The sequence below is a fragment of the Schaalia sp. JY-X159 genome (assembly GCF_014525425.1).
Taxonomy (GTDB): domain Bacteria; phylum Actinomycetota; class Actinomycetes; order Actinomycetales; family Actinomycetaceae; genus Scrofimicrobium.
The window spans coordinates 57672-142686 of record NZ_JACEXI010000007.1 but is presented as its reverse complement, the minus strand read 5'-3'; the positions used below and the strand labels follow the sequence as shown (position 1 = coordinate 142686).

Genomic DNA, 85015 nt, shown 5'->3' with positions numbered 1-85015 from the left:
ACCTTTCCAACCAAAACCATGCGATTCCAGCAGAATAATCAGTATTAGACACCCTTTCAGGTGCTTATCCCAAAGAAGGGGGCAGGTTACTCACGTGTTACTCACCCGTTCGCCACTAACCACTCAGCGCAAGCACCAAGCAATCCGTTCGACTTGCATGTGTTAAGCACGCCGCCAGCGTTCGTCCTGAGCCAGGATCAAACTCTCCAACAAAAAAATGCCAGAAAAAAAACAACCAAAAAAGGCTGCAATCCCAACCAAAAAAACACCAACAAAAAAAATTTATTGAGTACACTCAAACAAACAAAAACACACTATCAAGTTCACAAACAACACCCCACATCATATGAAGGGGTTTGCTCCACTAACCTGTGGAAGTCCACCTTGAGGCCTTGGGCCCCCGGCTGCTTCCCGGCTGTTCACCAGAGCAACAAAATAGAACTTTACGCAGGTGCCCCCCAAACCGTCAAACGAATCTGCGGTGACCCCCGCCACACGGGTTAGAACACCCTCTGACCTGCATGTTTATCCATCATATATTTCGCGCTGACGATCCGTGTTCGGGCGTGTCCAAACCATGCTTGGTTAACCTTTGGGAGCGATGGCATCTGGTCCGATACAAAATTGCGATCGCCCCGGCAACCCTCCGATATGGAAGTTTGCCGGGGCGAACTCAAGACGCGCTGAGCCTAGCTACCTGCTGGCTTGAAATGCAGCTCGGTACCCTCTCCCGTAAGCGTCATTTCCTCAGCCGAGGCTGTCCCCGCGGTGACAGAGTCGAGAGCCTGCGTGTACGCAAACTCAAGTGTCATCGCATCCTCTTCACATGCCATCATGGTCTGCCCGATGGTTCCCATGTCCACACTGCCATCGGTGACAGTCATGGCTCCCATGATCGAGTTACAGCCGCTGCTGCCTGAGAACTGTCCGTCTGATTCAATCGTTAGCTCAATGGGGGTCGCCTCAGTTGGCTTGACCTCGCCTTCCGGCCCCTTCCCATCGACGAGAACCCAGGATCCCGCCGCGGACTCCTGTGTGATTGGGGCCCCTTCGGAACTCTGAGTTCCACCGGAGGAGGAGCATCCCGCTACCCCCATCGCAAGAAGTCCTACCACTGCAACAGCCGAAAAAATCTTCCTCATTAGCCCTCCTAGAGTTGAGGAATCACCTTCTGACAGTGACAGTATTCCCCTTCTGGGCAAAACGCGCATTGGGGGGTTCTAAATTGCGCCAATCCTGCAACAATTGAACCATGTCAAACCCTAGACGAGGCAAAGTAGCACTGGTATACCGTCACCTCACTTCTCCCGTCGGCCCTCTGCTCGCGGTGGCCAGCCGACGGGGCCTGGCTGCCCTGTCGTTCGAACCCGAAGCCACGCTTGAGCAGCTAGGACTAGCAACACCACGCACCGCTGCGCCCAGCGAAGCGAAACAGGCCCAAGTTGAGCATCCCGGGGTTGAAATCCTCGACCAGGTTGAAACTCAGCTATCAGAGTATTTTGCGGGCCAGCGCCGCAGTTTCGCCCTCGTACTTGATCTGCTGTCAACATTTGAAGTCGACGAGGGCGGGCCAGAGGTTCCTAACCCCTGGGTGTCGGCAAGCGGAAGTTTTCGACAAACAGTCCAAGTGGCACTCTCAGAAATTCCGTATGGGCAGACGGCCTCGTACGGTCAGGTGGCCGAACGTGTTGGACATCCGAGGGCGGCCCGAGCCGTGGGGTCGGCCTGCGCCACGAACCCACTGCCGATCATTCTGCCCTGCCACAGGGTCACCAAGGCCGACGGCTCGCTAGGAAATTACACGGGTGGGACCGAAATAAAGAGAGCCCTTCTCGACCTCGAACGTCCTCGTACCTGAGCGGACATTCCCGCCAGGGCCAAGAACCACAAAATGTATGCGTCGGGGCGGAATAATAGCTTGGGGTACGCACCCCCGGCTCACTTCTATTCCCCGCGTACACATTTCACGAACATGTCAAGGTTCGAGCGTTGTGCATTCGTGGAGCTACGGGGATTCGAACCCCGGACCTTCTCATTGCGAACGAGACGCGCTACCAACTGCGCCATAGCCCCTTATGCGGTAGAAAGCTTAGCATGGACAACGCGGGCTCTAACAACCGCTCAACCGTGAAGTTGACGATGTCCGCGACCGGCCCCCTACTGCGCGCGACGCTGGTCGAGGACGGCATCCAGGTCGAAGCGGAACGTCGGCCCTGTCACCTGCGCAGCTGCAACCGCAGCTGCTGCTACCTGGTCTGACTTGTGCAAAGGCCGCGCTGGCACGCCCGCGTCCCGACGTTCTTGAATCGGCACCAAGTCGGTGTCAGCGTGCACACGGCGCGTCAGCGCAGGCGCCTGACCGCTTCCCCGCACCGGGGGGAGGGAAACTACATTCCATTCCTTCGCAGGCCTCTGCGTCACGGCCGAGGGCGGTGCGGTGGGTTCACTGACGACCACAACATCGCTTTCTACGTCGTCGCGCGCGGCCTCATCCGAAGCGCCCACTGGTAGGGACTCCTCAATATCCTCCTTGGCCGACTCCGCCGCTTGACTCTGCGAGGAGGCTGTCCGTTCAGAGGGACGTGAGTTCCCACGCGTAGTGGCCCTCACCTGATCCTTGATTCTTGCGAGCTCGTCGACTTCATCCCTGCTCTGACTCTGCGCCCGGAAACTACCCGCGACAGAGCTACCCACCGTCGCAACTAGGAGAGTCACCGGCAGAATCAACCACAGCCAGGAGAGTGCTCCCACGGCTGCAACGACAGTGAAGACCAGTAGCAAGACAGATGAAGCCGCGGCCATCACCACCCGCCGCTTCACTGCCGCCTGTTCACGTGCCAGCCGGGCCACTCGACGAGCCCGCAACGCCGCCATCTGCCGAGTTGGGCTATCCGGTCTGCTAGCAGAAGTGACCTTTTTGGAGCCCTCGGGCCGATCAGCCGCGGGTAGACCTCGTTCTGGATTGTTCACCATGGGTGTTCCTTCGCTATGGCTCACTAAGACATTGGGAAGAAGGGGCCTGGTTGAGACATGCAGACCCTGGTGCATCCGCTCCTCAACTTGAGCCTGTTTGCAGGGGACCAACTCCACGCCGGGAGAGAACCGATCCCCCTCACGTGAAGTAACCACTGCCACACGACGCGCGATTGTTGCGGGCAGCGCGTAGAGGACGATCACGCACGCGATCACCGCAACGATAAAGCCAGCAAATTCCACGACTCCAACCTAGGTTGAATCCGCGGCATTTCCGGCGTGCCACTCCGCATGTTGCCCCCATTGACGTTTGGGATTCACGCCTTTCGGCCCCCCGTCAGTATTTGCCCCCTCGTCGGACCCTCTGTTCCACCAGGGAACCACCCGGCATCTGCTTCAGGTCTTCCTGATCAACTGCGAACCCGACATGGTCCGCCCACCGACCATTAATGTGCATGTAGCGTGGCTTGTACCCTTCTTCGCGGAGCTTGAGTTTCCGAGCCAGTCCCAGCGAAGGTTCGTTCTCAGGGCGAACATTGATCTCGATACGGTGCAGGTCGAGCTCACCCAAGACCAGATCGACTGTGCTTGCCACCGCGAGGGACGTGATCCCTTTCCCCGCGTGGGCCTCCGCTATCCAGTAGCCAAGTACACCCAGGTGCATCGCCCCACGCTCCACGGCTCCGACGGAGACGAGACCTGCTATCTCCCCGTCAATCACAACCATCATTGAGAGTGCTTCACCGCCCGCCTGCTTGCGGTCCATGAGCCGGGGGAACTCCTCCCAAGTCGGCACGGACGCACTACTGTCCGGGGGGACCGTTGCCTCCCATTCGCCCAGCCACCCCTTGTTTGCTCCTCTAACCCGCTCAATTTCCAAGTGTTCGCGACCCGCTGCTGGACGCAGCACGACGGAAGAGACACCGTGGTTTTCGTGCAGCAGGTCGTCCAGACACTCGCCCTCGTACCGAACTTCGAGATCACGGGCTGGTCGGCCCCACACCGATCGCCGCGAACGGAAAAACCCCGCCACGGCTCAGTCCAGGAGCATGCACGTCAGAAGTGTTCCCTCGGAAACACTTGTGGCTTCTTCCGGGACTACCGCAAGCGCGTTCGAGGACGCGAGCGCAGAAATCCACAGAGCCTTCGGATCGCCAAGGGCGTGCGCTTCGTATCCGGACGAAGGGGATCCCTGGATGCGAACGCGCAAGAACTCCCTGATGCCCGCGGGAGACTGTAAGGCAAACGTGGCACGAGCCTTCACAGATGAACGGTTCAGTGTCTTCCAGCCCTGCATCTTCCGAAGGGCTGGACGGACAAAAACCTCAAAGCACACCTGCGCTGCAACGGGATCGCCTGGGAGACAAAAGATAGGAGTTGCAGTGGCTTCATCGCCCTCAACGCTGACGGTGCCGACCCCCAGCATCGCTCCCGGCTGGCCGCTGACAGTGTCGAATCGTACAGTCCCGTGGGATCCCAACGTCTCCCTCACCGTATTACCTGAGCCGTGGGAAAGACCGCCGGTAGTGACAATCAAGTCGGCCCGCATCAGTTGGTCGTCGATCATTTGCCGCAGGGCAGCTCGGTCATCTCCAACCGCGACCGCATGGAAAGTCTCCGCACCCACCTCAGATGCTGAAGCAACTAGAGCTTGGCCGTTGATGTCGACAACACTTCCTTCACGGGGAGCTGAGCCGGGTTCAACCAGTTCGTCACCGACGGAGAGAATCACGACTCTCGGGCGTGGATGTACGAGGACGCGCGCGCGCCCAGCTGCCGCGATCGCCCCAATTTGCGGGGGTCCCAGCCTGGTCCTCTTCGGAACGACGACGCTACCCTGTTTGATGTCTTCACCCTGGAGACGGACGTTGTCACCCACATCCACGCCCACGTTGACTGACACCAGTGACTCTCCCTGGTCAGTGTCTGTGAGTGCCACAACTGCATCGGCTCCGATGGGAAGTGGCGCCCCCGACGCGATTCGCACTGCAGTGTTTGGTGCCAGACCACCGGCATGCGCCTGCCCGGCACGGATCTCCCCGGTCACGGGTAACTCGACGTGTGTGAGTGCGGTAGCCATAGTAACGTCGCCCGCGCGGAGTGCATATCCGTCCCTACTGGCGACGTTACTTGCCGGATAGTCTGCGACCGCCACAACGTCCTCGGCCAACACGCACCCAACTGCATCCAAGAGGAGAAGGTCCAGCGGAGCTTGCTGATCAGCGTTACTTAGACAATCCTGGTAGATGTCTGCAACCGAGCGCATGGGAACCAACTTTCTTCCAAGACGGCTGTTTGCTCTAGCTTAAGCCACACTCCATTTAGCATGGAGACATGAGTGTGGCAGAGCGGAAGCAGATCTGGCGACGGGCATACCTCGCATCGCGGGCGGCAAGGCGCATTGCCCATTCCCGACTGCCCCTAACACTTCAGGACATTCGCCAAATTATCCAAGCAATCCCCAGGTCAGCAACGATCGCTGGCTACCTGCCTCTCTCATCTGAAGTTGATGTTTTGCCACTACTGCGGGAATGGGTCGAGGGCGGTGGCGCTGCTCTGGTTCCGACACCGGCAGCACTGGCCAGTGGCGGGCGCAGTTCACCGCAGTGGCAGCACCTGAGCTGTCAAGATGGCGGAGGCGGATGTGAGGAGCAGGCCCCTGAGCGCGCAAGTGGCACCGGGGATGAACCCCCACTGGGCGTCCTTTCGGAGGCGGCTCTAATATTGATTCCGGGCCTTATCTTCGGTCGTGACGGACGCCGCCTAGGAAGAGGTGCGGGGTGGTATGACCGCGCTCTTTCCCAGGCAACACAGGGAGCCATTTTGGTCGGTGTCTGCCATGCCGGAGAGCTCGTTGAAGCAATGCGCGTTCCTATTGAGGAGCACGATAGGCTGATGGATTTCGTCCTAACGCCGACTGAGCTGGTCATTTGTCGCCGCCCAAACCTGTAGAGATCCTTGGCGTTTGCTCAACTTCCCGGAGCGTCCTCGACGGCTGCATAGTATCCCGGAGAGCAGCCAACGACTACCTGGGTTTCCACAGTGCAGCACTGGCGGCGATTTCCCCAGATCTTGTTCTCCGCTACAAAATGTTGGTGGGGATTTGGCACCGTTGACATATGGCACCCTCACTCACATCAAGCAGACGTCTCATCCCGCGACGCAAACTGGTCACGGCGCGGCATCTGCTGCTCCTCTTGGCCGCACTATCCATCGTCGTCTTTGCCGTATTTGCTCTGCGGCCACCAACCGAAGGCACCGCAGTTGTCGTCTCCAAGGCTGATTTGGCGGCGAATGAACCAATAGTTCGATCACAGCTCAGGGTCCTGACACTTCCAGGTGAGGCAGTCCCCGTCGGAGCCGTAGGGGATGTCGCCGCCGCCCTTGATCAAAGGCCACCTCAGTTCGTCCCGGCCGGAACCGTCCTCACGCAATCCCTACTGGGCATTGGCGACACCACGGCCAGGATCCCGCCCGGCTATGCGACAACCGTTCTGTCGTTGGATCCGGGTTCTGTCTTCATGGAGGCTGGTGACGTAGTGGAGGTATGGGGGACGGTGATGGATTGCGGCGTAGACCCGTGCCCAATTACTCGGTTAGCCGACGACGTGACTGTTCTTAGCATCTCTGAGCCACCCTCAAACTCCTTCTCTGGAGAGAACCCAACACTGGTTACTCTAAGCCTCAAAGCAAGCGATGTTGGACCTGTACTTCAGTCAGCAGCCAGCGGGAGCATACATTTCGTGCTGGGGTGACGTCCCGTCGCCCGCCCAAGTATCCGCTCGCGGGCTGCCAGACTGTTTGGAGTCGGTGGGCTGGGGCGGAGCCGGCGCACGGGACCGTGGCGTGGGCCTGCTACCAGTGAGGGGGAACGTTATCCCTCAGCCACCGATCTTCTGGAGATTCTCCCTCTGGAACCGCCTCATCACGCGCATCGATCATGTCTGAGCGTAGGGGGCTGACTGAGTCCTCCCCAACAATGACGGCATCTTCGACTCCCCCATTGTCAACTCTCGTCACATAGACAGCTCGTCGGACGCGCGCTTTGGTAGGCGTTCCTTCGTCCTCGCCTTGCTTCGCATCTTCACCCGCCACAGACATCATCACTGTCCAGAGGTACGCCGTATGACGTTGAGCAGGATCGCATGGGACTGGGAGCCCCTGCGCCTCAGGCCGATTGCCTCCCTCATCCCCTCAACCAACTCGCCCTCGTCCGCGTCCGCACTAGTTGCTCGAAGCCACGCTGCGACATCGTCAAGTTGGTCGTCACTGTAAGCAGAGAGGGGAAGTCCCTTGGTGATGTTGGGCGGGCTGAGGGTAATAGCGCCGTCCGGGACCGGGGAATCAACGTCGCCCGTTGCAACCGTCTCAAAAAGCGGTTCCGGGTCACCTTCCGGTGCACCCTTCGGCTCTGCTTGTACTTCTGGCGCCTCCAGCTGCAGGGCGTCTTCGGACTCACCCTGTGGCTCCGGGTCGCCTTCAGGCTCAAGGTGTGGCTCTGACTCACCTTCAGTCTGATCGTGAGGCGCGGGCTCGCCCTCCACGGCGATGTCTCCACTTAAGACGCCTTCAGGGGACGTCTCTGCCTGATTCTTCGATGCGCGCAGCTCCACGCCTTCGAGGGCGAGCGTCGCCGCGGACGCCGGCGTCACCGGCTTACCAATCCGAACGTAATAGTCATCGACGGCGTCTAGGACCAGCTCCACAACATGCTGAGCTTCCCTTGTCGGATCAATGAAAACCGACATTGACAGCTCCGTGCGAACCTTCCATCCCTGCCTTTCAAGCAGCTCTGGCCAGTACCTATCGCGAACACGAAGCGATGGCTCACTCCGGTACGACGGGTCATCTGTGAGCACTGCAACCAGCCACTCCCCCGGCACCTCTGGGTGTCCAACGGCAAGCGGAATCCGGTTCGTACCACCACCGAGATTCGCCGCAACTGGAAGTCCCAGACGGTGGAGGCGGTCAGCCAAGTCAACCAACAGGTCATCCGGAACATGTTCCCCTGAGTCAACCTCAGCGGCCGCTTCGTCACGTCCCTCAGCTACCTCCAGCAAGTCAACCAGGGCCAATGCACCGCCGTGACGGAGCCGAGACCTGTCAATCTCTTGCGATTCCAAAGACGTAATGACTGTGAGATTCCCACCGCTTCCCTGCGCGATGGCTTCGATCACGTCCATGCCCTCCGGAGTGGAAAGCACCCCAAAATCATGGATGACTCGCCCGTGTGGGGTCTTCGCAAAGCCCACTGAAAGTACCGTGTGATCAGGGCACAGCGCCGGCAGTTCGTGTGGCAGGACGATTAGCTTCTCCGGTTTGACGCTGAGCGCCTGCGGTTTCTCCGCCAATGCTCTGCGCAGTGAGACGCGGATGCGATCGGCATGCCTGTCGTTGAAGGCGACTACAGCAACGCTGGTCTCAGGTTCATCGATGAGGGATCTAATCAGGTAGTTCGCTGCGGCTTCCGCCTCACCCAAGGAGGACTCTATCGCCACCGTTGTCGGAGCTGGCATACCGGAGGCATCAACTTTTATGTGCTCTATATCCGCGGGCGGTCGCGGCGTGGGCACTGCGGTGATACTGGTGTCTGGCTTGTACTTGCGAACCAGGTCGGCAAAATGTCCGTTGACAGTAATGGGTTTACCTGGCAACTCCAACACGGTGAGGAACTCTGTTAGGCGAGTGACCCAGCTGCCATCTTCGATAGCGTCGCCCCGTGCGAATACCACGGCGTCGTCTGCCCGAGCCAACACCGGGGCGGTCTCCGCCAGAGAGAGGCTCGATGCTCCCACAACCAACACAACATCGACACTGTGACGTCGGCGGGTCAGAAGTGGAACCATAGAAGGTCCAGCACACACGATAGGGAGCAGATCCCAGGCAAGCGAGTACTGGTTGAAGAGGTTGGCTCCGGCAGCTCCCCCCGCAAGGGACGCCACCAGCTCTGTGTATTGCTCCGGATACAGTGCGAGGGCGTCACGGCGCCGTGCCTTAACCCTCTCAACCACCGACAGCCCCAAACTTGCCACTTGGGCCTCGTCAAGGACCCGCACATCGCTGACCAACCCCTGTAGCAGGTCGGGATCGAAGCCACCAAGCCTAGGTTCGGCTGCGAGCATGAGGCCCAAGACCGATGCCCACCAGGCCAGATCAAGCTCGAGACCTATCAGGTCTCCGTCGATACGCCTACGACGAAGGTCGTCGACCAGTTCACCCAACCCAAGGTCCTGCAGCTCGCCTAGAACCCTGAGTCTCTGCGGTACTAAACGTGCACCGTTAGCATCGTCTGCCAAGGCCTCGAGTGTCGGACACAGTTCATCCAGCGCCATCGACCCCAGGTCACCAAACGTCTGCTCTAGGTATGGGGCACACACCGCAAGTAAATCTTCCGTTGCCGCCAGAGTCTCTGCGCAGCTCTCTAGGCCCTCGGGGATGGTGGGCCATGGCTCATCATCCAGAGATGCGGATAGCCACTGGTGGCGGCACTCCTGAACTTCAATCAGGGCCTGATTTAAGTCAGCAATGTGAACACCGGGACGCACCAGGTCGCGTGCCTGCTTGACGAGAAGCCGCCTCTTGGACCCTTTCAGCGTTATTCCCTTTTGTTTCCTCCACTCGGGCGTCGCCGTCGCGATGACGAGGTCGGCTGGAGATCTTTCGAAGGCTTCCGGGCGGAATGTGTCGAGAATCGTGCGTGCTCGCGCGATGAGCTCCAGCTGCATTTTCCAGCCATCCAAAGTGGTGGCAGTTCTGAGACCCGTTTGTCCCGCAACTCTCGCCATCTGCACTCGCAGTGCAGGTAGCGCTTCTCGCGCCAGAGTCTCAGTCGCGTCAACAACACTGTCAACCTGGGCCGCATCTTCCAATGGGATGTCATCCCAACCACTGGCCTCGCCAAGGTCGCTAAAGAGCCCCTGCCGGGAGGCATCCTCGAGGAGATCGCGGGCATGCGCAGCACCGTCCTCGGACAGAAGTCCAAGGGTCTCACTAGAGAGCCTGACACGCGTAGTCGGCCCATCGGGGTCGGACGTCAACTCAGTCAAAACCTGCAGCGCATCAAAAGGCGTCACGCCCCACTCTTCAAACTCGGCGTGCAACTGCTCTTCATAGGCAGTAAGTGCAGCGCGAGCACGCCGCAACCCCACCCGCATGGACTCTGTTTCCGCCTCATTCAGCCCCGGCGCAACATCACGCATCGCGGTATCAAGAAGCGTCGTGACGCCCTCGTCAAAACGATCCGGAAAGAAATTTGCCACAACCGATTCGATCCGCATCTCTTCAAAACGTGCGGCAAGAGCACCATAGGCGTCCTGATCATTTGCAACAACAAGAACCGATTTCCCATCACCAGCAAGAGCCGCGGCAGCGGAAACCGCACCCGCGATGAGGTCCGAGTCGTTCTCTGCCACCACCACATAGGATCCTCCGCCCGCAATCTGTTCGATTACGTCTTGGACCTGAGGGGATTGGTCCCCAACTCCAACCTCCTTCCAGGGGTCACGGTCGGCGGGATTTGCGGGTTGCGGCTGAGTAGCCGCCTCGATCTGAGCGGTGCGGTCGCCATTGAGAGCCACCAACAGAGGGGACTGCTCAAGAAACTCCACATCCGCCAGGTCTCTAAAAAGTGCCGCTGTGGGATGCGTGAGGATCGCCAGGGACATTTCGTCCCTGAGTCTAAAACTCTCGATGTTGCGCCCAACTTCGGCAATTTTGTCGAGGGCGCTAGCCGGCGAAAAACCCCCGGGCCCATGCAGCGCCTCAAACAGGAGGTCTCTGTCTATGTCAACCCCGGCTGCGGCTGCCTCACGCAGCAACCTGGACGAAACCTCAACTCCTGGCATTAGCTGCAGGGTCGCAGATCCGTCCTCGTCGCTGCCAACTACAACCTGCCTCATGAATACGGGGACGTGCGATGCCGGGCGCTGCCCACCCCAGGAAGCGCTGCCCACCACCAAGTGCATGACGATACCACCGTGGCGGGTCGCCATCGCTTCAGCAAACGCGCCCAGGCTGTTGACCTTTTCGGTTATATCCGCAAGCGCGGTGGGCTCGCGGACCAAACTGGATAGCCGCGTTGGCGTATCTGCATAGAGCGCCGCAAGACCTCCTGGGTGAAGACTCTTCAAAGGCACGGCCAGACTTGCGGCCGTAGCAGCATCCTGACGCGCGGAAGCGGCCAGTTGTGTGCGCAGAGCGGTCGCCATATCAAGAAGACTGGAGGAATCGCTAGTATCCTCTACTGGTTGCGAAACAGACGCATCCTCTTCTTCATCCCCACCTTGTTCATCCTCACCTCGCGGACTTGCAGCGGGAACTTCATCAGCATGAGGGGGCTCTTCGGGAACGCCCTCGGCCTCAATCTGGGCACCATTGGGCGCCGCACGTCGGGAGCTCTTACGCGAAAAAAATGAACGGGCCACAAAGCAACACTAGCGACTGTGCGCCTGCTCGCGCGATCGGCGTGCCGTACAGGGGGTCATTCTGGGACTCTCTTCCCCCGATCACCCAACATCGTGCACTATAGCGACAAGACCACTCAGAGTTGAGCACAGAGAGAAGGATCTTGAGATGACTGCAACCGGCGATTCCTCCCAGGATATCTACCCGCCCATCCCTGCCATTGTGGATGAAGCGTGGGTGAAGGACTGGCGCGCAGTTGAAGCATCCGCGGGCCGCGACCCAATTGATTACTGGGACGGGCGCGCTAAGGAGCTCACCTGGTCCCAGCCTTGGACCCAAGTGCTAGACGACAGTGAGGCACCCTTCTTCAAGTGGTTCGTGGGCGGACAAACCAACATCGTCACCAATGCGATTGACCGCCACCTCGATGGTCCACGTAAGAACAAGCTAGCACTGCTGTGGCAGTCCGAGGACGGGAAGGAAACCCGCACCTTCTCATATTTCTCGCTCAACCGCGCTGTCACTCAGATGGCTAACGTCCTCAAGGCCCTCGGTGTCCACAAGGGCGACCGGGTCACCATCTACTTGCCTCGCATCCCCGAAGTCTTTTTTGCGATGCTCGCATGTGCGAAGATCGGTGCCGTTCACTCGGTGATTTTCGCGGGCTTCTCTGCTGACGCACTCACTGCCCGCATAGATGATTCAGAGTCGAAAGTTGTGATCACGGCCGACGGTTCGTGGATCAACGGTTCGGTGTTTCCTCTCAAGAGCATTGTCGATGAGGCCGTGCGGTTCTCCCCCACAGTGGAGAACGTCCTCGTCATCAAACGGACGGGTTCAGAGGTCGAAATGGACCCACTGCGGGACCACTGGTATCACGACCTCACAGCTCTACCGATCGCGCGGGGAGCCTGTGAAACAGTGCAGGTGGACACCGAACACTCACTGTTTATCCTCTACACTTCCGGATCAACCGGGAAGCCGAAAGCGGTCCTCCACACCCACGGCGGCTACATGGTCGGCACCTATGCCACCCTGCACGACACTTTTGACATCCACGACGGGGACCGCTTCTGGTGTACGGCGGATGCCGGGTGGATTACCGGCCATTCCTACGTTGTCTACGGTCCCCTCCTCAACGGGGCGACCTCGTTCATGTTCGAGGGCGGACCATCGTATCCCCACCCCGACCGCTGGTGGTCACTGATCGAACACTATGGGATCACCACGTTCTACACGGCACCGACCGCCATCCGCTCCCTGATGCGTTTCGGGGATGCCTGGGTGAACCGCCACGACCTTTCAAGTCTGCGCATTCTGGGGACTGTCGGGGAGCCGATCAACCCCGAGGCCTGGCTGTGGTTCTACGATGTGGTCGGGCAGGGGCGCTGTCCCATCATGGACACCTGGTGGCAGACAGAGACGGGGATGTTCCAGATTGCTGGGGTTCCGGCGATGCCGCAGAAGCCGGGTTCAGCGGGGCGCCCCGTCTTCGGCCAGGAGGCGCAGATTGTGGACGAGGTCGGAAATCCCGTCGAAGATGGGGTCGAGGGTTTCCTCACTCTGCTCAACCCGTGGCCAGCCATGATGCGCACCCTCTACGGGGATGACCAACGCTATGTTGACGCATACTGGAGCGTCTACCCCGGGAAATACGCAACCGGGGACTCTGCCCGACGGGATGAGGACGGCTACTACTGGGTGATTGGACGAACCGACGACATTATCAAGGTGTCGGGGCATCGCCTTGGCACGGCCGAGGTCGAGTCGGCCATCACCTCACACTCTGCCGTAGCAGAGGCAGCGGCCATCGGCCTCCCCCATGAGATCAAAGGCAACGCAATCCACGTCTACGTTGTCCTCAACCCCGGTCGAGCGGAGGGTCGCGAAATGACGGAAGATCTGCGCTCCCATGTCGCCAAACACCTCTCACCTATCGCCAAGCCGGACGAAATTTCTTATGTCGATTCCTTACCGAAAACTCGATCTGGGAAGATAATGCGTCGAGTGTTGCGCGCCCGCGCCCTCGGCCAAGACGAGGGCGACCTGTCAACGCTTGAAGGCTAAGACATGTCGATTCCGCGCCGTGGTGGCAGGCTAAGCAGTTCCATCTCGCGTTTGCGGATACCGATTGTCAGTGTGAATGCCGCAACAAGTATGGCAGCGACCCAGGTGAGGACGAAGAACACGTGGTGGTCGACCACCTGGTTCCATCCGTGTTGGTCGAGACCCGCAACAACGTGGGCCCAACCATCCTGAGTGTCCAGACCCTGGGTGAGTGCCGTGGTGAACGGATCTTCACCACTCTTACCCGGCACCATGGTCTTTGAGTACTCAGTCGAGAGCGCCTTGGAAAGAGCACCGGGGGTGAGCCCCGCCAGTCCAAGCAGGGAGCTGGTGACTGCAAACATCAACGGCGGCAGGACAGACCTGATGTAGAGGTTCTTCTCTCGCGCTGAAATGCTCACAACTGAGACAACCTCGCCAATCAAGAACCCGTACACGGCCCCGGCCGTGGAGATATCCAAGAGGAGTGACGGGGACACCGTGTCAAGTAGGGCCATACCCAAGAGATGGAACTCCCCGGTTGACAGAGGAACGACCACAAGCGGGATCAACGCGCCCACAAATACACCTGCAGCAGCTCCGAACCCAGCCCAAGTGCCAAGGCTGATCGCGACTCTTGGAAGCGTGATGCCACCACCGTTTCCCCGCAATACCTGCATTAGGGAAGTCGCAGCGATAGTGAGGACGTATGCGGCCGTCCAACATGTTGCGATCAGGAGGGTATAGAACCCTACTGCGTGCGACAGAAAGTCGGATGTTTGATTACCGCGGACATTCATCAGAATCGATGCCGCCAACACCAGGGCGATGCCAGGCACAATGACGAGGACGGCACCCACGTTGACAATCTGGTTGATGTGCGACGCGTCCGACCGGTCAGTCGCACGCAAGTCTTTAGTATCAAGGGACTCCCAGTCGGGTAGGGCCACTCTTCCCGCAAATTTGAGGTGCACTGCGACAAGCCCCAGCCCGTCCCCAGAGCTCCGGTTGAGGACGAAAAGTGCAATCCAGAAGATCAGGCCAAGCAGAAGCAGTGCACCTGCAACCCAAACCATTGGCACCGGAACGTACGGGTCACTCCTGAGAGTTATCAGAACAAAGACACCCGCAATAATGAATGCTACGGTGCCAAGAACCGCCCAGGTACGGCGCTTGACCCTGACTTTTTCACGCAACGACACAGAGCCGCAGAGCAGGCTTAGCCCAAGCGCGATGGCAGAGAGGCTAAGGAGAATACTGTTCATGCCTTCACCCTAAACGGTTGGGTACTCCGGCGGTGCCCCACCGTTTTCTATGAGGCTGGAAACTCTGCGCGTGCAATCATCCCGCCACCGTGGCGAGGCGCCAGGCGCAGCACACCGAGATGTGCTCGGGTTATCTTCTCGACGATCGAGAGCCCGAGCCCATTTCCTGGCTGATCGTCAAGTCGTGTCCGACCCGCAGCTTTCAAGAATGGCTCCGTGAGTCTTGAGAGCTTGACCGCAGCCATCTCAGCCCCTGTGTTCTCAATGACCACGATCGCTCGAGTTCGCTCCCGCAAGGTGCTCACTCGAACCTGGCCCCCCTGCGGCAGGTTGTGCACGATCGCGTTGTGGACGAGGTTCGTGATCATCTGAAGGAGCAGAGGCGACGAGCCCAACACATCGACAGATGACCCGTCGATTGTCAGGACCACACCGTGCTGCTCGGCAAGCGGGAGCAGCGTCTCAACTGCCTCATCGGCAAGGAGTGATAAGTCGACGATCTCCGGCTCGGCAATGGTATTCCCGGCACGGCTTAGCAGCAGGAGTGCCTCCGTGAGAGCGATGGCACGATCGTTCGTGTCTTTCAGACGCGCCAGGTCGGCAACAGGGTCTCGTCCTGGATCCTTTTGTGCCACATCGATGATGGTGCGTGTGATCGCGAGCGGCGTACGTAGCTCATGTGAAGCGTTCGCCGCAAAACGCTGCTGCTCGGAGACGTGCAGCTCGAGCTTCGCAAGCATCCCATCGAAGGCATCCGCCAGTTCGCCAAACTCGTCCTTCCGGTCATCCATTTGGATCCGGTGAGAGAGGACACCCGTACCGGCGACGCGTGTCGCCTCTGTGATTCGTGTAAGCGGTGACAACATCCTGCCTGCGAGCAACCACCCGCCCAGGACTCCTCCGACCAGAAGTGCGATGAGAGCGATGAGGGTCGGTGGGAGGAAGGCTCTCAGCAGGTCAGAACGATTGGGAACAAAGGTCGAGGTGGTGGCGATTGCCGTATTGGGAACGTATCGCAGCAGGAATACCCAGACGACGGCGAGGAGGAGCGTGCCCGCTGCCATAAGGAATGCCGCGTAACTCAGCGCAAGCTTCCAACGCACACTCATGCCTCCACGCCTATTTCTCTGCACTGGCCGGGCCCTCTATCCGGTAGCCGGCACCTGGTACCGTGCCGATGAGCCAGGGCTCTCCAAGTCGCTTACGCAGACCGGAGACGGTGATTCGTACCGCATTGGTGAATGGGTCCGCGTTCTCATCCCATGCTCGTTCGAGCAAGTCCTCAGCACTCACCACGCCTCCCTCAGCCGACATGAGCACCTCGAGCACGGCGAACTGCTTCCGGGTCAGGGCAACATATCGGCCCTCCCGATACACCTCACGCCTAAACGGGTCTAATTTGAGACCCGACAGCTCATACACGGGAGGGCGCCGCGAAGCCCGTCGACGATCAAGCGCTCGGATCCGGAGAACGAGCTCTTGAAAATCGAATGGTTTCGTCAGGTAGTCGTCAGCTCCCAGTTGAAAGCCCGAGGTCTTGTCGTCGATCCGGTCGGCTGCCGTGAGCATCAGGATCGGCAGGCCGCTTCCCGACTGCACAATTCTCTTGGCCACCTCATCCCCTGAGAGCCGGGGCAGATCTCGATCGAGAACGACAATGTCGTACTCGTTCAGGTCGAGCAGATAGAGCGCGGTCTCGCCATCTAACGCAATGTCGGCAGCAATCGCCTCAAGCCGTAATCCGTCACGAATGGCCTCAGCCAGAAGAGGTTCGTCCTCAACGATCAGTACCCGCATACTTCCAAGGCTACGCGTGGTGGCATATTGCGAACGTATCGAAAAGCGCATACGGACTGGCAACACTCCCTCACATGTACTGAATGCATGAATGCTCAATACAGGATTTCGACCAAGAACAGACTCTTCCGCTTCACTGCCGGGTGTGCGACCCTCTCGCTCGCCGCAATCGTCCTCGTATCATGCCAAGCCCCCCAGGCGACATTTGGCAGTCTTGTGGGGTCCACGGTGCAGACACGTGAAGTTGACGATCGGGAGATGGGCGTCCTCCCTACCCACGCAACAGTGTTCGATGAGAGCCTCCCCGGTATCAGCGGGCTTTCTCCCGACCTACGGAATGCCCTAGAACAGGCGACACGCGCAGCACGTGAGGAGGGAGTGGAAATCTTCATCAACAGTGGGTGGCGGGCTCCCGCGCTCCAGGAACAGCTGTTGACAGAAGCAGTCTCGGATTACGGGTCACTCGAAGAAGCCGCCCGCTGGGTTGCCACCCCGGAAACGTCTGCGCATGTCTCCGGTGACGCGGTGGACATCGAAGACCTAGATGCCTACCTCTGGTTCCAAGACCGAAGCTCTGGCTTTGGACTCTGCCAGATCTACGCGAACGAACCATGGCACTACGAGTACCGGCCGGACTCTCTTTCCGAAGGCTGCCCGCAACCGTACCTCGACCCCACTCACGACCCGAACCTGCAGAACTGACCCAAGATCCAGCGTTCAGAGGGGAACGCTGTACGTTGAGAATCAGCGGCCCTATGAAGTGCCCCCGAGACGATTCGAACGTCCGACACCCACTTTAGGAGAGTGGTGCTCTATCCCCTGAGCTACGAGGGCGCGTCCGGTTTCCCGGAAAGCACTGTCCAGCTTAACATCCGGACGCACCGACACAAACCACCGCTGTCATTTATATGAGGTGGCTAGCGCCTCTGCCACGACTGGGAGGGATTGGGCTCACGGTCACGCTGACGCGATGGGACCGTCATTACGGGGCAGGTTGAATGATGAAGGACGGTCTGTGATGTAGATCCGAGAAGCATGCCTGCGAACCCGCCCCGCCCTCGAGTTCCGACCACTACCAGGTCCACTGCGGTTGAAAATTCGGTGAGAAGGGCTGCCGCACTGCCGTCGAGTGCGTGCCGAGCAACTCGAATGGTGCGGTCGCCAACTGCCTCTGCGATAGCACGATCCATGCTGGTTGTGATGTCATCAAGCAGTGTTTGCCGGTCCATTGCGGGGGGCACCCACCCCATCATTCCCCCACCAGTGGCGATGGGGACCGCCGCAACCACTGTCAGTTCTGCGTTCCAAATCACGGCCTCATCAACGGCCTTCTTGAGCGCCATTGAGGCTGTGTCAGAACCATCCGTACCAACAACAATCCGGCGGATCGGAACGAAGGGAGCTCCGGAACGGTGAGGGGGCACCACCACCACCGGGCATCTGGCGTGTGCTGGCACTGACGACGACACAGAGCCAAGCAGACGATCTGCGAACCCACCGCCACCTCGCGAACCCAAGACAATAAGATCCGCATGGTGGGACAGCTCTACTAGGACACTCGACGGGTCACCCACCTCAACCTGGGTGGTCACTGAGACATCAAGATCCCTGATCGACGCCGCAGCATCCTCAATAACTCGTTCCGCACCGATGCGGAGTGCATTGTCATCTAATACTGCCAATCCACCGTCGAGGGCGGCTGCGCTGTAAGAGGCAATTGCGTAAGCACAAACAATTCGCAATCGGGCTCCCGAGGCCGAAGCACGAGCACCGGCCCACTTGACCGCATCAAGCGCTTCGTCTGAACCATCGACACCAACCACTAACTCTTGGATGTGTCCCATTATCGTTTCGCCCCCAAAACTCTCGCCTCTGGTGTCACTGCGCACCATCTACTTCATTGTGCCTCAAGTGTCTCGCGTCACAAAGTCGAATCGGGAGAAAACCTGCATTCGCGGCGCGTCACACCGGCACACACCACTAGGGCCCGGGGGGCGCACCAGTTAACGAAAAACGTGCCAGACAAAGTCCGGCACGGTCTTCTGAAGTCTGCGACTAAACGCGTGAGAAGTAGTATGAACCGTAAAGGGAACTAACCTTCACACCGGTTGCAGGTGTTGATGCATGAACGATCATGCCGTCGCCAATGTAGATCGCAATGTGGCTTTCACCCCACACGACCAAGTCACCCGGCTGTGCTTCGGAAGCAGGAATCTGCGTTCCTGCACGACCCTGCTCACCAGACGTGCGAGGGAGACCAATACCGTGCTGCGCAAAAACGTACTGCACGAAACCGGAGCAATCAAAGCCGCTCGGACTGCTACCACCGTAAACGTAGGGGTAGCCAACGTACTGCAGTGCGGTCTCTACCACGCTGCCAGCGCGAGCAGGCGGGACAACGCTAGAGGATTCAGCACTGGCAGCTGAACGATCGTAATCACGACTGGCGGTCTCCGTCGCAACTTCTTCAACCACTTCTTCAACAGCTGGCTCAGCCGCGGTTGCCGCGACCTCATCGCCGGGTTCCCACGCGATATCCAAAGAAACAAGCGTCGCAGAATCAACGGCAGACAGGTTGGAGACGAAATCGTCTGAGGGCTGAGAAGGGACAGCCGAAGGAAGTGTTCCAGCAAATGCTGAACCAGCAATTGTTGCGGTAACCGCAACCCCAGTTGCGGAAGCAACGGCAATGCGCTTCGTGGTGAAGCCGCTGGATGTAAGTGTGTCAGTAAGGCTGCTGAGCGGTGTAGTTGTCTTTGAGACACTGCGGTGACGCGGTGCACTGTAGTTAACTGTCAATCCATCTCTCCCGTTTAAGCCTGCGAGGTTAGCTGTCGGGTTAGGAACGGTCGTCCCGCCCTCCGAAGAGGACCTCACCCCAAGATCATTAGATCAGTGGTGGTTCCCCCACTCTGCGTCTTGTCCTATCAACACCCAAAGCGACGCAGACTAGGCTGCAATGGGTGCGGGATTCCCGAAAGTCCGAGGTTCCTCTATGAAGATTAGGCCAACAAACACCGAATGTCACGCTAACGTAACGAAATCTAACTCACAGAAGTGGGTTTGCGTCCGCTAGAACAAACAGATGTGGGGCTAAAGCCTTAGGAACGCGTAGTGAGCCCACTTCAAACCGGCGCTCCTCATCCGTTTCGGGCACTTTTGAAACGATTACGTCGCCGCCTCGAAGAACGATGGTGACCCGAGTACCGGGGAGAATGCCAACTTCAGCTAACTCTTCAAGCAAGCCCACCTCTGCTTGGATTGGCTCACCAATGCGAGAGATCGTCACTTCGGTCGGCTCAGTCGATCTTGCGGCGACATCCTCAACTCTCTCTTCACCTCGCACGGGTCGACCGAGGCCTGGAACTGGGTTGCCATAGGGGTCCGTAGTTGGGTCACCCAGGAGAGGCGGAAGGTAGGCTTCCACAGCCGCGGACATGACGTGTTCCCAACGGCACGCCTCCTCGTGAGCCGTAGCCCAATCCATCCCTATGATGTCCACCAGCAGCCGCTCCGCGAGTCTGTGCTTGCGCATAACGTCACGCGCAAGAGAACGTCCCGTCGGCGTCAGGTCGAGGTGGCGATCTTCTCGAACCGTCACTAAACCATCGCGCTCCATACGTGCAACTGTCTGCGAAACTGTTGGACCGGAATGGCCTAAGCGTTCAACGATACGTGCCCGCAGTGGCACGACTCCATCTTCTTCCAGTTCGAAAATGGTCTTCAGGTACATCTCTGTTGTATCAATCAAGTCAGCCGACACCGTCATCCCCCAAACTGTTGCGAAGCTTCACCTGTTACGATACCTGCCGTCCGCGCTATGTCGTTGCCAAGCCAAGAAGTCGCCGATTAACTAACCTAGGACGCATGACGATTCTGACCCCACCACCATCCCACCTCTTACCATCCGATGGCAGGTTTGGCGTGGGACCATCCCGAATCCGTCCCGCTCAAATGGATGCACTTGCCGACGCGAGCGAACTGGGAACATCCCACCGCCAGTCTCCCGTGAAGTCGCGGGTAGCCTCCATCCGAGAAGGCCTTCGAGAGCTGTTTTCGCTACCTCCTTCTTACGAAATCGCCCTCGGAAATGGTGGCGCGACCGCGTTCTGGGCCATCGCTACCTCCTGCCTTGTGGAGACGAGGGCGAAGGCTGCCGTGTTCGGAGAGTTTGGGGCTAAGTTTGCTGACGATATCTCTGCAGCGCCGTGGGCCAGTGTCGATGTGGTCAAAGCACCCCCGGGTGAGCTCGCCACAGTTGAAGACAATGCCGCCACTGCTGATGCGTACGCGTATACCCAGAATGAAACCTCAACCGGCGTGGTGTCTCCCCTCTACCGCGGCGCCCCGTCGCCCGCGTTAACGCTGGTAGATGCGACCTCGATCGCGGGTGCCTCCGTTGTTGACTGGGACCTGGTCGATGCCTACTACTTTTCGCCACAAAAGTGTTTCGGGTCCGAGGGCGGCTTGTGGATTTCAGTCCTCTCCCCCGACGCGCTAGAGCGGGCACAGCGGCTCGTGGCAGACACAAACCGCTTCGTGCCAGCAATCCTGAACCTCGACGAGGCCGTCAAGGCGTCACGTGTGGACCAGACGCTCAACACGCCAGCCATCGCAACACTCATCCTCTTCGACGAGCAAATCAAGTGGATGCTTGACAATGGGGGTTTATCTGCCATGGAGAAGCGGGCCCGCGCCGGCGCCAACCTGATCCACGAGTGGGCAGAAACGCGCCCATTCGCATCCCTGTTTGTCGCAGACCCGGCGTTGCGCTCACCCGTGACAACCACGGTTGATCTTGCCCCGGAAATTGATGTCTACGACCTCGCGCGAACTCTTCGAGACGTCGGCATCGTCGATATTGAGGGTTACCGAAAGCTTGGGCGCAACCAACTGCGCATCGCGTCATTTCCGTCAGTGGAAACGTCCGACATCGGTTCGCTCCTAGCCTGTGTGGACTGGATGGTCGACCAGGCTACCTCTCAACTTAGTCTTTGAGTTCTTCCTCTTCGGTTTCTTCCTGAACCTGCTGGGCGAGGTCGACGTCGGCCTCGGTCTTAGGCAGTGTCACCGGCCCAGTGTCAGCTCCGGCCGCAGCAAGTACCGCATCACCTTCTGAGGCGACCGCAAGTTTCGCATTCGGGGCCCCGGGAATCACCAGGTGAGGGGTATGTAGACCGTCCCATTCCAGGCGGATCTTCCACACCAGGAAACCCCACAGCGCCGCGAAAACAGCCGTGACAATTGAAACGATTGAACCAATCCCCATTGCCCAGCGAGCGCCCCATTCCTCACCAATCCATCCAACAATAGGGGCTCCAATGGGCGTGGTTCCTAGGAAGATCATGGAATAGAGAGCCATGACTCGTCCGCGGAACTTGGGTTCTGTCGAAATCTGCACCGCGGCGTTCGCCGAGGCGATCAGTGTCATTGATAGTGCACCGGTTGGGATAGCAATCACCAGGAACCACATGTAGCTCGGAGCCAGCGCCAAGAAGCCAAGGAAGGTGCCAAACAGGAGGCCCGCGCCCACGATGAGACGCAGCCGCGGGTTGTTATTGCGCGCAATAACCAGAGAACCAGATACAGCTCCGATGGCAAGGAACGTGCTCATAAGACCGTAGCCACCTGCTGGCAGGTTATAGACCTGCGTCGCCATCAGTGCCGAAGTGATTTGGAAGTTCAAGCCGAAGCAAGAGATCATCCCCATCACCACCAAAATGAGAATGATGTCCTTACGTCCTCGGACGTAGTTGATCCCTTCCCGCAACTGGCCTTTTTCGCGTGGGATCTTGGGGGGCGTTGACAACTCATCTTTGCGCATCAGCGCCAAGGTGAAGACGGGCACCAAGAACAATCCTGCGTTGATCACGAACACCCAACCCGGACCAACCCAGTCGATGACGACGCCGGAAATAGCCGGACCGATTAGTCGCGCAGAGTTGAAAGCAGTCGAGTTGAGAGCGACCGCGTTCGGGAGCATGCGGGCTGGGACCAGCTCGGAAACAAATGCCTGCCGCACCGGGTTGTCAAAGGCTCCCGCTGTCCCACCGACAAACGCAAGGATGTATACCATCCACAGCTCAGCGGAACCGGATAGCACTAGGATGCCCAAGACCAAGCCACTCAGGGCGGTGAGCGTCTGAGTAATCTGCAGGAGGTGGCGGCGGTCAAGCCTGTCAGCAACCACTCCCGCCCACGCAGAGAACAGTAGGATCGGGGCAAACTGCAGGGCCGTGACGATGCCTAGTTCGAGGCCGCCCCCCTCCGTGAGCACGGTCAGTACCAGCCAGTCCTGAGCTACACGCTGCATCCACTGGGCGGATGAAGCAAAAATGTTGCCCGTAAACCACAGCTTGTAGTTGTAGAAGCCGAGGGACTGAAAGGTCTTACTCACGAAGAGTGGCGCCTCCTCTAAAAGTTGGGAACTAACCGCCGATCGCGGTCTGAATTGGCCCCAGTGCAAAGTAGAGCAAGAACATTGCGGAGACAATCCACATGAGAGCGTGCACGGACTTTGCTTTGCCTCGGGCTACTTGAATAACTGTATAGAAGATGAAGCCCGCTCCGATACCCGCTGTGATGGAGTAGGCGAATGGCATCAGCGCAATCGTCAAGAATGCTGGAATTGCGTACTCAACATCTGTCCAATCGATGTCCGTGACTTGAGACATCATCAAGAAGCCGACAAACACCAGTGCGGTCGAGGCAGCCTCTGCGGGAACCAGGGCGGCAAGCGGCGCAAAGAACATCGCGACCAGGAACAGGGAACCCGTAACGACGGAAGCCAGCCCCGTCCGAGCACCTTCGCCAACACCCGCAGTTGACTCAACGTAAGCGGTATTTGAAGAAACGCCGCCCAGACCGCCGAAGATCGCACCCAGTGAATCAACAACCAGGATGGAACGGGACTTCAGCGGGATTCCGTCCTCGTCCAAAAGGTCCCCTTCCGAGCCAACAGCAACCATTGTGCCCATGGTGTCGAAGAAGTCGGCCAGCATGAGGGAGAAGATCAGGAGGATTACGGGGAGAATGCCGAGCTTTGTAAATGCGCCGAAGAAGTCGATCTGGAAGATGGTCGCGAACGACGGCATCTGGATTGGTGAGCCCTGGAGCTGCGGGACAGTTGACTGCCAGCCGCCAGCGACCTCGTCGCTTACAACCGGCACCTTGGCGACTGCCTGGACAATGAACGCCACTACCGTTGCGAACGTGATTCCCAGGAGAATCGCACCCTTCACCTTGCGCGCGTGGAGAATCACGATCGTGATCAACCCAATGACGAAGATCAGTGCGGGCCACCCGGAGAGGGATCCGCCGACGCCAAGCTGGACCGGCGTGCCACCGGGGCGCACAATACCGGCATTGATCAGGCCAACAAACGCAATGAAAAGCCCGATGCCAACGGAGATTGCGCTGCGCATCTGCCGGGGAACCGCGCGGAAGACTGCCTCACGGAAGCCGGTAAGAACGAGGATGAGGATGAGCACGCCCTCCCAGAAGACCAGTCCCATCGACTCCTGGTAGGTCAGGCCCAAACCAAGCCCGAGGTTGAAAGCGACGAGGGCGTTGAGCCCCATTCCGGCAGCCATCGCGAGGGGGAAGTTGGCGAAGATGCCCATGAGGATGGAGAGGATGCCGGCGACCAGGGCCGTGCCCGTGGCGATCGCGGCAATCGTAATATCTGTTCCCTCAGTGTTCGCCGAGAGGATTGCGGGGTTAAGGATCAGGATGTAAGCCATCGTGATAAAGGTGACCAAGCCACCTCGTACCTCACGACTTACAGTTGAGCCTCGCTGTGACAGTTGGAAGAAGTTGCTGAGGAATCCGGATTGATCGTCTGGTGTTTTCTGTGCCTGCTTCTGCTGGTTGCCAGCTACCTTTGTGTTCACTCTCCACAGTGTGACCCCGATTTTTGCGCCATCTCGCACCGCATCCGCCATTCGGGCGGCGACGAACAACCTGGTAAAATGGAGGAACACATTTTCTCAGGCGTCATGAGGCTCGCTTGAAAACTCCAGGTAGTAAGTTGCTGTAAATCCGCAGAGTTACGCCGAAAATTCTCCGATTTCAACATCATCGTCATTGATCCGTGATGTCACCAGTGGCCATTGTGAGCGCTGCTGAGGCTGGTCTGTTTCGGAGTGCGCGCCGCATGAGTGGTCGAAACTCACAACCCGACCATCATCTGGTGACCACTCGTTCCCACACACGCCAAAGAGGGTGCCCATAGTTCCCTGCATCTTTAACAGGAATCCACACGAAGCGCACATAGCGTCCGGCTTGACTCCTGCTACAGCGCCCTGGGGGGAGTCGTACCAGCGGTCCGCAGCCAAATCCAAGCCGTGCTGCGAGAGAACACGCTTGCGTCCGTGCCCCATCTCATTCAAACCAGCCAACTCAATTTCGTCAGAGTCAACCTCTTCGAACCCATTCTGTAGGCGCCCGTCATTTGCGTCGTACGGCAGCACATCCGTTCTGGATACGTCACCGGGTTGCAAACGGTCTCGCCACGGGATCCACGGGGGAGCCAGCGCCACATCTGGCCCGGGGGCCAAATCAATCTCGCAAACCGTTGCCTTTTTTGACCGAGGTGCGCGTCCAAGCGTAACTTCCCAGAACCATCCCGGGTACCCGGCCTCGAGGCATACGAATCGGTGAGTTGCCAAGCGATCACCGACCATACGCACACCAGCGTGGTCCCCCAGAGAGGACTCACGAGCGACAGACAGAGCCGCCTCCCTCGCAACAGACACCGAGTCCATTAGAACCGTGTCCTTACGAAATGCCCTGTTGCGCTTGGCCCTGGCCGCCATGTCCACTACCGCCGGATCTTGCGTCCCTGTCTCTGCATCCTCAACCACTTGCTCGGTCAAGAGACTCTGGGCTTCGGAACCCCTGCCGGCACTGTCATTCGGTGTGGAATCAGGCATCGAAATCCTCCGCAACGACTTTAAGTACCTTGGCGATCTGATGGGAGTTCGCAGGGTAACGCCCTCGACGTAATGAATCTGATGACCCATCAAGAAGCTTAATGAGATCCTCAACAACTGGGACCATGTCTTGCGGCTTGCGACGCTGGGCGCGAAGAAGAGATGGTTGCTCAAGAATCTTCACAGAGATTGCCTGGGGGCCTCTTCGGCCGTCTGCAACACCGTACTCAACACGCGTTCCGGGCTTCGGTGCAGGGTGTCCATCGGGCAGAACCGAAGAATGGAGGTAAACGCGCGCTCCATCGTCACCCGAAATGAAACCAAACTGGCGTTCCGCGTCATAAAATTTAACTTTGCCGGTAGGCACTTCTCTCACCCACATCTCCACTCACAACCGCAGCGAAATGCTGGGTCTGTCTATTCTACTTGGTCACGGCCACAGTTTTGAGACTGTCGGCTGACCGCATAACAACCAGGGTATCCGGCTGCGAGGACGGTGTAGGCGATGTCAAGCACAGTCGGTAGTATTGAGTGATCGGGCTTACAGAAGGCACATATTTCTTCAGGGCCCCACCAACTTCGGATAGGCAGGCGAACCAAGTGCAGATGCTCAGACCAAGCACCCCCCTCCTCAAAGTACGCCACAAATGGATGGTTTTGCTGGCCCTCATTGTCGCAGCCCTCATCGCCGCAGTGCCTCTGGTTGCAACCGCATCCACCCCACACCCGGCAACTGGCCCACTACCGTCATCCGAGCCAGTCCCCCTCACCGAACCTGTCACCGACCCGACGGGCTTCCTCACAACAAGCGAAGCTGGCAGCATCCGCAACGAAATCTCTCTAACTGCAGGTCGAGGCATAGATACCTTTGTCGTCCTCGTCCCAGACTTTTCTGGCTACGATCCAACTGACTGGTGCTCCCAAGCGGGAAACCTCTCGCAGTTGCCAGAGAACTCCGTGGTATTCGCACTGGCGTTCGAGGAGCGCGACTCGTCTTGGTGCACCAACATCTCTGAGGATTCCAGCCTGATCAGCGACCGTGCTATTGACCGCGCCTGGGACGACGCATTGGCGATTGCGGCAGAGGCCGACCCAATGGATGGTGAGCACGCTGCGCAGGCTTCCGCAGCCTTCGTTGCGAGCATTGGCAGCGCAATTGGTTCTGGCTCTTCGGGAGGTTCAGGCTCCGCAGGTGGTTCGTTTGCGGGAGTCATCTTCTTCGTTGCCGTTGCGGCAATCATCCTGGCCGTAGTCGTGGTGCTCGCAAAGTCGAGCAAGAAGAAGGCGAAGCTCGGTGCTGCTGGTAAGTCTCTCCCCACCAACCCGCAGGAACAGCAGCACCAGGTGGACCTAGCCCAGCAGCAGCTCCTGGCTTCAGATGAGGCACTACGCGCTGCCGCGGACGAAGTGCAGTTTGCGCGCGCTCAATTGGGCTACACCCAAGCGGACAAACTTGACGGTGCTGTGCAGACCGCACAGAAGGCAATAAGCCAGTCCTTCCAACTGCTTCCCTCTCTCCAAGATGCACCAAACCTGGCACAGAAGTCCCAGATCGCCGGTCAGATTCTAGCCACCATTGCTCAGGTGATGCCCCCCGTTCACGAGGCACAAGAAGAATTGAAGGCATCCCGCGATCGGCAGACAAATGCCGAGTCCAGGCTTGCTGAACTGCGCGCCAGACTTCAGGAAGCGGGCGTGCAGGCTGAAGTTTCAGAGCAGAAACTCAATGATCTTCGCCTTCGCTTCACCGCGACGCAGTTGCAGTCACTGGAAGCGCAACCAAAGCAGGCCGCCGCTTTCATTCAAGCTGCCCTTCAGAACTGTAACGAAGCCCAGCAGCAAATGGACACAAACCGGGCCGGTGCTGTGGATGCCCTCGATCGAGCCACTTCCCAGCTCCAGTCCGCGCTCGCTGCCATAAGCTCGGTTAATGGTGCAGAGAAGGTTATCTCTGAGTCGAACCAGGTGCTCGGTAGCGCGATTGCCTCCATCACATCGGACCTGGATGATGTCACTAGGCTTGCCGCTAACCAGGCAAACTTTTCTCCGCTTGTCGATGATGCACAGAACGCGATCCGAGCTGGGCAGGCAGCGCGAAATGGAATGGGAGACCCCGTAGCAGCACTTCAGCAACTGCGAAGCGCCGAGGATGCGCTTGATGCGGCACTCGCATCGTTGCGTTCTGAACACGACCAGAGACAGCGGAACACCGCCCTCGCCGCTGAGAGAATCACCGCGGCGCAGGCCATGGTTTCACAAGCTGAATCCACACTTGCCGCAAACCGAAGCTCAGGGGATTTGCAGGCCCGGTCAGCCGTATCTAATGCGCAAGCACAGTTGGCACAGGCCCGGGCTCTGCAACAAAGTGATCCAGCGGCGTCAATAAGCGCTTCAAACGCTGCACTCGCCTCCGCTCAGAATGCGCTTTCCTCCCTGCAGTACAGCCAACGCCAGCCTGTGAACCACCGCTCCTCCGGCAACAATTCCCTCCTGTGGGGAATGATTCTAGGTTCCAGCATGAGTAACAATTCCAGGAACAACAGGGGTTCTTGGGGATCACCTGGATACTCCAACCAAAGGGGCCGCAGCGGCGGAAGCTTCGGGGGTGGACGGAGCAGCGGTGGGTTCGGAGGCGGTGGTCGCAGCAGCGGAGGCGGGTTCCGTGGAAGTAGCGGCGGCGGATTCCGTGGAAGTAGCGGTGGCGGGGGTCGCGGAAAGTTCTGAGTCTTTGCCCAAACAGTCTGACACTTGCGAGACAAGCTCGCTAAACACCAAGGAAAGAGAGAGAACATGGCACAGAAGCAATCGGTTTTTGGCCGCATGTCACAACTACTCAAGGCGAATGTCAACGCCCTCATTGACAAGGCGGAAGATCCGCAGAAGATGATCGACCAACTGATTCGTGACTACACGAATGAGATCGCAGAAGCCGAGAAGGCTATTGCCCAAACCATCGGCAACCTGCGACTTCAGGAGCAAGATCTAGCGACTGATAGGGCAACTTCTGCCGACTGGGGTTCCAAGGCACTGGCGGCCTCGAACAAAGCAGACGAGGCCCGCAATATCGGCAATGCCGCCGAGGCCGATAAGTGGGACAACCTGGCCAAGGTTGCAATTGGTAAGCAGATCTCTTTCGAAGATCAAGCCAAGGCAATGGAACCGGCAATCGCACAGCAGAACCAGACGGTTGAACAGCTCAAGTCGGGGTTGAACCAGATGAAGGAGCGCCTCGCTGATCTGAAGGTTCGACGCGATCAACTGGTTGCGCGACAGAAGACCGCAGAGGCACAGGCGAAAGTTGCCGATGCCATGGGTTCGATAAACGTCATGGATCCCACCTCGGAACTGTCGCGGTATGAAGAGAAAGTTCGCCGTTCGGAAGCCCAGGTTATGGGCCAGCAGGAGCTTGCATCCTCCTCACTGGAGAGTCAGTTCGCGGAGCTTGAGACCGACTCCTCCGCGGTTGAAATCGAGGCGAGGCTGGCAGCCCTCAAGAACAAGTAGGAGAGACAGAGGAGGGGGCTGGCACCTGTTTACCGGGTGCCGGCCTCCTCTCCGTCGGCGTGTGATTCCCGTGTGTCGGCCCCTCCACCCACGCCAGGTTCCCAGGTGTCGCCCCCCTCCATCCACGCCAGGTTCCCGGGTGTCGCCCCCCTCCACCCCAGTTGTTGTCGTTAGGGCGCTGGTTACGCCATAGCGAGCCGACTAGGCTTGCATAACAGTGTGATCTACGGGCGAGCTGGGCGTAGTCGGCTCGCTATGCCCTAAGTGGCTCCGTAATGCACTGCGAATCCGGGCCAATCCCGAGTTTCGACCACCGGCACCTCCATTCCAGCCACCGGCACCTGCATTGCGACCACGGCGAAGGGCATCCCAGGTTCTTCGCAGAGGATGCTGCGGGCATCCTTCTCGCCTCTACGACCAGTCACCGTTGCTGTCGCTACCTGCCTCAAACCGCGAGATCGCATAGTATCGACAGTTTTGGGCATGATAACAGTGTTTTCTGGCGATACTATGCGATCTCGCGGAGGGAGGGGGTGGGTGTGGGTGTGGGTGCCGCGGGTGTAGGTGAGGCGGTCCAAAAGCAAGGCGCCCGCGGGGTTCCCCAGCATTGCGGAGCCAGTTGGGGCATACGGAGCCGGTCAGGCCAGCCCACCCTTATAACACACCGTTATGCAAGCCTAACCGGCTCCGTATGCCCTAACCGGCTCGCTAAGCCCAACCGGCACCTCGACCACCTCCGCGGCATCGCCCGAGGATTTCGAAGCCTCCAAGACTGCATCCACCGCAGCCTCCTCCACAGCGGAGGATTCAAACACCCATCCTGCCAGCCAGTCCCAGACCAGCCAATAAACAACTTACAGAAGAGCCGCATTCCATCCCCACTCACTTGAAATGTATACGGCGGGAACCGAAAGCGACTTGGGGTATGCCCCCGAGAGGCACATTGGTTCCCGCCGTATACATTTCAGCGCACCGCCTGGCGGGGCTTCGTAACGGGCGGGGGCGGGTGCGGCTTGCACGCAAAGGCAACAGAAAGGGGCCCGTCAGTCCACCTGACGGGCCCCTCCCCTACTCAAACTTGCGAATATACGCTCCTGAGCTACTTCACATCCTCGTCAACCCAGTCCATCGACTTGGTGACGGCCTTCTTCCACAGGCGGTAGGTACGCTGAACTTCCTTCTCATCCATGTTGGGGGTCCAACGCTTCGCTTCCTGCCAGTTAGCGATGACGTCGGCCTCGCCCTCCCAGAACCCAACGGCTATGCCGGCTGCGTACGCAGCGCCAAGAGCCGTGGTTTCAGCGACGACTGGAGCGACCACATCAACGCCGAGGACGTCAGCCTGGAACTGCATGAGGGTGTTGTTAGCAATCATGCCGCCGTCAACACGGAGCTCTTTGAGAGCAACCCCTGCATCCGCATCCATGGCATCCAAAACCTCACGTGTTTGGAAAGCCGTGGCCTCCAGGGCTGCACGAGCCAGGTGACCCTGCGTGTTGTAACGTGTCATGCCGACGATTGCGCCGCGCGCATCATCACGCCAGTACGGCGCGAACAGGCCGGAGAAGGCAGGAACGAAGTACACACCACCGTTGTCCTCAACGGTGAGAGCCATGTCCTCAACCTCGGGAGCCGAGCCAATGATCTTCAGGTTGTCACGGAGCCACTGGATCAACGATCCAGCCACTGCGATCGAACCTTCAAGCGCGTAGACCGCCTTCTGATCACCAATCTTGTAGCACAGGGTTGTCAGCAGACCATTCTGGGAGAAGACAACCTCTTCGCCCGTGTTCATTAGCATGAAGCAGCCGGTGCCATAGGTGTTCTTCGCCATGCCAATCTCGAAGCACGCCTGGCCGAATGTTGCGGCCTGCTGGTCACCCAGAATGCCTGAGATCGGAATGCCTGTCAGTAGTCCATGCTCACGGCCGTGGCCGTAAACCTCAGACGATGAGCAGATCTGCGGCAACATCGACATCGGGATACCGAAGTCGGCACAAATATCAGGCTCCCACTCGAGGGTCTTCAGGTTCATCAGCAAGGTACGGGAAGCATTGGTGACATCCGTCTTGTGTACGCCGCCCTCGGTGCCACCGGTAAGGTTCCACAGAACCCAGGAGTCAGTGGTGCCGAAGAGTAGATCTCCCGCTTCCGCCCGCGCGCGAGCACCCTCGACATTGTCAAGGATCCACTTGATTTTTGTGCCTGAGAAGTAGGTGGCGAGCGGCAGGCCGACGCGATCCTTGTACTTCTCTACGCCCTCGTCGCCCGCCAGTTCGCGAACGATTGGAGCTGTGCGAGTGTCCTGCCAAACGATGGCGTTGTAGACCGGCTCGCCGGTGTTCTTGTCCCAGACAACCGCGGTTTCACGCTGGTTGGTGATACCGACTGAAATGAGGTCATCTTTGTTGATACCTGCGGCAACAAGAGCATCTGCGACGACAGTCCGTACCGAATCCCAGATCTCAATGGGGTTGTGCTCAACCCAGCCGGGGTTCGGGAAAATCTGCTCGAACTCCTGCTGGCCCACACCAACAATTTGGCCACTGTGATTGAAGACAATGGCGCGGGATGAGGTGGTTCCCTGGTCGATTGCGAGAACGAACTTCTCGGTCATAGAAAGTGTCCTTCCACTTCTTTGTGAATTGAGTGAGTGATAAGAAAGGGTGGGGGCCAGATAGACCCCCACCCAGTTGATTTACTACAGCGGCAGCGCTGCAGTGATGTCGATGCTGCCGAGGCCGAGCAGGTAAACGACTACAACGGCAACTACCGCGCCGATGATCGGGCCGACAACAGGAACCCAAGCGTAACCCCAGTCGGAGCCGCCCTTGCCCTTGATTGGGAGTACTGCGTGAGCAATACGAGGTCCGAGGTCACGGGCTGGGTTGATAGCGTAACCGGTCGGGCCACCGAGGGAGGCGCCGATACCGACAATGACGAGGGCGACGGCCAGAGGACCAACCGCGCTCGGTGTGCCGCCGGCAACCATCACGAAGACAATCAGAACTGCGGTAGCAATTGCCTCAGTTGCGAGGTTCCAACCGTAGGAACGAACTTCAGGTCCGGTAGAGAAAACGCCGAGCTTGAGGGCCGGATCGCAATCCTGGTCAAACTGCTTCTTGAATGCCAGGTAAGCCAGAACCGCACCAACGAAAGCACCAAGGAACTGGGCTGCGAAGTACACCAGCACATTTCCAAACGTGACGTCAACGGCGGTTGCTGAACCGACCGCTGCTCCGTTGAGGGTGACCGCTGGGTCGAACCAGTAGGCCACCACTTTTGCAACGGTTACCGCAGGGTTCAAGTGGCCACCTGTCTTCCAAGCGGCGTAAACACCGACGAAGACTGCGAGACCCCAGCCCCAGTTGATCATTAGCCAGCCGCCCCCGCGACCCTTTGACTTGGGCAAGAGGTTTGTTGCTACAACGCCCGCACCGAGTAGCAACAGCATCGTTGTGCCGAAGAACTCAGAAGCGAACACATCCCATAGATTCCACACTGTGCTGTGAACTCCTTCCGCGCCGTAGCGCATGTTGGTATCCATTGCCTGTTAGCCGGTCTCTTCAATGTGACCAGGCCACAGGAAATGAATCAGTTAGTTGGGATCCAACACCGGACCCCGTTTCAACGTATCAGACCTGAGTGAAAGGCCTAACAGGTTCGACCATTTCCCGAATGGCCTGAGCTTCTTTCTCATCGGGAAGTTTCTGTGCCTGCCAAACTGCTTCGCAGGCGTCGCGATAGAGATCCATTTCCCTCGCCTTGGTATCGTGATCCCACCCGAGCATCTCACCCATGAGGTCAGCTATCTCCGGCATGGCTTCAAGACCCGAGTCCCGCTCTTCGTAAACCAAGCGGACTCTGTGAAGCAGAATGTCTTCTAAGTGCATTGCGCCCTCGTATGCAACACCGAACGCAACATCTGCGCGCAGGTAGTGGGGCGCATGGCTCAAACGTTCACCAAGATCGGGGCGCTCATCAATCATCTTGAAGACGATCTGGATGTCGCTGCCGTAACGATCCAGAAGGTCTTCAACCTGATCAACCGTCAGACCACGCTCTTTAGCGATTGTCTCCCGGCTGTTCCACAATGCGAAGTAGCCGTCGGCACCTTCCAGCTCCGTCTTAGCGGTGACTGAAGGATGCTCCTTTGTGAATGCCTCACCCATCGCAAAGTCAACCGCGTCCTCTGCCATCTGGCGGTAGGTGGTGAGCTTTCCACCGGCAATTGCGGTCATTCCCGGGGTCACCGTGGTCACGGTGTGTTCACGGGAAACCTTCGTCGACTGGTTCTCATCAAGGGTGCCCGGCTGCAACAGTGGCCGCAATCCAGCAAATGTTGAGATGACGTCATCTTTGGTGAGGGGGTCCTTCAAAACCGTGTTGGCTTCTGCCAGCAAGTACTCAATATCGGTCTCATCAGCGACTGGGTCACGGAAACCTTCATGATAGGCGGTGTCCGTGGTTCCGATAATCCAGTAGTACTTCCACGGAATGATGAAGAGGACAGACTTCTCGGTACGCAGGAACAGCCCCACTTCCGAGTCGATCTTTTCTTTGGGGATCACCAGATGAATGCCCTTTGATGCCAAGACCTTGAGGCCACCGGTGGCATCTGCCAGAGCTTGGCTCTCTTCAGTCCATACGCCCGTTGCATTGATGATGCGCTTGGTTGCAACGTGCAGGGTGTTCCCAGTCTCAAGGTCGAGCAGGTCCGCACCATTGATATGACCCTGACCGTCCTTTGCGACGCCGACCATTTGGACTCTGCTGGCGGCCAATGCGCCGTAGCGAACCGCGCTACGAACAAGGGTGATGACCAGTCGGGAATCGTCAACGCGTCCGTCGTAGTAGACAATCGAACCGCGCAGGTAATCCGGCTTGAGCGCGGGACACAACTTCAGAGACCCCTTGCGGGTGTGGTGGCGCTGTAGCGGCACCGATCCGCGGTGCGCCCACTGGGCCAAACCGTCATACATACCAACACCCACCGCCGAGTATGCCCGTTCAATCACTGGCATCTTCAGCGGCCACAGCAGAGGCTGCGCCTTCACCAAGTGGGGGGCATTTCGGGTCAGCAGAAGCCCGCGCTCACGGAGGGACTCCGTGACGAGGGCGAAATCAAGTTGGTAAAGGTAGCGCAAACCACCGTGAACCAGCTTGGAGGATCTTGAAGAAGTGCCGGACGACCAGTCCTGCGCTTCGATAATTCCCACTCTCAGTCCGCGTGTTGCGGCGTCGAGGGCGATTCCCGCACCCGTCACGCCACCACCGACGACAAGAATATCGAGGGGGGCACCCTGTGCCATTTCTTCTAGCGCTTCTCCGCGGGCTTCTCTTGAAAGAACCGGACTAACCACGTTGTCATCTCCGTCAGATGTAGATCGATCACGTTATCGAATGGTCACGGCCCGCAAACGGAGGCCACGCCTTGGCCCATTTGAGGGCAAGTGCCACCCCGTCGTTGCAGACAGACAAGTACATTATCCCTCAGGTGGTCGAATGTCCGATTTGCCTGCACGAACGTGCACCTGCGACACTAAGGTGTGAATATCCGTCGCGAGCAGGCACATCTTGCTGCCTCTATGTACTACGAGCAGGGCTTGACCATGGATGCGGTGGCCCGAAGACTCGATGTCTCCCGCTCTTCGGTCTCCCGACTCCTGGCATTTGCGCGCACCTCAGGGATTGTCCAAATCCGCGTTTCGGCGCCGCTCACCGAGCCCGGCACCTTAGCCGCGGAGTTTCAGCGCCAGTTCGGGGTGCGGACACTGGTGGTCCCCACACTTGAGGTCGACAGCCCGGCTACCAGACTGAACTCCGTTGCCGCTGTAGCAGCCAGCCGCTTGAGCGAATTGATGGCTCCCGGCAAGACACTGGGGGTCGCCTGGGGAAACACCGTGTCTGCTGTTATCAACCACATTGCGCCACACTCCATGCCGGGTTCGACAGTAGTCCAGCTAAATGGCGCGGCCAACGCCTTCGATTCCGGCACACTTTATTCCGACTCCATCATCTCGACCCTCGCGAAGGCGTTTGACTCTTCAGCAGTCCACTTCCCAGTTCCAGCCTTCTTTGACTATGTGGAGACCAAGAACGCCCTCGTACGAGAAAGGTCAATTCGTCGGGTTCTTGATGTCATCGACTCCTGCGACCTCGTGGTCTTCGGGGTTGGAGCAATGGATCCTGCGATGCCCAGCCACGTCTACGCCGGCGGGTATCTGTCTTCCACGGAGTTGAAGGAAGCGCGCGAGGACGGTGTCGTCGGGGATATTTGCACCGTCCTCATACGTGAGGACGGCACGACCGATATGCCACTCAATGCGCGGGCATCAGGACCACTACCCGCACAGCTAAAACGGATCTCAACTAGGCTGTGCGTAGTGGCGGGAAGCGCCAAAGTTCCGGCTCTTCTCGGGGCCTTGCGTGCAGGGGTAGTTACCGACCTCATCATTGATTCGTCTGCCGCCCGCGCACTTGTTCACCGCAGACGTGAGGTCGGGCGCGGGGATCTGCCCGGCACCCTCTGATCCAAGTCAAGTCCTCCGACTCACTGCTAAGCCCCACGAGTCAGCCCAAACAGTCCTAAGCTTGGGAGATGCACTCAACAGCGAAGTGGGTGTAGCGGGAAGGGACTAGCAAGATGCGAATAGCGGTTTTCGCGACCTGTATGGGGGATGCGATGTTTCCGCAGGCACCCCGCGCGACGGTGACGCTCCTCGAGCGCCTCGGCCACGAAGTGTTCTTCCCAAGACAGCAGGCATGCTGTGGACAGATGCACATCAATACCGGGTATTTCGAGGACGCTCTGCCGTTGATCAAGAACCACGTCAAGACCTTTCAACCGATCTTGGACGGCGCGTGGGATGCGATCGTCGTCCCATCCGGCTCGTGCACCGGCTCCATCAAACACCAGCAGGCCATGGTTGCCAGCAAACTTGGCGACCAGAAGCTGGCAAACCGGGCGGCCATAATCGCTGAGAACACGTATGATCTTCCACTTCTGCTCACGGATTTCCTTGGGATCGAGGACGTTGGAGCCTACTTCCCTCATTCCCTCACCTACCACCCGACGTGCCACTCGATGCGCATCACGAAAGTGGGCGACGCGCCAGAACGGCTCCTCTCCCGAGTGCAGGGAGCCACCGTCGTCCCACTTCCAGACGCGGAGCAGTGCTGCGGGTTTGGCGGAACGTTCTCCCTCAAATACCCGGAAGTTTCTTCCGCCCTCGTCAGCGAAAAAGCACGGGCCGTGGCGTCGACGGGTGCGGAGTTTCTAGTCGCGGACGACTACTCCTGCCTGATGAACATCTCCGGACGCATGTCACGACTCGGCATTGCAACACAACCACTACACCTCGCCGAAGTACTGGCGGGCACACGCGACCACCCGTTCCGCCGGGAACCCGCAGGTACGACCTTGACCACCAGGGGGAAGGCGTGAGACCACAGTCCACTACAGAGACCTCTCCGCTGCAGTGGGGGGAAACCTTCCGTGACGGATCGCGCCGCATGGTTGGCAACGACCAGTTACGTGCAAACCTGCGCAACGCAACAGAGACCATCCGTTCAAAACGGGACGCCCGCGCCGCAGAAACGCAGAACTGGGAGGAGCTGCGCGATGCTGGCGCGGCCATCAAACGCTACTCTTTGGACCACTTGGCAGACCTCCTTGAGGAGCTAGAGGCCAACGTCACTGCCAACGGGGGCATCGTGCACTGGGCAAGAGACGCGCACGAAGCGAACGCCATTGCCTACGACATCGTGGCGCGCCACCAGGTGGATGAGGTCGTCAAGGTCAAGTCCATGGCCACACAGGAAATTGGCCTCAACGAGTACTTCGCTGACCGAGGCATCCAAGCGGTAGAAACGGACCTGGCGGAGCTCATCGTCCAACTGGGCAACGATCATCCAAGCCACGTTGTGGTCCCAGCGATCCACCGCAACAGGTCTGAGGTTCGCGATATCTTCACAGATAATTTCGAGGACGGAAATCGCCCATCAAGTGACGACCCGCGCGAACTGACGATGCGAGCCAGGACCCACCTCCGAGAGAAATTCCTCAACGCTAAGGTCGCCATCAGCGGTGCCAACTCGATGATTGCTGACACCGGCGCCCTATCCGTCTATGAGTCCGAAGGCAATGGACGCATGTGCCTGACCTTGCCAGAGGTTCTGATCTCCATTGTGGGCATCGAGAAAGTGATCCCCACCTGGCAGGATGCTGAAGTCTTCACCGAACTACTCCCCCGCTCTGCAACCGGCGAACCCATGAACCCCTACACGTCGTGGTGGACGGGTGTGACCCCCGGGGATGGACCGCAGGAGTTCCACCTCATCCTTCTGGACAACGGTCGCACCACGGTGCTCGCCGATCCTTTGGGACGCGATGCCCTTGCCTGCATTCGTTGCGGTGCCTGTATGAACATCTGCCCTGTCTACCGTATGGTAGGCGGCCACGCGTACAACTCCGTCTATCCGGGACCCATCGGCGCCATTCTTACTCCGCAACTTCTCGGCGCTTTCGAGGACGGTGACCCGTCGGCCACACTCCCGTTCGCGTCTACTCTGTGCGGAGCCTGCTACGACGTGTGTCCCGTGAAGATAGACATTCCGTCCATCCTCGTGGAATTGCGCCGCCGCAGCGTTGAGTCTGGAGCCGGTTCCACTAGCGGTTGGGGTGCAGCAATGAAAGCGTCTTCGGAAGTCATGCGCTCTGGAAGACGCCTTGGCGCCGCAGAGACGCTACTCCCACTGGGGCGCGCCGTCGCCGACAAGGAGGGAAGAATCACTCAGCTGCCGTGGCCCGTGTCCTCATGGACGAAGAGCCGGGATGTTCCTTCCCCACCAACCGAATCGTTCCGCAGGTGGATGAGTAGGCGAGAGAAGGCTGAGCGGTGAGCAGCAGAGACGACATCCTTGCGAGCATCCGAAGCGCTAACCGCAATGCGGGACGCGATGGGGTCACCGTCGAGGTTCCACGCGACTACCACCGTCGTGAGGACCTACCTGCAGGATCACCTGCGTTGCTGGAACTCTTTGTCGGGCGGCTCAAAGAGTACGGTGCCGAGGTCGGGTTGGCCTCGAACGAGGACGAAGTTACCGCCCTAATCAATCGGTTCCTTGCGTCTTGTGACACGGTTGTGGTTCCCAGTGGCCTTCCCAAAGAATGGGTCAAAGCAGCCATGGCGCATCATCGGGTTTACCTGGATGGGCCGGGTGGGCAAATCCCAAGTTCCGCCCTCGACAACATCGACGCAGTCCTGACTTCAAGCAGGTGCGGCGTCGCAACTACGGGGACAATAATCCTTGACGCCACCCCCGACCAGGGGCGTCGCGCGATCACACTGGTGCCTGACACCCACGTCGTTATTGTGGATGTGGGCGCGGTGAGGGAGACAGTTGGCGAAGCTTTCGCTATTCTCAGTTCGAACCCCACGCGACCCATCACGTGGATTGCGGGGCCGTCAGCCACGTCAGACATCGAGTTATCGCGTGTCGAAGGCGTGCATGGCCCCCGTAATCTGAAAGTGATACTGAGCAGCCTCGGAGAGAATTGATGGCCCCCGCCCAAGAAGGACTTTTTCAACTTCCGGACGGTTTCCGTCGCCCACGCGCCCAAGTCATCATTCTCACCGGCCCTTCCGGTTCGGGAAAAACCTCGCTGGCTTCTCGCGTCGGACTGCCTTCCCTCTCCCTCGATGATTTCTACCGAGGGGATGATGAGGAGGGAATGCCCATGCTGTCTGAGAACGTGGTGGATTGGGATGATCCCGCCTCATGGGATGGCGACGCCGCATTCTTGGCAGTGGCACAACTGTGCATCGAAGGCCAGGCTGAAGTACCGATCTACGACATCCCTTCCAACCAGAGAACAGGGGCGAGGACGATCACCCTGGGGCAGAACCGGCTGTTCATTGCGGAAGGGATCTTTGCATCTGAGTTGGTGCCAAGGCTGATAGAGGAAGGGCTCCTAGCCGATGCCATCTGTATCGCTCGCTCACCACTGAAGAATGCTTGGTTCCGTTTCCTTCGTGACGTTGCGGAGGCGCGCAAGCCCGTTCACGTGTTGGTCTACAGGGGGGCTCGCCTGACCAGGCTTGAACCAGGCAAGATCCGCCAGTGGCGCAACCAGGGGTGCCGACCTGTCCCTTCGTTGGACACAGCTGAGTCTGACATCCTCCTGTTGCGCCACCGCACCCGGCTGGCCCAGTCAGGTGACTAGGCGCGCGGCTTGACCAGAGGGAAGAGGATTGTCTCCCTGATTCCCTCTCCTGTCAGCGCCATGAGGAGGCGGTCCAATCCCATACCTAGTCCAGCTGCTGGCGGCATGCCGTAGTCCATGGCTTCAAGGAAGTCTTCATCAACTGACATTGCTTCCGGGTCGCCATTTGCCGCGGCCAGCGCCTGCTTGTTGAAACGTTCACGCTGAATCACAGGGTCCGTTAGTTCTGAGTAGCCCGTCCCCAACTCGAAGCCCCTCATGTAGAGATCCCACTTTTCGGTCACACCTGGAACCGTGCGGTGACCCTTCACCAAGGGGGAGTTGTCAGCCGGGAAGTCCCGAACGAATGTCGGAGCATACAACTTGTCACCGACCAGTTCTTCAAAGATTTCTTCCGCAATCTTGCCGTCCACGTAGTGGTCTGGAAGCTCAAGTCCGATGCCGTCGGCAATACTCAGCAGCTCCCCGCGTGGTGTCAGTGCCGTAACTTCACGTCCCAGGGCTTCCGAGATGGAGCCATAGAGAGAAATCTGCTCCCAAGTTCCCGACAGGTCGTATGTGCTGCCATCCGGAAGCGGAACCTGAAGTGTACCGATAGCATCGAGTGCCGTGTGCTGAATGAGCTCACGGAGCATGACCGCGTAAGTGTCGTAAGTTCCGTAAGCCTCATAGGCTTCAAGCATGGTGAACTCGGGGTTGTGGGAAGAATCCGCGCCCTCGTTCCGGAAACTACGGTTCAACTCAAACACCTTGTCGATCCCACCGATGAGGGCGCGCTTCAAGTACAACTCCGGCGCAATCCTCATGTACATGTCGATGTCGTACGCGTTCATGTGTGTAACAAACGGTCGTGCTGCGGCACCGCCTGCTAGCGTCTGCAGCATTGGCGTCTCAATTTCTAGGTAACCACGATCATGCAGGAATGAGCGGATTGAATGGACAACTGTGGAACGGGTCCGGACCATTTCACGCGCGGAAGGGCGCACGATCAGGTCGAGGTAGCGGCGCCGAACCCGGGTGTCCTCAGCTAGTCCGGCCTCACCCTCTTCGGTGGCAAAAATCTTGGGTAGGGGTCGAAGTGCCTTTGCGGCTAGCGCCCATGCGGGCACGTCCTCGTCCTCACTGGGGGCAGCCATGATGGACAGTTCGCCACGCCGTGAAGAGATGACGCGGCCGTGAACAAACAGAATGTCCCCCAGGTCTACGTCAGCCTTGTATGCCGCCAAGGAATCAGGCCCAACCTCGCGGGCCGACAGCATCACTTGGAGGCGGTTTCCGCCGCCGTCTTGGATAGTCGCGAAGCACAACTTACCTGCGATACGGGAGAGGACGACACGGCCTGAAAGACCCACAACGTCATCCGTCTCTTCACCGAGCTCCAGGTTGCCGTACTTTGCTCGCACCTCTTCGATCGTGGAAGTGATGGGAAGCTCTACGGGGTACGGGTTCACTCCCGACTCCAGCAAACGCTTCCGCTTGTCTGAGCGGATCTTTATCTGCTCGGGCAGGTCGTCTGTTGGTGATTCTGGAGTGGTCTGCGGGGAAGGAAGATTCGTAGTCACCTCAACATGGTAAACCAGCGCGCTTACAAACGAAGTGCGCGAGGCGTCACGCACGTCTAGCGGGACAGGTCAGTTCCTCTGTTGATGATGCGGTTGTTGGCATCCACGTGGACTATTGCTGGCTGTGCAGTCCGAGCAACCTCATCTGGAAGGTGTCCGTAAGCAATGATGATGACGAGGTCGGTGGGGTTGACCAGGTGTGCTGCTGCCCCGTTGAGTTGAATAGTTCCGGAGCCAGCAGGAGCCGGGATGGTGTAGGTGGATAGTCGCGCACCATTCGTGACGTCGACAACGTCAACCTTCTGCCCCACAAGAATGTTGGCGGCCTCAAGAAGATCAGTGTCGACGGAGATGGAACCCACATAGTCGATGTCCGCGCCGGTCACGGTAGCGCGGTGGATCTTCCCGGTCACCATTTCCCTGTAAACCGGCCAGTTCGGTGCCTGAGTCTCAACCATCAGCTCCCACCTTCACAATCACATTGTCGATGAGCCGCGCTGGGCCAACCTGCGCAGCTACTAGCAAGTATGCCTTCTGACCGGGGTCCAAGTCAGTGAGATTTTCAACGCCCATCATCTCTGCATCCGGTGTCCACAAGGCCGCCACCGCGAATGATTCGGCATCTGCTAGCGCGACATACTGAGGAGCGACACCTGACGCAGATGCAAGGATGTTGGCAACCTCGGTGACAATCTGCTCCGGGGAACCCCCCTGATCGGCTACGGCAAGCCCAGCTTTGAGACTGTGGCTCAGCGCCAATGCCTCCTGTTTCTGGTGATCATTGAGATACTCGTTGCGGCTGGAGAGCGCCAAACCCTCCGCACTTCGCACGATCGGTGCCTCCAGAAGTTCCAGCGGGATATCGAGGTCCTCTACCATCTGGCTAATGTTGACGAACTGTTGAGCGTCCTTCTGACCAAAAATTGCTATGTCAGGACGGATTAGGTTCATCATCTTTCCCACGACCTGCAGGACGCCCGGGAAGTGACCCGGCCGCAGGTAGCCTTCCAACACACTTGCTGCCGGGCCCGGGGTGACGTGAACACGAGGAGCGTGGGGATAAACGTCCTTGGGGCTCGGAGCATAAACGATGTCCACCCCACCGTTTGCTAGTGCCTCCACATCGCTCTCAAGAGTCCTGGGGTAGCTGTCAAAGTCCTCTCCTGGGCCAAACTGCTCCGGGTTCACGAAAATCGTTACAACCGTCTTGAACCCGGGGCGTCGCACCTGCTCGACCAGTGAGAGATGGCCTTTGTGGAGAGCACCCATTGTCATGACAAGGCTTGTTGGACGAGGATCATCGGCGAGGGCGGCGCGCAGCTCCGCAGGCGTATGGACCACAAGCGGTTCGCTGGCCGACATGAAGGATGCTACGCGTGTCGCCCGCGATAGTGCGCGATAGGTCCGTGCTGCTTCCGTCAGTTCGGGATGCTCACTCAATGAAGCGAGATGGGAGCCTACGGTTGCGTAGTCCTTCCTGGCGACGGGCCCCGTGAGTGCCGACATTCCTTCTTCAAGCGCGCGGTCTAGGGCCGCGGTCACCAGGGGACGCATAGCCTCAGCTGGGCTTTCGACGCCTGCGGTGCTCAAGATTTCCTGTCCTTGCACCATCAGTGTCACCAGGTGATTTGCCGAATGTGTCAGGCCCGCATGGTAGAGCGTTCGGTCGTCCTCTGCTACCGGGAGAGGCACACCGCCGAGGTACTCGATGAGAGCCAGCGCGATCGGCTCCGCCAAGGCGGGAGCTGTGTATGCGATGGGGCAACCGGTGAGGCGGCGAACGTCCAAAGAGGTGCCTGAGAAGGTCATTGCTGGATGAAGCGCTAAAGGTATGGCCCCAATCTGCGTTGGTGCGGCGAGGGGATTTATGCCAGCCGCGCCGCAAAGGTGGACGACAACCATTCCGGGTCTTATGCTTCCCCTCTCAACGAGCCCTTCGGTCAAAGGAGTGACTTGTGAATCTGGCACTGCCAGAAATAGTATCTCTGCTTCTCTGGCAACCTGATCCGCCTCAATGACAGGCACACCGGGGAGCATCGCATCAGCGCGATCGCGCGCCGCATCCGACCTGGCAGCGACCCCGACGATCTGGGCTCCTGATGCTCGCATGGCTGAAGCAATAGCCGGACCGACATTCCCCATTCCTATTACGCCTACACGTACCCCTGAAGTCACTGTGTTTCCTCACTTTGTGGCAGCTGCTCGGGTGGCTTGAAACTGTCTTCGGGCAACGGTGCAGGGTTCACTACGGGTGCTGCCGCAGTGAGATCCGCAGGATCCACATTCACCTCACCGTTGAACGTAGGTTCGTTAACACGCCTGAACCAACGTTCTGGCGGTTCGCTTCCGCGTAGTTGCCGACTCATCTTGACTAGTTCGTCACTCACCGCTATGGAGTCGCCTCCAGAGAGGTGAGAGATCGTCAGGTTGACCGGGCCCGGAACCAAGCAAGCGGTAACGGAAGCCAGATCCATCGCCTTCGCAATCGGACCTTCTGCAACGAGGACGGACTGGATCCTTTCGTATGGCGCGAAGGCAGCGGTGCGGACTACCCAGCCATCGCGAACAACCATGCAGGTGCGCGTCAGTGCCACGCCGCGACGGTTCTTCACGAGCGGATCGAGAACGCGGGCATTGTGAGGGATCCCCGTGAACTGCTTGGTGCGTCTTCGACCTCGAACGGCTTCATCGAAGAACTCCACCGGGTCGTCAACGCCGAGGTCTGGCAACACCAGCCACAGCGCTAGCATGGCTTCTTCACGTGTACCCACTGGTAGCAATGCCTGCGAATCAGTACTTCCACCTGAAGAGTCCTGCGTACCCCTTGTGGCCTGCGTTATTAGAACGCGGTACCAGTCACGGCGCCTCCACAGCAATGGTTGATGGATCTCTACAGCGTGAATGCGTCTGGGGGGAATGGTCTCTGCACGCTGCTCGAGCAGTCCACGGCGTACACGAATCCCATCCGGGGATACGGCAGCTTGGAAATTGAACTCTTTTGAGAAACGTGACCACAAGAGGGATCCCACGACGAGGACGATTGGAATCCACGTGGGGAAGAAAGACAGCGCAATACCCCAGCCTGCGGCAAACCCAACGATGACGATTGCGACAAGAGAAGCCGCAAGAGCAAGCAGTCCCAACATGAATGACATGCTCAAAGCCAAGGATGTCACCAGGGTCCGGGTATTGACTGAATAGAGGAGATTCTCATCGGCCTCTACGACACGCTTTACCGGCTCTTGTGTAGCTGCTCCATAGGTCTCACTGTCGATGTCTGAGTTTCCTTCAGTGATGCCCGCAGCACGTGCCAAGATGTCGGCGCGCAGCCCAAAGAGGTCGTCACTGCGGAGGAAGCCGATCGTCAGGGAAGAGTTGGCACCTCCCGCTGCATCAACTCTGAGGCGACCCAGCCCAAAGATTCGCCCGAGAAGGGGATGCGAAACGTCAACTGCCTGGATGCGCTCCAGCCGGACATGGCGCTGCTGACGGAACAAGATCCCCCGCCTCAGCCAGACCGCCTGGTCTGTGACCGCATACGTCATGGCGCGCCACGACATATATGAGTAGACACCTACGACCAACAGAATCAGTAACAGTGCACCAATGGCAACAAGCAGAATTAGTCCGAATCCGAATGAGTCAGCAAGCTTCCCAAGATCACCAACGAACTCGATGTTCTGGAAAAGCACAACGGCAATCAGGACTGCAATTACCTGCCACCCGTTGAAAACTGGGGTAAGTGGGTGGACCCTTTGCCACGCATGCTGAGGTACGCCCTCTTCGACAACTCCCTTTCGCTGAGCCATCTTCACAACCCAGACAGGTTGGAGACGCCGTTGGCTACCAGAAGGTCACGTAGTTCTGCTGCCTGATTTGCGGGTAGCCCATCCAATGACGCGTCCGTATCCGCAGCCGCTGTGTGCAATTGGATCGCGGCGACCCCGAGTTTGCGGGCAATCGGACCTTCATGCACATCCACGTACTGGATGCGGCCATATGGAACAATATCCAGTCTGCGGAACATGATCCCTTTGCGTACCAGGAAGTCAGTTTCAGTTGTCGCAAACTGGATCGCACGTACCTGACGTGGAATGAGCCACAGGAGCCAAAGGAAGATCAGGGCCGCAAGTCCCGCACCCACATAGAACCACGGCGAGAAGACGATCCCCAAGACCACAAACGCAACCGCTGGGATACCAAGAGATAGCACGGCCGCGATCAGCCGAACCGTTGCCAACGATTTTGAGACATGGCGGAAGTCCACCCCTGCTGGTGTGAGCGCATCTGGCATTCTCACCCTCCTTCACTCATCCGCAATCGTGACACATTCCTCCGACAAGTAGAAAATACTCCCACAGTGACCTTCAGTGCTTGCAGGGCTAACATGAAGGGTCAGACAGTTGACCAGCTCCTGGTATGCGGGGCGACGGCACGCTAGCTTAAGTGGTGGAGGAAATGGGGTCTAATACGCCCAGTTGGTTGTACTCAGCGCTCGACGAAGCGCTCGTTGCAGCGGGGGCCACCGCACCGGAGAACCAGCGTCGCGAGGTGATCGATCGAGTAATTGCCGCCTGGAACCTTGAGGGGCGCCGCTTCCACAACGGGAAGTATCTTGGGTACCTTTTTGAGCGTATCGATGAGCTAGAGGGTGCAACTACCGAACCGGAGATGCTTCGGCTGGCTGCAGCATTTCGTGGCGCACTTGAGGAACCTGGGTGGGAAGAGCTCGCGTCAGCCCATGAGCTTGGAGCCATCCCCGCAATGGTTAGTATTGAAGATCTCACGACGCTCGGCATCCCAGAGGAACGCACGCAGCGCATTGTGTCGCTCATCAACCAGTTGGCGTACCACACCCCCGACAGGAGTGACCTGGGTGCGCGGCTCTTGGTTGATGCCGACCTCGCAGCTCTGGCGGCCTCACCCCAGCAGTACCGAGAGTTTCTCTCGCACTTTCGTGCAGAGGCTTTGCACCTGTCCGAGGTGGATTTCTTGCGTGCTCGCAGACACGTTCTCCAGCGGCTGGTCAACAGAACCCACATCTTCTCGACACCAATTGCATCTCAGTGGGAAGACGCTGCGCGGGAGAATCTCGAGGCAGAACTGGGAGCTACGGAACGGAAACTCCGCAGCCTCCAAGTGGAGATACCCGAGGTCGAGAGCGAGCCTGACTACTTTCAGGATCGGGCCCGCGACGTCGTCCTAGCAGAGAAGTCCAGCGGGGAGTCGAAGGTACTCCGAATTTCGCGCGCTCAGAAAGTCAAGTGCCTCGAGGACGACCAAGAAGCTGCGGGGATCTCGGCTGACACCACCGACGCCCGTCCGCCCTCGTCCGACCCCACGGGTCCACCCCCGCCCTCAGTCCACCCCACCTCTTTAGGTGGACGGGAAAGGCCTTCCGACGTGGCCGACGCCCACGAAACATCATCCACCAGATCCACAGTCGCAGACACATCAACTCTTGAGACTGTTGCCGACTTCATTGAGAACCGACAATCCCGTTCTCGGAGGCAGAAGTAGAAGCAGAGTCACCAAGTCCCACTTCTACGCTCCGCCTCTCACCCTAGGCTCCGCTAAATGCATAAGCTGGCAGTGCACGGCCGATCACTATCCCCATCGTCGCAATCATGGCGATATCCCCAGCTGGCACGAATCAGTCAACTACCGCCCCCGAAACTAGGGCACATTGGACCCACCAACTAGTGAAGGGATCAGATAGTGACAATCTATAACGTTGATGCCGTGCAGATCAGTGCAGCATCCGCAGCGGCAAACCAAACTGCAGACACCATCCGGGCTTCTGTCGCGACAATGATGACCCAGTTGCTCGGTCTAGAAGCCTCTTGGGGAGGTGCGGCAGCGACATCATTTCAGGGTGTAATTGCACAGTGGCAGGCAACGCAAGTGCAGGTTGAGAGCTCGTTAGAAGCAGTAGGAGCCGCGCTAAGTCAAGCCTCCGCCACGTACACCGAAGCAGAAAGCGCTGCCGCCTCGCTGTTTGCGGGCGCGTAGAGCAATAGGTCCAAACCTCGCTGTTCGTGGGTCCTTGGGGACAGCGTTTGGTGGCTCTTCTGTAAGTTGTTTATTGGCTGGTCGCCGAACAGGCTGTGGGCATCCTTCCCGCCTCTACGACCGGTCACCGTTGCCGTCGCTACCTACAGCCCCCTCTAGGAGGAGCCCGTATGATCTCCGTGTTTGCAGATACGCAAACGAATGGGCCCAACCGCAAAAAACTGCGGCTGGGCCCATAGAACGCCTCTGGTCTTGCGACCTTGATGCTTCCTAGTACATGCCACCCATGTCATCACCGGCGCCTGCTGGAGCCGCTGGCTCTGGCTTATCGGCCACAACGGCTTCGGTGGTCAGGAACATTGCTGCGATCGATGCAGCGTTCTGAAGTGCGGAACGCGTAACCTTCACCGGGTCGGCAATACCCTCAGCAAGGAGGTCCCCGTACTCACCGGTTGCCGCATTCAGTCCCTCGCCTGCTGGCAGATGACGGACACGGTCGACAACAACGCCTGCTTCGAAGCCCGCATTGGCAGCAATCTGACGCAGTGGTTCTGCAACTGCGGCCCGAACGATTGCCATGCCGGTCTCTTCGTCACCCTCGAGGCCGAGGTTGGAAAGAACCTTCTCTGCAGCCTGAAGCAGAGCGACGCCACCACCGGCAACGATGCCCTCTTCCGATGCAGCGCGAGCATTGCGGATAGCATCCTCAATGCGGTGCTTACGTTCCTTCAACTCAACTTCAGTGGCAGCGCCCGACTTGATGATGGCAACGCCACCGGAGAGCTTGGCAAGACGCTCCGAAAGCTTCTCCTTGTCGTACTCAGAGTCAGAGTTCTCAATCTCTGCGCGGATCTGCTTGACACGAGCCTCCAGCGCGTCCTTGTCACCGCCACCGTCAACGATGGTGGTTTCATCCTTGGTGACAACAACCTTGCGTGCGGTGCCAAGTGAATCCAAGTCGGCAGTCTCAAGAGACAGGCCAACGGTCTCTGAGATAACCGTTGCACCCGTCAGGATGGCGATGTCCTGCAAGATGGCCTTGCGACGATCACCAAAGCCCGGAGCCTTCACGGCAACTGACTTGAAGATGCCACGAATTCTGTTCACAACCAGGGTCGCAAGGGCTTCACCCTCAACGTCCTCAGCAATAATCAGCAGCGGCTTTGAGGTCTGCATAACCTTCTCAAGGAGAGGGAGCAGATCCTTGATCGAAGAGATCTTTCCTTCAACAAGCAGGATGTAGGCATCCTCAAGGACTGCCTCCTGACGCTCAGCATCAGTCACAAAGTATGCCGAGAGGAAACCCTTGTCGAAACGCATACCTTCTGTGGTCTCCAGCGTTGTGTCAAAAGAGTTGGTCTCTTCAACCGTCACAACGCCCTCAGCCCCGACCTTCTCAAACGCCTCAGCGATCAATGCGCCAATCTCTGTGTCATTTGCCGAAATTGATGCTGTCGCTGCGATCTGATCCGTGGTTTCAATCGGTGTTGCGCCCTTGTGGAGTTCTTCCACGACCGCGTCGACAGAAACCTCAATGCCCTTCTTCAGAGCTAGGGGGTTAGCACCAGCAGCCACGTTGCGCAGCCCTTCACGCACCAGTGCCTGAGCGAGGACGGTAGCCGTCGTGGTTCCATCGCCAGCAACATCATCTGTACGCTTGGCAACTTCCTTAACCAGTTCAGCACCAATGCGCTCAAACGGATCGTCAAGTTCGATCTCTTTCGCGACCGACACGCCATCTTTTGTGATGGTCGGTGCGCCCCACTTCTTATCGAGGACGACGTTACGACCACGCGGGCCGAGGGTCACCTTGACGGTGTCGGCAAGCTGGTTGAGTCCACGCTCCATACCACGGCGTGCTTCTTCATTATAAGAAATGATCTTTGCCATTTACTGTGTCCTTCCGGAAAATTCACGGTTGGCTTCGGTGCCCGCGACGGACAAGACACGCCATTCCAGGCCGTTCCTGGTCAAACGCGCCTCTCACCAAAACCAGAGGTTTTCACTCCCTACGGGAGAGTGCTAAGACCAAGCTTGGCACTCGACGCCATAGAGTGCAAGATGAAGTCCCTCATGATTGATGAGACCACGGTCACGCAGCTAGTTGATCAGGAACACCACAACTGAACCCGGGGCTTCTTCAAAGCCACCTTCAACCACGTTCGCAATGCCAGCAGCTGCCGCAACGGCTTCTGCAGTAGCGCGAAGTTCAGCAGAAGGATAGAACACAGTGTTCTGATCTGTCGGCCACGTGGATGCATTTGTGGCAGACACATTCGTAAAGCCTGCATTCGTCACATGGCCCGCAAACTCAGCCGCATAGCCAGAGATTGTGGTCCCATTGAGCACCGTCACCGCCGCCGCGAAATCCACCGTGCCTTCGGGCTCAGTTGTGCCTGCCGGTTCGTCAGGGGTTGCACTGGGATCGTCAGGAGCCGCCGTGGGGACGTTTGAATCCGGAATCACAACGTCACTTTGGGCTTGATCCACGGTGGACTGGGCCTGCTGCGACTGCGGCTGTGACTGCGACTGCGCAGCCCCGACCTCGGCCTCAGGTACGTTTCGTTGTATCAGTGTTGCAACGCCCCATGCAAGCAACGGGACAAGGACCAACACCAGCAAGAACGGCACGACTGGAGCCCACGGGTTACGGGTTCGTCGGTGGACGCCAACAGGGTTTCCTTCAGGAACGCCGTCAAAGTCATCTCTTGGATACGTTTCGCTCACGTAGGCAGCCTACCGCCCTCGCACGCATTCACGACACTGCAACTGCGAGAGTCATAAGATCAGTGCAGGAATTTGATTGGAAAAGGGAAGGAAACTCCATGCCGCCACCCCTGGAGAACGTGATCGACCCCGGATGGGCGCGTGCGCTGCGACCTGTTGAGGACGATATTCACTCCATGGGGATGATGCTCCGCCAGGAGACGGCAAGCGGGCGAACCTACCTGCCGGAACCCAAGAACATTCTGCGTGCGTTTTGCTACCCGTTCGAGGACGTCAAGGTCCTCATTGTCGGTCAGGACCCGTATCCGACAGTTGGAAATGCCATTGGACTATCCTTCGCGGTCGCGCCCGATATGCCTCTTCCAGCATCGCTGCGCAACATCTACCAAGAACTGACCAGTGACCTGGGCTGTTCACCCCCCGGGAATGGCGATCTTTCCAAGTGGGCCGACCAGGGGGTGTGTCTTCTCAATCGAGTTCTCACCGTGGAACCCGGCAGACCTGGCTCACATCGAGGCAGAGGGTGGGAGAAAATAACGGAGCAGGCAATCACATCCCTGGTCGCGCGGAACAAACCACTGGTGGCAGTTCTCTGGGGACGCGACGCGGCTTCCCTGAAACCCCTCCTCGGTTCCACGGCAACCATCGAGTCACCCCACCCATCACCGCTATCCGCCTACCGTGGCTTCTTCGGTTCCAAACCGTTCTCTACCGCGAACCGCATTCTTGAGAACGAGGGCGCCTCACCTATCGAATGGTGTTGAAGAATCGTTTGAGGTCGGCGTGTCGTCGAGACCCTCTTCGTCGAGACCCTCTTCGTCCTCGCCTTCTTCGTCATCAAAACGGCTGCTCATGTCGTCGTACCCGGCTAGGACTTCATCGGCTGGACCGCTGAGGAGCACGGCCTCATCCCGCTTCGTTGGCATGACGTTCTCAAGGTAGTCAGCAATCACTTCATCGAGAGGGACGTCACTCTGCCGCTGCTGGCCCAGGTACCAGCGGTGTTCAAGTATCTCGTGAAAGACCTGAGCGGGCTCAAGCTTTCCGGAAAGCTCCGGGGGGATCGCATCGATAACATGCTCGTACACGTCGTTTGTCCACGCGCGTGCGACGTGCTCAAGGCTCTGACGCCACATGCCGTTCACTGCCCGGTAGGTTTCAATGTCTTCAAGCATTCGTCGCGCTTGAAGCTCCTCCACATCCATGCCCGTCAAACGCATAATCTGGCGGTGATAATGCCCCGCATCAACCACCTTGGGTTGGATGATGAGCCGGTCGCCCTCGGGCGCAGAGGTCATAGTTAGCTCACCAACACTGAAGCCCAGCGCGGCAAGCCGATCAATCCGCTCCTGCACGCGCCAGTGCTCGTCAGCATCAATGAGCTCCGCGCCTGTGAGTTCCTCCCACAGCTGGTTGTACCGCTCCTGGATCCTGTTGCCGATCTCGATAGGGTCTTCATCATCGGGGAGGAAGCCTCCGGCCTGAAGGTCCATGAGCTCACCAATTATGTTGGTGCGAGCAAGATCAACATCGTAGTTTCGTTGTCCGTCAGTCAGTTTTGTCTGCAAATCACCGGTCTCAGCATCCACCAGGTAGGCAGAATAGGAACCCGCATCACGCCTAAACAGAGTGTTGGAGAGCGAGACGTCACCCCAGTAGAAACCCAGTAGGTGCAGGCGGACCAAGAGCACGGCGAGGGCGTCCAGTAGTCGACCGACCGTCTCAGCCGCAATTTTCCTGCTGAACAGTGCCCTGTACGGAAGTGAGAACTCGAGGTGCTCAGTGACGAGCACCGCGTTCAGTTCATCACCCTGCGCGTTTCGACGTCCGGTGACAACCGCTGTCGGCTGGACCGATGGCGCCTCCATACGTGACAGATCACGCAGCATTTCGTACTCGTGGTACGCAACGCTCTCACCAATCTCCTTTACAGCGATAACCCTGCCTGACAGGTTCACAAACCGGACGACGTGCCGAGAAATACCTCGAGGAAGAGCAGCTAAGACGTCCTCGGGCCACTCTTCAAGGGGAATATCCCACGGCAATTCCAGCAACGCAGGATCCACGTTGGCAGCAGTGATCTGCATACTCTTTGGCACAGCACCCCCCTTCCAGTTCAGCAAACCTAGAACATAGTAGCGGCATACGCTGCATACAACGAAGGGCCGAGGAAAACCCCGACCCTTCGCCTAATGCAATACGCGGAAACTACTATGCCGGCAGGCGGACACCCGTCGCATGGGAGAAGCAGTGCTGCTGACCCTCAATGATCTCTACGCGCATGTTCGAACCTGCAACCGGTGCCGAGTTCGGAGCCACGCGCACCACGATCTGCTGTGCGCCAACATCAACAATGCCCTCACCGGTTCCTGCAAGGTGAGCGTAAACGTAGGCGTCTGATCCCAGCTCTTCGACCAAGTCAACAACGATCGGGATTCCGGTGGTTGAGTTGTTGTCGATTGGACGCAACCCTTCCGGACGGAAACCAACAACAATCTTGCCGTCATCTTCCGGGGTGACCGCGGCAAGTGTTGCCGCAGACAAAGGAACAACTGCACCAGCAAGCTTTGCGTGGGTGCCTTCAATGGTGAAGGTGCCCAAGTTCATGGCGGGTGAGCCAATGAACCCTGCAACGAACCTGTTGGCCGGCTCGTCATACATTTCACGAGGGGTGCCAACCTGCTGAAGCAAGCCATCCTTCATGACAGCGATACGGTCACCCATGGTGAGGGCTTCCGTCTGGTCGTGGGTGACGTAGACGGTTGTTACACCAAGCGAACGCTGTAGCGACGCAATCTGCGTACGCGTCTGGACACGGAGCTTCGCGTCAAGGTTCGACAGCGGCTCATCCATCAGGAAGACCTGGGGCTTACGAACGATTGCGCGTCCCATTGCAACACGCTGACGCTGACCACCGGAGAGCGCCTTTGGCTTGCGCTCCAAGTAGGGCTCAAGGTCAAGAATCTTCGCGGCCTCATCAACGCGCTTCTTGATTTCCGCCTTGGGTTCACCAGCAATTTTCAGAGCAAAGCCCATGTTGTCACGCACGGTCATGTGCGGGTACAGGGCGTAGTTCTGGAAAACCATCGCGATGTCGCGGTTCTTGGGCTGAACGTCCGTTACATCACGGTCGCCAATGAAGATGCGTCCGGAGTTTACGTCTTCGAGTCCGGCCAGCATACGAAGTGAGGTTGACTTGCCACAGCCCGAGGGACCAACTAGAACCAGGAACTCGCCATCCGCGATTTCGAGATTCAGCTTGTCAACAGCCGGGTGGTCAGATCCGGGGTAGATTCGCGTCGCGTGATCAAAAGTTACACTTGCCATTTTTCCTCCACCGGCAGGTACGTGCCGGACGATCCTTAGTAGAGATTCTTTAGTGTCGACTTCGGCACTAGGACCCGCAACGGTGCGCACGTGGTCCGCTTGGTACTTTAGCACGCACCGCTCTCAGTCCGTCCTAAGATTGATCAAATGGTGGCGCACAATGCAGTTTCCGCGCAGGGAGATGGTCCTGAGCAGGGTTCAGGCTGGGTTGGCGGCTACCTGTTGCGGACTGAGATCGGTCGTGGTGGAACTGGCACGGTCTGGTCTGCCGAGGACGAGGGCGGCAACCGTGTGGCACTAAAGCTCCTCCATCCCTCCCTCGCCTCCACGGAGGAGGCGCGACTCAGACTCCTTCGCGAGGCCCGTCTTGTCAACCAAGTCCGCTCACCTCGCGTGGCGCGCGTCCTCGACGTCGAGGCCGATGCATACGCCCCTTTTGTCGTAACCGAGTTGATTGAGGGCCCAACTCTAGAGAGCGAACTACGCAGGCTCTCCTACAACCCTGCCGACGCAGCACAGCTCGGTAGCGAACTTGCAGATGCACTCGACTCAATCCACGTCGCGGGCATCGCACACCGTGACCTCAAGCCTTCAAACGTAATCCTCACGTCAACGGGCCCAACACTCATTGATTTTGGGATTGCTCACGGCGAGGGTGACAACCACCTGACACAGACCGGTTCAATCACCGGAACCCCGGGCTATGTTGCCCCCGAGCTTCTTGCCACGGCGAAGCCCTCGCTCGAGCACCTGCAGAATGGCGATTGGTTTGCCTGGGCGGCCACCCTGCTCAAGGCAACCACTGGCCGTCCACCCTTTGGCACGGGGCGGACCGACGCGATCCTTCAGAGAGTATTTGAAGGTCGACCCGACACCGAGGGGCTAAGCGATCAGATTGCGCAAGCCTTTCTCTGGGCACTGAGGCCTGATGCTGATGAAAGGCTGGCACCGGATGACCTGCTGCGTTGCCTCCAAGGTGCGCGCCTGGTGTTTCCTGACGCGCCTGTCACCCCGGGTAGCGACAACCTGGAAGCGACGGCCATCGAGTCGCCCCCTATCACCTTGGCTCCAGTGCCCACCCTCATGCCCGAGGACTCTCCCTACGCCGTCCCTCCCACGGCTCTGATAGATCTGGTAAATCCCCCACCAACAGGTCCGAGCGGAACTCTGGGTCTGTTTCTGACAGTCGGCTCTGTGGGATCCCTCGCGTGGCTTCCCGCATTTTGGCACCTCCAGGGTTTGCTCGTCCTGGTGGGGATCCTCGCTACACTTCAGGTCGTCGGAGCCCTGGCGGTGAACGCTTGGCAACGGAGGGCCCACCGCGCTCGAGGATCTGGGCAGCGAGCATTTGTTGTCGCTGTGACCACCCCATGGCGGGCCGTGACCGCCCTCGTTTCATTGCTGCCGGGCCTCCTCGCAGGCGCACTCGTGGCATACGTCACCGGCCTCGTCCAACAGCAGGCCTACGCTGGGATCTGGGATCCGCTTGGACCACTGGGCTGGTTCGGCGCCGACGCAGCGGCTTGGGTGGCGGGTGAGGTGCTCGTGTGGGTGGCGTTTGTTCTCGGTATCACGGTCTGCTGGCTGATCCCGTCCTCGTACACAATGAGAGTCGGCCTGTGGTCGGGACTGAACGCAGCTTCCAAGCGATCTGCACCTCGCTGGTTAATGGGGCTCACTGTGGCCTTAATCGCCCTCGTCGGCCTGATGATCGCAGCGAATATCTAGCAGATCTTTGCCGCCCAGGTACGTATGGGATTACGACAGGTCGGGGCACCCCGATCATCACTGCCAGCCGCGCTGACTTCCCCCTTATTTCATCCACAGCGAACCTGAGACCCTGGTGAAATCGGGGATGCCCGGTATTCTGACTAGCAGAATTAGTTAAGGCTTCAATTAGGGGAGATACCCAATGGCTAAAAAGAACGCGTCGCAAGTTGATAGTGGAACTCGCGACAAGGCAAAGCAGTTGCGCGAAGCCCAGGCGAAATCGGATCAACGGACCAGGAACATCATCATTGCCCTGGTGGTCGTACTGATTGCCGCGATTGCCATCGCCATTGTTTTTGTGGTTGCCAACCGGCCCACACCTGAGAGCGCTGCAGAGGGACTTCCCGAACAGTTCCGTGAAGGTCAGCCCATTATCGTTTCGTCCGAGGGCGTTGGCGTCTCCAATCCGGATGCAGAAGACCTCACCTTCTACTTTGACTACACGTGCGGTGCCTGCACCCAGCTTGAGATGGCGCTCCGCCCCCACCTGACCGACACCGCCCAAGCCGGTGACTACAACCTTCTAATGCAGCCTGTCATCACTTCAGGTGGTGCTTACAACGTGGCGGCGACCGCCGGCGCTCTGGTCGTGGCAGCGGGAGCTCCGGACTTGTTCCTAGAGTTCCAGGACGCACTGACTGACCGCTTCTATGAGGCCGCAACCTCTGAGGACACGTTCTACCAGGATCTTGATGCTTCCCGGGAACAGGTTGCGGAGATCGCCCGCGGAGTCGGCGTCTCTGAAGACCTCATCGCAACTTTTGATACGGACGCGGCTCAGGGCTACTTGACGACCGCGACAAACACCTGGGTAGCAGCCGATATCCAGGACCGCACCCAGGTCGCGACCCCCGAGTTCGTTGCTCACAACAAGAACATCACTCTCACCGGGGACACAGCCGAGGCCGTCATTGCGGAACTCTTGACTGCTGTGAGTGGCAGCTAACACATCGAAAGTGAGACTTGCGTCCGGGCTCACAAACACGCGGTTCAAGGGTCCCAATATCGTGTGACCAGCAAGTCCTACACCTGTGACCCGCAGATCCTCCGCCTGTGACCAGCGACTCACACTCCATGTGCCCCACGGTTTTGACGGGGCGGCCGCATTCAGGCAGACTTATCTGCGCGCCGCCTTAGCTCAGTTGGTAGAGCAGTTGCCTTGTAAGCATCAGGTCATCGGTTCGAGTCCGATAGGCGGCTCCATCCATGCCAGCAGGGGCGCGCCTCTTCCTTCGTGGGCGGCCCACTGCTTCCTCGCTCCGCCCGCTCTTTGCACGGTCCGCCCGCTCCCTCCTCCGAAATGTATACGTGGGGACGAGATGTTCCTCTGGGGTACGTACCCCAGACATGCATTTCGCCCCCAACGTATACATTTGGGACTGTCGCGCAAAACGTCGGCTGTAACGAAGCAGCCTTGGGAGAGTCCAGCCCGAAGTCGGCAAGCGGGCTAGGAGCCTAGGACGCTAGGACGACGTGCCTGTCTTGGAGGCTGGAGCGGCAGCCTTAGCCGCCGAAGCAGCAAGCACGCGATCAGGAAAAGCCGAGCGGTCAATCACCGCTGAGCCTGCGCGCGTTGCAACAGGATCGTGGAGCTCGACCCCGGGGTCGACCTTCTGCGTGGGGTCACTGCGACGCTTCGAGTCCAAGCCGTAGATGATCACGCCGATCACGAACACACCAGCCGCGATCACCAGCACCTTCCACGTCAGGGAGAAGAACAGGTACGAGGACGCTGCCAGCGCTAGGAGCGACAGTATCCACCGGGCAGCGCCCTTGAGTTGGAATGCACCGTCGCCGGACGGCATGTTCTTCAGCTTCAGCACGGCAAGGATGGTTGGCACGTACTGGACTGCGCTGGCACAAACCACGCAGGAGGCTAGGAAAACGTATGAACCGGTCGTGAGCATCCCGCATGCAAGAACAGCGGTGACGATGATCGCTACGGATGGCGCCCCATGCTTGTTTGTCTTGCCCATGTAAGCAGGCAACAGCTTGTGCTCATTGGCCAGGGAGGCCGCAAGAACCGGCACCTCAAAGGAGCATGCAAAGGCAACGCCAAACACTGCAACTGCGGTACCAGCAATGACCAGGTAGTACGCCCATTCGCCGAGGGCGTGCTGCATAGCGGTCGCCACCGGAGTCGCAGACTTTGCCGTGTCACTACCAAGGATCCCGACAGTGACCGTCTGGATCAGCAGGTAAACCACCGTAACCAAGACAATAACGATGACAAGAGCCTTCGAGAGGTTCTTTTGCGGATTCCTCATCTTGTTACCGGCAATCGTGAGAAATGAGAATCCAGCGAAAAGGTAGAAGGTAATGCCGTAGGCCGTTCCTACCGCACCCATTCCTTCCCCGAAGTCCTTGATCGTGTCGGGAACAAGTGGCTTGAAGTTCGCCATCTTCAACGCAAATGCCCCTGCGATAACAAAGAAAGCGGCCGTAGCGATCTTCGTTGCTGAGGAAATATTGTTGACCCACTGGGAGAGTTTGGGCCCAAACCAGTTGATGACCCCAAGTAGAACGATCACTGCGGCGCCGATTCCCACCGCTACCCAATGGTTCTTCAGAGCCGGCACCGAATCACGGAAGATCCGAATCAAAGCGGCAACCTCGGTGGAGATTGTGGCAAGCCCAGCAAACCAGACGAAGATCCCCACTTGGAATCCCGTGAAGCGTCCCCAAGCGGTGTAGCAGTACAGCCACGCACCGCCGTTGCCCGTAACCTTCCCCGCCAGGTCCGCGTAGCAGAACACGATGAACAGTGTCGCAATCCCCGCCGCCAGGAGCGCAGCAAGTCCGAGGGCGAATCCCGCATCGTGATAGATCTGCTGAGGAAGGAGGAACGTACCAGAGCCGATGATCCCGTTGATTCCCAGAAGGATGATCGCGAGCAAACCCATTTTCCCGGCCGACGAAGACGCTGTCGATCCGCCTCCACCCGCTACCGCCGAGCCGGCAGGTTGCGCAAAGCTCACTATTCTCGGAGTGTTCATTCTGGGTCCTCTGGTTTCGATGGTCTCGACGCGGGCAACTCAAATATCCGGCTAAGAGGTTAGTCTCCATCGGCGGTCTGCACCTGTTGAATCATTTGTTCTGCTGCACGGGAAAGCCTGGCTCGAATGCCGCGGTAGGGTGGGGACATGATTTGGTTACTTATGTTCCTCCTTGTGCTCTGGGTCGTCCTTGCCATTCTTGGCTTCGTCGTCAAGGGCTTGATGTGGTTGGCTTGGGTCGCGATCATCCTTGTTCTTATCACGTTGATTATTGGCTTCGTTGCAGGGATTTTCAGTGGGGGTGGCGAGTAAATAGTCTCTCCAGTCGCGCGGCAGTGTGCCTAAGCCCAAAGCGAATGACCCCGCAGTTGGCACACACTTCTGCAAGACTTGGTAATGTTCGCGCCAATTGTTGCCATGACTTTTTCGTCTCAAGCGCTTTGGCCTACTTGTAGCTAGGAGACATAGCAAATGTCTGCAGATTTAACCTCAACCTTGGGTTCATTCGTGCGTTCCGAGTCCGGCAAGACCACAGAGAACTCAACCCCAGCCGAGTTCTGGGCGGGCCTCTCCAGCCTTGTCGTGAACAAGATTGCTGATGACTGGAATGCAACGACGGAGCTGTACCGGGCGGGACGACAGGAACACTACTTCTCGGCCGAGTTCCTTGAGGGTAGGGCCCTTCTCAACAACCTCGTCAATCTCGACATGCTTGAGGAAGCCTCCGAAGCCGCTGCCGCTCTCGGCCAGGAGTTAACCGCGGTTCTCGAGGCCGAACATGACGCCGCTCTTGGCAATGGGGGTCTGGGCCGCCTGGCAGCCTGCTTCCTGGACTCGTGCGCTACCATGGACCTTCCGGTCACCGGCTACGGAATCCTCTACCGCTACGGACTGTTCAAGCAGACCATCGATGATGGCTTCCAGAACGAGCACCCCGACCCCTGGATGGAAGAAGGCTACCCCTTTGTAATCCGCCGCGAGGAAGAAGCGAAACTGGTCGACTTCGCCGACATGCACTTACGGGCCATCCCCTACGACATGCCGATCATTGGCTACGGCACCAAGAACGTCAACACACTTCGCCTGTGGAAGTCTGAACCCATTGAAGAGTTCGACTATGACGCCTTCAACTCACAACGCTTCACCGACGCCATCGTTGAGCGCGAACGCGTCGCCGACCTTTGCCGCGTTCTCTACCCGAATGACACCACCTATGAGGGCAAGGTATTGCGTGTTCGTCAGCAGTACTTCTTTGTCTCAGCCTCGCTGCAGACCATCATCGAGAAGTACAAGGCGACCTATGGTGACGATTTCTCAAAGTTCGGCGAGCTTAACTCCGTCCAGCTAAACGACACTCACCCCGTCCTCGCCATTCCCGAGCTGATGCGCCTACTCATGGATGATGAGGGACTCGGATGGGATGAAGCCTGGGAAATCGTTCAAGAGACGTTCGCTTACACTAACCACACGGTACTCACAGAAGCCCTGGAAACTTGGGAGATCTCAATCTTCCAGCAGCTTTTCCCCCGCATCCTCGAGATCATTTACGAAATCAACCGTCGCTTCTACGAAGAGCTCCGGGCCTTGGGCCTTGACTACGCAACCATTGACTCGATTGCTCCCGTCTCAGGCGGCCGCGTCCACATGGCGTGGATCGCGTGCTACGCCTCTTTCTCAATCAACGGAGTCGCGGCGCTGCATACAGAAATCCTCAAGAAGGACACTCTCAAGGAGTGGTACGCACTCTGGCCAGAACGCTTCAACAACAAGACCAACGGTGTCACCCAACGCCGCTGGCTCAAGAGCTGTAACCCCCGATTGGCTGCGCTCCTGACACGCGAACTTGGCTCTGATGCCTGGGTTACCGACCTCGACCAGCTGCGAACGTTGCTCCCCAAGGCTGATGATGATGCCCTCATGCGTGAGCTAATGGCAATCAAGCACGACAATAAGGTTGACTTCGCGGAGTGGCTTGAGAATCGTCAGGGGGAGCAGATCCCCACCGACGCAATCTACGATGTGCAAATCAAACGCCTCCACGAGTACAAGCGCCAGTTGCTCAACGCCATGTACATCTTGGATCTCTACTACCGACTCAAGGACGACCCGAGTCTTGACGTGACGCCCCGCGTCTTTATTTTCGGTGCGAAATCCGCCCCGGGCTACCGTCGTGCTAAGGCGATCATCAAGCTAATCAACGAGGTCGGGCGTATCGTCAATAATGATCCCGACATGAAGGGGCGCCTCGCCGTTGTGTTCGTGGAGAACTACAACGTCACCCCAGCCGAACACATCATTCCGGCGGCCGATGTTTCCGAGCAGATCTCAACGGCTGGCAAGGAAGCGTCAGGCACCTCGAACATGAAGTTCATGATGAATGGCGCCCTCACCTTGGGCACGCTGGATGGGGCCAATGTGGAGATTGTTGATTCGGTTGGTTACGACAACGCCTACATCTTTGGTGCTCGTGAAGAAGAACTCGCAGAACTGCAGGCAAACTACCGCCCTCGCGACCTCTATGAGACGGTGCCGGGCCTGAAGCGCGTCCTCGACGCCTTCGTCGACGGAACCCTACAAGATGGTGGCAACGGTGACTTCCACGACCTGCTGTGGTCGCTGTTGGATGGCACGACTTGGGATCCGGCTGACCCCTACTATCTGCTGGGCGACTTTGAGGACTACCGCCAGACGCGCGACCGTATGGCCGAGGACTACCGTGACCAGTTGGCATGGGCACGCATGTGCTGGGTGAACATCTGCGAATCGGGCCGGTTCTCTTCGGACCGCACCATCGAGGACTACGCCGAACACGTATGGAAGATCAAGCCAGAACCGGTGAAGTAGCCTAGACAAGTAAGAAGCACTGAGGGGCCCTGCCAGAAAATGGTGGGGCCCCTCACCCTTTAGCCACCAACTTCACCTCATCCCAAACTCCCGCGGACCGAGCGCGTCACCGTGAACTTCGCGTTGCGTCCCAGCTGCACCGTTTGGCCAATCACGCGTTCGAGGGCGCGGCGGTGGGGCAGGTGAGAGTTGAAGACCGTCAGCATCACCCCGTCTGGTTTTAGAACGCGCGCGGCCTCGACAAACATCGCGTCCGATGCCGCCGTGGTGATCGCTGCTTCCGAGTGGAATGGCGGGTTGCAAACCACCAGGTCAACCGAGGCATCGGGCTGCTGAGAGAGGCCGTGATCACGGCGAATTTCAACTCGCCCGTCGAACTTGTCGAGGCCGTTGCGGCGGATTGTCGCCCTCGTCGATGCCGCCGCGGCGGCGGAGCGATCTGTGGCAATGACGTGGTAATCGGGGTGAGCACGCAGCAGCGCGGCGGTCAGTAGCCCTGTGCCGCACCCCAGGTCCACTGCCACGAGCTCAGCGCCCTCGGCTCCCTCAGGGAGGTTGACGCGATCCTCAAGAAACGGGATGAGGAACCGGGTACCAATATCAACCTTGCCTGAAGCAAATGACCCCGGTGTGGAACACACCCATAGGTCGAGATCAGGATCGTAGTGCTCGCTAAGGTGGGACTCTCGCGACTGCGCCGCGTTCCCGGCCTCAGGCTCACCTCCGCCCTCGCATTCACGCTCGGTATCCGCCACCACGCCCTCGTAAAAAGGTAGCGGATCTGCGGCGATCAGCGCGCGTGACTTTTGGCGTGCCAGTGAGGCAGTCGCGGAGCCAAAGTGCCGCTCAAGAACTTCATTCATCGCCCGCGTCATGTGCTTCACTCGCCCCCCGGCAAATACCTGTACCGACGGGTCTGCGTAGTGGGACACCAGGTGGGCCCAGTGTTCCAGCTGCCGCAGGTCCTTTGGAAGCTGCATGAGGACGACTTGCGCCCTGTCAAACAACGACGCATCGAGATCGCGGTTGCCATAGGAATCCTCAGGTAAGCCCAACTCGGCGACAAGCCGCTCCCAGTTGGACGCCAAAGCCAACTCTGACGTGTAGGAGTCCTGGTGAACCCTGATTTGTCTGGCCCCAAGCATCGCAGCCCCCAGGGTGAGTCCGCCGTAGCGGTCACCAACCACGACAACACTCCCCGGGGAGGCTTCCGCAATCGCGGGTGCGGCCAGGTCGAGCAAGAGCCTATCGGTAGCGTCGGCAGCAAACAGGTTTGGGGCTTCAATATCGGGGGTGCGACGCAGTTTCTCAAAGGGGAAGGTCGCCAAGTTCATCACCCCAGCCTAGCGCTGTACACAACCTTGACGCAGGTCAAGGCGCAAGTGCCGTGGCCGCGGTGAAATGGAGCCATGACAAAGAAGATTACTTTAACAACCAGCCAGTTCACCTGCCCTTCCTGCGTGGCAAAGATTGAAAAAACACTTGACCGCTCCCCCGGCGTTCTTGATGTCAAGGTCAAGTTCACTTCCAACAAGGTTGAGGCAACAATCGACGAGGACGTTACCGACGTGCAGAAGGTAGCCGACCTGGTTGCAGCACTTGGTTACCAGGTGTTGAAGACACGGGTGCGCTGAGGTGCTCCTGGACATCCTGCTCATCGCCGCGAGCGTCGTGTTTGGCATACCCATTGCCCTTCGCGCTTGGCGTGCACTGCGGCTGCGCACCTGGTCAATCGACCTGCTGGTGACGATCGCGATCATCGGCGGTATTGTCATAGGCGACTACCTAGAGTCTGCCGTGGTTGGGTTTCTTTTCCTCTTCGGGGCCTGGCTTGAAGGGCGCACCCTTGCGAAGGCACGGCGCTCCATCCAGGGGCTCATCGATCTAAGTCCGACCACGGCGACCGTGGTGCGGGGTGGTGAGAGAGTCGAGGTGGAGGCCGACGACATCGAGGTCGGTGACGTCCTCGTCATTACAACCGGTGAGCGGATTGGTGCCGACGGGGTGATCGTCGCTGGTAGCGCCAGCATCAACGAAGCCTCAATCACGGGCGAGTCAACCCCGGCCTTCAAGGAAGTTGGATCCGACGTTCATGCCGCAACCATTGTGGAAAGTGGCTACCTTGAGGTTCGGGCAACGGAAGTTGGGGACGAAACCACCTTCGGACGCATCGTTGAGCTTGTTGAGGACTCCTTGGAGTCCCGCACCCGTGGAGCAAGGTTCCTGGACAGGTTTGCTCAGTACTACACGCCCGCGATCCTGGTGGGGGCGGTCGCACTGTTCGCATTCACCGGCGATCTAGAGAAGGCTCTGGTCTTCCTCGTGATCGCGTGCCCGGGCGCGCTGGTCATCTCGGTTCCCGTGGCAGCGGTCGCAGGCCTTGGCAACGTGGCACGCAATGGCGTTCTCATCAAGAACGGGGAGGCTTTAGAGGCATTGGCTCGGGCCGACACCCTCGCCATTGACAAGACGGGAACCCTCACCTTCGGCCAGCCCACGGTGACGACAGTCCACGTGGATAACACCAGCTTGGACGAGGACGCCCTGCTCACACTAGCTGCGTCTGTAGAAACCTCCAGTGAACACCACCTGGGTCGAGCGGTTGTGGCGCAGGCTGCGGCACAAGGACTCCTGCTGGAAATCCCAACCGATGTCGAAGTCGTAAGTGGGCGCGGGATAGCGGCACATGTTGGACCCCGTCGCGTTCACATTGGGAACTACGACTATCTCGGCACGGAGGGCACCGCCATCGGGGCTGGCCCATTGCGAACCGTGCAGACTCTGGAGGAGGCTGGCCAGACCGTTCTGCTGGTCGCCGTCGACGGCCTCTACGTGGGCTTCATCGCCATCTCCGATGCCATCAGGCCAGAAGCGGCCACCTCCATCGATCATCTCAAGAAATCAGGCCTACGTAACGTGGTGCTGCTGACGGGAGATAACGAGGGCGCCGCAAGCGCAGTCGCATTGCAAGCCGGGATAGCTCACTGGCATGCCCGCATGCTGCCCCACGACAAGGCCGAATACGTTCGAGGACTTCAAGAAGAGGGCGCTCGCGTCGTCATGGTTGGTGACGGTGTCAACGATGCCCCTGCTCTAGCCACCGCAAGCGTCGGGGTGGCCATGGGACAGTCGGGAACTGATATCTCTATGGAGACGGCCTCGGTGGTTCTTCTTGGCGATCGCCTTGACCAGTTAGCGCACGCCTCCAGCGTCTCCCGCTCTACTTTGCGGATCATGAAGCAGAATACGGCGATTGCTCTGGGCACCGTCTTTGCCCTCATCGTTGCCGTTCTGCTTGGCGCCCTCGGGCTGGCTGGCGGAATGTTCATCCATGAGGCCAGTGTCCTGTTGGTTATCCTGAATGCACTGCGCCTGTCCGGAAAGAAGAAGCAAGGGATCTCAACTCATGACGACCACCAGTCACTCGTGCGTGTCTAAGGTTCCCCTCTTTGCGACTCTGGGGCCACGCCAACAACTCGAGGTCGCACGGTTTGCCAATGCCGTCTCACGGAAGGCGGGCGAGACACTTCAGGCCCCTGGTGATGCGGACCCAGTGCTGATGGTGGTACACACGGGTGCGGTGCGGGTGTCCAGAATCATCGCGAACGGCCAGGAGCAACTGGTTCGCCTCCTTGAGCCTGGGGATTTCTCCGGGGAGATTGACTTTGTCACCGGGCGTCCTTCCGGCCAGCACTTAGTTGCGGAAACAGACGTTGAGGTGTGCCAGTTCCGCCACCGCGACCTCTCCGCCCTCGTTCAGGCCTATCCGGATATTGCCCTGCAGATGCTGCAGGCGGTGACGGGGCGGTTGGTGGAGGCAGAGCGTGCGCTAACCGGATCGACGCACACGGATGCATTGAGCCGCGTGGCGCACTACCTACTTGAACTGCCACGCACCCATACCGGCGGTGTCACGGCCGTTTACCTGCCGACGACCAAACGCAATGTTGCCTCGTTGCTTGGGATATCGCCAGAGACCCTGAGCCGCAGGCTCAGGCAGCTCGGCACGTCGGGCCTGGTCACGGTTGACGGGTCAAGGATTGCGCTCAAGGACGTGGAAGGGCTTACCGCTGCTGCTTCGCCGCAGTAGGCGTGTGCTCGGCGCACGTTTGAGCCTCGCGTGCATGCTCAACGCACACCACTAGACGCGTCTTGCAGGAGGGATCTTCACAGTTCGCTAGGTGTTTGGCTGGCTCCCCGCACACATCGCAAACGCCAACCACTTTGGCCGCCTCAGAGAAGTCGATGGTTTCCCGCCCGTCAAACACGGCTAGGGAACCCTCCCAAAGCCCTTCGTCGCCAAAGGTTTCACCGTAGCGAACAATGCCGCCATCAATCTGGTACACCTCGGAGAATCCGCGGTTCTTCATGAGGGCGGAGAGGATCTCACAGCGAATCCCCCCGGTGCAGTATGTGACGACGGGACGGTTCTTGATGCTGTCGAACGCGCCGCTCTCAATCTGCTTGATGAAACCGTGGGTAGTCTCAACATCCGGCACAACAGCTCCGCTGAAGCGGCCAATCTCAGCTTCCCAAGCGTTGCGGCCATCAAAGAAGACGACCTCATCCCCACGGGTTTCGACGAGGGCGTTAACGTCTGCGGGGCTGAGGTGGACTCCCCCACCAATCACTCCGTCTGGACCAACCTTAACTTCCTCCGGCGTGCCGAAGGCAACCAGCTCATCACGGACCTTCACGGACAGTTTCGGGAAGTCGACAATGCGCTTCCAAGCTGCCCGACGATCCTTGCCCCCGTTCCACTCCGGCTGGTCGTCTTCGAACCCACTTCCTTCCGACCACTTCACCGTCTCAGACAGAGACTTGAACGGCGGGTACTCCCGGGTTCGCTTAATGTACTGCTTGCATGCTTCTATTTCTCCGCCGACCGTCCCGTTGATGCCGTGGGGTGAGACGATGATTCGCCCGCGAAGTCCCAGACGTTCACAGAGCTCCCGCTGCCAGAGCATCACGGAGCGAGGGTCGGGCACAGGAGCCATAACGTAGTAGAGCAGAATCTTGGGAACAGCCATGGAACGATGATAGGCCGTCCTCGCCCCCGCTGACACCTTGGTGTCCTCCACGGGACGTTAGATTACTGGCACATTCTCAAGCAGGGTCCCACGCCGCACCAGCAGTCCGGCATCCGGGGCGACATTGAGCTCACGGGAAGCAATGATCCTTGAATAGAGTTTGGCGCTGTCTTTGGGGATGCGCCGCTGTGTCTCGTAGTCAACGTAGATGATGCCAAAACGCATGTCGTAACCCCAGGTCCACTCATAGTTGTCCATGAAAGACCAGTAGAAGTAGCCGCGGACATCTGCGCCCTCGTCTCGCGCATCGAGGGCGGCACCCAGGTGCAGCTCGAGGAAAGCCTCCCTGGTGGGGTCGTGCACCGCAGCGCCGCTCTCCGTCTGCGTGAGCACGTCGTTGCCTGCCATGCCGTTTTCCGTCACATAAATCGAAGTGCCAGATGGGCCCGTGTAGTCATTGTGAACACGTAGCAGCAGGTGCTTGAGCATTATGGGGTCAATCTGCCACTGCTGAGCCGTCCGCGGCAGGTAGGTGTCCGGAGAGAAGCCGCGGGACGCAGGAAGCGGGGACGAGGTCCGCCTAGTCGTCTCTGGAGCCGATAGCGGCGGGATCGCCAAGGCATTGAACCCGATCCGCTCAGCCAACTCTGGTGATAACGACCTCGAACCAGTGACGATGCCGCCCTGATAGTAGTTGATGCCAAGCGTACTGATCGGCGTGGAGATGGACTCCAAGTCACCGAGACGCACGCTGTCCTCAAACTTTTCGGTCGCTCGTGGGTCTAGGGCCCGAAAAGCCTCGACAATGTCGGTGGGATAGCTCGCGCGGAAGAGAGGGTCCAAGAACCAGCGGTTTGTCTGCCCGTCAATAAGCGCTGCCGCCTCAAGGTCTGCCGGACTGTCCGGGTCCAGTGGTTGGGTCGGCGTGAGGTTCAGCGTCAGTCCAAGGTCGAGAGACGCGTTCTCCGCCCGCAACGCCTCAACCGCAAGCCCGTGCCCAAGGAGCAAGTGGTGACTTGCCAGCATGCCCGCCTCAAGGCTCTGGCGACCAGGCGCGTGCTCCCCCGCTGTGTAAGAGAGGAAAGACGAGCACCACGGCTCGTTCAACGTCGTCCAAACCTCAACCCTGTCGCCGAGGACGCCGTAGACCTCCATTGCGTAGTCACGGAAACGTTTTGCGGTGTCGCGGCTGGGCCACCCTCCCCTATCCTCAAGCGCCTGCGGCAAATCCCAGTGGTAGAGGGTCAACCACGGCTTGATGTCCGCCCCGAGCAGCTCGTCGACAAGGCGCGAATAGAACTCGATGCCCTTCCGGTTGCTGTGCACGCCATCAGGTTGAACGCGCGCCCAAGAAACCGAAAAGCGGTAGCTCTCTAAGCCCAGCTCTTTCATCAGGGCAACATCATCGCGGTAGCGATGGTAGTGATCGCAGGCAACGTCGCCCGTCTGCCCTGCCGCAACTGCGCCCGGCTCGCGGCTGAAAGTGTCCCAAATCGAAGGGCCCCGGCCGTCTTCAAACGCGGCGCCTTCGATTTGGTATGCGGCGGTCGCCGCTCCAAATAGGAAGTCGTCCGGTATCTGCCTGGGGCTCCCAAGGCGCGCGTCGCTCAGCGCCGTAAAAAGCTGTGCCACCATCGTCGTTGACCTTTCGCTATGGCCACAGGCTCCTGCGCCCGTCAGGCCGGGGAGGCAAAGAGAATGAAACTCACCGCCATCATTGCCATACCGGCAAGCATGCCATAAACGGTCTGGTGCTTGTCAGTTTGGTAGCGCCATGCCCCAGGAAGCAGCTCGTCCAAGGCAAGGAACACCATCATCCCCGCAACCATTCCGTAGAAAATGCCGAAGAACTCTGGCGACACCACCCACGAAACCATGGCGGCCGCAATCAGCGCGCCAATCGGTTCAGTCAACCCGGAGAAAGTCGCCCAGGCGAATGCCTTCCTTCGCGAACCCGTGGCGGCATATACGGGTGCGGCAACCGCAATGCCCTCTGGAATATTGTGGATCGCTATCGCCACCGCCAGGGTCATACCCACGGTCGGATCCTGATAGGTGGTGAAGAACGTCGCCATGCCCTCGGGGAAGTTGTGGAGGGCAAGCACGACGGCGACCAGGGCGCCCGACCTCATCAAATGTTTCGTCGAGGCTTGGTCACCAACACTCATATCGTCCTCGCGCCCCTCCATTTCGTTCGGGTTAAGAACGTCGGGAAGCAGCCGGTCGATCGTGAGGACGAGGGCGATTCCAGCAAAAAACGACAACCAAACAACCACGAGAGCCGTGCGATCGGAAGTCGTTGACTCCATGTACTCGATTCCCAGCGGGACAATCTGGAACAGCGAGATGATCAGCATTGCGCCGGCCGCAAATGCCAGCGCCACTGCAAGGTAGGAACGTTGAAGGGTCTTCTTGTTGAGAACCATCAGGCCACCAATGGAGGTGGCAAGTCCCGCTAAGAGAGAGACGAGTAAAGCCAGGAGCACGACTCCACCGTAGTCGGATCTGTGCAACTTCGCGAAGCCAGCCGCCGCGTGGGACCGTACCTAATGGGGAGATTTGGCCACCTACTCTGAGCGCAGGGCTTCCACCGGATCTTTTCGGGACGCGGCCGAGGACGGAATAAGCCCAGCCAAGAACGTGAGTCCCATACTGATCAGGACCAGTGCAACTCCAGCGCCAACCGGTAGGGTCGCAACGTTCGCAATCCCGAACCTGGCGTAAACAATGGCATTTGCCGGAATGGTCAAGAGAAGGGTGACCCCGATTCCCATCACGCCGGCGACAAAGCCGACAATCAGGGTCTCGGCATTAAACACCCAGCGAATATCCTTCTTTGAGGCGCCAATCGACCTGAGGATGCCGATTTCCTTCTTGCGTTCGAGGACGGAAATGTATGTGATGACACCGATCATGATGGAGGAAACGATTAGCGAGATCGCCACAAAGGCAACCAAGACGTAGGAAACGACATTGACGATGTCTGTCACCGAGGACATGAGGGTTCCCACCAAGTCGGTGTAGGTGATGACCCGATCCTCCTTCCCCTGCGCCTCCATGTCCGCGTTGTAATCGTCCAGGATCGTGATGATTTGTCCCTTTGCCTCAAAATCTTTGGGGAAAATGTCAATCGAATAGGGCCGAGCAAAATCGGCATAACCGAGCTTTGCGAGGTTGCCATCAAACGAACTCTGCGCCTGGCCCATCATGCTCATTATCAGGGCGCTGAGCTCCGCTTCATCCAGATTGAAATCAAATGCGTTAGCGAAGGCCTCCTCATCAATGCTCATCGCCGCAGCCATGTTCTCAGTCAGCGACCCCATCGAGGAGCTCAAAGCATCACCAATCTGACGCTCTAACACGGTGCCAACCTGGTCCTGAATTTGCACGGAGATAGCATTCATGGCCTGGGTCATGTAGTTTGCCATTGCCCGCTGCAGTTGGGCCTGCATCGCAGCCGAGTTCTGCTCGATCTGCTTCTGTACTGCATTCGAGATCGCGGCGGTGAGCTGTCGCGTGATCTCCTCCTGGGCTGCGGCAAAGTCGCCCTCGAGGCCACTGATCAGCTCATCGGTTTGCGCCAGGATCGCAACGCCCTCGGGCGTCGCTAGGAATGCTTGGAAGCTGGCTTCAGGGTCAGTGCAATCATTGCCCTGCATACAGAACTGGGCGTAACCGGTTGCCAGATCCGTGGCCAGTTGCGTGATGGCCTCCGGGTCAAGATTGATGTCAATGTTGCTGAGGTCGAGGTCGGACAGGACATCTTCAATACTGATATCAAGACCCGAACCGAGGTCCAGACTCCCCAGCAGGCTAGAGACATCCATGGTTGGTAGCGCCGATGGGTCAAGCTGCAGCGGCGGCATTCCCGCCATGTTGAGGTTCAGCGCGGAGGTGTCAATCCCCAGTTGCGATTCATCGAAAGTGAACGCAGAGGCGATCGCTTCCTCATCAATGCTGACAAGTTTCGACATGTCGAAGTCGGAAGACTCCGGGTTCTCGGCCTCGTCCACAAACGTCCGCCCCGTGAAGACGTTGACGCTCGGTTTGGCCAGCTGCTCCTTGACGACGTCCGAGGTCGCAGCTTCTTCGATGAGGTGGGTGACCAAATCGGGGGTGTAGTAGATCCCAGGTGTCAGTGCCGTTGCTGTCACACCTTCGCGAGGCTGGACGATACCGCTGATCTTCAACTCTTCGCCCTCGGACACCAGCTTCTTCAAGAAGGCGGCGTCACCACTCTTGTCCGTCCACACCCCATAGGTCTGGTCGAGGACGTAGTAGTCCGCAGAGTTGACCATCTTGAACGTCACGTCCATGATCTCCCCGTAGGAGAACGCCTTGGGACCGCCCTCCGGCGTGACGATTGGTTCATCGTTAACCAGCTGCGCGACCATCGTGTCCAACTCCGCTGGGTCGCGCAGGTTCATCGCGTACAGAACGAAGTCGCTAACACCACCGCTGGGGGTGAGGACGAGGACGGTTTCGTCATAGGACTGGGGCCAATCACCAGCAACAACGTCATACTGCTGCTCGATCAGTGTGGAGTCATCCATCATTTCAACAAAAGCGTTGGTATTCATTGCGGAGTCCATCAGGCCCCCGCTGCTTCCTGCCCCTCCGAAGCCAAGCGATGCAAACGTTGAGTCGGGATTGACTTGACGGACCTTGTCGTCCTCGTTCACCGTGAAGATCTGTGGGGTGACGTTGTACGAGTACTGGATCAGGTTCGCGTAGTCGTCAACATTCCCGCCGTTGGAATCCAAGAAAGTCTTCAGCGCGGCCAAGTCATTTGAACCGACCGAGCCGAACATGCGTTGCATCATTGCAATTTCTTGGACGGAGCCGTCTGTGCCTTCTTCTGCCTCGGCCTCGCCTCCCCCACCACCAGCGCCAGCGTCCGCAGTGAGCGCCATCAGGGCTGCCATGTCCATGCCTTGGCTTTGAATCGACAGCGGATAGACCGAGAGAGTGTCTTCCTCGATGCTCTTGACGTAGTTGTTGACACCGGTTGCCAAGGCCAAGATCGTTGCGATACCAATGATTCCGATAGAACCTGCAAAGGCCGTCATCAGCGTGCGGCCCTTCTTTGTCATGAGGTTCTTGAATGACAGGGCGACGGCAGTGGCCAGTGACATGGAGGTGCGTCGGGCTGCCTTTTGGGATGTTTTCGCGTCTACTGCACTGGGAACAAACGGGTCAGAATCGGCAGAGATACGCCCATCTCGCAAGTTAACGATCCTTGTGGCGTACTCCTGCGCCAACTCTGGATTGTGTGTGACCATGACAACCAGTCGGTCCTTGGCAATGCTGGTGAGCATCGCCATGATTTGCAGGCTGGTCGTTGAATCCAGTGCCCCAGTTGGCTCATCTGCCAGGAGGATCTCCGGGTCGTTGATGAGGGCCCTGGCGATCGCAACCCTCTGCATCTGGCCGCCGGAAAGCTGACTGGGTAGCTTGTTGATGTGGTCGCCGAGCCCCACCTCCTGCAGGGCTTCGGTTGCCCGCGCTCTACGTTCAGCCCGGCTCACGCCCGTGAGCGTGAGCGCAAGCTCCACGTTGGCGAGGACGGTCTGGTGGGGAATCAGGTTATAACTTTGGAAAACAAACCCGATGCGGTTATTGCGGTAGGTGTCCCAGTCACGGTCGGTGTAGTCCGAAGTGTTGATGCCATCAATGATTAGGGAGCCAGAATCGTAGTGATCGAGGCCGCCAATAACGTTGAGCATTGTTGTCTTGCCGGAACCAGAGGGCCCAAGAACTGCAACGAACTCGTTGTCACGAAAAGCGATCGAGACGTCATCGAGCGCCACTTGCGTGAAATCGGCAACTGTATATGACTTTGTGATGTTGTTCAGCTCAAGCATGGACGCCCCCTTCGCGCGATTCTACGCGGAGCATTCCACCAGTCGGAGGATTCCTAGCTGAAAGCGAAAAGCTAGACAAACCGGCTCGTACTACAAGCATCCCCAATAGCGAACGCCACGGGCCCCATCGAAGAGGAGAAGATACCCGCTTGACAGAACTTAGAAGAGTCATAACAGAGGCTGTAGGTGGCGTTTGAACCCCCCGGTGTGGAGGAGGCCGTGGTGGATGTGGTTTTGGAGGTTTCGGAATCCTCGGGCGATGCCGCGGAGGTGGTCGAGGTGCCGGTTGGCTTAGCGAGCCGGTTAGGGCATACGGAGCCGGTTAGGCTTGCATAACGGTGTGTTATAAGGGTGGGTGGGCCCGACCGGCTCCGTATGCCCTAACCGGCTCCGCATTGCTGGGGGAACCGTGCGGGCGCCGTGCACTTGGGCCGCCCCACCTACACCCGCAGCACCCACACCCACCCCGCCTCCGCGAGATCGAATAGTATCGACAGTTTCGGGTCCAATAACAGTGTAATGTGTCGATACTATGCGATCTCGCGGTTTGAGGCAGGTAGTGACGGCAACGGTGACCGGTGGTAGAGGCGAGAAGGATACCCACAGCCCCTTCTGCGACGAGCCTGCAAATCAAACCGCGTAGACGATGCCCCCGAGGATGCCTTGGCGTACTTGAGTCCCAACCGTTCCAGCCAGCACTTCTGGAACCCGATCTAGGGGACCGATCAAGGCTCGGCCTCCTGCTTTTGCCACCTTTATTGCAGCCGCGACTTTCGGTGCCATGGTCCCGGCAGAGAAACTTATTTGCTCAAGGACTTCTGGGGACACCTGGGCAATTGCCCGTGCGGTCGGCTCACCCCAGTTTTCGATCACATAGTCCCCATCAGTGAGGATCAGGAGCGTGTCGGCACCCAGTTCTACAGCCAATTCCGAAGACGCTAAGTCCTTGTCAACCACGGCTTCCACTCCGGTTGAGATTCCATCTTCGATCGTTACCGGGACACCGCCACCACCAACGCAGATGACGACTCGTCCACTATCTAAGAGTGCAGCAATTGCTGAGGATTCGAGGATGCGCACTGGCTTTGGTGAAGGGATAACCCGTCTGAAACCCGACCCGTCTGGTTTTGTTTGCCACCCATGAACCTGTTCAACGCCTCGTGCTTCAGATTCCGTGTAAAGGGGCCCAACTGGTTTGGTCGGATTCTCGAAACCCGGATCGTCCGCGTAGACCTGTGTGGTTGTAAGCACAGTGACAACCTCCCGATCCGCACCTAGTTCGTTGCTTAGCGCCTCCTGCAACGGATAGCCGATCATCCCCTGGCTTTGAGCAACAAGAATGTCCAGCGGATACGGGGGAACAACGTTGTATGCAAGCCCCTGAAGAGCCAAAAGGCCCACTTGAGGGCCATTGCCATGGGTGATGACGACCTCGTTATCGCGGGCCAGATCACCGAGGGCAACGACACTACTGCGAATGTTGTGGCGAAGCATCTCTGCAGTCATCGGTTGGCCCCTCTTGGCCAACGCGTTGCCACCCAGGGCGACAACTATCCGCACTACCGCCTCCTTCGCACCTGCATATCTTTACCCGCGCTGCGCGTCGTCATCCACACTGCGGTTCTTTCCCCATGCCGAGCTGGGATGCGACCACACGAACTAACTCTCTTGGGCCTCATGTCGTTCGGCACGCTGCGCAGTAAGCCGTGCAAGAGTGGTGTCGGCAATCGCGTCCGTAAGGAGAACAAAAGCAAGCCCTGTCGCGACCTTACCCCCTGTGGTACGAACCCCGTCACGCTTACGTCCTCCAATAAGAAGGGCGGTGGCCGCCACGACCTCACCGACTGCAATAGTCGGAATCAGCCAAGGTTTGCTACGAACCAGGTGTGTGTACGAATCCCAGAAACTGGCCTCATTCTTGCGCTCGTTGAGAAGGATATCCACACTTCGACCGATGGCGTTTGAGATACCGCGAGCATGGTGAACCGTAGCGCCAGAGACCTGTTCAACCGTCAACCAACCAAGGAGGAACTCTGCCACCTGCGGATCCAATCCCAGTGACCGAACAAACTTGGTGACAGCCGCTGATCCGCGCATCTTGGTGGCCTCAAAAGCGCCCTCGACGTCAACGCCCGGAACAGCATCATGGATGGCAGCGATATCGCCGCGTGCGCCGACGAGGTCGTGAACCTCATCCGCGATATTTCCTTCCCATCCCTTAGCTCCCGCAACCACGACCTCATTCATACCCCAGTTGTAGGTGATAACACTCTCGGGGTCATCCTCAGGCATGAAGTGTGCGTGGAACTCATCGCCCTGGAGTGTGAGTCGGACGAGCGGTGCATCTCCGAAATGCCAACCGGAACGATGTGCTGGAACCTGGGCGAGCAGGATGGCGCGGCGCTCGTCGTGGGGTAGTTCTGCCACATCCACACCCTCGAATGCTGCAAGAAGAGGAATGGCAGATGATGGTGTCGCGCTGATCTCAACAACGCGAATCGGCAGCGATTCACCTTCCGCTGCGCCAGCTTTGTCTTCAGTTGAGGCAACCTCAGAGGCGGCATCCTCGACGTCTTCGTCGTCGGCACGTTCAAACCTGTCAACTTGGACATCACCCAGCATTACCTCGGCTGCGAACTTCTCCGCGATCTTCTCCGCCAGCTCCTGGATGCTTGGACCGGGCCTGAACACCCGCCCCCGTTTGGTGAGCGTGGCGACTTGGTCTTCCTGCTCAGCAACGGTCACTCCCACCAACTCCGGAGTCTTGTCGTACCAAACCAACGATGCCACAACAGATTCACGCTTCAGCTCTTCCGCGAGCTTCAGCGGGTCCAGGGCTCCGGCAATCACCATTCCCTCAACTTTGGACCAGGTATCTTCCGCCATCATTCTCCCTTTCGATTGGCCCTCAGCCTGACGCTGGCACAGCGTCAACGAACGCGCAGTCATTCTGCTCTTCCCAATTGCAACACGTCCCGACCAGATTGTCTCGTTTCACTGCAAAGATTCTCTAGATCGGAGAAATGTGCGCGATGGGTACCTGCAACGAAAATAGGTGCTGCCGGTGCAGAACAGGTGCTGACATCTGGAAACAGCTTCCGACACACAAAGAGTCCCGCCGACCACCAGGCCAACGGGACTCTTCTAACTCACAAACTCGACAGGTCGAGCCATTGCGAGATGAAGCTACATCTTGGTTCCAGCGGAGCCGAGACGCTCACACGCCTCAACAACGCGGGCAGCCATTCCGGCCTCAGCAGCCTTGCCCCATGCGCGAGGATCATACTGCTTCTTATTGCCGACCTCACCATCAATCTTCAGGACGCCCTCGTAGTTCTCATACATCCAGCCGGCAACCGGGCGGGTAAATGCGTACTGGGTGTCTGTATCGATGTTCATCTTGATGACACCGTTAGCAACTGCGGTTGCAATCTCTTCAGCAGTGGAGCCAGAGCCACCATGCATGACGAGATCGAACGGACGGTCACCCTTGTTGTAGGCGGCACCCACGGCAACCTGGATTTCACCAAGCAGCTCCGGACGCAACTTGACGGCGCCCGGCTTGTAAACACCGTGAACGTTACCGAAGGTCAGAGCCGTCATGTACCGACCATTCTCACCAAAGCCAAGAGCCTCAACAGTCTTCAAACCGTCTGCAACCGTGGTGTAAAGCTTCTCATTGATAGCGGCCTCAACACCATCTTCTTCGCCACCAACAACACCGATCTCAACTTCAAGGACCGTGTTGGAAGCAACGCACATCGGGAGCAGACGCTGGGCGATCTCAAGGTTCTCAGCAAGCGGAACAGCCGAACCATCCCACATGTGGGACTGGAAGGCAGGAAGGCGACCAGCTGCAACTTCTGCTGCTTCGATCTCTAGCAACGGGATAACCCAGGAATCCAGGTTGTCCTTCGAGCAGTGGTCAGTATGCAGAGCAACTGTGATGTCGTAGTTCTTCGCTACCTGGTATGCGTATGCCGCCATGGCCAGTGAACCCGCCACACGGTCCTTAATGGTCGAACCTGACCAGTATTCAGCGCCACCAACAGAAACCTGAATGATGCCGTCGGAGCCAGCTTCCGCAAAGCCCTGCAGGGCAGCAGTTAGCGTTTGGGATGAGGTCACGTTCACCGCCGGGTAGGCAAACTTGCCTTCCTTAGCCCGGTTCAGCATTTCCTGGTAAACCTCTGGGGTTGCGATTGCCACAAGGACCTCCTAAATATTGGTGCACAGACTTGCACCGAAGTGGGTTAATCTCGCAACCCCCATTGTCCCACATTTGCCGGCAGTTCTGGCTAGGCCAAGGGCCCAAATTCCCGAAAGTATTCCGCCCCGATGCTGCACATCCTCACGCGGGATTCACGCCGAAGCAGCCCTCTAACCTAGTGAACATGCTGCATACTCCACGCAAACATTGCTATAGCAGCGGCGTGACCAACATTCATTGATCTGGTGGAACCATGCTGCGTGATATGAAAAATGCCGTCGCATGCCTGCACCATCTCATCACTGAGACCTGCAGCCTCCTCCCCCATGACCAGGACTGTTTGTTGAGGTAGCCGGCTGGATTCAATTGGCTGGGACTCTCCTATATTGTCGATACCCGCAATGTATAGACCGCGAGGGCGGACGTCCTCGAGAAACCCCGTAACCTCGGGATGGTGCACAACGTTCAGGTAACGGTCGGTGACCATCGCGCCACGCCGGTTCCACCTGCGACGACCCACAATGTGGACCTTAGAAACCCCGAGGGCATTTGCGGTACGGACAATCGAACCGATGTTGAAGTCGTGACCAAGGTTCTCAATGGCAACTTCAAACCCCAGTGATCGGCGAGCAATCTCAGCCCTAATGGCATCCCGCGTCCAGTAACGGAACTCGTCCTCGACATTCCTGTAATCGCCCTCGACCAGCAGATCCATGTCCCATTGGTCACCATTTGGGTGAGCGCCGACCCACGGACCGACACCCCGTCGCTGTTTGTCGGATGCCTCTTGCTCCACATTTCCCCCGCAAACTAGCCACAATGAACCCCTCAACCCTAGTCTGTGCATATGACTTCTGATCTCAAAAACACAACCAGCTCCGTAGGTGACCGCAGTGTGAAGGCGTGGCTCACCGACATGGATGGCGTCCTCGTCCGCGAGAACATCGCGATCCCAGGCGCCCAGCGCTTCCTCGACGCCCTCGCCGAGAAGGAACTGCCCTACCTAGTCCTGACCAACAACTCAATCTTCACGAACCGCGACCTTTCCGCACGCCTTGCGATCTCGGGTCTGATGGTCCCTGAAGACCGGATTTGGACGTCTGCCAATGCAACTGCTGCATTCCTCACGCAACAGTCACCCAACTCGACCGCATATGTTGTGGGCGAAGCGGGACTTACAACCGCGCTTCATCAGGCCGGATACATCATGACCGAGGTCGACCCTGAATACGTGGTGCTCGGAGAGACCCGCAGCTATGATTTCAACTCACTGACGAGGGCGATTCGTCTGATCGAGGGTGGCGCCAAGTTCATTGCCACCAATCCCGACACAACCGGGCCGTCGGATGAAGGCACGCTCCCAGCAACCGGCGCCATTGCAGCGATGATCAGCAAGGCCACGGGAGCCACACCATATTTTGTGGGCAAACCGAACCCAATCATGATTCGGGCTGCCCTGAACACGCTTGGCGCACACTCGGAAGATGCCGCCATGATCGGGGACAGAATGGACACCGACATACTTGCAGCCATTGAATCTGGGCTGCATTCTCACCTTGTTCTGACAGGGTCCACGAAGCTTGCCGACGTCACGTCATTCCCGTACAGGCCCGCAGCCATTCACGATTCGATTGCGGACATGGTTGAACTGGTGCAGAACTAGAAGCGCATCCATTCCTCATCAATGTCGACGATGACCGGCACGTGGTCCGAAGCCCCTTTGCCCTTGCGTTCATCACGGTCAATCTCTGCGCCCGTGACGCGATCGGCCAGCGGAGGGGAGGCAAGCGCGAAGTCGATTCTCATGCCCTGATTACGCGGAAATCGCAACTGCTGGTAGTCCCAGTAGGTGTAGTTGTCGACCATAGGGCGCGTCACTTCGACGAGGCCGTCATCAAGTAGTGCTGAGAAGGCTGCCCTCTCCGGCCCGGAAACATGAGTCTTCCCTTCGAAAAATCCAATGTCCCAGACGTCCTCGTCCCTAGGGGCAATATTCCAGTCCCCAACCAGCATGATCTGAGCGTCGGGGTCCTTCGAACGAAGAGTCGCAATGTACTCACGCAGAGCAGCCAAGAACTCCAACTTGTAGCCGTAGTGAGCGTCATCCAGTTCCCGGCCGTTGGGAACATAGAGGCTCCACAGTGCAAAGGGCTCCCCATCCTGCGGATGCACAGTCGCACCGATTGCGCGCGCCTCAACAATGTCCTTTCCTGCCCATGCGGGCTGCCCGGGGAACGAGTGCTGCACATTGGTCAACGGCAGTCGGGAAAGGAGGGCAACCCCATTCCATTGGTCATACCCAACCATCTGAACTTCAAAACCAAGTTCCTCAAGCCGCTCCGTCGGGAACTGTTCCGGTTTGCATTTGATTTCCTGAAGGGCGAGGACGTCCACGTTCGACCTCTCCAAGAAGGCGACAGCCCGGTCGATTCGTGCCCTGATTGAGTTAATGTTCCAGGTAGCGATTCTCATGGCCCTAAGCCTATCCATCTTGCAGCACCAGAAATCACCTCAAGCGCCTACGATGAGCAGATGGGAACAGCACTTGTAACCGGCGCGACGTCGGGAATTGGTAGGGAGTTTTGCTGGCAGTTATCCAATGCCGGCAGCGATCTGGTCATGGTGGCGCGCAACAGGGGAAGGTTGGACGCACTTGCGACCAATATCCGACGCGTCAACGGCGTGAATGTGGAGGTGCTGGTTGCCGACCTCGCAGAACCCGATGACTTAGCGCAGGTATGCAGGCGGCTCGCGGTCCGGCCGGTGGAAACCCCGGAAAGTGAAGAGCTGCCTTCGTCGGTTGACCTATTGGTAAACAATGCTGGCTTCGGGTTCGATTCGTCATTCCTTGATGATGACTTTGACAGGCAGCTCTACGGCCTCGACGTAATGGTTCGCGCCGTGATGGCAACCTGCTACTACGGCGGACGGCAGATGCGGTCGGCCGGTCGAGGTGGGATTATCAACGTTTCATCCGTTGCGGCAGACACTGGTATGGGACCGTACTCAGCCCACAAGGCGTGGGTCCGCACCTTCTCAGAGGGCTTGTATGAGGAGTTGAGCGGGAGCGGGGTCAACGTCACCGCTGTCATGCCGGGCCTCACGCACACTGAGTTCCATGACCGTTCCGGCGGCAAGAACTATTACGGACAAGCCATGGAAGCCCTGTGGATGACCCCGCATCAGGTGGTGAAGGAAACCCTCGAGGCGTTGGAACGCAAGCAACCGCTGGTTACACCGTCACTTCGGTACAAGGCCATCTACCATGCCACCCGGATTGCGCCTCGCTTCCTAGTCCGAGCGATTGTGAGCAAACTGCCCCACGCCTGACGGTGCGGTGGGCGCCATGCCCCTGCCCTATACGGCCTCGCCCTCAAATGTATACGTGGGGGTGAGAGGCATCCTTGGGGTCCATACCCCAGCCGCACATCTCGCCCCCACGTATACATTTCACTGAAGCTGCCGGGCGTACCGTGCGAACTGCTCACACAATTGTCCCTCTACGCAGCTTCAAGGATCTTTTCGCCGAGTATCGGCCAATTCGCCTTATGCCAGGGACCGAAGGGTTCCGCTCCCAAGAAGACCGCGCCGATCCCTCTTCGTGGCTCCACCCAGAGGAACGATCCGGACATTCCGAAGTGCCCGAAGGTGAGTGGAGACGCGGACGGCGGGGTCCAATGTGGCTGCTTTTCGCCCTTTATTTCGACGCCAAGGCCCCAGGTGTTGTCGCGTTGCATACCGTAGCCCGGCAGGATGCCACGAAGCCCGGGCAGTGCCACCTCACTGAACGCCGATGCCATCTTGGGCGTCAGCAGCTGCGGCTCAAGGAGTTCCTCAGCCAGAACAGTCAAGTCCAACGCTGACCCAAACCCCGACCGAGCTGGGGAGCTTGGAACGGTGGTTGAGCGCAGCCCCAGCGGGGCGGCGACCTCACGGTCGATCCACCGTGAGGTCGCAGCGCCAGTCTTCTCTCTCATGAAGTCACCCAAGACATCAAAACCCTGGTTGCTGTAGATCCGCCGCATACCGGGCATATCACGGAACTCTGTCCCATTTCCTTCTGCCGCAAGCCCAGATGAATGGGAAAGGAGATGCGCAAGTGTGAATGGCATAGCTTCTCCATTGTCCAAAGCGCCGCTGCTTCCCAGCCTCGAGTTTGCGTGGAACTGTGGGGCGGAACCGGCGATGGTCGCTAGAGAAACAATGCCACTTTGCACAGCCCGCAGTGTTGCAAGCGAAGTGACAATCTTGGTCACGGAAGCCAAGGGGAAAACACGTGTGACATCCCCCTGTTCCCAAATGACCCGACCATCACGGTCCACTGCCGCGATGGAATGGGCAAACGGGACCGGGAACTGATTCACATGCCCAACGATAGCGTCATCCCAGGGCATCTAGGCATGCCCACCTCACTTCAGCTTGCAACCACCGGCTCAACGCGGAGTTCGTTCCCGCCATCAGCAACCGATACCAAGACTTCTTGACCGTCCTCAACCTCATTGGCCAGGATCAAGACCGCAAGTCGATCCCCGATTTCCTTCTGCACCAATCTGCGTAGCGGGCGCGCGCCATACGCGGGATCATAACCGTTGTTCGTCAACCAACGGCGTGCTTCATCAGTGATCTCAAGCGTGATGCGACGAGCACGCAGCCTGCGACTCATACTCTCAAGTTGTAGGTCGACAATCTGTCCCAGCTCTTCTTTGTCCAGAGGATCAAAGATCACAATCTCATCAAGCCTATTGAGAAACTCAGGTTTGAAGGCGAGTCGGACTGCGGACATCACTGACTCCCGCTTGCCTTCTGGGGACAGTTCAGGGTCAATCAGATACTGGGAACCAAGGTTCGAGGTGAGGATCAGAATCGTGTTTCTGAAATCAACCGTCCTCCCCTGGCCATCCGTAAGACGCCCATCATCTAGGACCTGCAACAGAATGTTGAAGACTTCCGGGTGAGCCTTCTCTACCTCATCAAGCAGCACAACCGAGTAGGGACGCCTACGAACAGCTTCCGTCAACTGCCCGCCCTCGTCATAACCAACGTATCCGGGAGGGGCTCCGACAAGGCGCGCAATCGAGTGCTTCTCAGAGTATTCCGACATGTCGATGCGAATCATCGCCCGCTCATCATCAAACAGGAACTCCGCCAGTGACTTTGCCAGTTCCGTCTTGCCCACACCGGTGGGGCCCAGGAAGAGGAATGAACCGGTGGGGCGATTTGGATCTGCCACGCCGGCGCGAGAACGTCTAACTGCGTCCGAGACTGCGCGCACCGCATCCTTCTGCCCGATGAGGCGTTTGCCAATCCAGTCTTCCATTTCGAGAAGCTTCTCTGTTTCACCCTGAAGCAGGCGCCCCGTCGGGATTCCCGTCCACGACTCAATGACTTCCGCGATCTCCGTTGGCCCAACCTTCTCTGCGATCATGGGCTCTGCACTTTCAGCGCGCTGGTCGATTTCTTCCAGTTCGGCAGCTGCTATCGCGTCCTGAATCGCCGGTATCTCACCATTCTGAATTCGGCCGGCTTCGTCATACCGACCCTCACGCATAGCGACTTCAAATGCTGTCCGCAGTTCATCCAACTGGACCCTGAGGTCGCCAACCTTATTGCGACCAGCCTTCTCATTTTCCCAGCGTGCCACTAACGCATTCAGTTCCTCACCCGTTTCCGCGATGCTCTCACGGAGGCGGAAAAGTCGGTCCTGTGTTGCGTCATCTTCAGCGTCGGGATCAGACTCGCTCAGGTAAGCCTCTTCCATCTGCAGTCGGTTCAACGACCGCTGCAAGACATCAATCTCTACGGGTGATGAGTCCAGTTCCATCCGCAAGCGCGACGCGGCCTCATCAATCAGATCAATTGCCTTGTCTGGCAACTGACGCCCTGCAATGTAGCGGTCGGACAGTTCGGCGGCCGCGACAAGCGCCCCGTCAGAAATGGTTACCTTGTGGTGAGCTTCGTACTTGGGGGCAATTCCGCGCAGGATCGCCACCGTGTCTTCGACAGAAGGCTGTCCCACGTAGACCTGTTGGAAGCGGCGTTCAAGCGCGGGGTCCTTCTCAATATTCTCCCTGTATTCATCCAGAGTGGTCGCACCCACCATGCGCAGTTCCCCGCGAGCCAGCATGGGCTTGAGCATGTTGCCTGCATCCATGGAACCTTCAGAGGCACCGGCACCCACGACTGTGTGTAGCTCATCAATGAACGTGATGACTTCACCGTCAGAGTTACGGATCTCATCAAGGACGGCCTTGAGTCTTTCCTCAAACTCGCCGCGGTACTTTGCCCCTGCGACCATTGCGCCCAAATCTAGGCTTATCAGTTTCTTGTTGCGCAGAGAATCAGGCACATCCCCCTCAACAATTCGTTGTGCCAACCCTTCCACTACGGCTGTCTTGCCCACGCCGGGGTCACCGATCAGGACCGGATTGTTCTTGGAGCGCCTTGACAGTACCTGCACTACGCGACGAATCTCAGAGTCGCGCCCAATCACCGGATCCAACTTCCCTTCCCGGGCAACTTCGGTCAGGTCACGCCCGTACTTCAACAGTGCCTGGAACGTCCCTTCCGGGTCCACGGTTGTTATCGGCTCCGGCCTGAGCTTCTCAAGTTGAACCTCAAGCTCATCCGGGGTTGCCCCCGCCGACCGAAGGATCTTGCCCGCCTCTGAGTCGGACGCCGCAATGGCGATCAGAAGGTGCTCCGTGGACACGTAAGCGTCGCCCTTCACCTCCGCACGCTTCTGAGCATCGGTGATGACATTCATCAGTGCGCGGGAGGTTTGAGGTTGCGCAACCGAGGAGCCGCTGGAGGTCGGAAGCGCCACCAGTGCAGTACGCACCTGCGCCCCAACCTGCCCGCGTTGCGCCCCAACGGCTGCAAGAAGCGACAGGGCAATACCCTCCGGTTGTTCCAGCAACGCCTCTAGAAGATGGAGAGGTTCAACCTGGGGGTTGCCTGCTGCCGACGCCATTTGCACGGCTGATGACACGGCTTCCTGGGCGCGGGTTGTCAGCTTTGCACTCATCGTTTCCTCCTGTAAGAACTTTGATCAGGGCTACTATCAGTACATTTCGATCATAGAACGCACCTCCGACATCTGCGACCGGGAAGTCGCTTGGAGCGAAATTGCTAGGTGTCGGAAGGCAGTGTCATAGTGGGCAGATGACTAGCCCCGCATCCTCTACGCCCCTCCCACACCCTCTAGACGCCATCACCCCGGCTTTTCTGGAAGAAATCCTGGGGGATGAAGCACTGTCGTGGGTGCGTGAACGTAATGAACGTACCGAAAAGACGCTGGCGGACCACCCCGACACGGCCCCAAGTGTTCGCGTACTCGAAGAAGAGATCCTCTCCGTCCTCGACAACCCGCAGCGCATTCCCATGGTGACGGTTCGCGATGAGTGGGCTTACAACTTCTGGACGGACGGTGAGCACCCACGGGGACTATGGCGTAGGCAGAATTATCAGAATTACCTGGACGGATCAGACGACTGGCAGGTGTTGTTGGATGTCGACGCCCTCGCCCGAACCGAAAGCAGGTCATGGGTGTGGCACGGAGCTGCGGTGTGCCCGCAGGATCCTAGCCGCGCACTCATTACCCTGTCTGACGGCGGGTCGGATGCAGATGAGACCAGAGAGTTCGCAATTGACAGCAAAACCTGGGTTAGCGACGGATTCTTCCGCCCGGAAGCAAAGGGCAGCCTGTCATGGCTGACGCGCGACATCTGCTGGCTCTCCCAACCCACCTCACCCGACACCACTTCTCCATCCGGGTACCCTTTACGCGCCTGCCTTCTTCACAGGGGACAGTCAGTCGAGGACGCAAACGTGATTCTGCAAGCTGATCCCTCGGCAATGGGCGTGTGGGCGCGTGCGCTCAGGGATGCACAAGGGGAGCGCTCGATTGTCGAGGTAATGGAGGATTTCTACACCTCGGACCGCTTCCTCGTTGAAGGTGAACCGGGGGAGCTTGGCCCGGACAGCCCTCGACGTCTGCCAGTGCCACGATCGGCTGAAGCCACCGTGTGGAACCGTTGGACCCTGGCGTGGTTGCGGGAAGATTGGAGTCGGCAGGGGCAGACGCACAGAGCCGGGTCCCTGTTGGCCTTCGACACTGACGAACTATTCGCAAGCCCTGACGTTGCGCCGTCAACTACGCTGTTTGAACCTACGGCCCACGAGGTTCTCGAAGATCTCACGCTAACCCGTGATCAGGTTGTTCTCACCACTATCCGCGACGTTGTCTCGCATCTGACCGTCCTCGTTCCGCCCTCGTCGGGAGTGGCCGAGGGCGGTGGCGCGTGGAAGACTGTGGGTCTGGATGTTCCGGGAGGGACGGACGGTGGCGCCAGACGAATAGCAACGGCGGTTGTCAGCCCGGTTGATAAGCAGAAGAGTAACGACCTGTGGATCGTAACCACCGGGTACACGGAGCCAAGCGAACTCTGGTTGGTTCAACCCACCGTTGACGAACCTGAGGGCGTTCGATCAAGTGCTACTTCGGTTCGGCAAGCGCCGCACCTCTACGACGCTTCAAACGTCACAGTCACCCAGCATTTCGCGGTGTCAAAGGATGGCACACTCGTACCGTACTTCGAGGTCTCTGCCGGGGATTCTTCCGGACCGGCCCCCACCGTCCTGTATGGCTACGGAGGCTTCGATGTCAGCCTACTTCCCGCCTACAACCCAGCGGTGGGACGGGCGTGGCTGGAACGCGGCGGCACGTATGTGGTCGCAAACATTCGCGGTGGCGGGGAATACGGTCCCGGCTGGCACCGCAGTGCCCTAAAAGAGAACCGTCACCGTGCCTATGAGGATTTTGTGGCCGTCGCCCGGGACCTGGTTGGCCGTGGAGTGACGACACGCCAGCAGTTGGGCATTCAGGGTGGCTCAAACGGCGGGCTCCTGATGGGGAACATGTACACCCAGTATCCGGATGCCTTCGGAGCGGTGCTCTGTCAAGTTCCGCTGCTCAATATGGGCCGTTTCCACACCATGTTGGCTGGGCATTCTTGGATCGCCGAGTACGGGAACCCTGAAGATCCGCAGCAGTGGCAGTTCATTCGTACCTTCAGCCCGGTTCACCTCTTCAACCCCGAACGGTCCTACCCATCCCTGATGTTGACGACTTCCACGAAGGATGATCGTGTTCATCCCGGCCATGCACGTTCCCTTGGGTACTTGGCTGAAGCAGCGGGAAAGCCGGTGCTGTACTTCGAAAATATCGAGGGCGGCCACGGCGGAGCAGCCGATAATCAGCAGAGGGCGCACAACCAGGCCCTAGGGTGGGCATTCCTTTGGCGTGAGTTGGGAGTTTAGCGCTTCCAAAGGGCGAAAGGGCTTCGGGGCGAAGACCCTGGGGATGTTCGCACCTCTTCTGATTCGTGAAATGTATATGTTGGGTGCTGGTGGTGGTCTGGGGTGCCTACCCCGGGCGATCATTTCGCCCCCACGTATACATTTCGCGCCAGGATGGCTGGGATAGTCGCATAGCTCGCCCCCGGATGGCTGGGATAGTCGCATAG

At 58.5% G+C, this 85015-nt stretch carries 70 protein-coding genes, 3 tRNA genes, 1 rRNA gene and 1 riboswitch; of the genes, 28 read left to right on the top strand and 46 right to left on the bottom strand.

Going from position 1 to position 85015, the window contains the following annotated elements; translation table 11 throughout:
* Nucleotides 1-213: ribosomal RNA gene (locus IDL90_RS10915) — 16S ribosomal RNA — on the bottom strand; the annotation flags it as partial.
* 476 nt (nt 214-689) lie between these two features.
* A complete protein-coding gene (locus tag IDL90_RS10910) occupies nt 690-1142 on the bottom strand; it encodes an META domain-containing protein (protein ID WP_187995418.1) in 453 nt (150 codons plus the stop codon).
* A 110-nt stretch (nt 1143-1252) separates the two neighbouring features.
* On the opposite strand from IDL90_RS10910, the gene IDL90_RS10905 reads away from it, so the two are divergent.
* Nucleotides 1253-1858 carry a methylated-DNA--[protein]-cysteine S-methyltransferase gene (locus IDL90_RS10905; protein WP_187995416.1) on the top strand — a complete coding sequence of 202 codons (606 nt, stop codon included), beginning with the start codon at nt 1253-1255 and terminating at the stop codon, nt 1856-1858.
* Nucleotides 1859-2000: 142 nt separating this feature from the next.
* On the opposite strand, the gene IDL90_RS10900 is transcribed toward IDL90_RS10905, so the two are convergent.
* The 4 genes from IDL90_RS10900 to glp all read right to left on the bottom strand — a co-directional run bounded on the left by IDL90_RS10900 (nt 2001) and on the right by glp (nt 5239).
* Nucleotides 2001-2073, bottom strand: a tRNA-Ala gene (locus IDL90_RS10900).
* Between the two features lie 84 nt (nt 2074-2157).
* Nucleotides 2158-3216, bottom strand: coding sequence for a hypothetical protein (locus IDL90_RS10895; RefSeq protein ID WP_187995414.1), 1059 nt, complete (start codon nt 3214-3216; stop codon nt 2158-2160).
* Nucleotides 3217-3310: 94 nt separating this feature from the next.
* Nucleotides 3311-3883 carry a GNAT family protein gene (locus IDL90_RS10890; RefSeq protein WP_316930325.1) on the bottom strand — a complete coding sequence of 191 codons (573 nt, stop codon included), beginning with the start codon at nt 3881-3883 and terminating at the stop codon, nt 3311-3313.
* Between the two features lie 126 nt (nt 3884-4009).
* A complete protein-coding gene (gene glp, locus IDL90_RS10885) occupies nt 4010-5239 on the bottom strand; it encodes a gephyrin-like molybdotransferase Glp (protein ID WP_187995412.1) in 1230 nt (409 codons plus the stop codon).
* 68 nt (nt 5240-5307) lie between these two features.
* Between glp and IDL90_RS10880 the strand changes: the two genes are divergently transcribed.
* Nucleotides 5308-5925, top strand: a complete 618-nt coding sequence (locus tag IDL90_RS10880; protein WP_182141343.1) for a 5-formyltetrahydrofolate cyclo-ligase — start codon at nt 5308-5310, stop codon at nt 5923-5925.
* A gap of 167 nt (nt 5926-6092) precedes the next feature.
* Complete coding sequence (locus tag IDL90_RS10875) at nt 6093-6728, top strand: SAF domain-containing protein (protein WP_187995410.1); 636 nt, start codon at nt 6093-6095, stop codon at nt 6726-6728.
* Nucleotides 6729-6828: 100 nt separating this feature from the next.
* Here the strand turns inward: IDL90_RS10875 and IDL90_RS10870 are convergent, their stop codons facing one another.
* Entirely contained in the window at nt 6829-7077 is a 249-nt protein-coding gene (locus IDL90_RS10870) for a hypothetical protein (protein ID WP_187995408.1), read from the bottom strand.
* Nucleotides 7077-11396: a hypothetical protein gene (locus tag IDL90_RS10865; protein WP_187995406.1), complete on the bottom strand. Its 4320-nt coding sequence runs from the start codon at nt 11394-11396 to the stop codon at nt 7077-7079. Before IDL90_RS10865 ends, IDL90_RS10870 begins: the two co-directional genes overlap by 1 nt.
* Nucleotides 11397-11544: 148 nt before the next feature.
* On the opposite strand from IDL90_RS10865, the gene acs reads away from it, so the two are divergent.
* Complete coding sequence (gene acs / locus IDL90_RS10860) at nt 11545-13443, top strand: acetate--CoA ligase (RefSeq protein WP_187995404.1); 1899 nt, start codon at nt 11545-11547, stop codon at nt 13441-13443.
* Here acs and IDL90_RS10855 read toward each other — a convergent pair.
* From IDL90_RS10855 to IDL90_RS10845, 3 genes are read right to left on the bottom strand one after another with little or no spacing between them, the layout of a single operon-like run.
* Complete coding sequence (locus tag IDL90_RS10855; protein WP_187995402.1) at nt 13440-14687, bottom strand: hypothetical protein; 1248 nt, start codon at nt 14685-14687, stop codon at nt 13440-13442. The genes acs and IDL90_RS10855 overlap by 4 nt on opposite strands.
* Before the next feature lie 47 nt (nt 14688-14734).
* On the bottom strand, nt 14735-15796 hold the full coding sequence (locus tag IDL90_RS10850) for an ATP-binding protein (protein ID WP_187995400.1): 1062 nt from the start codon (nt 15794-15796) through the stop codon (nt 14735-14737).
* 10 nt (nt 15797-15806) lie between these two features.
* Nucleotides 15807-16484 carry a response regulator transcription factor gene (locus IDL90_RS10845; protein ID WP_182141350.1) on the bottom strand — a complete coding sequence of 226 codons (678 nt, stop codon included), beginning with the start codon at nt 16482-16484 and terminating at the stop codon, nt 15807-15809.
* An 87-nt stretch (nt 16485-16571) separates the two neighbouring features.
* Here IDL90_RS10845 and IDL90_RS10840 point away from each other — a divergent pair, with 87 nt between their 5' ends.
* Nucleotides 16572-17186, top strand: coding sequence for a M15 family metallopeptidase (locus IDL90_RS10840; protein ID WP_187995398.1), 615 nt, complete (start codon nt 16572-16574; stop codon nt 17184-17186).
* A 59-nt stretch (nt 17187-17245) separates the two neighbouring features.
* Here IDL90_RS10840 and IDL90_RS10835 read toward each other — a convergent pair.
* The 4 genes from IDL90_RS10835 to IDL90_RS10820 all read right to left on the bottom strand — a co-directional run bounded on the left by IDL90_RS10835 (nt 17246) and on the right by IDL90_RS10820 (nt 20253).
* Nucleotides 17246-17318: transfer RNA gene (locus IDL90_RS10835), tRNA-Arg, on the bottom strand.
* An 83-nt stretch (nt 17319-17401) separates the two neighbouring features.
* A complete protein-coding gene (locus tag IDL90_RS10830; protein ID WP_182141351.1) occupies nt 17402-18328 on the bottom strand; it encodes a universal stress protein in 927 nt (308 codons plus the stop codon).
* Between the two features lie 211 nt (nt 18329-18539).
* Nucleotides 18540-19283, bottom strand: a complete 744-nt coding sequence (locus IDL90_RS10825) for a C40 family peptidase (protein WP_187995396.1) — start codon at nt 19281-19283, stop codon at nt 18540-18542.
* A gap of 2 nt (nt 19284-19285) precedes the next feature.
* Nucleotides 19286-19449, bottom strand: a riboswitch (cyclic di-AMP (ydaO/yuaA leader).
* Nucleotides 19450-19533: 84 nt separating this feature from the next.
* Nucleotides 19534-20253: a metal-dependent transcriptional regulator gene (locus IDL90_RS10820; protein WP_187995394.1), complete on the bottom strand. Its 720-nt coding sequence runs from the start codon at nt 20251-20253 to the stop codon at nt 19534-19536.
* Between the two features lie 98 nt (nt 20254-20351).
* On the opposite strand from IDL90_RS10820, the gene serC reads away from it, so the two are divergent.
* Nucleotides 20352-21482: a phosphoserine transaminase gene (gene serC / locus IDL90_RS10815; RefSeq protein ID WP_182141354.1), complete on the top strand. Its 1131-nt coding sequence runs from the start codon at nt 20352-20354 to the stop codon at nt 21480-21482.
* Here serC and IDL90_RS10810 read toward each other — a convergent pair.
* From IDL90_RS10810 to IDL90_RS10795, 4 genes are all read right to left on the bottom strand, one after another.
* Nucleotides 21472-22881, bottom strand: coding sequence for an MFS transporter (locus IDL90_RS10810; RefSeq protein ID WP_187995392.1), 1410 nt, complete (start codon nt 22879-22881; stop codon nt 21472-21474). The genes serC and IDL90_RS10810 overlap by 11 nt on opposite strands.
* A gap of 31 nt (nt 22882-22912) precedes the next feature.
* A complete protein-coding gene (locus IDL90_RS10805; RefSeq protein ID WP_187995425.1) occupies nt 22913-24427 on the bottom strand; it encodes an NCS2 family permease in 1515 nt (504 codons plus the stop codon).
* Between the two features lie 105 nt (nt 24428-24532).
* Nucleotides 24533-25417 (bottom strand): DUF3027 domain-containing protein, encoded by an 885-nt coding sequence (locus IDL90_RS10800; RefSeq protein ID WP_262509158.1) that lies wholly within the window; start codon nt 25415-25417, stop codon nt 24533-24535.
* Nucleotides 25410-25784: a cold shock domain-containing protein gene (locus IDL90_RS10795; protein ID WP_187995424.1), complete on the bottom strand. Its 375-nt coding sequence runs from the start codon at nt 25782-25784 to the stop codon at nt 25410-25412. Before IDL90_RS10795 ends, IDL90_RS10800 begins: the two co-directional genes overlap by 8 nt.
* Before the next feature lie 239 nt (nt 25785-26023).
* Here IDL90_RS10795 and IDL90_RS10790 point away from each other — a divergent pair, with 239 nt between their 5' ends.
* Both IDL90_RS10790 and IDL90_RS10785 read left to right on the top strand, forming a co-directional pair.
* Complete coding sequence (locus IDL90_RS10790) at nt 26024-28141, top strand: TPM domain-containing protein (RefSeq protein WP_187995390.1); 2118 nt, start codon at nt 26024-26026, stop codon at nt 28139-28141.
* A gap of 66 nt (nt 28142-28207) precedes the next feature.
* On the top strand, nt 28208-28921 hold the full coding sequence (locus tag IDL90_RS10785) for a PspA/IM30 family protein (RefSeq protein WP_187995388.1): 714 nt from the start codon (nt 28208-28210) through the stop codon (nt 28919-28921).
* 260 nt (nt 28922-29181) lie between these two features.
* Here IDL90_RS10785 and IDL90_RS10780 read toward each other — a convergent pair whose 3' ends face one another.
* The 5 genes from IDL90_RS10780 to IDL90_RS10760 form a co-directional block, all read right to left on the bottom strand.
* Nucleotides 29182-29406: a hypothetical protein gene (locus IDL90_RS10780; protein ID WP_187995386.1), complete on the bottom strand. Its 225-nt coding sequence runs from the start codon at nt 29404-29406 to the stop codon at nt 29182-29184.
* Between the two features lie 192 nt (nt 29407-29598).
* Nucleotides 29599-29736, bottom strand: coding sequence for a hypothetical protein (locus IDL90_RS10775; protein ID WP_187995384.1), 138 nt, complete (start codon nt 29734-29736; stop codon nt 29599-29601).
* 284 nt (nt 29737-30020) lie between these two features.
* Nucleotides 30021-31538 (bottom strand): glycerol kinase GlpK, encoded by a 1518-nt coding sequence (gene glpK, locus IDL90_RS10770; RefSeq protein WP_187995382.1) that lies wholly within the window; start codon nt 31536-31538, stop codon nt 30021-30023.
* 84 nt (nt 31539-31622) lie between these two features.
* Complete coding sequence (locus tag IDL90_RS10765; RefSeq protein ID WP_182142751.1) at nt 31623-32456, bottom strand: MIP/aquaporin family protein; 834 nt, start codon at nt 32454-32456, stop codon at nt 31623-31625.
* Nucleotides 32457-32556: 100 nt separating this feature from the next.
* The gene (locus IDL90_RS10760) at nt 32557-34284 is read right to left on the bottom strand and encodes a glycerol-3-phosphate dehydrogenase/oxidase (RefSeq protein ID WP_398396220.1); all 1728 of its coding nucleotides are present in this window, start codon (nt 34282-34284) and stop codon (nt 32557-32559) included.
* A gap of 225 nt (nt 34285-34509) precedes the next feature.
* On the opposite strand from IDL90_RS10760, the gene IDL90_RS10755 reads away from it, so the two are divergent.
* The 5 genes from IDL90_RS10755 (at nt 34510) to IDL90_RS10735 (ending at nt 39149) form a co-directional block, all read left to right on the top strand.
* Nucleotides 34510-35454 (top strand): sugar-binding domain-containing protein, encoded by a 945-nt coding sequence (locus IDL90_RS10755; RefSeq protein WP_182142753.1) that lies wholly within the window; start codon nt 34510-34512, stop codon nt 35452-35454.
* Nucleotides 35455-35567: 113 nt separating this feature from the next.
* The gene (locus IDL90_RS10750; protein ID WP_182141359.1) at nt 35568-36368 is read left to right on the top strand and encodes a (Fe-S)-binding protein; all 801 of its coding nucleotides are present in this window, start codon (nt 35568-35570) and stop codon (nt 36366-36368) included.
* On the top strand, nt 36365-37825 hold the full coding sequence (locus IDL90_RS10745) for a LutB/LldF family L-lactate oxidation iron-sulfur protein (RefSeq protein WP_316930323.1): 1461 nt from the start codon (nt 36365-36367) through the stop codon (nt 37823-37825). Before IDL90_RS10750 ends, IDL90_RS10745 begins: the two co-directional genes overlap by 4 nt.
* Entirely contained in the window at nt 37822-38484 is a 663-nt protein-coding gene (locus IDL90_RS11755; protein WP_187995380.1) for a lactate utilization protein C, read from the top strand. The genes IDL90_RS10745 and IDL90_RS11755 overlap by 4 nt, the downstream gene beginning before the upstream one ends.
* Nucleotides 38484-39149, top strand: a complete 666-nt coding sequence (locus tag IDL90_RS10735; protein ID WP_187995378.1) for a uridine kinase — start codon at nt 38484-38486, stop codon at nt 39147-39149. The genes IDL90_RS11755 and IDL90_RS10735 overlap by 1 nt, the downstream gene beginning before the upstream one ends.
* On the opposite strand, the gene lysS is transcribed toward IDL90_RS10735, so the two are convergent.
* The 5 genes from lysS to IDL90_RS10710 are packed head-to-tail and all read right to left on the bottom strand — an operon-like array spanning nt 39146 to nt 45005.
* A complete protein-coding gene (gene lysS, locus IDL90_RS10730) occupies nt 39146-40711 on the bottom strand; it encodes a lysine--tRNA ligase (RefSeq protein WP_182141362.1) in 1566 nt (521 codons plus the stop codon). The genes IDL90_RS10735 and lysS overlap by 4 nt on opposite strands.
* A 56-nt stretch (nt 40712-40767) precedes the next feature.
* Entirely contained in the window at nt 40768-41169 is a 402-nt protein-coding gene (gene panD, locus IDL90_RS10725) for an aspartate 1-decarboxylase (RefSeq protein ID WP_187995376.1), read from the bottom strand.
* Nucleotides 41162-42886 carry a pantoate--beta-alanine ligase gene (gene panC / locus IDL90_RS11750; protein WP_187995374.1) on the bottom strand — a complete coding sequence of 575 codons (1725 nt, stop codon included), beginning with the start codon at nt 42884-42886 and terminating at the stop codon, nt 41162-41164. Before panC ends, panD begins: the two co-directional genes overlap by 8 nt.
* Nucleotides 42883-44520 carry a PH domain-containing protein gene (locus tag IDL90_RS10715; RefSeq protein ID WP_187995372.1) on the bottom strand — a complete coding sequence of 546 codons (1638 nt, stop codon included), beginning with the start codon at nt 44518-44520 and terminating at the stop codon, nt 42883-42885. The genes panC and IDL90_RS10715 overlap by 4 nt, the downstream gene beginning before the upstream one ends.
* A 2-nt stretch (nt 44521-44522) precedes the next feature.
* A complete protein-coding gene (locus IDL90_RS10710; RefSeq protein WP_182141366.1) occupies nt 44523-45005 on the bottom strand; it encodes a PH domain-containing protein in 483 nt (160 codons plus the stop codon).
* Nucleotides 45006-45169: 164 nt separating this feature from the next.
* On the opposite strand from IDL90_RS10710, the gene IDL90_RS10705 reads away from it, so the two are divergent.
* Nucleotides 45170-46231 (top strand): hypothetical protein, encoded by a 1062-nt coding sequence (locus tag IDL90_RS10705; protein ID WP_187995370.1) that lies wholly within the window; start codon nt 45170-45172, stop codon nt 46229-46231.
* A gap of 198 nt (nt 46232-46429) precedes the next feature.
* Nucleotides 46430-46723 carry a WXG100 family type VII secretion target gene (locus IDL90_RS10700; protein ID WP_187995368.1) on the top strand — a complete coding sequence of 98 codons (294 nt, stop codon included), beginning with the start codon at nt 46430-46432 and terminating at the stop codon, nt 46721-46723.
* A 270-nt stretch (nt 46724-46993) separates the two neighbouring features.
* Here IDL90_RS10700 and groL read toward each other — a convergent pair whose 3' ends face one another.
* Together groL and IDL90_RS10690 are read right to left on the bottom strand one after the other, a co-directional pair.
* Entirely contained in the window at nt 46994-48613 is a 1620-nt protein-coding gene (gene groL, locus IDL90_RS10695; protein ID WP_187995366.1) for a chaperonin GroEL, read from the bottom strand.
* 210 nt (nt 48614-48823) lie between these two features.
* Nucleotides 48824-49450: a LytR C-terminal domain-containing protein gene (locus tag IDL90_RS10690; protein ID WP_187995364.1), complete on the bottom strand. Its 627-nt coding sequence runs from the start codon at nt 49448-49450 to the stop codon at nt 48824-48826.
* Between the two features lie 98 nt (nt 49451-49548).
* Here IDL90_RS10690 and IDL90_RS10685 point away from each other — a divergent pair, with 98 nt between their 5' ends.
* On the top strand, nt 49549-50214 hold the full coding sequence (locus tag IDL90_RS10685) for a uracil-DNA glycosylase (protein WP_187995362.1): 666 nt from the start codon (nt 49549-49551) through the stop codon (nt 50212-50214).
* On the opposite strand, the gene IDL90_RS10680 is transcribed toward IDL90_RS10685, so the two are convergent.
* Together IDL90_RS10680 and IDL90_RS10675 are read right to left on the bottom strand one after the other, a co-directional pair.
* Complete coding sequence (locus tag IDL90_RS10680) at nt 50194-51537, bottom strand: DUF4032 domain-containing protein (protein WP_187995422.1); 1344 nt, start codon at nt 51535-51537, stop codon at nt 50194-50196. The genes IDL90_RS10685 and IDL90_RS10680 overlap by 21 nt on opposite strands.
* A 124-nt stretch (nt 51538-51661) precedes the next feature.
* Nucleotides 51662-52777, bottom strand: a complete 1116-nt coding sequence (locus tag IDL90_RS10675; protein WP_187995360.1) for an ABC transporter ATP-binding protein — start codon at nt 52775-52777, stop codon at nt 51662-51664.
* Nucleotides 52778-52924: 147 nt separating this feature from the next.
* On the opposite strand from IDL90_RS10675, the gene IDL90_RS10670 reads away from it, so the two are divergent.
* From IDL90_RS10670 to IDL90_RS10660, 3 genes are all read left to right on the top strand, one after another.
* The gene (locus IDL90_RS10670) at nt 52925-54505 is read left to right on the top strand and encodes a serine/threonine-protein kinase (RefSeq protein WP_187995358.1); all 1581 of its coding nucleotides are present in this window, start codon (nt 52925-52927) and stop codon (nt 54503-54505) included.
* 184 nt (nt 54506-54689) lie between these two features.
* The gene (locus IDL90_RS10665) at nt 54690-55493 is read left to right on the top strand and encodes a thioredoxin domain-containing protein (RefSeq protein ID WP_187995356.1); all 804 of its coding nucleotides are present in this window, start codon (nt 54690-54692) and stop codon (nt 55491-55493) included.
* Between the two features lie 181 nt (nt 55494-55674).
* A tRNA-Thr gene (locus IDL90_RS10660) sits at nt 55675-55750 on the top strand.
* 260 nt (nt 55751-56010) lie between these two features.
* Here IDL90_RS10660 and IDL90_RS10655 read toward each other — a convergent pair.
* Nucleotides 56011-57543, bottom strand: coding sequence for an APC family permease (locus IDL90_RS10655; protein WP_187995353.1), 1533 nt, complete (start codon nt 57541-57543; stop codon nt 56011-56013).
* A 147-nt stretch (nt 57544-57690) separates the two neighbouring features.
* Here IDL90_RS10655 and IDL90_RS10650 point away from each other — a divergent pair, with 147 nt between their 5' ends.
* Both IDL90_RS10650 and IDL90_RS10645 read left to right on the top strand, forming a co-directional pair.
* Nucleotides 57691-57855, top strand: a complete 165-nt coding sequence (locus tag IDL90_RS10650) for a hypothetical protein (RefSeq protein ID WP_187995351.1) — start codon at nt 57691-57693, stop codon at nt 57853-57855.
* Between the two features lie 159 nt (nt 57856-58014).
* Nucleotides 58015-60387 carry a glycogen/starch/alpha-glucan phosphorylase gene (locus tag IDL90_RS10645; protein ID WP_182141377.1) on the top strand — a complete coding sequence of 791 codons (2373 nt, stop codon included), beginning with the start codon at nt 58015-58017 and terminating at the stop codon, nt 60385-60387.
* Nucleotides 60388-60464: 77 nt separating this feature from the next.
* Here IDL90_RS10645 and IDL90_RS10640 read toward each other — a convergent pair whose 3' ends face one another.
* Complete coding sequence (locus IDL90_RS10640; RefSeq protein ID WP_187995349.1) at nt 60465-61721, bottom strand: class I SAM-dependent methyltransferase; 1257 nt, start codon at nt 61719-61721, stop codon at nt 60465-60467.
* A 75-nt stretch (nt 61722-61796) separates the two neighbouring features.
* Between IDL90_RS10640 and IDL90_RS10635 the strand changes: the two genes are divergently transcribed.
* The 3 genes from IDL90_RS10635 to IDL90_RS10625 are packed head-to-tail and all read left to right on the top strand — an operon-like array spanning nt 61797 to nt 64477.
* Nucleotides 61797-62021 carry a heavy-metal-associated domain-containing protein gene (locus IDL90_RS10635; RefSeq protein WP_187995347.1) on the top strand — a complete coding sequence of 75 codons (225 nt, stop codon included), beginning with the start codon at nt 61797-61799 and terminating at the stop codon, nt 62019-62021.
* A 1-nt stretch (nt 62022) separates the two neighbouring features.
* Entirely contained in the window at nt 62023-63825 is a 1803-nt protein-coding gene (locus tag IDL90_RS10630; RefSeq protein ID WP_187995345.1) for a cation-translocating P-type ATPase, read from the top strand.
* Entirely contained in the window at nt 63818-64477 is a 660-nt protein-coding gene (locus tag IDL90_RS10625; protein ID WP_187995342.1) for a Crp/Fnr family transcriptional regulator, read from the top strand. The genes IDL90_RS10630 and IDL90_RS10625 overlap by 8 nt, the downstream gene beginning before the upstream one ends.
* Here IDL90_RS10625 and IDL90_RS10620 read toward each other — a convergent pair.
* The 4 genes from IDL90_RS10620 to IDL90_RS10605 form a co-directional block, all read right to left on the bottom strand.
* Nucleotides 64452-65417, bottom strand: coding sequence for a rhodanese-related sulfurtransferase (locus tag IDL90_RS10620; RefSeq protein WP_187995340.1), 966 nt, complete (start codon nt 65415-65417; stop codon nt 64452-64454). The two genes, IDL90_RS10625 and IDL90_RS10620, sit on opposite strands and share 26 nt — an antisense overlap.
* Nucleotides 65418-65474: 57 nt before the next feature.
* Nucleotides 65475-67052: a glycoside hydrolase family 1 protein gene (locus IDL90_RS10615; protein ID WP_187995338.1), complete on the bottom strand. Its 1578-nt coding sequence runs from the start codon at nt 67050-67052 to the stop codon at nt 65475-65477.
* 41 nt (nt 67053-67093) lie between these two features.
* Nucleotides 67094-67903 (bottom strand): zinc transporter ZupT, encoded by an 810-nt coding sequence (gene zupT / locus IDL90_RS10610; protein ID WP_182141384.1) that lies wholly within the window; start codon nt 67901-67903, stop codon nt 67094-67096.
* A gap of 81 nt (nt 67904-67984) precedes the next feature.
* Nucleotides 67985-71281 carry an ABC transporter ATP-binding protein/permease gene (locus IDL90_RS10605; RefSeq protein ID WP_182141385.1) on the bottom strand — a complete coding sequence of 1099 codons (3297 nt, stop codon included), beginning with the start codon at nt 71279-71281 and terminating at the stop codon, nt 67985-67987.
* A gap of 186 nt (nt 71282-71467) precedes the next feature.
* Between IDL90_RS10605 and IDL90_RS10600 the strand changes: the two genes are divergently transcribed.
* Nucleotides 71468-71617, top strand: coding sequence for a hypothetical protein (locus IDL90_RS10600; RefSeq protein ID WP_182141386.1), 150 nt, complete (start codon nt 71468-71470; stop codon nt 71615-71617).
* 294 nt (nt 71618-71911) lie between these two features.
* Here IDL90_RS10600 and IDL90_RS10595 read toward each other — a convergent pair whose 3' ends face one another.
* From IDL90_RS10595 to IDL90_RS10580, 4 genes are all read right to left on the bottom strand, one after another.
* On the bottom strand, nt 71912-72841 hold the full coding sequence (locus IDL90_RS10595; RefSeq protein ID WP_187995336.1) for a carbamate kinase: 930 nt from the start codon (nt 72839-72841) through the stop codon (nt 71912-71914).
* Between the two features lie 99 nt (nt 72842-72940).
* Nucleotides 72941-74170 carry a hypothetical protein gene (locus IDL90_RS10590; RefSeq protein WP_187995334.1) on the bottom strand — a complete coding sequence of 410 codons (1230 nt, stop codon included), beginning with the start codon at nt 74168-74170 and terminating at the stop codon, nt 72941-72943.
* A 297-nt stretch (nt 74171-74467) separates the two neighbouring features.
* Nucleotides 74468-75490, bottom strand: a complete 1023-nt coding sequence (gene fbaA, locus IDL90_RS10585; RefSeq protein WP_187995332.1) for a class II fructose-bisphosphate aldolase — start codon at nt 75488-75490, stop codon at nt 74468-74470.
* Nucleotides 75491-75666: 176 nt separating this feature from the next.
* Nucleotides 75667-76338, bottom strand: coding sequence for a TrmH family RNA methyltransferase (locus IDL90_RS10580; RefSeq protein ID WP_182141390.1), 672 nt, complete (start codon nt 76336-76338; stop codon nt 75667-75669).
* On the opposite strand from IDL90_RS10580, the gene IDL90_RS10575 reads away from it, so the two are divergent.
* Entirely contained in the window at nt 76339-77154 is an 816-nt protein-coding gene (locus tag IDL90_RS10575) for an HAD-IIA family hydrolase (protein WP_182141391.1), read from the top strand.
* Here the strand turns inward: IDL90_RS10575 and IDL90_RS10570 are convergent.
* Nucleotides 77151-77963, bottom strand: coding sequence for an exodeoxyribonuclease III (locus IDL90_RS10570; protein WP_182141392.1), 813 nt, complete (start codon nt 77961-77963; stop codon nt 77151-77153). The genes IDL90_RS10575 and IDL90_RS10570 overlap by 4 nt on opposite strands.
* A gap of 60 nt (nt 77964-78023) precedes the next feature.
* On the opposite strand from IDL90_RS10570, the gene IDL90_RS10565 reads away from it, so the two are divergent.
* Nucleotides 78024-78821, top strand: coding sequence for an SDR family oxidoreductase (locus tag IDL90_RS10565; protein WP_182141393.1), 798 nt, complete (start codon nt 78024-78026; stop codon nt 78819-78821).
* A gap of 170 nt (nt 78822-78991) precedes the next feature.
* Here IDL90_RS10565 and IDL90_RS10560 read toward each other — a convergent pair whose 3' ends face one another.
* Complete coding sequence (locus tag IDL90_RS10560) at nt 78992-79855, bottom strand: serine hydrolase (RefSeq protein ID WP_187995330.1); 864 nt, start codon at nt 79853-79855, stop codon at nt 78992-78994.
* 50 nt (nt 79856-79905) lie between these two features.
* Nucleotides 79906-82515 carry an ATP-dependent chaperone ClpB gene (gene clpB / locus IDL90_RS10555; protein WP_187995328.1) on the bottom strand — a complete coding sequence of 870 codons (2610 nt, stop codon included), beginning with the start codon at nt 82513-82515 and terminating at the stop codon, nt 79906-79908.
* Nucleotides 82516-82652: 137 nt separating this feature from the next.
* Here clpB and IDL90_RS10550 point away from each other — a divergent pair, with 137 nt between their 5' ends.
* Nucleotides 82653-84809 (top strand): prolyl oligopeptidase family protein, encoded by a 2157-nt coding sequence (locus tag IDL90_RS10550; protein WP_187995326.1) that lies wholly within the window; start codon nt 82653-82655, stop codon nt 84807-84809.
* Nucleotides 84810-85015 lie beyond the last annotated feature (206 nt).

Coding starts and splice junctions, on each gene's coding strand:
- IDL90_RS10910 (WP_187995418.1), bottom strand. CDS start 1,142: ATGAGGAAGATTTTTTCGGCTGTTGCAGTGGTAGGACTTCTTGCGATG.
- IDL90_RS10905 (WP_187995416.1), top strand. CDS start 1,253: ATGTCAAACCCTAGACGAGGCAAAGTAGCACTGGTATACCGTCACCTC.
- glp (WP_187995412.1), bottom strand. CDS start 5,239: ATGCGCTCGGTTGCAGACATCTACCAGGATTGTCTAAGTAACGCTGAT.
- IDL90_RS10880 (WP_182141343.1), top strand. CDS start 5,308: ATGAGTGTGGCAGAGCGGAAGCAGATCTGGCGACGGGCATACCTCGCA.
- IDL90_RS10875 (WP_187995410.1), top strand. CDS start 6,093: ATGGCACCCTCACTCACATCAAGCAGACGTCTCATCCCGCGACGCAAA.
- IDL90_RS10870 (WP_187995408.1), bottom strand. CDS start 7,077: ATGATGTCTGTGGCGGGTGAAGATGCGAAGCAAGGCGAGGACGAAGGA.
- acs (WP_187995404.1), top strand. CDS start 11,545: ATGACTGCAACCGGCGATTCCTCCCAGGATATCTACCCGCCCATCCCT.
- IDL90_RS10855 (WP_187995402.1), bottom strand. CDS start 14,687: ATGAACAGTATTCTCCTTAGCCTCTCTGCCATCGCGCTTGGGCTAAGC.
- IDL90_RS10850 (WP_187995400.1), bottom strand. CDS start 15,796: ATGAGTGTGCGTTGGAAGCTTGCGCTGAGTTACGCGGCATTCCTTATG.
- IDL90_RS10845 (WP_182141350.1), bottom strand. CDS start 16,484: ATGCGGGTACTGATCGTTGAGGACGAACCTCTTCTGGCTGAGGCCATT.
- IDL90_RS10840 (WP_187995398.1), top strand. CDS start 16,572: ATGAATGCTCAATACAGGATTTCGACCAAGAACAGACTCTTCCGCTTC.
- IDL90_RS10830 (WP_182141351.1), bottom strand. CDS start 18,328: ATGGGACACATCCAAGAGTTAGTGGTTGGTGTCGATGGTTCAGACGAA.
- IDL90_RS10820 (WP_187995394.1), bottom strand. CDS start 20,253: ATGACGGTGTCGGCTGACTTGATTGATACAACAGAGATGTACCTGAAG.
- serC (WP_182141354.1), top strand. CDS start 20,352: ATGACGATTCTGACCCCACCACCATCCCACCTCTTACCATCCGATGGC.
- IDL90_RS10805 (WP_187995425.1), bottom strand. CDS start 24,427: ATGGCGGATGCGGTGCGAGATGGCGCAAAAATCGGGGTCACACTGTGG.
- IDL90_RS10800 (WP_262509158.1), bottom strand. CDS start 25,417: ATGCCTGATTCCACACCGAATGACAGTGCCGGCAGGGGTTCCGAAGCC.
- IDL90_RS10790 (WP_187995390.1), top strand. CDS start 26,024: ATGCTCAGACCAAGCACCCCCCTCCTCAAAGTACGCCACAAATGGATG.
- IDL90_RS10785 (WP_187995388.1), top strand. CDS start 28,208: ATGGCACAGAAGCAATCGGTTTTTGGCCGCATGTCACAACTACTCAAG.
- IDL90_RS10780 (WP_187995386.1), bottom strand. CDS start 29,406: ATGCCCAAAACTGTCGATACTATGCGATCTCGCGGTTTGAGGCAGGTA.
- glpK (WP_187995382.1), bottom strand. CDS start 31,538: ATGACCGAGAAGTTCGTTCTCGCAATCGACCAGGGAACCACCTCATCC.
- IDL90_RS10765 (WP_182142751.1), bottom strand. CDS start 32,456: ATGCGCTACGGCGCGGAAGGAGTTCACAGCACAGTGTGGAATCTATGG.
- IDL90_RS10755 (WP_182142753.1), top strand. CDS start 34,510: ATGTACTACGAGCAGGGCTTGACCATGGATGCGGTGGCCCGAAGACTC.
- IDL90_RS10750 (WP_182141359.1), top strand. CDS start 35,568: ATGCGAATAGCGGTTTTCGCGACCTGTATGGGGGATGCGATGTTTCCG.
- IDL90_RS10735 (WP_187995378.1), top strand. CDS start 38,484: ATGGCCCCCGCCCAAGAAGGACTTTTTCAACTTCCGGACGGTTTCCGT.
- panD (WP_187995376.1), bottom strand. CDS start 41,169: ATGGTTGAGACTCAGGCACCGAACTGGCCGGTTTACAGGGAAATGGTG.
- IDL90_RS10715 (WP_187995372.1), bottom strand. CDS start 44,520: ATGGCTCAGCGAAAGGGAGTTGTCGAAGAGGGCGTACCTCAGCATGCG.
- IDL90_RS10710 (WP_182141366.1), bottom strand. CDS start 45,005: ATGCCAGATGCGCTCACACCAGCAGGGGTGGACTTCCGCCATGTCTCA.
- IDL90_RS10705 (WP_187995370.1), top strand. CDS start 45,170: ATGGGGTCTAATACGCCCAGTTGGTTGTACTCAGCGCTCGACGAAGCG.
- groL (WP_187995366.1), bottom strand. CDS start 48,613: ATGGCAAAGATCATTTCTTATAATGAAGAAGCACGCCGTGGTATGGAG.
- IDL90_RS10685 (WP_187995362.1), top strand. CDS start 49,549: ATGCCGCCACCCCTGGAGAACGTGATCGACCCCGGATGGGCGCGTGCG.
- IDL90_RS10680 (WP_187995422.1), bottom strand. CDS start 51,537: ATGCAGATCACTGCTGCCAACGTGGATCCTGCGTTGCTGGAATTGCCG.
- IDL90_RS10675 (WP_187995360.1), bottom strand. CDS start 52,777: ATGGCAAGTGTAACTTTTGATCACGCGACGCGAATCTACCCCGGATCT.
- IDL90_RS10670 (WP_187995358.1), top strand. CDS start 52,925: ATGGTGGCGCACAATGCAGTTTCCGCGCAGGGAGATGGTCCTGAGCAG.
- IDL90_RS10665 (WP_187995356.1), top strand. CDS start 54,690: ATGGCTAAAAAGAACGCGTCGCAAGTTGATAGTGGAACTCGCGACAAG.
- IDL90_RS10655 (WP_187995353.1), bottom strand. CDS start 57,543: ATGAACACTCCGAGAATAGTGAGCTTTGCGCAACCTGCCGGCTCGGCG.
- IDL90_RS10650 (WP_187995351.1), top strand. CDS start 57,691: ATGATTTGGTTACTTATGTTCCTCCTTGTGCTCTGGGTCGTCCTTGCC.
- IDL90_RS10645 (WP_182141377.1), top strand. CDS start 58,015: ATGTCTGCAGATTTAACCTCAACCTTGGGTTCATTCGTGCGTTCCGAG.
- IDL90_RS10640 (WP_187995349.1), bottom strand. CDS start 61,721: ATGAACTTGGCGACCTTCCCCTTTGAGAAACTGCGTCGCACCCCCGAT.
- IDL90_RS10635 (WP_187995347.1), top strand. CDS start 61,797: ATGACAAAGAAGATTACTTTAACAACCAGCCAGTTCACCTGCCCTTCC.
- IDL90_RS10620 (WP_187995340.1), bottom strand. CDS start 65,417: ATGGCTGTTCCCAAGATTCTGCTCTACTACGTTATGGCTCCTGTGCCC.
- IDL90_RS10615 (WP_187995338.1), bottom strand. CDS start 67,052: ATGGTGGCACAGCTTTTTACGGCGCTGAGCGACGCGCGCCTTGGGAGC.
- IDL90_RS10605 (WP_182141385.1), bottom strand. CDS start 71,281: ATGCTTGAGCTGAACAACATCACAAAGTCATATACAGTTGCCGATTTC.
- IDL90_RS10590 (WP_187995334.1), bottom strand. CDS start 74,170: ATGATGGCGGAAGATACCTGGTCCAAAGTTGAGGGAATGGTGATTGCC.
- IDL90_RS10580 (WP_182141390.1), bottom strand. CDS start 76,338: ATGCACAGACTAGGGTTGAGGGGTTCATTGTGGCTAGTTTGCGGGGGA.
- IDL90_RS10575 (WP_182141391.1), top strand. CDS start 76,339: ATGACTTCTGATCTCAAAAACACAACCAGCTCCGTAGGTGACCGCAGT.
- IDL90_RS10570 (WP_182141392.1), bottom strand. CDS start 77,963: ATGAGAATCGCTACCTGGAACATTAACTCAATCAGGGCACGAATCGAC.
- IDL90_RS10565 (WP_182141393.1), top strand. CDS start 78,024: ATGGGAACAGCACTTGTAACCGGCGCGACGTCGGGAATTGGTAGGGAG.
- clpB (WP_187995328.1), bottom strand. CDS start 82,515: ATGAGTGCAAAGCTGACAACCCGCGCCCAGGAAGCCGTGTCATCAGCC.
- IDL90_RS10550 (WP_187995326.1), top strand. CDS start 82,653: ATGACTAGCCCCGCATCCTCTACGCCCCTCCCACACCCTCTAGACGCC.